The sequence below is a fragment of the Kitasatospora sp. NPDC004289 genome (assembly GCF_053602875.1).
This window is the reverse complement of the sequence record NZ_JBSGEL010000016.1, coordinates 1-111,996: the sequence shown is the minus strand read 5'-3', so window position 1 is coordinate 111,996 and position 111,996 is coordinate 1. Positions and strand designations below refer to the sequence as shown.

Sequence of the window (111,996 nt, the reverse complement as noted above, 5' to 3'; positions counted from 1 at the left end):
CGCGTGGACCCCGCAGCAGCTGGCCGAGGTGCTGGGGGAGGAGGACGGGGCGCTGGCCGCGGTGCTGTTCGAGGTGACGGCGGAGGGCACCTTCGAGCACGGGAGTTCGGTGCTCCAGCTGCTCTCCGACCCGGTGGACGAGGTCGCCCACGACCGGATCCGGACGGCGCTGTACGAGGCCCGGCTGAAGCGTCCGGCCCCGGCCCGGGACGACAAGGTGGTGGCGGCCTGGAACGGCCTGGCCATCGCCGCGCTGGCCGAGACCGGCGCCCTGCTGGAGCGGCCCGACCTGGTCGAGGCCGCCGAACGCGCCGCCGACCTGCTGATCACCGTGCACCTCGGCGAGGACGGCCGGCTGCTGCGCACCTCCCGGGACGGCCGGGCCGGGGCCAACGCGGGCGTGCTGGAGGACTACGCGGACACCGCCGAGGGCTTCCTCGCGCTCTACGCGGTGACCGGCGGGGCCGAGTGGCTCGGGCTGGCCGGCGGGCTGCTGGACACCGTGCTGGCGCACTTCCGCGACGAGGCGTCGGGCGCGCTCTACGACACCGCCGACGACGCCGAGCAGCTGATCCGCCGCCCGCAGGACCCGACCGACAACGCCACCCCCTCCGGCTGGACGGCCGCCGCCCAGGCGCTGCTGACCTACGCCGCGTACACCGGCTCCGAGCGGCACCGCACGGCGGCCGAGGGGGCGCTGGCCATCGTCGGCGCGCTCGGCGGCCGGGCGCCGCGGTTCGTCGGGTGGGGCCTGGCCGCCGCCGAGGCGCTGGCCGACGGGCCGCGCGAGGTGGCCGTGGTCGGCGCCGAGGGCGACGCCGGGCGGGCGCTGCTGCACCGGACGGCGCTGCTCGGCACCGCGCCGGGCGCCGTGGTCGCGGTCGGGGAGCCCGGCTCCTCCGAGGTGCCGCTGCTGGCCGGGCGGCCGCTGGTGGGCGGGGCCGCGGGGGCGTACGTCTGCCACCACTTCGTCTGCGAGGCACCGGTGGCGCAGGCGGCCGAGCTGGCGGCCAAGGTGGGGGCCCGGACCGACGGTAATGGAGGTGCGTGAAGCGCCGCTGATCAGGGAGGATGCGGCATGAACTGGACCCTCTCCTCCTCCCTGGACGAATTCCGGGAGCACGCCGGCGAGTTCCTGGCGGCGCATCCGGCCGGGAACACCGTCCTGCTGACCCTGGTGCACAACCTGACCCTGAGCGGCCCGCACGTCTTCGGCGAGGCCGACCCGTGGTTCGGCTGGTGGCGGCCGGCCCCGGACGCACCGGTGGCCGGCGCCTTCTGCCGGACGCCGCCGTTCCCGCTCCGGCTCAGCACCATGCCGCCCGAGGCGGCCGCCGAGCTGGCGACGGCGCTCGCCGCCGACCGGCGGGAGGTGCCGGCGGTCGGCGGCGAGACCGCCGCGGCCCGGGCCTTCGCCGAGGCCTGGGAGCGGGAGACCGGGGTCGGCAGCAGCGTCAACAGCAACGAACGGCTCTACCGGCTCGGCGATCTGACGGACCCGTCGCCGCTGCCGAAGGGCTCCGTCCGGCTCGCCACCCCGGACGAGGCCGACCTCCTGACGGACTGGTTCGCCGCCTTCGTCGCCGAAGCCGAGGTCGGCATCCCGGGCGAGAACCACCGGCCCACCGTGGAGCGGCGGATCGCCCGCGGCCACCTGCACGTCTGGGAGCACCAGGGCGAGGTGGTCTCCTTCGCCGGGGTCAGCGACGTCCTCGCCGGGATGTCACGGATCGGGCCCGTCTACACCCCGCCGCAGCACCGGGGCCACGGCTACGCCAGCGGCGTCGTCGCGGCCGGCTCCGCCCACGCCCTCGCCGCCGGCGCGGCCGAGGTGCTGCTCTACACCGACCTGGCCAACCCCACCAGCAACTCCATCTACCAGAAGCTCGGCTACCGGCCGGTCGAGGACTGCGTCTCCATCGACTTCGCCTGAGGTGACGCCACGTGGCCGTGCTCCGGGGCCGAAGGCCCCAGGGGCGCGAGGAACTGCGCGAGTCCGGAAGGCGGACCAGCGTGAGATCGGGGCACGTCAGCCGGTTGCAGGTGCTGCCGTTCCCCTGCGCGCAGTTCCTCGCGCCCCTGGGTCGCTGCCCTTCCGCCCCCCGTCCGGCACGGTCACTCCCAGTCCCAGCGGATGCCGAGCAGGCACGGGCTGAGCGAGCTGGCGACCAGGTGCACGCAGTGGTGCCCGTCCAGCGTCAACTCCTCCGTCTCGTACGGCGGTTCGCCCGGCGCCCGGCTGGCGAAGCGGTGGCACCGGACCGGCAGCGCCGCCGGATGGAAGGTGACCTGCAGGACGTACTGCCCGGCGCCGGAGTTGAAGCCGCGGACGTACTCGGTGGACGGCTCCGCCGCCGGGGCGTCGTCGAACCCGTACCCCAGCAGATGGGTGTCCCCGGTCCGCAGCCGCCGGTCCAACAGCAGTTCCGCGACCAGCAGTTCGGCCTCCGGGTCGCGCCGGACCCGCCCCGGCCGGCAGTTCTCCTCCCCCCGCACCCGCACCACCCCGATGTCGCACCCCGGATCCCCCTGGTAGAGCGCCAGGTACCGGTCGATCCCGTCGCGGTGCGCCCGCAGGGCGTGTTGGGAGTCGCGGCGGACCATCTGCCGGTCGGCGCCGATCCGGACCCGTTCGATGTGGGTGATGGTGTGCAGGCCGGTGTCCGGCGGTGAGGCGATGGTGGCGAGCAGGCCGTCCACGGCAACGGCCGGTGCGATCAGGTCCCGGTAGGGGCGGGTGGCGGGCCCGGCGGCCTCGGCCGGTGCCGCCTGGCGGGGGCCGAGCAGGCGGGTGAGGGAGTGCTCGGGGAGTTCCAGCACCTCCTCCAGGATCCGTACGGCGCGCAGGGATTCGGGCCGTTCGGGCCGTCGCCGCCCCTGCTGCCAGTAGCTCAGGCTGGTCACCCCGACCTGGACGCCGCGCTGGGCCAGGTGCAGCCGCAGGCGGTGGAGGGCGAGGCCGCGGGCCGCGATGGCGGCGCGCAGGGCGAGGTGGAACGGGCCGGTGCGGAGGGCGGTGGCGAGCTCGGGGTGGACGGTCTGCTGCACGGCGGGCTCCCGTCTGTCGGGTTGACCGTGAATATTCACACGCCGGTGGCGAGTTGTCACCGGTCCGGACGTGTTGACGTGCGCGGGGTGCCGGCCGTGTTCACACCGTGCGGGGCCCCGTTCACACCCCCGTCCGGGCCCCGACGAGGTGCGTTGACCGGCTCCCGTCATGGCCCGATGCTCACTGCACCGCGCCCCATCGCGGTACCCCCACATCCCCTCTCCTGCGGGAACGCAAGGAGGAGAAGCCCATGCAGATCTCCAGGACCCGCCTGCGCCGTGCGGTCGCCGCACTCGCGCTCGGCGTCATCGCCCCCACACTGGTGGCCGCCACCGGCACCCCGGCCCAGGCCGCCACCGCTCCCCAGGCCCGGGCGGCCGCCGCCCAGGCACCCGGCGCCGTCACCGCCCTCGGGGTGCGCAAGCTCAACCTCACCATGCAGCAACAGCAGCAGGACAACTGGTGCTGGGCGGCGAGCGGCAACACCATCGCCACCTACTTCGGCTACACCTACAGCCAGAACCAGTTCTGCAACGCCGCGTTCAACCGCTCGATCAACTCCAGCTGCCCCAACAACCAGGCCACGCTGGGGAACGTGCAGACGGCGCTGCGCTACATCGGCATCAACTCCGGCTCCTACGTGACCGGGTACCTGCGCTACAGCACGGTGCAGACCGAGATCGACGCCAACCGGCCGATCGAGACCCGGATCCAGTGGTCCTCCGGCGGCGGCCACATGCACGTGCTCTACGGCTACGACACCGGCAACAACTGGGTCTACTGGGGCGACCCGTGGCCCTCCAACTACCGCTACAACTGGGCGGACTACAACTACTACGTCAACAACAACACGTTCTCCTGGACCCACTCCCTCTACCGGATCGGCGCCTGAGGAGACGACCATGACCGACACCATCCGCAAGCAAGCCTCCCGGCTCGCGGCCGCCACCGTGCTGGCCGCCACCCTCGGCCTGGCCGCCGCCCCGCTCGCCCAGGCCGCCGACCCGGCACCCGGCGCTCCCGCCCAGCTCGCCCCCACGGAGCTGAACGCGGCCCGCGGTGCGGCCCAGTCCCCGTCCGTCCTGGACCAGTTGGGCCACTTCTTCGCCCGCAAGGGCGTCCCGCCGAACCAGTCGCTGGCGCTCTCCCCGGCCGACGAGGCCCGGGCCGCCGCCGAGGCCGCACCGCGGCTGAGCGGCGACACCGTCCCGGTCTACCTGCTGGACCCGGGCTTCGTGGCCGGCACCCCGGGCGCCCCGGTGGCCCGGGCGGAGTTCACCGCCAGCAAGGCGGTGGCGGCCGACGGCCAGGTGGCCTCGGTCTGGACGGCCAGGCAGGGCGCGGGCTGGCGGGTCGTCAACATCGCCACCGGTGGCGACGAGACCGACTACGCCGCGAAGGCCGCGGCCGGCGGAGGCGGCACCGCCTTCCGCGAGCCGCAGATCGACGCCTGGTACGTGCTGCGCGGGGGCAGGGTGCTCCCGCTGGACGAGGACGCCCGGAAGGCGGTGGGCGCCGGGGTCTCGCTGGCCGACTACCAGCGCCAGGTGAAGCAGCGCTACGGCGACAAGCTGCCCGGCTCGGTCTACGACCAGCAGGGCAAGGGCGGTGGCTACCAGGCCGCTCCGGTGGCGGAGCCGGACGGCCCGTCGCTGCTGACGGCGGGCACGGCGGGCGCGGCCCTGCTGGCCACCGCCCTGACCGGCCTCGGCCTGCGGGCACGGCGCAGGGCCCGCGGCTAGCGGAGCGGGGCACGAGGCAGGACCGAGGACGCGGGGCCGGGGAACCGGCACCGCGTCCTCGGTCTTTTTTGACGAAGCGTTGACCCCTCGTTCGCCTTCCTGCCGGTCCGGCATGTCACCGTGTGTGCCGTCGGAGTCCCGTTGGGTGTCAGGAGAAGGGGAGCAGATGGCGGTGAGGTACACGGGGGCGCTGGTCGCGATCGCGGCGGCGTTGGCCGTCGTGCTGGCCTACGTGCTGGGCGGACCGAGGATGGTCTGGATCGTGGCGGCGGCCGAGGTGGCGCTGGTGATGATGGACGTGGCCCGCCGGTTCAAGGTGCGGGCGATGCACCGCAGGGCGGCCGTCCGGCCGGAGGCCGACCACTGCGAGCAGTGCGCCCGGGCCAGGCGGCGGCTGGAGGGCCGGACCGTCCGTTGACGGGCCCTCAGTGGGCGACGCTGTACGCGACCAGGGAGACCCCGACGTACTGCGTGATGAACGCCCCCAGGGTGAAGGCGTGGAAGACCTCGTGGAAGCCGAACCAGCGCGGTGAGGGGTTCGGCTTCTTGAGTCCGTACACCACGCCGCCCACGCTGTAGAGCACTCCGCCGACGAGCATCAGCACCAGCACCGCGACGCCGCCGGTGCGCAGGAAGTCGGGCAGGAAGAAGACCGCCGCCCACCCCAGTGCCAGGTAGCACGGGGTGTAGAGCCAGCGCGGCGCGCCGACCCAGAAGACCCGGAAGGCGATCCCGGCCAGCGCTCCGCCCCAGACCAGCCAGAGCAGCACCTGCTGCCGGCCGCCGTCCAGCAGCAGGATGGTGAACGGGGTGTACGAGCCCGCGATGATCAGGAAGATGTTCGCGTGGTCGAGCCGGCGCAGGATCGCGTCGCCGCGCGGGCCCCAGTCGAAGCGGTGGTAGACGGCGCTCACGCCGAACAGCATCCACGCGCTGATCGAGTACACGGTGCAGGCGATCCGGGCCGGGGTCGAGCCGGCCAGACAGATCAGCACGATGCCGGCGGCCACCGAGGCCGGGAACATCCCCGCGTGCAGCCATCCGCGCCACTTGGGCTTGATCTCGGCCAGGGCCTGCGTCAGAGCATCCGTCATGGCCAGATCCTACCTACGGTCCCGTAGGTTACCGACGTGTAGGAAGTGATGATCGCCACCTTTGTACGTTCTGGAGTGTTCGAGGGTGGCACTCGAGGCTCCGGGGAGGGACGCCGGAGCCTTGTTACCCCCCAGTACTTGGACAAGGAGGCGTAAAGATTCCGCCAATCACGCCTCTGTGCCGTGTCCTGGCCTTGAGGGCGGAGCTACGGTGTAGACACCCTCAACCACCGCGACGCCGCCTCCCCGACGAGATGGCGTGAAACGGAGCGATCGTGTCGAACGAGATCTCTGCGCTCAGCGCAACCGCGCCGACCCGTCACAAGCGCCTGCTCGCCTGGGTGAGCGAGATCGCGGAGCTGACCCAGCCGGACGCCGTCGTCTGGTGCGACGGCTCGGAGGAGGAGTACCAGCGCCTCGCCGACCAGCTGGTGGCCCAGGGCACCTTCACCAAGCTCAACCAGGAGAAGCGGCCCAACTCCTACTACGCCGCCTCCGACCCGACCGACGTCGCCCGGGTCGAGGACCGCACCTACATCTGCTCCGAGCAGGAGAAGGACGCGGGTCCGACCAACAACTGGAAGGCCCCCGCCGAGATGCGGGAGCTGTTCACCGGCGCCGAGGGCCTCTTCAAGGGCGCGATGAAGGGCCGCACGATGTACGTCGTGCCGTTCTCCATGGGCCCGGTCGGCTCCCCGCTGGCCGCGTACGGCGTCGAGATCACCGACTCCGCCTACGTCGCCGTCTCGATGCGCGTGATGACCCGGATGGGCCAGGCCGTGCTGGACCAGCTCGGCGAGGACGGCGAGTTCGTCAAGGCCGTGCACACCGTCGGCGCCCCGCTGGCCGAGGGCCAGGCGGACGTCCCGTGGCCGTGCAACACCACCAAGTACATCTCGCACTTCCCGGAGACCCGCGAGATCTGGTCCTTCGGCTCCGGCTACGGCGGCAACGCCCTGCTCGGCAAGAAGTGCTACGCGCTGCGGATCGCCTCCACCATGGCCCGGGACGAGGGCTGGCTGGCCGAGCACATGCTCGTCCTCAAGCTCACCCCGCCGAGCGGCGCCGAGCCCAAGTACATCGCGGCCGCCTTCCCGTCCGCCTGCGGCAAGACCAACCTGGCGATGCTCCAGCCGACCATCCCGGGCTGGAAGGTCGAGACCATCGGCGACGACATCGCCTGGATGCGCTTCGGCGCCGACGGCCAGCTCTACGCCATCAACCCGGAGGCCGGCTTCTTCGGCGTCGCCCCCGGCACCGGCACCGACACCAACGCCAACGCGATCGACACCCTCTGGGGCAACACGGTCTTCACCAACGTCGCGCTGACCGACGACGGCGACGTCTGGTGGGAGGGCCTGACCGACGAGCCGCCGGCCCACCTGACCGACTGGCGCGGCAACGACTGGACCCCCGAGTCCGGCACCCCCGCCGCCCACCCGAACGCCCGCTTCGCCGTCCCGGCCGCGCAGTGCCCGACCATCGCGCCGGAGTGGGAGGACCAGGCCGGCGTGCCGATCTCGGCCATCCTGTTCGGCGGCCGCCGGGCCACCGCCGTCCCGCTGGTCACCGAGTCCTTCGACTGGCAGCACGGCGTCTTCCTGGGCGCCAACATCGCCTCCGAGAAGACCGCCGCCCAGGAGGGCACCGTCGGCGAGCTGCGCCGCGACCCGTTCGCGATGCTGCCGTTCTGCGGCTACAACATGGGCGACTACTTCGCCCACTGGCTGAAGCTCGGTGCCGAGGCCGACGCCGCGAAGCTGCCGAAGATCTACTACGTCAACTGGTTCCGCAAGAACGCCGGCGGCGACTTCGTCTGGCCGGGCTACGGCGAGAACGCCCGGGTGCTGAAGTGGATCGTCGAGCGCCTGGAGGGCACCGGCGCGGGCGTCGAGACCCCGATCGGCGTGCTGCCGACCGTCGAGGGCTTCGACCTCAAGGGCCTGAACATCGCCGACGCCGACCTCGACCTGCTGTTCTCGGTCGACAAGGAGATCTGGCGCAAGGAGGCCGCGCTGGTCCCCGCCCACCTGGAGCTGTTCGGCGAGCACACGCCGAAGGCGCTCTGGGACGAGTACGAGGCGCTGGTCGACCGCCTGGGCTGATGCCCGGGTGGCCTGACGCGGCGTCACAGAACGGCCGGAGCCCCGACCGTACGATCCCAACCCTCTGGGGATCGTCCGGGCGGGGCTCCGGCCGTTTCCGGGTACGGGCGCGCTACGGCTGCACGTAGCCGGAGAGGAAGTCGCCGATCCGGGTGACGGCGTCGGTGATGTCCTCCGGGCGGGGCAGGGTGACCAGTCGGAAGTGGTCCGGCTCGGGCCAGTTGAAGCCGGTGCCCTGGACGATCAGGATGCGCTTGGCCCGGAGCAGGTCGAGCACCATCCTGGCGTCGTCCTTGATCTTGTAGACCTGCGGGTCCAGCCGGGGGAAGGCGTAGAGCGCGCCCTTGGGCTTGACGCAGCTCACCCCCGGGATCTGGTTGAGCAGCTCGTACGCCGCGTCCCGGGACTCCAGCAGCCGCCCGCCGGGCAGCAGCAGATCCTTGATCGACTGCCGTCCGCCGAGCGCCGCGGCCACCGCGTGCTGGGCGGGCATGTTGGCGCACAGCCGCATGCTGGCCAGCACGGTCAGGCCCTCGATGTAGCTGGCCGCCCGGTGCCGGTCGCCGGAGAGCACCATCCAGCCGGAGCGGAAGCCCGCCACCCGGTAGGACTTGGACATCCCGTTGAAGGTCACGCAGAACAGGTCCGGGGCCAGGGTGGCCAGCGGGACGTGCACCGCGTCGTCGTAGAGGATCTTGTCGTAGATCTCGTCCGCGTAGAGCACCAGCTTGTGCCGGCGGGCGATCTCGACGATCCCCTCCAGCACCTCCTGCGGGTAGACCGCGCCGGTCGGGTTGTTCGGGTTGATCACCACGATCGCCCTGGTCCGGTCGGTCACCTTGGCCTCGATGTCGGCCAGGTCCGGGTACCACTCGGACTGCTCGTCGCAGCGGTAGTGCACGGCGGTGCCGCCGGCCAGCGAGACCGAGGCGGTCCACAGCGGGTAGTCCGGAGCCGGCACGAGCACCTCGTCGCCGTCGTCCAGCAGGGCCGTCATGGCCAGCTGGATCAGCTCGGAGACGCCGTTGCCGAGGAAGACGTCCTCCACCGTGAGGCCGTGCAGGCCGCGCTCCTCGTAGTGCATCACGATGGCGCGGCGGGCCGAGAGCAGGCCCTTGGAGTCGCCGTAGCCGTGCGCCGAGGAGAGGTTCTTCAGGATGTCCTGGAGGATCTCGGGCGGCGCCTCGAAGCCGAAGGCGGCGGGGTTGCCCGTGTTCAGCTTGAGGATGCGATGGCCCTGGTCCTCCAGTCGCATCGCCTCGTCGAGCACCGGGCCGCGGATGTCGTAGCAGACATTGGCGAGCTTGCTGGACTGGATGACCTGCATGCTCGGTAATGCTACGGGCGCCGGGCCCCGGATCCGCAGTGGCCTTGCCCACAGCGTCAGGTGTTCTGGGAGGCTGTGGGCCATGACGGCGATTCTGGGCGGGGCGCTGGCGGGACTGGCCGCGGTGGTCTGGGTGCGGTGGGCGGTGGCCCGCTGGGCGGTGCCCTACGAGGGGGAGACGGCGCGGCCGGTGCCGCTGCCGGTGCAGGCCGCCGTGACGGTGGCGGTGGGCGCCGCGGTCGGGGCCGGGTACGGGGTGCCCGGCTGGCCGGCCCTGGTCTGGCTGGCCCTGCTCGGCGTGCCGCTCGGCCTGATCGACGCCTCGGTGCACCGCCTCCCCGACGTGCTCACCCTCCCGCTGGCCCTGGGCACCGCCGCCCTGCTGGCCCTGACGGAGCCTCAGGCCCTGCTCCGCTGCCTGCTCGCGGCCCTGACCCTCGGACTCGGCTTCGCCCTGCTGGCCCTGCTGGTCCCGATCGGCCTCGGCGACGCCAAGCTGGCCCCCAGCCTGGGCGCCCTGCTGGCCGTCACCGGCTGGTCCACCGTGCGCACCGGCCTGCTGCTCACCGTCCTGCTGGCCGGCCTGTGGGCGGTCGCGCTGCTCGCCACCCGCCGGGCCGGCCGCCGGGACGACCTGGCCTTCGGCCCGCCGCTGCTGCTCGGCACGCTGGCCGCGGTGCTACTGGCCCAGTAGCGCTTCGGCCTTCGCCAGCGCCTGCCGCCAGGCCTCGGCGGCGGCCCGCAGCTGCGGCTCGCGCTCCTTCAGCAGGGCGTTCTGGTGCTCGGTCTCCACGGTCTGCCAGACCGTCAGGTAGCCGGTGCGGCGCTTGCAGTCGAGGTCCTGCTTCGCGGTGGTGATCTCCCGGGCGTCCGGGGAGGCGGGGACGCCCGGCGCGCCCGGCCGCCAGGCCGGGTCACCGGCGGCCCGGTGCGGATCGGGGTAGTCGAGACCGGCCTCGCGCATGCAGGTGCTCCACCGCGCGTCGGCCTCCTTGGCCCGGGCGTCCTCGGCGGTGCGCTGCCACCCGGCCTGCAGGGCGGCCTCCACCGGGTCGTCGCCCTCGGCCAGGCCGGCCGGGACGCCGAGCCGCTGCTCGGCCTCGCCCCGGCAGCCGCCGCGCCCGGCCTGCTGCGGGGTGGTCGCACCGGGCTCCTCCCCGGTGTACGCCGCGACCAGGGGCTCCGTCATGGCGGCGTTCCTGGCCTCCACCGCCTGCCGCCGCTCGGTGACCTGAGCGGCCGTCAGGCCGCGCGGCGGAGCCACCCGGTAGCCGATCGCGGCCACCGTCCGGGCGTCGGTGACGCCGTAGCGGCGCTCGTTGACGTCGTGCTCCTCGCCCGCCGCGGCGGGACGGGCGGGCCAGCTCAGGCCCTTGGCCCGCATGCAGTCGGCGGCGATCCGGTCGGTGGCCTGCTGGAGGTGCTCCAGCTGGGGCGGCGTCAGCCGGTAGGCGTCCAACGGCAGGACGGGGGCCACCGCCCCGGCGACCGTCCGGGTCGGCAGCGCGGACGAGAACGCGCTCGGCTCGGCCGGCCGGTCGGCCTGGCAGGCGGTGAGGACGGCGACCACGGCCAGCAGGGCCGAGGCGGCGCCGAGCGGGTGCAGGCGTGCCACGGATCTTTCTCCTCGCTCTGTCCGGGGAATTCCGGGAAACTCCGGGAAATGCGGAGGGGCGCCCCGGGAATTCCGGGGCGCCCCTCCGGCCGATTACGGGCAGCCGGCGTTGGAGGAGAAGCAGTGCGAACTGAAGGCGTTCGCGAATCCGGTGCCGAGCGTGTTGAACTTGCCGCCGCCCGCGACCACCTTGACGCTGCCGGTGTAGTTGGCACCGGTGAACAGCTTCAGCGAGCTGTCGGGGTCACGGTTCCAGACCGCGCCGACGGTGTCGTTGATCGGGGTCTCGGTGCCGTAGTACGTGCCGGTGTAGCTGGGCTTGCTGTACAGGGTGTCGTACACCCAGCCGTCGTAGCTGTAGGTGTAGTAGAGGCAGGCCTCGCCGCCGCCGGCGGATTCGCAGACGCCGTTGTAGCTGCCGGCCGAGGCGGTGCCGGCCATGCCGACGGTCAGCGCGGCCGCGCTGACGAAACCGATGACGGCCTTCTTGAAAGTACGCATTTCCCAACTCCCCGGTCAATGATGGCGGATTTTCGGGTCGTCCATCGCGAGGCTCCGGATTTCATCTCCTCGCAACAATTCGATCCTACGAACGCGCACCGGTTTTACCACTGCTTTAATCGGCCATCACGAGACCTTGTCATGTCGCCCCCGAACGTCCGGTCTCCGGGGCCGGTGGGGCCGGTATCCGGAAACCGTGCCCGATCCGTCCCGGTCCCCCCGGGGCAAACGTGAGGCGGACCACAGTGACGGGTGTGACGGGAGTGGCGGAAAACCACCTGTGGGCTGACGGGCCGTCATGTCCGGCGGAGCCCGCCGAACGCGAAGAGGCCCGCCACGCCCGGAGCGGCGTGACGGGCCTCGTGGACGCGCGGCCCCACCCTCATAGGGCGCGCGTCCGGGGAGGTGTTACGGCATGGAGTGGACGAACGGGCCCACGGTGTTGGAGAAGGCGTTGCCGTTGTTGGCGTCCCAGTTGGTCGACCAGGTCATCGCGCCGCGGATGGTCGGCCACTTGGCCGGCGGGACGAAGGAGCCGCAGTTGGTGCCGGTGGCCAGGCAGCTGAGCGCGTTGTTGACCACGCTCGGGGCCACGTAGCCGCCGCCGGCCGCCTTGGTCGAGGCCGGGACGCCGATGCCGACCTGGTCGGGCCGCAGGCCGCCCTGGATCTGGGTGCAGACCTGGGAGGTGATGAAGTCGATGGTGCCCTGGGTGTAGACCTTGCCGTCGCAGCCGTTCATGCCACCGGAGTTGTAGAACTGGGTGTTCATCACGGTGAGGATGGACTTGGTCTTGAGCGCCAGCTTGAAGTACGCGCCCTCGGTGGAGTAGACGCCGATGGTCTCGGGCGCCATGGTGAGGACGAACTTCGAGCCGATCTTCGCCTGCAGGTTGAGCAGGGCGTTGCCCAGCTGCTCCGGGTTGACCCCGTTCTCCAGGTCCACGTCGATGCCGTCGAAGCCGTAGTCCTTCAGCACCGCGTAGGCGCTGTCGGTGAAGGCGGTGGCGGCGGCCGCGTCGTTGACCTGGATGGCGCCGTTCTGGCCGCCGATGGAGAGGACGACCTTCTTGCCGGCCGCCTGCTTGGCCTTCACGTCGGCGCGGAACTGCGCGTCGGTGTAGCCGCCGAGCTTGCTGGACAGGCCCGGGTCGAGCTGGAAGGTGATCGCCCCGGTCTTCGTCGGGACGGAGTCGGCGAACGACACCTCGATGATGTCGTAGGCGCTCTGCACCTCGCTCAGCTTCTGGACGGTCGCGCCGTTGTCGAAGTTGTGCCAGTAGCCGGTCAGCACGTGCTTCGGCAGGTCGGTGACCGGGCCGGTCGGGGTGACCGTGGGGGTCGGCGTGGGGGTGACCGTCGGCGTCGGCGTCGGGGTGACGGTGGGCGTCACGGTCGGCGTGGCCGTGGGGGTGACCGTCGGCGTGACGGTGGGGGTGGGGGTGGGGGTCGGCGTCACGGTCGGCGTCGGGGAGGCGGTGCCGCCCGGGCCGGTCAGGGTGATGTCGTCCGCCTGGTACGCGGCCTGGCCGTACCAGCCGTGCACGTACAGGGTGACGCTGTTGACGCCCGCGCCGGTGGTGAAGCTGGTGGAGAGCTGGTTCCAGCTGGACTGGCTGGACCAGACCGACGGGTCGGTGCCGCCGGTGCCGCGGACACCGAGGTAGGTGTACGGGCCCTGAACCCAACCGGCCAGCGCGTAGCTGGTGTTGGGCAGCACGCTGACGGTCTGCCGGCACTCGGCGGTGTCGGAGCTGCTCGGCGCCGCGTTCAGCGCGTACGAGCCGGAGTGCGCCGGGGAGGCGGCGGCCGAGGCGGTGCCGGTGCAGGTCCAGCCGGAGAGGTTCCCGGCCTCGAAGCCGCCGTTGGCCACCAGGTTGCCGACGGCGGCGTTGGCGCCGCCCGCGAACAGGGCCAGGCCGGTGGCGGCCAGCGCGAGTGCGGTGCCGCCGGCCGCGAGGGCGGGGACGGGGCTGCGCCGGCGCCGGTGGGACGGCTGCGACAGCGTACGAGCCATGGAGACGCTCCTGTGGGAGGAGGGAGGAGCCGCCGCGGTGGGGGGCGCGGCGGCTCCGTGTGGGGGAGGGGAGGTCCGCTGTGGTTCCGGTGAGTGCGGCGGCCGGTGGGGCGTCCGCTGCTCTCGGTCAAAAGCTGGACTAGACCAATGGCAAGCGTCAAGGAGTCGGCGGTCGGCTTACGCCATATTTAAGGAACAGGAGACCGTTCCGTGTCCGTGGTCACGGCGGCGACGTCAGGTCGTGACACGGTCGGTACCTGCGGCTTTACCGAGCGGACCGGTGCCGGAGTAGGCTGCGCAGGGTATTTTTCGGTACCCGTCCCGGGGGCCGAGCACGGAGGGACCGAACTACATTGGGTCTGCGCGACGTCGTCGAGCGCACGCCGGGTCTCCGCACCCTGCTGGACAACGCCTACCGGCTGTACGGCCGCCGGGTCGAGGTCTACCTGGAGAGCACCCCGCACCACATCGGCGTGATCCTGGACGGGAACCGCCGCTGGGCCAAGGCCACCGGTGGCACCACCGTGGACGGCCACCAGCGCGGAGCCGACAAGATCAGCGAGTTCCTGGGCTGGTGCGAGGAGACGCACGTCCAGGTGGTCACCCTCTGGATGCTCTCCACCGACAACCTCTCCCGCCCGCCGGCCGAACTGCTGCCGCTGCTCGGCATCATCGAGGACACCGTCCGCCGGCTCGCCGCCGACGGCCGCTGGAAGGTCCACCCGGTCGGCGCGCTCGACCTGCTCCCCGAGCGGACCTCCTCCACCCTCAAGGACGCCGCCGAGGCCACCGCCCACGTCAACGGGATCACCGTCAACGTCGCGGTCGGCTACGGCGGGCGGCACGAGATCACCGACGCGGTCCGCTCCCTGCTCCAGGAGCACGCCGAGCGCGGCACCTCCATCGAGGAGCTCGCCGAACTCCTCGACGTCGAGCACATCGCCGAACACCTCTACACCAAGGGCCAGCCCGACCCCGACCTGGTGATCCGCACCTCCGGCGAGCAGCGCCTGTCCGGCTTCCTGCTCTGGCAGAGCGCCCACTCGGAGTTCTACTTCTGCGAGGCGTACTGGCCGGCCTTCCGGAAGGTCGACTTCCTGCGGGCCCTGCGGGACTTCCAGTTGAGGAACCGTCGGATGGGGCTGTAGCCCCGGTCGGTCCCGGGCGGCCAGGACCGGTGGCCCACGGTGGGTCTGACGCACCGAAAGTTAACCAAGAGGATGATCTCCAGCAGGGTTCGTCAGGTCTCGGGTGAGGGAATAGACCCACCATGACCGGTACCCGGCCACCCGGGTCGCGGGACCGGCTCTGGAGGCCTAGTGGTCAGTACCAAGAGCCGCCGGACACCAGACCGGCGCACGTACGTTCTCGACACCAGCGTGCTCCTGGCGGACCCACTCGCCATGACCCGCTTCGAGGAGCACGAGGTCGTCCTCCCCGTGGTCGTGGTCACCGAGTTGGAGGCCAAGCGGCACCACCCGGAGCTCGGCTACTTCGCCCGCCAGGCACTGCGCCTGCTGGACGACTACCGGGTCCGCTTCGGCCGGCTCGACGAGCCGATCCCGGTGGGGGAGGTGGGCGGCACCATCAGGGTGGAGCTCAACCACTCCGACACCTCGGTGCTCCCGGCCGGCTACCGCATCGGCGGTGGTGAGGCCGACACCCGGATCCTCGCGGTCGCGCGCAACCTCCAGGCCGAGGGGTACGACGTCACCGTCGTCTCCAAGGACCTGCCGATGCGGATCAAGGCCAGCTCGGTCGGTCTGCTCGCGGAGGAGTACCGCGCGGAGCTGGCGATCACCTCGGGCTACACCGGGATGTCCGAACTCCACGTCTCCGGCGACCAGGTGGACGCGCTGTTCGGCGCGGGCCACGACGCCGCGGTGGACGTGGAGGGCGCGGAGGAGCTGCCGGTGCACACCGGTCTGGTGCTCAGCTCCGAGCGCGGCCGGGCCCTCGGCCGGGTCACCGCGGACGGCCGGGTGCGGCTGGTCCGGGGGGACCGGGAGGCCTTCGGACTCCGCGGCCGCAGCGCCGAACAGCGGGTCGCCCTCGACCTGTTGCTCGACCAGGAGGTCGGCATCGTCTCGATGGGCGGCCGGGCCGGCACCGGAAAGTCCGCGCTGGCGCTCTGCGCCGGTCTGGAGGCGGTGCTGGAGCGGAGGCAGCACCGCAAGGTGATGGTCTTCCGTCCCCTCTACGCGGTCGGCGGGCAGGAGTTGGGCTACCTCCCGGGCAGCGAGGCGGAGAAGATGGGCCCGTGGGCCCAGGCGGTCTTCGACACGCTCTCGGCGGTGACCACCCCGGACGTGATCGAGGAGGTCATCTCCCGCGGGATGCTGGAGGTGCTCCCGCTCACCCACATCCGGGGCCGTTCGCTGCACGACGCCTTCGTGATCGTGGACGAGGCCCAGTCGCTGGAGCGGAACGTGCTGCTCACCGTGCTCTCCCGGATCGGCCAGGGCTCGCGGGTGGTGCTCACCCACGACGTGGCCCAGCGGGACAACCTGCGGGTGGGGCGGTACGACGGCGTGGTCGCGGTGGTGGAGAAGCTGAAGGGCCATCCGCTGTTCGCCCACATCACGCTGACCCGCTCGGAGCGTTCGCCGATCGCGGCCCTGGTGACCGAGATGCTGGAGGACGTCGGGCCCTAGGAGGCCTGTGGGAACGCCCCGGCCGGGAGGTCATAACGGGGCAAGGCCGGACAACGGGACCTGGTACGAAGTATCAGGTCCCGTTGCTGTCATCAGATCTGACTGTCTGTCGGGCGGTGCTCCGTCAAACGTCCTGGTGGCGGAGGTTGTGACATCTGCCACGCGAAGGGGAATTGCGTTGACCCGTCCCCGTGCGGCATGGTGAGGGTTCTGTCAGGCCCCGCGTACGGCACATATCACCCGACAACTCCGGTCGTCGGGTGGACAACTGAACAGCCATGAGCCGTACGCCGCCCGAACGAACCGCCGATCCGGCCTGCCGGAGAGGTGCCGGGCCCGCGTCTCCCGTGACCAGAGCACCACCATGGAGGCCAGTGACCAGGGGCATGGTGCACCCGGACGGTCACGGCTGTGGGTGCTGCTGGAAGGAAACCATGTGACTCGGATCTCGGTCCGGGGAGTTGCCGTGGCCTCCGCCACCGCCGTCACCGCAGTCGGTGCGGTCGTGGGCGTGGCCTCGGGCAGCGAGGGCAAGCCGACCCAGACGGTCGACGTCGCGGGAGCCACCCTGCTCCAGGACGTCCCGGTGGGCGCCCACGCCCAGACGGTCAGCGACCACATCGCCGCCCAGGCGACCGCTCAGCAGGCTTCGGCCGACGCCGCCGCCAAGAAGGCCGCCGAGGAGGCGGCCCGTCAGAAGGCGGCCGCGGACGCGCAGGCCAAGGCCGACGCCGAGAAGGCCGCGAAGGCGGCCGAGGAGAAGCGGAAGGCCGACGAGGAGGCCGCGAACCGCGCCAAGGCGCGCTCCGTGATGGCCACCGTCAGCCCCGGCTCGGTCCAGGAGATGGCCCTCCAGATCGTCGGCAACGACACGCAGTTCCAGTGCTTCAGCCAGATCGTGAAGCGCGAGAGCGGCTGGAACTACACGGCGAGCAACCCGAGCTCCGGCGCGTACGGCCTGGTCCAGGCGCTGCCCGGTTCCAAGATGGCCTCGGCCGGCGCGGACTGGCGCACCAACCCCGCGACCCAGATCAAGTGGGGCCTGAACTACATGAACAGCCGCTACGGCTCGCCCTGCGGCGCCTGGCAGTTCTGGCAGTCCCACCACTGGTACTAGACACCACGACGAAGGCCCCGACCTGCGATCAGGTCGGGGCCTTCGTCGTGTCCGGGGCGTCGGTGGGCCGCGCCGCCCGGATGCGCTGACCGTGCGCGCGGGCGGTGCGGCCGGGTGCGGACGCGGGGGCCGGAGGGGGTCCTGGTGCCTCCGGGCCGGTCCGCGGACAGTTGGTCCGTGTACTCCGCCCCCTCCCCGGGATCGTGGTGTCCGAAACCTCCCGTTTACGGACGGTCTGTCAGGAGCGGTCCGGGATACCCGTGGCTGACGCGAGGCCCGGCCCGGTAGCGTCGTCCCCGGATCGTCGTGGCGGGACCCACGGCACGAGCGGGGAGCGGTGGTCGAGGTGTCACAGGGCCTCTGGATGTCCCGGGCCGCGGCCCGGTTGAGCGCGGCGCTGCAGCGGCGGGCGGCGCGGGCCGGGTCGGCCGCGTCCGCAACGTCGGCCGCGCGCCCGGCGCACGAGCCGGGAACGGCAGGAGCCGGACTGCCGGTGCAGCGCGAACCGCAGGCCGTGCCGCAGGTGCGGGTCTTCGTCGAGGCCCCCGCGGAGCCGCCCCGGCCGGAGCCGGCCCGCGACCCGTACCCGGTCCGCCCGGCCACCCCGGCCGAGGCGTTGCCGTGGGGGCTGCGGGTGGCGGCCGAGTCGACCTGGCGGCTGCTGCTCCTGGCCGGCGCGCTCTACCTGGTCTTCCGAGTGGTCGACATGCTCCGGCTGGTGGCCTTCGCGGTGCTGGCGGCGCTGCTGGTCTCGGCCCTGCTGGAGCCGGTGGTCTCCTGGCAGAAGCGGCACGGCGTGCCGCGCCCGCTCGCGGCGGCCAGCAGCTTCCTGGCCGGCATAGGTGGCATCGGTCTGGTGGGCTGGTTCGTGGTCTGGCAGGTGAGCACCAACCTGCACGACGTCACCGACCAGGTGCAGGCGGGTGTCGAACGGCTGCGGGGCTGGCTGGTCACCGGGCCGCTGCACCTGACGGAGCAGCAGATCACCGACTTCGCCAAGCAGATCTCCACCGCCATCGGCACCAACTCGGAGCAGATCACCTCGGCCGGCTTCACCGGTGTGACGGTGGCGGTCGAGGTGCTCACCGGCGTGGTGCTGGCCTTCTTCACCACCTTCTTCCTGCTCTACGACGGGGCCAGGATCTGGAACTGGCTGCTCGGCGTGCTGCCCCGGCAGTCCCGCTACGCGATGGCCGGGGCCGGCCCGAAGGCCTGGGCCACCCTGACCGCGTACGTGCGCGGCACCGTCTGCGTGGCCTTCATCGACGCGCTCTGCATCGGGATCGGCATCCAGCTGCTCGGGGTGCCGCTGGCGATGCCACTGGCGGTGATCGTCTTCCTGGGGGCCTTCGTGCCGCTGGTCGGCGCACTGGTGACCGGCGCCATCGCGGTGCTGATCGCCCTGGTGACGGTGGGTCCGTTCACCGCCCTGATGGTGCTGGTGGTGCTGGTGGCGGTGCAGCAGATCGAGGGGCACCTGCTCCAGCCGCTGATCCTCGGCCGCGCGGTGCGGGTCCACCCGCTCGCGGTGGTGCTGGGCGTCGCGGCCGGCACCATCGTCGGCGGGATCGGCGGTGCGGTGGTGGCGGTGCCGCTGATCGCGGTGACCAACACGGTGGTCTCCCACCTGCGCCGCCGGGCGGCGGCCGGGCAGCAGGTCTTCGAGGCGCTGGAGGCGGCCCAGGCCGCGCAGGCGACCGAGCGCTCCTGAGGGCGCGTGCACGACGAGGGGCCCCTTCCGGTTTCACCCGGAAGGGGCCCCTCGTCGGTTGACGCGGTGTCAGACCAGCGCGTCGGTGGAGATGGCGGCCTCGGCGTCCAGCACCGAGGCGACGGCCTGGACCACCGCGGCGATCTTGATGGAGGCCTGGATGGTCTCCTGGTCGACGCCGGCCTTGCGCAGCACGCCCTCGTGCGAGTCGAGGCACTGGCCGCAGCCGTTGATCGCGGAGACCGCGAAGCACCACAGCTCGAAGTCGGCCTTCTCGACGCCCGGGGTGCCGATGATGTTCATCCGCAGACCGGCCCGCATGCCCGCGTAGTCCTTGTCGGACAGCAGGTGGGTGGTCCGGTAGTAGACGTTGTTCATGCCCATGATCGCGGCCGCGCCCTTGGCGGCGTTGTACGCCGCCGGGCTCAGCTCGGCCTTGGCCACCGGCTCCAGCTCGCGCAGCACCGAGGCCGAGCGGGTCGCCATGGCGCAGGAGAGCACGGTGCCCCAGAGCTGCTGGGAGGGCAGCTCGGAGTTGCCTATCACGGCGCTCAGGTTGAGCTTCAGGTCCTTCGCGTACTCCGGAAGGGCCGCCTTCAGTTCGTCGAGCGCCATGGGTCAGCCCGCCAGCAGGGACTGGGCGTCGAGGGTGTCCTCGCCCTTGTTCCAGTTGCACGGGCACAGCTCGTCGGTCTGCAGGGCGTCCAGCACCCGCAGGACCTCCTTGGGGTTACGGCCGACGGAGCCGGCGGTCACCATGACGAACTGGATCTCGTTGTTCGGGTCCACGATGAAGACCGCGCGCTGGGCGGTGCCGTCCGCGCCCTCGACGCCGCAGGCCCGCATGAGCTCGTGCTTGACGTCGGCCAGCATCGGGAAGGGCAGGTCGCGCAGGTCCTTGTGGTCCTTGCGCCAGGCGTGGTGCACGAACTCGGAGTCGCCGGAGACGCCGAGGATCTGGGCGTCGCGGTCCGCGAACTCCTCGTTCAGCTTGCCGAACGCGGCGATCTCGGTCGGGCAGACGAAGGTGAAGTCCATCGGCCAGAAGAAGACGATCTTCCACTTGCCCTCGTAGGACTTGTGGTTGATCTCGGCGAAGGCGTTCGCGGCGTCGAGGTCGACACAGGCGTTGAGTTCGAACTCCGGGAACTTGTCACCGATCGTAAGCACGTTCGCTTCTCCAGGCTTGGAAACTGAGGGGATTTGTCCGGTATCCGGACAACATCCACAGTCGCATACCGAGACTGATAGGGGAAATCGTTAGACTCGATCCATCTGATCGGAGAGAGCTATCAGTTCCATGAGCACCAGGCCCCGTACGCCCCGCACCCCCACGATCGCCCAGCTGAAGGCCTTCCTGGCCGTCGCCGAACACCGCCACTTCCGCGAGGCCGCCGCCGCCAGCGGTACCAGCCAGCCCGCCCTCTCCGGGGCGGTCGCCGCCCTGGAGGAGACCCTCGGCGCCCAGCTGGTCGAGCGGACCACCCGGAAGGTCATCATCACCCCGCTGGGGGAGCGGGTCGCCGACCACGCGCGCCGGGTGCTCACCACCCTGCACGCCCTCACCGAGGAGGTCGAGGCCGCCCGGCGGCCCTTCACCGGGCCGCTGCACCTCGGGGTGATCCCGACCGTGGCACCGTACCTGCTGCCCACCGTGCTCCGGCTGGTCAGGGGCTCCTACCCCGACCTCGAACTGCACGTCCACGAGGAGCGCACCCCCTCGCTGCTGGACGGGCTGGCCCACGGGCGGCTCGACCTGCTGCTGCTCGCCCTCCCGGCCGGCGGCTCCTCGCCGACCCGGGACGTCCCGCTCTTCGACGAGGACTTCGTGCTGGTCGTGCCGCCCGAGCACGAGCTCGCCGGGCGGGCGGACGTGCCGCGGGACGTGCTGCTCGACCTGGACGTGCTGCTGCTGGAGGAGGGGCACTGCCTGCGGGACCAGGCACTCGACCTCTGCCGCGAGGTCGGCGCCGACGCGGGCGGCTCCACCCGGGCGGCCGGCCTCTCGACCCTGGTCCAGCTCGTCGCCGGCGGCCTCGGCGTCACCCTCCTGCCGGCCACCGCCCTCGACGTCGAGACCGGCCGCACCGACCGCCTCTCCGCCGTCCGCTTCGCCCACCCCGCCCCCGGCCGCCGCATCGGCCTCGCCACCCGCCCCGGCTCCGCCCGCGCCCCGGAGTACGAACGCTTCGCCGTCGCCCTCCGCGACGTCCTCGCCGAACTCCCGGTCCGCATCGTCACCTGACGCTCCGGGAGGAGCGCCCCGCAGGGGCGCGAGGAACTGCGCGAGTACGGAAGGCGGACCAGCGTGGGATCGGGGCAGGCGAGCCAGTTGCACGTGGTGCCGTTCCCCTGCGCGCAGTTCCCCGCGCCCCCGATGGCGTAGCCACGTTCGCCGGTCAACCCAAAGGTTCTCGTGGAGTTGCCGGTCCGGATCATGTCCTGACGGGTACTCAACTCCTAGGCTGATCGCACTGGACATGGGGGTGGGCGGATGTACGTCGCCAGGGTCGAGGTGGAGAACCTGCGCGGTTTCCGGGGCGCTCGGGCGGTCGATCTGGACCTGACCAGGCCGGACGGGTCGCACGCCGGCTGGACGGTGCTCGCCGGCCCCAACGGAGCGGGGAAGACCACCCTGCTGGCCGCCGTCGCGGCCGCCCTCGGCGAGCCGACCGACCCGCTGGGCTGGCTGCCGGAGGGGGCGGAGGAGGGCGGCGTCCGGTTGGACGGCGCGCACTGGCGGGTGACCAGGACCGAGACCGGCGGGCTGCAGTGCCGCCGCAACGGCCCGCTCGGTTTCCTGGCGCACTACCCGGCCCGCCGCCACCTCGCCGAGGGCGTCTCCTGGCTGACGGGCCAGCAGCTGCTGGCCCTGGAGCGCCAGCCGGGCTCGGTCGAGCTGGTCCGCGGGGTGAGGGCGCTGCTGGACGACGGCCTGCTCCCGGAGGGCAGCCGCCTGGGCCGGATCGACTGCGACGGCATCCGCATCACGGGGGCCGGCCGGGAGGCCCCGCTCGGTGACGGCGGCACCGGCGAGCTGGTCGGCCTGGTGCTCGACCTGCTGGCCAGGGTCCACCGCACCCACCCCGACGAGGAGTTGGTGGTCGACGGCACGCCGCCCACGGTGCCGGTCACCGGCGTGGTGCTGATCGACGAGGCGGAGGCCCACCTGCACCCGGAGGGCCAGCAGCGCCTCGGCGACTGGCTGGTCACGCACTTCCCGGGCCTGCAGTTCATCGTCTCCACCCACAGCCCGTACGTCTGCCAGGCCGCCGACCCCGGCGGGCTGGTCCGGGTGCCGGGCCCGGCCGAGCGCCGTGGCCCGTACGTGCTGGACGAGGACCTGCACCAACGGGTGGTCTACGGCAGCGGCGACGACACCGCGCTGACCGAGCTGTTCGCCATGCCCAGCGTGTACTCGCCGCAGGCGGAGGCGGAGCGGCGGCTGCTGGTCGCGCTGGAGCAGAAGCTGTACGCGGGGCGGGCCTCGGCCGCCGAGCTGGCCGAGTACCGGGAGCTGGGCGCCAAGTTGAACGCCTCGCTGGCGGCCCGGGTGGACGAGGCGCGGGACAGACTGGGCGGTGGGCGGTGATCCCGCTGCAGCGGCCGCCGCTGAACGACCGGCTGGCGGCCGAGCTGGCGCAGCGCACCGAGGCGATCCGGCGGGCCGGGGTGACCACCGCCAGCGGGCGGGCGGCCTGGCGGACCGCCCGGGTGCCGAAGGCCCGGCTGCGCGCGCTGCTGCACGAGATGTCCCCGGGGCTGCTGCGCTGCATGTACTGCGGGGACAACCTGGGCACCGACATCGACCACTTCGAGCCGATCGCCCGGGCCCCGCTGCGCACCTTCGACTGGCACAACCACCTGCTGGCCTGCGCGTACTGCAACTCCAACCAGAAGCGGGACCGCTTCCCCTGCGACCCGGCGGGCGATCCGCTGCTGATCGACCCGGCCGCCGAGGACCCGGCCGACCACCTGCTGCTCTACCTGGAGTCCGGCGCCTACCAGGGCCTGACCGCGAAGGGCGAGGCCACCATCGAGGTCTTCGCGCTCAACTCCCGTGCCGAGCTGGTCCGTGGGCGGCGGCTGGCCTTCGCGGTGGTCAAGGCGCTGCTGCGGGACTGGCTGACCCGCACCGAGGCGGGGGACCACACCACCGCCGCCGAGGTGGCCGACGCGCTCGACCTGCTCTGGCAGGCCGACGTGGTCCGCGCCGTGCACCGGCTGTCGGCCAACCCGCCGCTGGCCGAGGCGGTCCTCGGCCCGGAGGCGGCCGGGGCGCTGTACGCCCTGACCTCCCGCCCGTACCGCGGCTGACGGCCGGTCAGGCGATCGGCCGGGCCACCGGGAGCCGCTGCTCGAACCAGACCACCTTGCCCGCACCGAGCCGGGTGGCGCCCCAGCGCTCGGCGCAGCGGGCCACTATCTGCAGACCCCGGCCCCGCTCGTCCTCCGGCCCGGCCCGGCGGGCCCGGGGGAGCAGGGCGCTGTCGTCGCCGACCTCGCAGCGCAGCACCGAGGTGCGCACCAGCCGGAGGGTGACCGGCCGGGTGGCGTGCTGGATCGCGTTGGTGACCAGCTCGCTGACCATCAGTTCGGTGTTGTCCACCAGGGACTCCAGGCCCCAGCGGCGCAGCGCGTGCCCGGCCAGCCGGCGGGCCCGGCCCGGGGTCTCGTGCCGGGGCTGGAGGTACCAGTAGGCGACGTCCTCGGCCGGGATGCCGTCGAAGGTGGCGGCCAGCAGGGCGATGTCGTCGGCCCGGTCCCCCGGCGGCAGGATCCGCAGGGCCTCCTGGCAGAGCTGGTCGGGGGTGCGCGGCCGGGCGTGGCCGAGCCGGCTGCGGAGCAGCTCCAGCCCGGTGGCCAGCGGGCGGCGCCGGGTCTCCACCAGGCCGTCGGTGAAGAGCAGCAGGGCCGAGCCGGGCGGTGCGGGCAGCTCGACGGAGGTGAAGTCCACCCCGCCGACGCCGATCGGCGCCCCGGCCGGCAGCTCCAACAGGTCGGCGGTGCCGTCCGGTTGGACCAGCACCGGCGGTACGTGCCCGGCGTTGGCCAGCACCACCCGGTTGGCGATCGGGTCGTAGACCGCGTACACGCAGGTGGCCAGGTGCTGCTCCCGGCCGAGCCGCTGGGCCTGCTCGTCGAGGTGGTAGAGCACCTCGTGCGGCGGCAGGTCGAGCGCGGCCAGGGTCTGGGCGCTGGTGCGGAGCTGGCCCATGATGGCGGCCGAGGTGAGCGAGTGGCCCATCACGTCGCCGACGATCAGGGCGACCCGGTTCCCCGGCAGCGGGACGGAGTCGTACCAGTCCCCGCCGACCTGGGCGCCGCGCTCGCAGGGCAGGTAGCGGTGGGCCAGCCGGACGCCGTGCCGCTGCGGCAGGTGGGTGGGCAGCATGGAGCGCTGGAGCTCGTCGGCGATCTCCCACTCGCGGGAGTAGCGCAGCGCGGTGTCCACCGCCAGGCCGGCCTGGGTGGCCAGGTGGGAGGCGGTCGCGGTGTCGGTGGCGTCGAAGGCCAGCGCGGCGTCGTAGGCGGCGGTCAGGGCGAAGGCGTCCGGGGCGCCCGGGCCGGTGAACTGCCGCTCCAGGGGCGGGAGTGCGCCGCTCGCGGCGGCACCGGCCGTGGTGGCCGGGGCGGGGCTCTTGCCGGGGCGGCGGATCAGCAGGAGCAGGCCGAGCACGGTCTTGCGCCCCCGCAGCGGCAGCGCCAGCAGCGCGGTCCCGGTGGCCAGGCGGCCGAGCGTGCGGGCCCCGTACAGCTCCTCCAGCAGCGGCCGCAGCCGGGCCGCGGAAGGGGTGCCCAGCACCACCGGGCCGGTCGGGAACTGCTGGTTCAGCGCCCTGGCCACCGCACCGCCCGGCACCAGCCGCCTGGTCCGGGAGCGGCGGCCGAGCCGGGTGCCGTGCAGGTGGTGGATGGTCAGCGCGGCCGGGTTGCCGGAGAAGCGCTCCATGTCGGGCAGCGGGTCCCGCAGGTGCACCACGGCCGCGTCGGCCAGCGCGGGGACCAGCACCTTGCCGAGGTTGCGCAGCGTCGCGGCGAGGTCGAGCGAACTGTTGATCCGCCGGGTGGCGTTGTCGAGGTACGCCAGGCGCTCGGCGGTGCGGGCCCGGCCGCCGGGCAGCAGCGGGGGACGCCGCTGCGGCGGCACGACGGGTGACTGCCCCGTCCGGGGCTCGGGAAGGTCGCGCACGGGCTGCCGTTCTGCGAGGGTTGGCGTCTCTAGGGGGCGGTCTCTGTACGGGCGGTCACGGTGCGGTCGGTCTGCGGTCGGTCTGCGGTCGGGTCGGTCGGGCCGGTCGGGGCCGCGTCGCGGACGGGGCGTCAGCCCGTCCGGCGACAGCGGAGGAAGAGCTGCTCCTCCGGCGGCAGCGTGGTGCAGGCGGGGGCGTACGGGTGGCCGTCGTGGCACTCCACGGTGAAGCCGGCCCGGTGCAGGGTCTGCTCCAGCTCCTCCCGGAGGTACCCGCTGATCCTTATCTCGTGGCCGAGGAAGGGCAGCGGCGCGTGGTCCAGGTCGGCCTCGACCATGCCGAGCGCGAGCAGACCGCCGGGCCTGAGCAGCGTCCGGATCCGGCCGAGCACCTCGGGGATCTCCGCCTGCGGCAGCAGGATGAGGGAGAAGAAGGCCGTCGCCGCGGCGTACCGCCCGGCCGCCTCGGGGCCCAGCTCCGGTGCGCCCCAGGCCCGGACCGCCCGCGGGGTGGCCAGGTCGTACATGTCGATCCGGTGGTACTCGGCGCCCGGCACCGCGGCGCGGGCCAGCCGGAGCATGCCGTCCGAGAGGTCGACCGCGGTCACCCGCAGTCCGCCCTCGGTGAGTTGACGGACCGTCGGATCGCCCGTCCCGCAGCCCACGTCCAGCACCCGGGCGCCCGGCTCCAGCTCCTCCAGCAGCCACTCGCCCGCGTCCAGCTGCCCGGCCTTGGCCGGGAAGGCCTCCATGTACCGGGCCCCGATCGCGTCGAAGGCCACCGCCTGGAGCGCGCGCTCGGCCCGTCGGAGGCACAGGTGGTGCGGGTCGCGCTGGGAGCCGTGACCCTGGGCGGGATCGGATATCTGTCCGGTCGTCACGATTGAGAGGCACCTTTCACCCTGGCCGTCGGCCGGCGGTGCCCGGAGGTCTCCATCGCCCCCCGTGCGCCGCTCGTGACGGTCCGTCACGCTCCCGCGTCACACCCTGCTCCGCGCCGCCGCCCTGCCGCTCCCTCTGCCTCTGTCGGCTCGCCGTCAATACGTCGCTGGCCTCCGAGAATAGGCGCGATCAACCGACCGTAGGGTCCATTTCCGGCCAACTCGTGCCGGTCGGGACGAATTTGGCCGGGATGACGGGAGCACTCAGGAGCAGGAGGGGGTGGTGCGCGCTCCGCCTCCGCGCCGCGTGGCGCGACCGGGTGGCGCGACCCGGCGGCGGACCGGGGCAGTGGCCGACGGGGTCCGCCCCCGGACCTGACGGAGCCGGGCCGGACGGCGTTTATCGGTTGTCAATCGGGGCCTGCCAGAGTGGTCTCAGCGCCGGGGAAGCGTCGAGGCGCTCCCGCAGCCGGGGGGCTGCGGGAGCGCTGACGCCACGACGGGGGACCTGCTGGGGGGCAGGCGTCACGGCGCGGGGGGTGCCGTGGGCTCGGTGTGCTGCTGCAGTTGGATGAGGTCCTGCACGGGGACGACCTCGGGCACACCGAGCCGGGTGAAGACGGCCAGCGCCTCCTGGAGACAGGCCAGGCCACGGGCCGGCTGACCGAGCTTCAGCAGCGCCTCGCCGAGCGCGGCGTTGGCCAGGCCCTGGCAGTAGGCGGCGTCCAGCTCCTGACCGATCGCCAGCGCCTCGTCGGCGGCCTCGACCGCCTCCGGCAGCTGGTCGTCCGCGAGCAGGCACGGCGCCAGCCGGGCGAGCGAGTAGCCCTCCCAGATCCGGCGCTGCTCCGACTGGTACAGCTTGTGCGCCTCGCGCAGGTGCGGCGCGGCCTCGCCGGGGGAGCCCGTCGACCTGAGGACCACACCGAGTTGGTAGAGCGTGTCCGCGAGGCACGGCGTGTTGCCCGAGGCCCGCGCGGCCGCCACCGCGGCCTCGGCAGAACGTGCCGCCTCCTCCTGCTGGCCGAGGTCGAGGTGGGCCCGCGCGATGTTGCCCAGCAACCGGGCCTCGCTGATCGTCGCGCCGAGGCTGCGGCTGATCTCGCGGGCCTGCTCGAAGAACGGCAGTGCCTCGGCCGGCCGGTCGGCGAGGCTGAGCACCACGGCGAGCAGGTTGGCGGCGTTCACCCGCAGGTGGGTGCGGTCGTCCGGGCCCTGGAGCGCCAGGCTCTGACGCAGCGAGGCCTCGGCCTCCTGGAAGTCCCCGGCGACGTGCTGGAGGTACCCGAGCCCGAGCCGGACCCGGGCCAGGGTGGCCGCGTCGGCGTTGGGGTGTGCCGCCGCGTGCAGCGCCACCCGTATCCGCTGGGCGTGCGTGGGGTCCTCGACCAGGCTGTTCAGCACCATCAGCAGGTCGACGGTCGGGCGCAACAGGGTCAGCGGTTCCTGGACCGCGGCCTCGATCGTGCTGAGCAGCAGGGCGAGTTCGGACCGCAGCCAGGTGTGCGCGTCCGTGCTGTCCCGGAGCTGCCGGCCGGGCGAGACCGGCTGGTGCAGGGTCTCGGGAAGGATGTCGTCGGGCTCCAGCGCGCGGGCCGCGTTCCGCATGGTGGCCAGCAACTGGTCCAGCAGGCGCAGCACTGCGGCCTGCAGCTCGTCGGCGTTCTCCAGCTTCTCGTTCTGCCGCTGCGCGAAGAGCCGGAGCAGGTCGTGGTACCGGTAGCGGCCGGGGGTGAAGCACTCCAGCATGTTCGCCTCGACCAGCGCCTCGGCCAGCGACTCCGCCTCGTGCTCGTCGGTGCCGAGCAGGGCGGCGACGGCCTCCAGCGGGAGGTCGGGGGTGTCGATCACCGACAGCAGGCGGAAGGCCCGGGCCTCGTCCGGCCGCAGCTGCCCGTAGCCGAGGCCGATGGTGGTCTCCACGGCCAGGTTGCCGAGCTGGAGCTCGTGCAGCCTGCGCCGTTGGTCCGCTAACCGCCTCGCCAGGTCCGAGACGCTCCAGCGCGGACGGCTGGCCAGCCGGGCGGCCGCGATGCGGACGGCCAGCGGCAGGAACCCACAGGCCGTCACCACCGCGAGTGCGGCCTCGGGTTCGGCCGCCACCCGCTGCTCGCCGACGATGGCCGAGAACAGCGCCAGCGCCTCCTCGGGCGTCAGCTCCTCCACGTCCACCAGGTGGGCGCCGGGAAGCTCGGCCAGCCGCGAACGGCTGGTGACCAGGACCGCGCTGCCCGAGACGCCGGGGATCAGCGGCAGCAACTGCCGGGCGTCCTTGGCGTTGTCGAGCAGGATCAGCATCCGGCGGTCGGCCAGCAGGGAGCGGTAGAGCGCGGCACGCTGCTCCAGGGCGTCCGGGGTTTCCGGTGCCCCGAGGGCGTAGAGGAAGTCACCGAGCACCACGGCCGGGTCGGCCGGTGAGGCACTGGGGCCGCGGAGGTCCACGTAGAGCTGCCCGTCCGGGAACTCCGAGCGGATCGAATGGGCGAGGTGCACTGCGAGGGTGGTCTTGCCGACGCCCCCGATGCCGGCCAGCGAGGTGACCACCACGGCCTGGCCGGAACCGCTGCGCAGGACGTCCCGGAGCTCCGTCACGAGTTCGGATCGGCCGCTGAAGTCCGAGACGTCCGCCGGGAGTTGGGCCGGCGGGACGAAGGCCGGAAGCTCTTCCGGATCGGCCAGGCGCGCCGTCGCCGGCATCAGGGTGGGGTCGCCCGCCAGGATGCGGGCGTGCATCGAGGCCAGCCCGGCGCCCGGCTCGACGCCGAGCTCCTCGATCAGCAGCTTCCGGGTGTCGGTGTAGACGCCGAGCGCCTCCGCCTGCCGACCGCAGCGGTACAGGGCGAGCATCAGCAGTTCGCGCAGCCGCTCGCGCAGCGGGTGTTCGGCCGAGAGCGAGCTCAGCTCCGAGACGGTCTCGGCGTGCAGTCCGATCTCCAGCGCGGCGGAGCAGCGCTCCTCCCAGGCGGCGACCTGACGCTCCGCCAGTCTGCTCCGGTGCGCCTCCGCGTGCGGACCCGGGATGCCGGCCAGCGGCCGTCCGCTCCACAGCTCCAGTGCGGTGGCCAGCAGGCGGTGCGCCTCCCGGAAGTCGCCACCGGCCTTGGCCATCGCGGCGCGGGTGAACTCGCGCTCGAAGACCGAGAGGTCGAGCGCCTCGCCCGGGATGCGCAGTGCGTACCCGTCGCTGACCGAAATCAGTAGCTCCGCCGGCGCGCGGACCTCGCGGTCGGGCTCGATCAGCGAGCGCAGCCGCGAGACGTACGTGCGCAGCGCGGCGACCGCCTGCGGTGGCGGCCGGTCGCCCCAGAGGCCGTCGACCAGGTCCTGGGTGGTGACCGGCCGGCCCTGGTTGAGGAGCAGCGCGACCAGCACTGCCTGCTGTTGAGGTGAGCCGAGAGACAGGGGTTGTTCCCCGCGCCAGGCTTGGACGGGGCCGAGCACCTGGAAGCGCAGCGTGGGTGGCTGCGGCTCAAGTTCCATGGAATTCCCCCGATGATGGCCAAGGTGAGGCGCCAGCTTATGAGCAAGCGGGCAAACGTTGGAGAAGTGGGCGGGCCTCGGGATGTTTATAAGACATTTAGCGGGCCCTACGATACTGGGCGCACGCCCTGACCCGTCCGTCCGGGCCGACTGTTCTGATTACCCGAAAGGCGGCGTCATGGCCGAGACCGAGACCACTACCGCTACCCCGAACGAGGCCCAGCCGGTGGCCGAGGCCGCACCCGTCGAGCAGAGCCTCACCGCCGTGGAGCCCGACCGCGGGCTCCTGGAGGTCGTGGAGATCCTGGCCGAGCCGGAGACCGAGGAGGAGGCCGCCGCGGCGGCCGAGACGGCCGCCACCCCGAAGCAGGACGGCCCCTACGAGCCGCTCGGCAACGTGGTAAACCGTCCGTAATCCGGCGAATGAGCGTCAAATGCCCCGCCCCACCTCGCAGGTGGGGCGGGGCACTTGCCGTTATTCCGCCGAACGCACCCGCAGGCTGGTGATCAACGGACCGTCGGTGACCTCGGCGAAGAAGTCGTTGCCCTTGTCGTCGACCACGATGAAGGCCGGGAAGTCCTCGACCTCGATCCGCCAGACCGCCTCCATGCCGAGCTCGGGGTACTCCAGCACCTCGACCTTCTTGATGCAGTCCAGCGCCAGCCGCGCCGCCGGCCCGCCGATCGAGCCCAGGTAGAAGCCGCCGTGCTCGTTGCAGGCCTTGGTGACCTGCTTGGACCGGTTGCCCTTGGCCAGCATGACCATCGAGCCGCCCGCCGCCTGGAACTGGTCGACGTAACTGTCCATCCGACCGGCCGTGGTGGGGCCGAACGAGCCCGAGGCGTAGCCCTCCGGGGTCTTGGCCGGGCCGGCGTAGTAGACCGGGTGGTCCTTCATGTACTGCGGCATGCCGTCGCCCGCGTCCAGCCGCTCCTTGATCTTCGCGTGCGCGATGTCACGGGCGACCACCAGCGTGCCGGTGAGCGAGAGGCGGGTCTTGACCGGGTACTTGGAGAGCTCCGAACGGACCTCCGACATCGGCCGGTTCAGGTCGATCCGGACCACCTCGTCGTCCAGGTGCTCGTCCGTGGTGTCCGGCAGGTACTTGGCCGGGTCGGTCTCCAGCTGCTCCAGGAAGACGCCCTCGGCGGTGATCTTGCCCAGTGCCTGGCGGTCGGCGGAGCAGGAGACGGCCATCGCGACGGGCAGCGAGGCGCCGTGCCGGGGCAGGCGGATCACCCGGACGTCGTGGCAGAAGTACTTGCCGCCGAACTGCGCGCCGATGCCGATCTTCTGGGTCAGCTCGGTGACCTTGGCCTCCAGCTCCAGGTCCCGGAAGCCGTGGCCGGTGGCGGCGTCGCCGCTGGTGGGCAGCGAGTCCAGGTAGTGCGCGGAGGCGTACTTGGCGGTCTTCAGCGCGAACTCGGCGCTGGTGCCGCCGACCACGATCGCCAGGTGGTACGGCGGGCAGGCCGCGGTGCCGAGCGAACGGATCTTCTGCTCCAGGAAGTTGAGCATCGAGGCCTCGTTGAGGATGGCCTTGGTCTCCTGGTACAGGTACGACTTGTTGGCCGAGCCGCCGCCCTTGGCCATGAAGAGGAACTTGTACGCGTCGCCGTCGGTGGCGTACAGCTCGATCTGGGCCGGCAGGTTGTTGCCGGTGTTCTTCTCGTCCCACATCGTCACCGGCGCCATCTGCGAGTACCGCAGGTTCAGCTTGGTGTACGCGTCGAACACGCCCTGCGCGATGGCGGACTCGTCGCCGCCGGAGGTCAGCACGTTCTGGCCGCGCTTGCCCATCACGATCGCGGTGCCGGTGTCCTGGCACATCGGCAGGACGCCGCCGGCCGAGATGTTGACGTTCTTCAGCAGGTCCAGCGCCACGAAGCGGTCGTTCGGGCTGGCCTCCGGGTCGTCCAGGATGCGGCGCAGCTGGGCCAGGTGGTCCGGGCGCAGGTAGTGCGAGATGTCGTGCATCGCCTCGGCGGTGAGCAGGCGCAGGGCCTCCGGCTCGACCTGCAGGAAGCGGCGCCCGGCGGCCTCGACGACGCTGACGCCCTCGGAGGTGAGCTTGCGGTACGGGGTCGGGTCCGCACCGAGGGGGAGGAGGTCGGAGTAGGCGAACTCTGGCGTGGGAGCCATGGCTGGAGGTCCTTAACTGATCCGGCTGCGTCGACGAAGCACCCTCAAGGTTAGGTGGCCCCGGAGGAAGGGGTGCGCACAGGTGAGCCTGCGTGACGGGAGTCACTACGACTTGGTCATAAGGCCGGTTCGAACAGACCTCCGGTGACTAGGCTTGGAGGGTGGAGAACTCCGAGCCGTCCAAGGCCGATCTGACCAAGCGTCCGGTGGACGCCGCGCCCGCCTCCGTCCCTGCTCAGGCGCCCGTCACCGAGGCCGAGCTGCGCGCCTCCGACGCCGACCGCGAGCGGGTCGCCGAGCTGCTCCGGGACGCCTACGCCGAGGGCCGGCTGACCGTCGAGGAGCACTCCGAGCGGATCGAACTCGCCTACGGGGCGAAGACCCTGGGCGATCTGGCGCCGCTCACCCGGGACCTGCCGGTCCCCGGCACGCCGGTCTCGGTGGCCAAGCCGCAGCCCGCCGCCGACCGCCCGCCGGTGCTGCCGGCCCGGGCCGAGGCGCCCACCGTGGTGGCGATCTTCGGCGGGGCGGCCCGCAAGGGCCGCTGGCGGGTGGGTTCGCACCTGCGGGCCGTGGCGCTCTTCGGCGGGGTGGAGATCGACCTCACCGACGCGGTCTTCGAGTCCCCCGAGGTGGAGATCGAGGTCTTCGCGATGTTCGGCGGGGTGGACGTCAAGGTCCCGGAGAACGTCTCGCTGCACGGCAGCGGCCTCGGCCTGTTCGGCGGCTTCGACGTCAAGGAGCAGACCGTGGCCGACCCGTACGCCCCGGTGGTCCGGGTCAAGGGCGCGGCGATCTTCGGCGGGTGCAGCGCCAAGCCGCGTCGCGGCAAGAAGCTCAAGGAGTGGGTGCGCAAGCAACTCGAAGGCTGAGCAAGGCAGTTGGCCGGGGCCGGGCCGACGGGGCGTCACCCGTGGGGTCGGCACCCGGCGCCGGGGCGAGTGCAGTCCGTAGTCATGCGCATGCGGTGTGCATGAACCGGGTTACGGCGGGGTAGTTCCAGACGCACATCGTTTCTTGTACGGCTGTGACCCCGGGGGCGGCTGAGGTTCGACCCGACGCGTGCGCGGGGTCGCTGCGGGGCAGCCGGGCAGGGAGCCCTTTTTCCCCGAGTCTTGAGCCTCGTCAGGAGTAAGCCGTGCTGCATCCGATCGAGTCCAGCCCCCGAGCCGTCTCCGTGGCGGCCCACGCCGCCTCCTCCCCCGTGGTGGTGGTGCAGCGGCTCGACTCCCAGGACGACAACCCCTGGCACACCGGTGCGGCCTGCCGCCGGGACGAGGCGGGGCTGTTCTTCGCCCCGTCCAAGGAGCCCACGGCGGCCCGGCTCTCCCGGGAGGAGCAGGCCAAGCAGGTCTGCGCCCGCTGCCCGGTACTGCTGGAGTGCCGCGAGCACGCCCTCAACCAGCCGGAGCCGTACGGGGTCTGGGGCGGGCTGACGGCGGCCGAGCGCCGGGTGGTGCTGGCCCGTCGCCGCCGCCGGGACACCGAGCGCCGGATCCCGGCCGCCCGCCGGATAGCGGGCTGACCGCCCGTCAGGGCGGCGGCCGCCGGGGAGCGCCCGGCCGCCGCCGCCCTTCGGCGCCCGGTGCTCAGTTGGCCCGGTCGAAGTCGATCGCGCTGTAGGCCCGCAGCTTGGACAGCTTGTGGGTGGAGTGGATCTCGCGGATGGTGCCGCTCTTGGAGCGCATCACCAGCGAGCTGGTGGTGGCGGTCTCCGAGCGGTAGTGCACGCCGCGCAGCAGCTCGCCGTCGGTGATGCCGGTGGCGACGAAGAACACGTTCTCGCCGCTGACCAGGTCGTCGGTGGTGAGGATCCGGTCCAGGTCGTGGCCCGCGTCCAGCGCGCGCTGGCGCTCGGCGTCGTCCTTGGGCCAGAGCTTGCCCTGGATCACGCCGCCCATGCACTTCATGGCACAGGCCGCGATGATCCCCTCGGGGGTGCCGCCGACGCCCATCAGCAGGTCGACGCCGGTGCCCTCGCGGGCGGTCATGATCGCGCCCGCCACGTCGCCGTCGGAGATGAACTTGATCCGGGCACCCGCCTCGCGGATCTCCCGGACCAGGGTGTCGTGGCGCGGGCGGTCCAGCACCATCACGGTGACGTCCTCGACCGCGGTGCCCTTGGCCTTGGCTACCCGGCGGATGTTGACGGCCACCGGCGCGGTGATGTCGACGTACTCGGCGGCCTCGGGGCCGGCCACCAGCTTGTCCATGTAGAAGACCGCGCTGGGGTCGAACATGGTGCCGCGGTCGGCCACCGCCAGCACCGCCACCGCGTTGGCCATGCCCTTGGCGGTCAGCGTGGTGCCGTCCACCGGGTCCACCGCGACGTCGCACTCGGCGCCGGTGCCGTCGCCGACCCGCTCGCCGTTGTAGAGCATCGGCGCCTCGTCCTTCTCGCCCTCGCCGATGACGACCACGCCGTTCATCGAGACGGTCGAGACCAGGGTGCGCATCGCCTTCACGGCGGCGCCGTCGGCGCGGTTCTTGTCACCGCGGCCAACCCAGCGGCCGGCCGCCATCGCGGCGGCCTCGGTGACCCGGACGAGTTCGAGGGCGAGGTTGCGGTCGGGGGCCTCCGGGGCCACCACCAGGGAGCTGGGGAAGTTGCTGTGCGGGGCGGTCATCGTCGTTACCTCTCTGTACGCGACGGCCAGAGCGCCCGACAGAGCTTGCCTGGTCGAACGCCGTGATGAGGGTGCTGCGATCGTATCCGTCCATCAGATGACTGTCTGTGGCGCACCCCCGATGACCGGGTGTTCCGTCCGCTTCCGTCCCGGTTCACCCGTCGGAGTGCACCCCGGTTGTCCGAAGTCCGAGGGGCATGGGTCACCATGTGGGGGTGGCAGGCAAAAGCAGCATGAGAGGCCGGCAGACGGTACGGGACATGGTCCTGTCGATGCTGGCGGTCGGTGTCGTGGTCTTCTTCGGCTACCTGTTCATCCCGCACTCGGAGGGCGACGGGCTCAAGGCGGTGGACTACCGCTCCACCCTGGCCTCGGCCAAGCGCGTCGCGCCGTACCCGGTGCTGGCCCCCGAGGGCCTGGGCGCGGACTGGAAGGCCACCTCGGTCAGCTACGACGGCGGGGCCAAGGGCAGCGCCGCCTGGCACCTGGGCTTCGTCACCCCCTCCGGCCAGTACATCGCGGTGGAGCAGCGGGTGGCCGAGCCGGACAAGGCGGTGGCCGAGGTGGTCGAGGGCGCCAAGCCCGACGGCACGGCCCCGGTCGACGGCCAGGAGTGGCAGCGCTACCAGGGCAAGTCCTACCGCGGCCTGGTCCTCAGGACCGGCGGCGCGACCACCGTGGTCGCCGGCACGGCCAGCTACGAGGAGCTGACCGGCTTCGCCCGCACCCTGAAGTGATCCCGCGCCGGAGACGACGGAGGAGCCCCCGGCCTGGTGGCCGGGGGCTCCTGCGTCTACTGCTTCAGTCGCTGACGGGAGGTCAGACGGTGGTGACGACCTCGTCGTACTCCAGGCGCGGGGAACGCGGGAACCAGGCGTCCTCGCCCGGCTTGCCGATGTTCACCACGGCCAGCACCGAGTGCTTGCCGTCGCCGAAGAAGTCCTTGTTCAGACCGTCGGCGTCGTAGCCGGTCATCGGGCCCGCGGCCAGGCCGGCGGCGCGGATGCCGATGATGAAGTAGGCCAGCTGCAGCGAGGCGTTGAAGCGCGCCGAGGCGGTGCGGCCCTCGACCTCCTCGAAGTGGCTCTTGGCGGCCGGGTAGTGCGGGAAGAGCTTCGGCAGCTCGTCGTGGAAGTCGTGGTCCGCGGCCAGGATGGCGACCAGCGGGGCGGCCTCGGTCTTCTTCTTGTTGCCGTCACCGAGGTGCGAGACCAGGCGGGCGCGGGCCTCGTCCGAGCGGACCAGGACGATGCGCAGCGGCGACTGGTTCATCGAGGTCGGCGCGTACTTGACCAGGTCGTAGATGGCCTGGACCTGCTCGTCGGTGACCGGCTCGTCGGTGAAGGTGTTGGCGGTGCGGGCCTCGCGGAACAGAAGGTCCTGAGCGACGGCGTCGAGAACCAGGGTCATTGCAGTCCACCTCATGCGGAAAGGGAACGTCGGAAGCTTGCGAACAGCCGGTCGTGCGCCGTTCGTACGAGTCCAACGTTAGGTGAAACTTAAACTATTCCGCAACTCTCTGATGGTCTCTGTCACATCGATTTCACAGTGGCCCCGCCGGCACCACCCGCTCACTCCCCCGCCGCGCCCCCGGGGCCCTCCTCGGCGGCCAGCGCCGCGTCCAGCCGGGCCCGCGCGCCGTCCAGCCACCGCTGGCACACCTTCGCCAGCTCCTCGCCGCGCTCCCAGAGCGCCAGCGACTCCTCCAGCGGCACCCCGCCGGCCTCCAGCCGCCGGACCACGTCAAGGAGAGCATCGCGCGCCTGCTCGTAACCGAGGGCGCCGTCGCCGTTATTCCCCGCAGACTCTGTCATGTCGTCAGGGTAGGCGCAGCGGAGGACAATTCACGGTCACGTCCCGACCGGGGCGGCTAGCCTTCGCCGCATGACCACCGTACGGAGCGCCACCCCCGCCGACGCCGCCGAGCTGGTGCGGCTGCGCCGGCTGATGTTCGAGGAGATGTCCGGCGCCGCGGCGCCGGGGGAGTGGGAGGCCACCACCGGGGCGGTGCTCCGGGAGCGGCTCGCGGCACCGCCGGAGCGGCTCACCATGCCCGCCTTCGTGGTGGACGACCCCGGCCGCCCGGGTCGGCTGGCCGCCTGCGCCGTCGGCACCCTGGAGCAGCGGCTCCCCGCGCCCGGCCACCCCGACGGCCTGTTCGGCTTCGTCTTCAACATCTCCACCGACCCGGAGCACCGCCGCCGCGGCTACGCCCGGGCCTGCACCGCCGCCCTGCTGGACTGGTTCGACGCCCGCCGGGCCACCCGGATCGACCTGCACGCCACCGTCGACGGTGAGCGGCTCTACCGCGAGCTCGGCTTCGCGGAGCACTCCGTCCCGCTCTCCCGGCAGCGGCTGAGGGGTTGACGGCCGGTCAGGGCGCGCCGGCCAGCAGGTGGTGCAGCTCCGGCCCGGTGAACCGCCAGGCGACCCGGCCGACCAGGTACTCCAGGTGTGTGGTGCCCCAGCGGTCCAGCCAGAGGGCGTGGCCGCTGTCCACCCCCTGGCCCTCCCGCCCCAGCGCCACCGCGGACTCCAGGGCGAGCACCGAGGACCTGGCCTCGTCGGGGGTGAAGTCGAAGCCCTCGCCGCGCGCGCAGGCCACCAGGTTGTGCAGGTCCTGGCGGCAGTAGCGGCGCAGCATCGCTCCGTCGCTCTGGAGGGCGAGCAGGAACTCGGCGAAACCTCGGGACAAGGCGTTCTCTCCTGACGATGGGTCACGGTTGACACCCCACCAGGGGGCGGGCGGACAGGCGCGTCAACTAGACGATTGACTACCAGTAACATTTTGTGTCGATGTCGACGGACCCATGTGTGCCCAGTTGGGTGGGTGCGTGGCCCGGCCGACTCGAGGCCAAACAGATCAGGACGGTCGGTTTGGAGTGGGGCGATTGACTCCCGAGCTCACAGGGAGGGATGTCGAGAAGCGGTGACTTTGGGCAATTTCAGCGCGGTGGGGTGAATGTCGGGCTGATGCCGAATCAGGTAATCGCCGGGCCGCCCGCCAGGCGGAATGGAAGACGTACCGTGCGCTCTTGATCACCCAGTGCGCTAATCTCGGACTGTCGCAGGGGACGGCACGGCAGAACCGGGGGCTTGGGGCATGGGGGGAGATGTTCGGCGTGCCGCCTTTTTCGATCTTGTGCTGGGCACGTGGGAGTCGTTCGAGGCGGCCCGCGTGGCACTGGAAGCCCACCGGGCTGCGGGCGATCTCCTGATCCTGCTGGTGGGCGGGCCGGGCACGAAGGCGGGCGCCGGAGGCGCCGGGCTGCTCCCCGGCGATTGTCTGACAATTGACACCGGATCGGATGAGAGAAAATCCTGGGCGGTCGTCGAGACTATGGCAAGACTCGGCCTGGACGCCTCGTGCTGCTTTGCCTATGCCGACCACCCCGATTCCCTCGGCATCCTCGGCGTGGTCGGCAATCCGCGAGTTCTCGGAGATGACCCCGAGCTGGTGGAGTACGCCCGCAATCGGGGCTGGCCGATAATTTCCACCGCACCGCCGCTGGCCTGCTGAGGCGTGCCGGCCCGCGCCCCCGTGGCCGGTTTCCGGTGCCGGGCACGGCACTAGCAGTCGGCGGTCAGCTGCCGGTACACCGCGAGAGTGCGGTCGGCGGCCTCGTCCCAGGAGAAGTCGTCGGCGGCCCGACGGCGGCCGGCCGCGCCGAGGCGGCGTGCCAGCTCCGGGTCGTCGATCAGGCTGTTGACCGAGGCGGCCAGGTCGGCCGCCAGCTGCTCCGGGTCGACCGGGTCACCGGTCCCGTCGGCCTGCTGCTGGTACCGGATCAGCAGCCCGGTGTCCCCGTGCTCGACGAACTCCGGGACGCCGCCGACGGCGGTCGCCACCACGGCGGTGCCGCAGGCCATGGCCTTCAGGTTGACCGCGCCGGTCGGCTCACGGAGCGAGGGCTGGACGAATGCCGTGGCGTGCGCGATGAGTTGACGCATGACCGGCTGGGTCACCGCCCCGCCGATCCGGATCACGCTGGACCGCCTCCTGGTCAACTCGTCCACCAGTCCGGCGACCTCGAGCTCGACCTCCGGATTTCCGGGCCCGTCGCAGCAGAGCACCAGCTGTGCCTCCGGTCGGAACTGCGCGGCGGCGCGGAGCAGGTGGGGCAGCCCGCGGCGCCTGGTCGGGCGGCCGACGAAGAGCACGATCGGGCGTTCCGGGTCGATCTCGAACCGCTCCAGTGCGGCGGTCCCGTGGTCCGGCCGCCACAACTCGGTGTCGATGCCGCTGCGGATGACCCGGGTCCTCTCCGCCGATACCTCCGGGTAGGCGGCCAGGATGTCGTCCCGGAGCGCGGCCGAGCCGGTGATCAGGGCGTCCGCCTCCCCGGCGGAGCTGCGCTCCATCCAGTCCGAGAGCGCGTGCTCGCCGTCGGGCAGCTCGGAGTCGCCGGCGCGGAAGGCCGCCAGGCTGTGCATGGTCATCACGTGCGGGATGCCGTACAGCCGGCCGGCCACGTGCCCGGCCGCGTTGGTGAACCAGGTGTGGCTGTGCACCAGGTCGGCGGAGAAGCAGTCGTCCGCCATGCCCAGCCCGGCGTTCAGGAACTGGAACGCCGAGCTCGCGCTCGGCTCGCCCGGCTCTCGGTAGGAGTAGGTGTCGGGCTCGGCCGGCCCGGAGTCGAAGCACCGGACCCGGACGTCGACCAGACGGCGCAGCGCCCTGGTCAGTCCGGTGGTGTGGGCATCGGCTCCGTTGTGGGATTTGGTGGGGTACTGCCGGGTCAGAAGATCGACGCGCATCGTGGGCTCCTCTCCGTGGTGCGGGGTCGGTCAGCAGCACCAGATCGGCGGGTCGAGCGGCGTGGGGGAGGGAGAGGGGCTGACCACCGTCGTGCTCTCGGTGCCGGAGCCCGCCGGCGGGGTTGCGGAGGCCCCGGGGGCGACCAGCAGCAGGCCGGCGACGGCGGCGGCGATCAGGGCGGCGGGGACGAAGATCCTGGGCATGGCTACTCGGCTGCCTTCGCTGAACTCGACTACTGTTGACTCTGGTAGTCAATCGCGCGTGACAGACGTTGTCAATCAACCCACGGGGTGACTCCACTCTGCGCGGTGTACTTAACGAAGCCTGCGGATCCTCTTGGTTGTGGCTGGTAGATTCTGTAAAAACGACAGTCAAGCGGGCACACTCCCTCAGAGGCTGGCCCTCGGGTCACAACCAGGCGACCGGAGAACCATGGAGCAAGCACGAAGCGCAGCGAGCGGCATCGGGAAGCGGCTCCGCGAGCTACGCCAGAAGAAGGGGCTGAACCAGCAGGACCTCGCTTCGGCGGACCTGTCGGTCAGCTACGTGTCGCTGATCGAGACGGGCAAGCGGGTGCCCTCCGAGGCCGTGATCCAGGCGCTCGCCGAGCGGGTCGGCTGCTCGGCGGAGTACCTGCGGACCGGGCGTGACGACGCCAGGGTGCACGAGCTGGAGCTGAAGATCGCCTTCGGCGACATGGCGATGCGCAACGGATCCAACGGCGAGGCGCTCCAGGCCTACAGCGAGGCGCTGGCCGCCGCGCCGTTCCTCGGCGAGGCGATGCTCCGCCGGGCGCGGATCGGGCAGGCGCTGGCGATGGAGAAGATGGGGCGGCTGGAGGCCGCGATCCAGCTGCTCACCGCCCTGTTCGACGACACGGGTACGGTGCCCGGCTCGGCCGAGTGGGCCCAGCTCGCGGTCGCACTCTGCCGCTGCTACCGGAACGCCGGGGACCAGACGCTCAGTGTCGAGGTCGGCGAGCGGGCCATGCGGACCCTGGACACGCTCGGCCTGGACATCACCGACGACCACATGCAGATCGGCTCCACCCTGATCAGCTGCTACTACCAGCGCGGTGACCTGACGCAGGCCCACCTGCTCGCCAACCGGCTGATCAACGCGGCCGAGAACACCGGCTCCCGGGTGGCCCGCGGTGTCGTCTACTGGAACGCGGCGCTGGTCGCCAACTCCCAGGGGCGTACCAAGGAGGCGCTCACGCTCACCGAGCGGGCGCTGATGCTGCTGGCCGAGACCGACAACACCCGGCACCAGGCGATGCTGAAGAGCGCCTACGCCAGCCTGCTGTTGGACTCCGAGGAGCCGGATCTGGAGCGCGTCAGGGCGCTGTTGACCGAGACCCACCGGGCCTTGCTGGAGGTCGGCACCGCCGCCGAGCAGGCGGGCAGTGAGGCCCAGCTCGCCCAACTGGCGCTGCACAGCGGTGAACCCGAGCAGGCCCTGGTGCACGCCGACCGATCGCTCGGCCTGCTGCGCAACGACTCCCAGGAGCAGGCCGCCGCGACGCGGGTGCTGTTGGCCCGGGCCCAGCTCCAGACCGGTGAGGCGGCCGAGGCCGAGAAGACACTGCGCTCGGTGGTCCGCCAGCTCGGGCAGCTCCCGGTCACCCGGGCCACCGCCGGGGTCTGGCGCAACGCCGGTGACCTCTGGCGGTTGATGGGACGTCAGGACCAGGCGATGGAGGCGTACGAGAAGGCCCTCGCCCAGCTCGGCCTGCGCGGCCTGCCCGCCTCGGCCACGGCCCCGGCCTTCGTGGCGGACCGAGGCTGGGCCGGGCCGTCGGCGGCCGATCCCGGCCGGTCTCAGTCCTGATCCACCGTCACCTCGAAGGCGCCCTCGGCCACCCGGGCGTGCAGCCGCTCGCCGGCCGCCAGCGCCGCCGGGTCGGTGACCACGTGTCCGTCGGCCCGCTGGAGCACCGCGTAGCCGCGCTCCAGCGTGGCCAGCGGGGAGAGTGCCACCACCCGGGCCAGGGTGTGCCCGAGGTCGGAGCCGGCCGCGTCCAGCCGGTGGCCGAGCACCCGCCGGGCCCGGCCGACCAGCTGGGCCACCTCCTCGGCCGGCCCGTCCACCAGGCGGTGCGGGGCGGCCAGCACCGGGCGGCTGAGCACCCCGGCCAGCCCCGCCCGCTCGCGCTCGACCCGCTGGACGACGTGCCGCCGGGCCCGGTCCCGCAGCTGGTGCACCCGGGCCAGCTCCTCGCCCACGTCGGGGACGACCCGCTTGGCGGCGTCGGTCGGGGTGGAGGCGCGCAGGTCGGCCACGAAGTCCAGCAGCGGCTGGTCCGGCTCGTGCCCGATCGCGCTCACCACCGGCGTGCGGGCCGCCGCCACCGCCCGGACCAGGCCCTCGTCGGAGAACGGCAGCAGGTCCTCCACGCTGCCGCCGCCCCGGGCCACCACGATCACGTCCACCTCGGGGTGCTCGTCCAGCTCCCGGACCGCCGCCGTCACCTGCGCCACCGCGCTGACGCCCTGCACCGGCACGTTGCGCACCTCGAAGCGGACGGCCGGCCAGCGGCGGCGCGCGTTCTCCAGCACGTCCCGCTCGGCGGCCGAGCCGCGGCCGGTCACCAGGCCGATGCAGTGCGGCAGGAACGGCAGCCGCTTCTTCCGCTCGGCGTCGAACAGGCCCTCGGCGGCCAGCGCCCGCTTCAGGTGCTCCAGCCTCGCCAGCAGCTCGCCCAGCCCGACCAGGCGGATCTCGGTCGCCCGCAGCGAGAGCGTGCCGCGCGCCACGTACCACTCGGGCTTGGCGTGCACCAGGATCCGGGAGCCCTCGCGGACGTCCTCGGCCACCTGCTCGAAGACCTGCCGGAAGCAGGTCACGGTCAGCGAGACGTCCCGGTCCGGGTCACGGAGCGTCAGGAACACCACCCCGGCCCCCGGCCGGCGGCTCAACTGGGTGATCTGCCCCTCCACCCACACCGCCCCCAGCCGGTCCACCCAGCCGCCGATGAGCGCGGACACCTTGCCGACCGGGATCGGCGCCTCGGGTGAGCTGCTGTTCGCCATACCGACGAGGCTATCCCCGCCCACCGACGCGGTCCGGCCCCGGAGGGGCCATCAGGGGCGCGAGGAACTGCGCGGATCCGGAAGGCGGACCAGCGTTGGATCGGGGCATGCGAGCCAGTTGCAGCTCGTGCCGTTCCCCTGCGCGCAGTTCCCCGCGCCCCCGGCATCACCCCGTACGTTCCCCGCGCCCTCGACGACTGCCGCCCCTGCCCGGAGGGCCTAGGCTGGCCGGACGACGGGGTGTCAACTGCGGGGAGTGGCGAGGCGATGGCGATCTCCAAGGGCGCGAACGTGCCGGTGGCGGCGGCCGAGGTGCGGGTCGAGCTGGGGTGGCGCGCCGGGCCGGGCGTGCCGGACGCCGACGCCTCGGCGCTGCTGCTCTCCGGCGGCCGGGTCCGTTCCGACGCCGACTTCGTCTTCTACAACCAGCCGCAGGACCTCTCCGGTGCCGTCCGCCACAACGGCAAGCAGCAGCTCCCGGACGGCTCCGTCCTCGATGGCCTGACGGTCCGTCTGCCCGGTCTGGACCCTGCCGTCGAGACGGTGGTGCTCGCCGCCTCCAGCGACGGCGGCCCGTTCGGCGCCCTGCCCGGGCTGTACCTGCGCCTGCTCGACGCCGCGACCGGCGCCGAACTGGTCCGCTTCGAGGACACCGGGGCCAGCACCGAGACCGCCTTCGTGCTCGGCGAGCTCTACCGCCGCGGCGAGGGCTGGAAGTTCCGCGCGGTCGGCCAGGGCTACGACTCCGGCCTGGCCGGCCTGGCCACCGACTACGGCATCCAGGTGGACGAGGCCCCCGCCCCGGCCCCGGTGAGCACCCCTGCCGCCCAGCCGGCCCCTGCCCCTGGCTCGTACCCGCCGCAGCCGTCGGCCCCGTACCCCGCGCAGCCCACGGCCCCGCCGGCCCAGGCCCCGTACCCCGCTCAGCCGCCCGCCCAGCCGCCCGCCCCGGCCCCGCTGAACTTCTCCAAGATCACCCTCACCAAGGAGGCCCCCAAGCTCTCGCTGCGCAAGCACGGCGCGGTCGGCGGCCTGCTCCGGGTGAACCTCAACTGGGCGGCGGCGGCCGCCCCGGCGGCCCCGGCCGGGCAGCCGCAGAAGAAGTCCGGCGGCTGGCTGGCCAAGCTGCGCGACGCGACGCAGGGGTCCAACGCGCTGGCCGGCCGCGACCTCGACCTGGCCTGCCTGTGGCAGCTGCGGGACGGCAGCGCGGGCATCGTCCAGGCGATCGGGCAGCGCTTCGGCGGCCTGCACGAGCCGCCGTTCGTCCAGCTGGCCAACGACGACCGGACGGGCGCGGTGGCCACCGGCGAGGACCTCTGGATCAACCTCGACCGCTCCGCCGAGATCCAGCGCCTGCTGGTCTTCGCGTTCGCCTTCGACGGCCGCCCGCTCAACGGGCTGAACGGCCTGGCCACGCTCTTCCCGGCCTCCGGGGTGCCGGTCGAGCTCCCGCTGGACGGCTGCGACTTCCCGGCCACCAGCTGCGTGGTCGCCCTGCTGGAGAACGACGGCGAGGGCCTGGTGGTGCACCGCGAGGGCCGCTGGTTCCAGGCCACCCCGCAGATGTCGAACCACCAGATGATCGACCAGGCCTACGGCTGGGGCCTCAGCTGGAGCGCCGGCTCCAAGTAGCCCTGCTCACCCCCGCCGCCGGACCGCCGGACTCTGCACCACGAGTACCGCCAGCCCCACCGCGAACCAGGTCGCCCCGACCCACTGCGCGGTGCTGGACGCCTCGACCAGCACCCAGCCGATCACCGCCATGCCCAGCAGCGGCACCAGCAGGTGGCGGAACCAGTCCCGGGACGAGCCCTTGACGGTGTACCAGCCGATCACCGAGGCGTGCAGCAGGCCGAAGGCGCAGAGCGCGCCGACGTTCACCACCGAGGTCAGCTGGTCCAGCCCGTCGTCACGGCTGGCCGCCCAGACCGCCGCGACCAGGGTCACCACGGCCGCGGTCAGCAGCGCCCGCCGCGGCACCGCCGTCCGGGGGTCGACGGCCGCCAGCGCCCGGGGGAGCCGCCCCTCCCGGGCCATCGCGAACAGCAGCCGCCCGGCCGCCGCCTGCCCGGCCAGCGCCGCGAAGGCCGCCCCGACCGCCTTGCTGGCCGCCACCAGGGTCTGCAGCCAGTGCCCGATCGAGGCGTCCACGGTGTCGTAGAAGGCCGAGCCCTGCGCCGCCGGGTCGGCGGCCAGCTGATCCGGCGTCACCGGGCTGAGCAGCGCCGCCAGGTAGGTCTGCGCGACGAACAGCACCCCGGCCAGTGCCAGGCACCACAGCACCGCCCTGGCCACCGCGGCCGAGGCGCCCACCGCCTCCTCCACGAAGGAGGCGATCGCGTCGAAGCCCAGGTACGACAGCACCGCCACGCTGACCGCCGCCATCACCGCCGTGAGCGAGAAGCCGCCGATCCCGGTCAGCGGGCTCAGCCAGTCCCGCTCGGCCCCGTCCCGGGCCAGCACCACCACGGCCGAGACCACGAAGACCGCCAGCACCACCAGCTCCAGCGCCAGCACCGCGAGGCCGACCGCCGCGGCCGTCCGCACCCCGAGCAGGTTGAGCGCGGTGGTGACCAGCACCGCGAGCGCCGTCCAGACCCAGCGGGAGACCTCCGGCACCAGCGAGTTGAGCGCGATCCCGGAGAAGAGGTAGGCGACCGCCGGGATCAGCAGGTAGTCCAGCATCGCCATCCAGCCGGCCACGAAGCCCCAGCCCTCCCCGAGCCCGGCCCGGGCGTACGCGAAGACCGAACCGGCCCTCGGCACCGCCCGGACCATCTGCGCGTAGCTGTACGCGGTGAACCCCATGGCCACGGTGGCCGCCAGGTAGACCGCCGCCACCGCGCCGTGGCTCTTGGCGTCCAGCACCCCGAACACGCCGACCGGCGCCATCGGGGCGATGAACAGCAGCCCGTAGACCATCAGATCCCGGACGCCGAGGCTCCTGCGCAGCTCGCCCGGCCGTTCAGCCTGCTCACTCATGCTCAGATTTGAACACTTTTGCCGGTTCTGCTCCGGTATCCGGGTGCCGTCGGCGCGGCCCCCGCACGCCCGTACCATGGTTCGCATGTCCAACTCTGCGCAGCGCCGTGTCCTGCTCGCCGCCCCCCGGGGCTACTGCGCGGGCGTCGACCGCGCCGTCATCGCCGTGGAGAAGGCCCTGGAGCAGTACGGGGCCCCGATCTACGTCCGCAAGGAGATCGTCCACAACAAGTACGTGGTGCGGACCCTGGAGAAGCAGGGCGCGATCTTCGTGGACGAGACCGAGGAGGTCCCCGAGGGCTCGATCGTGGTCTTCTCCGCCCACGGCGTCGCCCCCTCCGTCCACGACGAGGCCAAGGAGGGCAAGCTCGCCACCATCGACGCCACCTGCCCCCTGGTCACCAAGGTGCACAAGGAGGCCGTCCGCTTCGCCGACGAGGACTACGACATCCTGCTGGTGGGCCACGAGGGCCACGAGGAGGTCATCGGCACCATGGGCGAGGCGCCCGACCGGATCCACCTGGTCGACGGCGCCGAGGACGTGGCCAACGTCAAGGTCCGCGACGAGTCCAAGGTCGTCTGGCTCTCCCAGACCACCCTCTCGGTGGACGAGACCATGGCCACCGTCGGCGAGCTCAAGAAGCGCTTCCCGCTGCTGGTCAGCCCGCCCAGCGACGACATCTGCTACGCCACCCAGAACCGCCAGGTCGCCGTCAAGCAGCTCGCCCCCGAGGCCGACCTGCTGATCGTGGTCGGCTCCAAGAACTCCTCCAACTCGGTCCGCCTGGTCGAGGTCGGCCTGGAGTACGGCGCCAAGGCCGCCCACCTGGTGGACTTCGCCGACGAGATCGACGAGGCCTGGCTGGAGGGCGTCGAGACCGTCGGCCTCACCTCCGGCGCCTCCGTCCCGGAGATCCTGGTCGACGGCGTGCTGGCCTTCCTGGCCGAGCGCGGCTACGCCGACGTGCAGACCGTCCGCACCGCCGAGGAGCACCTGGTCTTCTCGCTCCCCAAGGAGCTCCGCCGCGACCTGCGCGCCGAGGCCGCCGGCAAGCTGGCGTAGTACGCCCGCCCGCCCCCGGTCGTAGCGCGAACCGCCACCGCCGCCCTTAGGTTGGTTGTCCACAGGCCTGTGGACTCACTCCCTGGAGGGCGACGGTGGCGGCGGTTTTCGGTGTGGACATCGGTGGTTCGGGCATCAAGGGCGCCCCGGTCGACCTGACCGGGGGTCAGCTCGCGGAGGAGCGGCACAAGGTGCTGACGCCTCAGCCCTCCACCCCCGAATCGGTGGTCGCCGCCGTCCACGAGGTGGTCTCCCACTTCGGCCACCGGGGCCCGGTCGGCCTCACCTTCCCCGGGGTGGTGGTCGACGGCCGCATCCAGACCGCCGCCAACGTCTCCAAGGACTGGATCGGCCTCGACGCGGCCGGGCTCTTCCGGGAGAGCCTCGACCTCCCCTGCACCGTCCTCAACGACGCCGACGCGGCCGGCCTCGCCGAGGTCCGCCACGGCGCCGGGCGGGACCGCTCCGGCGTGGTCCTGGTCCTCACCTTCGGCACCGGCATCGGCAGCGCCCTCTTCTCCGACGGCGTCCTGGTCCCCAACACCGAACTCGGCCACCTCGAACTGCGCGGCAAGGACGCCGAGCGCCGAGCCTCCTCGGCCGCCCGGGAGCGCCACGAACTCAGCTGGGCCGACTGGGCGGTCCGGGTCGACGAGTACCTCGACCTGGTGGAGAAGCTCTTCTCCCCGCAGCTGATCGTGATCGGCGGCGGGGTCAGCCGCAAGCACGACAAGTTCCTCCCCCTCCTCGCCGACCGCCCCGCCGAGGTCGTCCCGGCCGTCCTGCGCAACGACGCCGGCATCGTCGGCGCCGCGATGGCCGCCGCCGGTTCGGCAGGGGACTAGGTCATGCCTTCGGGGGCGCGAGGAACTGCGCGAGTCGGAAGGCAACAACCCGTCACTCAGGCGCGGACAGCCACCTGCACGTGCTGCCCCGCCGTAACCTGACGCACCCTCAAGAAGCCCGCCGCGCCCGCCTGATCCGCCGCTGCGCCAGGAACCGCGCGGCCACGATCACCGCCGCCAGCCCCGTCCCGGTGAACAGCCACCCCGCCCGCAGCGCCAGACCGCTCGCCAGCCCCACCACCTGCCCGGTCACCCCCGGCGCCGCCACCGGTTCGAGGACCAGCAGCGCCACCGCGAACGCGATCGGCCCGCTGATCGGCGCCGCGGGCAGGTCCGCCAGCCGTACCCGCACGGCGAGTTGGAAGCACACCGCGACGTAGCCGAGCCCGAACAGCACCCCGAGCCCGCCGAACACCAGCCGGTCCGCCCCGGCCGCCACCAAGGTCCCGACCAGGGCCAGCAGCCCCGTCCCGACGGCGGTCAGCCGGGCCGGCGGGCCGCTCCTGCCGCCGTTGGCCCCGCTGCCGTTGCCACCTCCGCCCCGCGCCCGGGCGGCCAGCCGCAGCGGCAGCCGGAGCGGCCCGCCGCTCCGGGGTCCGGTGCCCCTGGTCCCACCGCCCCTCGACTCGGGGGAACCGGAGGGTCCCGGTACGGCGGCCCCGCCCGGACCGCTCGGCGGTCGGCGTCTGGGCCCTGGCGGCTGGGTTCGGATGCTCTGCTCCACCCGCCCAACGTACGGTCGGATCATCGCCACAGTGTGTAATGGCGCGGCGACCTCCCACCGTGTCCCCGAACGGAGTAGTGTGCGGGCCGTTCGTGATCGTTCGTTGCCCAACGGGGAGGCAGCATGACCGAGTTCGGGTTCGCCCGTCTGCACCACGTCCAGCTGGACGTGCCGAAGGGCTCCGAGGAGACCTGCCGCGCCTTCTGGGGCGGGGTGCTCGGACTGACCGAGCTGCCCAAGCCCCCGGTCCTGGCGGCCCGCGGCGGCTGCTGGTTCGGCGGCGGCGGGGTGGAGGTCCACCTCGGCGCGGTCGGCGAGCACCAGGCCTCGCCCAAGGCCCACCCCGGCTTCCTGATCACCGGCCTGGACGCCCTCGCCGCCCGCCTCGCCGAGCACGGCCACCCGGTGACGTGGGACGACAACTTCCCCGGCTACCGCCGCTTCCACTCCGCCGACCCCTTCGGCAACCGCCTGGAGTTCCTGGAGCCCGCCCCCTCGGCCTGAGGTCCCCCTCCCACGGGCCCGTAGACTGGGGGATCGGTCCGGCCCGTCCGGTCCGCTCCACGCCCTCCAAGCCCCGGGACATCGCTTCATGTCGCTCACGATCGGAATCGTCGGCCTGCCGAACGTCGGCAAGTCGACCCTGTTCAACGCCCTGACCAAGAACGACGTGCTGGCGGCCAACTACCCGTTCGCCACCATCGAGCCCAACGTCGGCGTCGTCGGCGTCCCGGACCCGCGCCTGCAGAAGCTGGCCGAGATCTTCGGCTCCCAGAAGATCCTCCCGGCCACCGTCGACTTCGTCGACATCGCCGGCATCGTGCGCGGCGCCAGCGAGGGCGAGGGCCTGGGCAACAAGTTCCTCGCCAACATCCGCGAGTCGGACGCCATCTGCCAGGTCATCAGGGCGTTCAGCGACCCGGACGTCGTCCACGTCGACGGCAAGGTCTCGCCCAAGGACGACATCGAGACCATCAACACCGAGCTGATCCTCGCCGACCTCCAGTCGATCGAGAAGGTCCTCCCCCGCCTGGAGAAGGAGGCCCGCCTCAAGAAGGACACCGTGGCCGTCCTCGCCGCGGCCAAGGAGGCCCAGGCCATCCTGGAGACCGGCAAGACCCTCTTCGAGGCCGGCTTCGACATCTCCCTGGTGCGCGAGCTCCACCTCCTCACCGCCAAGCCCTTCCTCTACGTCTTCAACGTGGACGAGGACGAGCTGGCCGACGAGGACTTCAAGGACGCCCAGCGCGCCCTGGTCGCCCCCGCCGAGGCCATCTTCCTCAACGCCAAGATCGAGTCCGAGCTGATCGAGCTCGACGACGCCGAGGCCCTCGAGCTCCTCCAGTCCATGGGCCAGGAGGAGCCCGGCCTCGCCACCCTCGGCCGCGTCGGCTTCGACACCCTCGGCCTGCAGACCTATCTGACGGCCGGCCCCAAGGAGACCCGGGCCTGGACCATCAAGAAGGGCGCCACCGCCCCCGAGGCCGCCGGTGTCATCCACACCGACTTCCAGAAGGGCTTCATCAAGGCCGAGGTCATCTCCTTCCACGACCTGGTCGAGACCGGCTCCATCGCCGAGGCCCGCGCCAAGGGCAAGGCCCGCATCGAGGGCAAGGAGTACGTCATGCAGGACGGCGACGTCGTGGAGTTCCGCTTCAACGTCTGATCCCGTTCCTCACCGGTGCCCGGTCAGCCCTCCCGGCCGACCGGGCACCGGTGCGTCCGGAGGCCGTACGGTGGGCGCCGGGGCTGATCTCGAGGAAGGGCGTGCGGTGAAGACGGATCTGGAGTGGCTGGCGCGGGCGGTGGAGTTGTCGCGGAAGTGTCCGCCGTCGGAGACCGCGTTCTCGGTGGGGGCGGTGATCGTCGGTGCGGACGGCGAGGTGCTGGCGGAGGGGTACAGCCGGGAGACGGCGCCGCACGACCATGCGGAGGAGGCGGCGCTGGCGAAGTTGGCGGTGGGGGACGAGCGGCTGCGCGGGGCGACGGTGTACAGCTCCTTGGAGCCGTGCGGGGAGCGGGCCTCGCGGCCGCGGACCTGTGCGGAGCTGATCGTGGCGGCGGGGGTGCCGCGGGTGGTGGTGGCCTGGCGGGAGCCGGACCTGTTCGTGACGGCGTGTCAGGGGACGGCGCTGCTGGAGGCGGCGGGCGTCGAGGTGGTGGAGCTGCCGGAGTTGGCGGCGGAGGCGCGGGCGGTGAACGCGCACCTGTTGGGGTGAGGACGGGGGATGTGTGGTCGTATGCCCGGGTTTTGTAGCCTGGGGGTACGTACACCCGTTCGGAGGAGTTTCCGATGCCCGTGACCCTGCCCGCCCGCGCCCTGCTGCTCGACATGGACGGCACGCTGGTCAACTCCGAGGCGGCGGTCGAGCGTTGCTGGCGTCGCTGGGCGGCGGAGCACGGCATCGACGGTGACCACGCGATGAGCGTGGTGCACGGCCGGCAGGGGCACCTGTCGATGTCGATCCTGCTGCCGGAGCGTCCGATGGAGGAGAACCTCGCGGACAACCGGCGGATGCTGGCCGAGGAGACCGCGGACGTCGACGGCGTGGTGGAGGTGCCGGGGGCGGCGGTCTTCCTGGCCGCGCTGGCGGGGCGGCCGCACGCGCTGGTGACCTCGGCGGACGAGGTGCTGGCCCGGGCCCGGATGGGTGCGGCGGGGCTGCCGCTGCCGGAGCTGATGGTGACGGCCGAGTCGGTGGGGGCCAGCAAGCCGGACCCGGAGGGTTTCCTGAAGGGGGCGGCCGGGCTCGGGGTCGACCCGGCGGACTGCGTGGTGTTCGAGGATTCGGAGGCCGGTGTCCAGGCGGGCATGGCGGCCGGGATGCGGGTGGTCGGCGTAGGACCACGCGCGGCCGCCTTCGGGCCGACGGTGCACGTGGACACCCTGGAGCAGGTCCGGGTGGTCGCGGCGGCGGACGGTGGCCTGGTGCTGGAGATCGCCTGAGGGTGAGGGCCGGTGCCGCCCGGGAGGACCGGGCGGCGCCATGGCTCAGGGGCGGGGCGGCAGCGGCATCGGGAGGGCGGGCAGCCCGTCCACGCTGACCGGCACGTAGGGCTTGCCCTCGCAGTAGACCGCGAACTCCTCGTCCGTCTTGCGGTCGAAGTACTGGGCGTGCAGTGCGCGGTCCTCGCGGAAGTCCATCAGCGGGACGGCGAAGCCGCAGGAGTCGCTGACCCGGGTGGCGTGCACCAGGACGATCGCGCGCAGCGCGCTGCCGTCGGCCTCCGGCGGGAAGTGGCCGAGCAGTTCGGCGAAGCGCGGGTCGTCGCGGAAGACCGGCTCGCCCCGGCCGTGCACCCGCACCACGGTGGGCGGGCCGTCGAAGGCGCACCACATCAGGGTGATCCGGCCGTTCTCCCGCAGATGGGCGATGGTCTCGGCGGTGGAGCCGCCGAAGTCCAGGTAGGCCAGGGTGAGTTCGTCGATGATGGCCAGGGTGCCGGAGCGGCCCTTGGGGGAGAGGTTGACGTGCCCGTCGGCCGCGAGCGGGGCGGTGGCCGTGAAGAAGACCGGCTGGGCCTCGATGAACTTCCGCAGGCGGCCGTCGATGCGCTCGTATGTCTTTCCCATGGCTCCGATTCTCGCGAAATCGCCTGCCAGGGGCCAGGGTTTACGAGGCTCGTCTCAGGATGAGAGAAAGAACTTCTCGTAGGGCGAGACGGTGTCGTACGCTCGCCACGGCGGCGGACCGGCCGCCCGGAGTCGAGGGGGACCTCCCGTGAGTGACCGTCAGAACGCCTACACCCACGGCCATCAGGAGTCGGTGCTGCGCTCGCACCGCTCCCGCACGGCCGCCGATTCGGCGGCCTACCTGCTGCCCGAACTCCGGCCCGGTCAGAGGCTGTTGGACATCGGGTGCGGCCCCGGGACGATCACCGCGGACCTGGCCCGGCTGGTCGGCCCCGAGGGCCGGGTGGTGGCGGTGGACCGTGAGCCGCAGGTGCTGGCCGAGGCGGCCGCCCACGCGGCGGAGCAGGGGCTGGACAACATCGTCTTCGAGACCGCCGATGCGCACCGACTGCCGTACGCGGACGGGGAGTTCGACGTGGTGCACGCGCACCAGGTGCTGCAGCACGTGGCCGACCCAGTGGCGGTGCTGCGCGAGCTGCGCCGGGTGACGGCGCCGGGCGGGGTGGTGGCGGTCCGGGACGCGGACTACGCGGCGATGGCCTGGTACCCCGAACTGCCGGAGCTGGACGAGTGGTTGGCGCTCTACCGGCGGATCGCCCGGGCCAACGGCGGCGAGCCGGACGCGGGCCGCCGGCTGACCGCCTGGGCCCGGGAGGCCGGGTTCACCGAGCTGGCCGCCTCCACCGCGACCTGGACCTTCGCCACTCCGGAGCGGCGCGGGTGGTGGGGCGGCACCTGGGCGGAGCGCACCGAGGGGTCCGCCACCGCCGCGACGGCGGTCGGGCGGGGGTTCGCGAGTACGGAGGACCTGGCGCGGATCGCCGAGGGCTGGCGGCGCTGGGCGGCCGAGCCGGACGGCTGGTTCGCGGTGCTGCACGGGGAACTGCTGGCCCGCAAGGAGAGGTAGGGCGAGGTGGCGCCGGAGGGTCAGAGCTGGACGCCGGCCCGCTCCAGCACCTCGGCGAAGGCCGCCCGGTCGTAGCGGGAGCCGTCGGTGATCCGCTGCCCGTCCACCACCACGGTCGGCGTGCTGCCGACCCCGGACTGCTCGAAGGCGTGCTCGGCGGCCGAGGCCCAGCTCCGGTGGGCCATGCCCTCCACCGCCCGGTCGAAGGTGTCGCTGCGCAACCCCGGGACACCGGAGGCGAGTTCGAGCAGGAACCGGTCGGTGAAGACGTCGGTCCGCTCCTCGGCCGCCTGGTTGGCGAACAGCGCGGCGTGGTACTCCGGGAACTTCCCGGCCTCCAGTGCGGCCCGGGCGGCGTTCACCGCCTTCACCGAGCCCTCGCCGCCGAGCTTGCCGTCCAGGAAGGAGGCCAGGGTGTACTCGATCCGCACCTCGCCCTTGGCCGCGGCCGAGGCCAGCAGCTCGCCCGCCGCCGCCTCGAACTTCGCGCAGTAGGGGCAGCGGAAGTCGGCGTAGACCTGCACGGTGTGCCGCGCGTCCGGGTCGCCGACCACCACCGTGGTGCCGTCCGCGCCGAGCCGGGCCGGGAGTTGGGAGAGCGTGGTCGCCTCGCTGGCGGGCAGCGCCTTCGGCTGGACGGTGGTCCGCTCGCCGGCCGCCGAGGACGACTGCCCCTCGGCGGCCCCGCCGCACCCGGCCAGACTGACGGCGAGCAGCCCGGCGGCGAACGAGCCGGCCAGCACCCGGCGGCGGCGCGGCATCCGGCCGCGGGCCGGCCCGGCGGGCGCGTCGGCGGCCCCGCCGGTGGGCACGTCGGCGGGCGCGTCGGCGGGGACAACGGGTGCGGGCATGGGGCGCTCCTCTCCGGCCGGAGGCCCGGGGGAGCGGGCCTCCGTGCCTGTGACGCTAGTGAGCCCCCGGCCGTCGGAGCAGAGGCGCAGGGCCCGCACCCGGCCAGACCTTGGTCCCTGCGGGGGTGGGACGGCCGGGGCGGGAGCGGCGCGAGGGGAGCCCGTGGTCCGGCTGACGCCCGCTCAGCCCGTACCGCTTACCTCCTGTTAACCGCCGCCGTACCCACCGGTAGCAGTCGGCTCGTAGCGTTCGCGGAGCACCACGCCCCGGTCCGTCCCCCACCGGACCGGGGCGCCCGCCCGCCGTCAGCCGCCCACCGCCCACGCCCCACCGCCCACGCCCCACCGCCCGCCCGTGGTGCCGCCCGCGCGGCGCTCGTTAGGGTGAGGCCCATGGGGAGCGAAGGCGCGGGCGGCGGTACGCACCGGGTGATGCGGCAGGACGACAACGGCAACCGGGCCCTGGTCGCCAAGGGACTGACCCGGCCGGAGGCCGAGGCGCTGGCGGAGGAGTTCGAGGCCCGGGGGCACAAGCAGCTGTACTGGGTCGAGCCGGACGGTCAGTAGGGTCGGTGCCCATGGAGAAGCCCATGGACATCCGGATCGTCGTCGGCGGGGCCCTCGTCCACCGGGGGCGGGTGCTGGCCGCCCGGCGCAGCGCGCCCGCGGCGGTCGCGGGGTACTGGGAGTTCCCCGGCGGGAAGGTCGAGGCAGGGGAGACCGAGGAGCAGGCGCTGGAGCGCGAGCTGCGCGAGGAGCTGGGCGTCGAGGCCCGCGCCCTCGGCCGGCTGCCCGGTAGTTGGCAGGTGCGCCCGGGGCTCGAACTGCGACTGTGGACCGCCGAGCTGATCGAGGGTGAGCCCCGCCCGCTGGAGGACCACGACGAGCTGCGCTGGCTCGGCCCGGCCGAGCTGGACCAGGTCACCTGGCTGGAGCACGACCGCGAGGTGCTGCCCCACCTCGCCACCCTGCTGGCCTGATGGCCGCCCGTCCGCCCCGCCCCGCCCGCCCTGCCCCGGCCGCCCTGCTGGCCTGAGGGCGGGTCAGCGGGGCCGGCCGCACCGCCGACCTGACACACCCCGCCCCCGTACCGGTACCGCCTGACGACCCGTCCGTTGGGCCAGGTAGGCCAATCGGACAAGCCGCCCCGCTCCCCGGGGTAGCCTGGGCGTTCTGATGGGTATGTCACTTTTCGGCGGTATTTCGTCACCATAGGTGAGGCGGTCGGTGTCGAACACGGGATTCGGCGAGGGCGAGCAGCCGTCGGCTGACGGCGCCGCACGGCGCGGGCTGAGCGGCTCCCCGCGCCCCCGGAGCATCGGCAGTGCCTCGGCCCGGGCCCGGCTCCGCCGTCTGACGCCCAAGCGCTCCGCGGCGGACCGGCCGCAGCACCTCCTCCAGCCCCCGTCGGCCCCGGCCGACCCCCGGCTGGGCGGCGTCCGCGGCGCGCCGAGCGCCCCGTACCCGGGCGGGCCCGGCATCGACCGGCGGCCCCGGGTCGGCGAGCGCCCCGAGGGCAGCCTCTTCGACGTGGTGAAGGTGGCCATCGCGATCCTGGACACCGCGGGCCGGGTGGTGCTGTGGAGCCCGGCCGCCGAGGAGCTGCTCGGCTGGCCGAGCGAGCTGCTGGTGGGCCGCCGGATCGAGGAGTTGATGGAGGATCAGGACCTGGTCCTCCGGGTGAAGGCGGCGATCCAGGAGACCCTGCGCACCGGCCGCTGGCACGGCTGGACCCAGCTGCGCCACCGGGACGACGGCGAAGTCCCGGTGGAGGCCCGGATCTCCCTGCTGGTGGACGGCGACGGCACTCCGTTCCTCCAGGTGGCGCTGGCCGAGGCGGCCACCCTCCAGGCGGTGGAGCACGACCTGGCGGTCCGGGACGCGCTGTTCGAGCAGTCCCCGCTGGGCATCGTGATCCTGGACACCGAGCTGCGCTACACCGCGGTCAACCGGACCATGGCCGAGATGAACGGCCTGCCGCCCGAGGAGCACGTCGGCCGGACCACCGGCGAGACGCTGCCCGAGCGGGCGGCGGACGAGATCACCGCGATCCAGCGCCAGGTGCTGGCCACCGGCGAGCCGGTGGTGGACGTCACGCTGGCCTCGCCGGTGACGGCCCGTTCGGGCTTCCGCTCGATCTCCTACAGCCGGATGACCGACCGGGCCGGCCGGGTGCTGGGCATCTCCGGCACCGTGATGGACGTGACCGAGCGGTACCGCGCGGTGGCCAAGGTGGAGCACGCCCGCCGCCGGCTCTCGCTGCTGAACGAGTTCGGCTCCCGGGTCGGCGACCTGCTGGACGCCGGCCGGATCGCCCAGGAGCTGGCCACCGCGGTGGTGCCCCGGCTGGCGGACTACGCGGCGGTGATCCTGCTGCAGGCGGTGGCCCACGGCGACGACCTGCCCCGGCACGGCCACGACCGACGCACCTCGCTGCTCCAGCTCGGCACCGCCGCCGTGCAGGACTCCTCCGAGGTGGAGGTGATGCTCCGCCGGGGAGCCCGGATCACCTTCGCCGAGGACTCCGCCTTCGGCCGGGTGCTCCGCACCGGCGTGCCCGAACTCCTCTCCAACCCGGAGGAGTTGAGCGACCTCACCTACCCGGGCGACCCCAAGGTGCAGGCCGCCCACGACCTCGGCGTGCACTCCCGGCTGGTGGTCCCACTGCGCGCCCGCGGCATTGTGATCGGCCTGCTCGCGGTGAGCCGGGCCGGCTACCGCGAGGGCTTCGACCGGGACGACCTGGCCTTCACCGTGGAGCTCGCCGACCGGGCCGGCAGCTCGCTGGACAACGCCCGGCTGTACGCCCGCGAGCGGACCGCCGCGCTGACCCTGCAGCGCACCCTGCTGCCCCAGCAGGTGCCGCAGCCCGCCGGGGTCGAGGTGGCCTACCGCTACGTGCCCGGCAGCAGCGGCACCGAGGTCGGCGGCGACTGGTTCGACGTCATCCCGCTGCCCGACGGCCGCACCGCGCTGGTGGTCGGCGACGTGATGGGCCACGGCCTGCGGGCCGCCGCCACGATGGGCCGGCTGCGCACCGCGGTCCGCACCCTGGCCGGGCTCGACCTGCCGCCGGAGATCCTGCTGCGGCACGTCCACGAGCTGGCCGACGACCTGGCCCAGGGCCCGGACGAGGCGCTGCTCGCCACCTGCGTGTACGCGGTCTTCGACCCGGCCACCCGGCGGCTGGTGGCGGCCAAGGCCGGGCACATCCCGCCGGTGCTGGTGGTGCCCAAGGAGCCCGGCGAGGAGCCGGTCCGCACCGGCGGCCCGCTGCTCGGCGGCGTCGGCCAGGTGCTCGACCTGCCCTCCGGCGCCCCACTCGGGGTGGGCGGGGTGCCCTTCGAGTCGATCGAGCTGGACATCCCCGAGGGCAGCCTGCTGGCGCTGTGCACCGACGGTCTGGTGGAGTCCCGGGACAAGGACCTGGACGTCGGCCTCGGCCGGCTGCTGACCGTGCTGGAACAGCCCTACCCGTCGATCCAGCAGGCCTGTGAGGCGGTGCTCGACACCATGGAGCAGGGCCGGGAGCCGGACGACGTGGCGCTGCTGGTGGCGCGCCTGAGCCGGGGTCAGTCCGGCACCCCCACCGCGGGCTGGACCCTCCCCGCGGAGCCCACCGCCGTCTCCCGGGCCCGCCGGCTGGTCCGTGGCGCGCTGACCGACTGGGGGGTGGAACACCTCACCGACACCGCCGAGTTGCTGGTCAGCGAACTGGTCACCAACTCGGTCCGGTACGCCTCGGCGCCGATCGGGGTCCGGCTCACGCTCGGCGACACCCTGCTGGTGGAGATCTCCGACCCGCTGCCCGATCCGCCCCGCGAGCGGCACGCCGCCGAGGCCGACGAGGGCGGCCGCGGCCTGGAGTTGGTACGCCGTCTCGCTCTGCGCTGGGGCGCGCGCGCCGAGGGCATGGGGAAGGTCGTCTGGTTCGAGCTCGACCCCATGGACGACCACCTCGGCTGACCGGATCCGGCGACCGGGCATCGTCGCAGGTGATCGCGGTGCAGCGGGCCGGAGGAGACCCGCTCCCGAGGCGGTTCGAACAGGCGCTCCCGGGTAAGGGGGACGGGGAAGCGGAAGGCTGAGCCGTTTTGTGATGTTGGGGGCGTGTGCGCCCGCCCCCGGATGATGAATACTCGGTGTTCTCGACATCCGGATGGGCGCGGGTTGGAGGGGATCGGACCGTTGAACAGCATCCCGGCGTGGAAGACGTCGAGCGGCAGCGGCCATGCGGCCGTGCCCGGTCAGCCGAGCGGTGGTGCGGGCAGCGGTGCGGCGGGCGTCGCCGGTCCGAGAGGCGGCGTGCACGCGGGTCCCTCGCTGGGCGGCCGCCCGGCCGACGACTGGGACGTCCAGGGCAAGGCCGGTTCGATCTACGACTACATCCGGGTCGCCACCTTCGCGATCGGCCCGGACGGCCGGATCACCCAGTGGAGCGGCCGCGCCGCCGAGTTCTTCGGCGTCCCCGCCGAGGAGGCGGTCGGCACCGACCCGGTCACCACCCTGATGCCCCGTGAGCTCTGGCAGCGCGGCCGGGCCCGGATGGAGGCCATCCTCTCCGGCGAGGAGTGGGTCGGCACCGCCCCGTACAAGGACGCCACCGGCGCCGAGGGCCTGGCCGAGCTCTACGTGATGCCGGACAGCGGCACCCCCGGCGGCGCCACCTGCCTGGCCGTGGACCTCGGCCGGCTGCGCCGGATCGAGACCGACCTGGCCGCCTCCGAGGCGGTCTTCGGGCAGACCCCGACCGGCTTCTTCCTCTTCGACAACGAGCTGCGCCTCCAGCGGGTCAACCAGGCCTTCGCCACCGCCGTCGGCCTGCCCGCCTGCGAGCTGCCCGGCCTCTCCCCGTACGACCTCTTCCTGCCCGGCGAGGCCGACCGGCTGATGGTCGCCCTGCGCAAGGTGCTCGGCGGCGGCGGGCCCATCGTCGACCTGCGGTTCACCGGCGCGGTCCCGCGCACCGCCACCGTGCAGTCCCGGGACGGCGGCCGCCGCTGGGCCATCTCGCTCTACCGGCTGAACGGCGCCAACGGCCACCCGATGGGCGTGGCCGGCCAGGTGCTGGACGTGACGAGCCGTCACATCGCCGAGCGGGAGGCCGCCGGGGTGCGCCGCAGCCTGGCGCTGCTCAACGAGGCCTCCACCCACATCGGCTCCACCCTCGACCTGGAGACCACCGCCAAGGAGCTGCTGGACGTGATCGTCCCGCAGTTCTGCGACCTGGCCACCGTCGACCTGTACACCGCCCTGCTCTCCGGCGACTCCGGCCCGACCGCCGGGCCCGGCGCCTCGGACGGCTCCGGCGAGCTGCGCCGGGTGGCCGTCTCCAGCGTGGTCGGCGGCGCCTCCAGCGTGCTGGGCGCCGAGGGCGCCGTCCCGGTCGCCGAGGCCGGCGGCTCGCTCTGCTACCCCCGCCGCTCCCCGCACGCCCGGGCCCTGCGCACCGGCCGCAGCGTCGTCCCGCAGCCCGGCCCGGACCCGCTGCTGCGCTCCACCCTGGTGGTCCCGCTGGTCGCCCGCGACCAGGTGCTCGGCCTGGTCCAGCTCTCCCGCGCGATCGGCAGCGAGCCCTTCGACGCCCGGGACGTGGCGATCGCCGAGGAGCTGGTCGCCCGCGCCGCCGTCTGCGTCGACAACGCCCGGCTCTACCGCCGCGAGCACGAGCGCGCGCTGATCCTCCAGCGCAGCCTGCTCCCCCCGGGCAAGCCGGCCGCCAGCGGCCTGGAGATCGCCCGCCGCTACCTGCCCAGCAACAACAACACCGAGGTCGGCGGCGACTGGTTCGACGTCATCCCGCTGCCCGGCAGCCGCACCGCGCTGGTGATCGGCGACGTGATGGGCCGCGGCCTGCGGGCCGCCGTCGCGATGGGCCAACTCCGCACCGCCGTCCGCACCCTGGCCATGCTCGACCTCGACCCGGCCGAGGTGCTCTCCGCCCTGGACGAGATCGCCCGCGGCCTCGGCGGCGAGCCCACCGTGCCCGGCGAGGAGGTCGAGGTCTACCTCGCCACCTGCGTCTACGCGGTCTACGACGCCGTCAAGCAGCGCTGCGTCTTCGCCAACGCGGGCCACCTGCCGCCGGTGCTGCTCGCCCCCGACGAGCCGGCCCGGATGCTGGAGGTGCCGCCCGGCCTGCCGCTCGGCGTCGGCGGCGAGCCCTTCGAGGAGGTCGAGGTCACGCTGCCGGACGGCGCCGTGCTCGGCCTCTACACCGACGGCCTGGTGGAGTCCCGCAAGCACCAGCTGGACGAGGGCCTGCGGGCCTTCCGGACGGCCCTCAACGGCGGCTCCCGCGAGCTGGAGCGGCTCTGCGACGAGGTGCTGGACGAGCTGATCCCCCATCACGGCGAGGACGACATCGCGCTGTTGATGGCCAAGGTCCAGGCGCTCCCCGAGGACTCGGTGGGCGACTGGAGGCTCCCCGCCGAGCTCACCTCCGTCGGCAAGGCCCGCGAGCTCGCCTGCTCCTGGCTGCTGGTGCGCGGCCTGGACGAGCTGGTGGACACCACCGAGCTGCTGGTCAGCGAGCTGGTCACCAACGCGCTGCGGCACGGCCACGGCGAGATCCGGCTCCGGCTGCTGCGCGACCGCACCGTGGTCTGCGAGGTCTGGGACGACGGCTACGCCCAGCCCCGCCAGCGCCGCGCCCAGGAGACCGACGAGGGCGGCCGCGGCCTCCAGCTGGTCAGCCTGCTGGCCGAACGCTGGGGCAGCCGCCGCACCCCCAAGGGCAAGATCGTCTGGTTCGAGCTGGCCCTCTGACAGGCCGCCACGCCCCGGCGCTCCACCGCAGGCCCCCGGGCCCGCTCGGCGGCGACCTCGGCCCGGTGGACGGCTCCGGACCGGTGGCGCGGCTCCGGAACGGCGAGTGCCCGAGCGAGCCGGTGATCGCTCGCCCGACCACGTTGAACAGCACGCCAACGGCAGGGGAAGAACGGCGGCCGATCCGGGACCGGGCCCGTACGGGCCTGCCCGTTTCGGCCTCGCTGCGGGGTTCCACGTACCATAGGAGGAAGCCGTGGCATGTCGTGCCCCGGCGGGTGGACCGGTAGTAGCAGGCGGGGTCTGACGCAGCCGGGCGCCGCAACCCACGATTCCGGGAGAATCCGCTCAGCATGCCCACGCGTAATGACATCCGCAACGTTGCCATCGTCGCCCACGTCGACCACGGGAAGACCACCCTCGTCGACGCCATGCTGAAGCAGGCCGGTGCCTTCGCCGCCCACCAGCAGCTGGACGACCGGATGATGGACTCGAACGACCTCGAGCGCGAGAAGGGCATCACCATTCTCGCGAAGAACACCGCCGTCAAGTACCACCCCAAGGACGGCGGGGCCCCGATCACCATCAACATCATCGACACCCCCGGCCACGCCGACTTCGGTGGCGAGGTCGAGCGCGGCCTGTCCATGGTCGACGCCGTCGTGCTGCTGGTCGACGCCTCCGAGGGCCCGCTGCCGCAGACCCGCTTCGTGCTCCGCAAGGCGCTCACCGCGCGGCTGCCCGTCATCCTCTGCATCAACAAGACCGACCGCCCGGACGCCCGGATCGACGAGGTCATCAACGAGACCTACGACCTGTTCCTGGACCTGGACGCGGACGAGGACCAGATCGAGTTCCCGATCGTCTACGCCTGTGCCCGTGACGGCGTCGCCTCGCTGACCAAGCCGGAGAACGGCACCGTGCCGGCCGACTCCGAGAACCTGGAGCCGTTCTTCTCCACCCTGCTGGAGCACGTCCCGGCCCCGACCTACGACGAGGACGCGCCGCTCCAGGCCCACGTCACCAACCTGGACGCCGACAACTTCCTCGGCCGCATCGCGCTGCTCCGCGTCGAGCAGGGCGAGCTGCGCAAGGGCCAGACCGTGGCCTGGATCAAGCGCGACGGCTCCATCTCCAGCGTCCGCATCACCGAGCTGCTGATGACCGAGGCGCTCACCCGCAAGCCGGCCGAGGTGGCCGGCCCCGGTGACATCTGCGCCGTCTCGGGCATCTCCGAGATCATGATCGGCGAGACCCTGGCCGACCCGGAGAACCCGATCGCGCTGCCGCTGATCACGGTCGACGAGCCCGCCATCTCGATGACCATCGGCACCAACACCTCGCCGCTGGTCGGCAAGGGCGGCTCCGGCAAGGGCGCCGACGCCAAGGCCGGCGCCGGCAAGGTCGACCGCAAGGTCACCGCCCGTCAGGTGAAGGACCGCCTGGACCGCGAGCTGATCGGTAACGTCTCGCTCCGCGTGCTGGAGACCGAGCGTCCGGACGCCTGGGAGGTGCAGGGCCGCGGTGAGCTGGCGCTGGCCATCCTGATCGAGACCATGCGCCGGGAAGGCTTCGAGCTGACCGTCGGCAAGCCCCAGGTCGTCACCAAGGAGGTCAACGGCAAGACCCACGAGCCGGTCGAGCGCCTCACGGTGGACGTGCCCGAGGAGCACATGGGTGCCGTCACCCAGCTGATGGGCGTCCGCAAGGGCCGGATGGACAACATGTCCAACCACGGCTCGGGCTGGGTCCGGATGGAGTTCGTGGTGCCGTCCCGCGGCCTGATCGGCTTCCGCACCGAGTTCCTCACCAACACCCGCGGCACCGGCATCGCGCACTCGATCCACGAGGGCCACGAGCCGTGGTTCGGCAACCTGACGACCCGTAACAACGGTTCGCTGGTGGCCGACCGCTCCGGTGTGGTCACCGCCTTCGCGATGACCAACCTGCAGGAGCGCGGCGTGCTGTTCACCGACCCCGGCACCGAGGTGTACGAGGGCATGATCGTCGGCGAGAACTCGCGCGCCGACGACATGGACGTGAACATCACCAAGGAGAAGAAGCTCACCAACATGCGTTCCTCGAACGCGGACGTGGCCGAGTCGATCGTCCCGCCGCGCAAGCTCTCGCTGGAGCAGAGCCTGGAGTTCTGCCGCGAGGACGAGTGCATCGAGGTCACCCCGGAGACCGTGCGCATCCGCAAGGTCGTCCTGGACGCCAAGGAGCGCGGCCGCACCGCCTCGCGGGCCAAGAAGGCCTGAACCACCCCGTAACACCGGACCGGCCGGCGCCCCGCACGGGGCGCCGGCCGGTCCGTTTCTGTGACGGTGAGTCGTCAACGCGCGTAGTCGCCGGAGGGGGGACGTGTTCGTTAATCGGACGTGACGAACCGTCATTCATGGCAACTGTCCGTTTAGTACCTGTCTGGGTATGTCTGGAATGTCCGTTTACCGAGATTTCATGTGACCAAATTGAGATCGGTAATGGCGTAGTTCGTATCCCTGCGTGACGGATAGTGGAGCCAGTCGAGCTCGGGTCCAGGGTTTCGCGCAGGGGTGCGCGCCGAAGCCTGAGCGAGGAAAGCACCGCCTGGCCAACGGCGATGACGCCGGCCAGTCCCCCTGCGGTGCGCTCCACGTATGCAACACGGATTCAGGAGGCACACCCATGCGCGGTGCCAGCCAGGCCAAGTGGGTCGTCGCAGCCGTCGCGGTCGCCCTCGCGGCCACCGCCTGCGGTAGCGGTTCGTCGTCGAGCGAGGGCGGAGCGGCCAACGCGGCCGGGACGTTCAGCTACCAGAGCTCCGAGCCGCAGAACCCGCTCCAGCCGGCCAATGCCATGGAGGTCGGTGGCGGTCGCATCATCAAGACCCTGTTCAAGGGCCTGGTGGACTACGACCCCACCAACGGTTCGCTGCGCAACCAGGTCGCCGACAAGATCGAGACCACCGACGCGCAGAACTACACCGTCACCCTGAAGTCCGGCTGGACCTTCCACGACGGCACCCCGGTGACCGCGGCCTCCTTCGTGGACGCCTGGAACTGGGCCGCCAACACCAAGAACAACCAGATCAACTCGGACTGGTTCTCCGACATCGAGGGCTACGACGCCGTCCACCCGGAGAAGGGTGACCCGACCGCCGACAAGATGTCCGGTCTGGCCGTCGTCGACGACACCCACTTCACCATCAAGCTGACCGGCCCGGTCTCGTACTTCCAGTACAAGCTCGGCTACACGGCCTTCTCGCCGCTGCCGAAGGCGTTCTTCACCGACCCGGCGGCCTACGGCCAGAAGCCGGTCGGCAACGGCCCCTACAAGTTCGTCTCGTGGGAGCACAACCAGGCCGTCACCGTCGCCTCCTACGACAAGTACGCGGGCAGCGACAAGCCGAAGAACGGCGGCATCGTCTTCAAGAACTACGCGCAGGCCGACGCCGCGTACAAGGACCTGGTCTCCGACAACCTGGACGTGCTCGACCAGGTCGACCCGTCGAACCTGGCCTCGTACAAGAACGACCTCGGTGACCGCGCGGTCGACCAGGCCCAGGGCGCCATCCAGAACATCTCCTTCGCGATGTACCAGGACGGCTGGAAGGGCGTCGACAAGGCCAAGGTCCGCCAGGGCCTGTCGATGGCGATCGACCGCGACACCATCACCAAGACCGTGCTGAACGGCTCCCGCCAGGCGGCCAACAGCTGGGTCGCCCCCGGTGCGATGGGCTACAAGGACAACACCTGCGGCGAGGCCTGCACCTTCAACCCGGCCAAGGCCAAGCAGCTGGTGACCGAGGGCGGCGGCGTCCCGAACAACAAGATCACCGTGGTCTACAACGCCGACGGCGGGCACAAGGAGTGGGTGGACGCGGTCTGCAACTCCATCCGCCAGTCCACCGGCGTGGAGTGCGTCGGCGACGCGAAGCCGGACTTCAAGACCTCGCGCGACATCATCAAGAAGAAGCAGGTCCAGAGCATGATGCGGACCGGCTGGGTGCAGGACTACCCCCTGAACGCCAACTTCCTGCGCGACGTCTACGGCACCGGTGCCGCCGCGAACGACGCGGGCTACTCGTCCGCCGAGTTCGACAAGTACGCCGCCGAGGCGGACAAGGCGACCACGGTCGAGAAGACCGCCGAGCTGTACCAGAAGGCCGAGGCCGAGCTGGCCAAGGACATGCCGGCCATCCCGCTCTGGTACTACAAGACGACCGCCGGTTACTCGAAGAACGTCCAGAACGTGAAGTACGACTCCTTCGGTGACCCGGTCTTCACCCAGGTCGAGGTCAAGCAGAAGTAACCAGGGCCACCACCACACTGGCCTGACTCGACGACGGCCGGTGTCCACGACCACCCCACGAGGGCGGTCCGGCACCGGCCGTCGGCACGCCTAGAACCTCTGAAATCGGGATGACGCCCCGTCAGAGAGCAGCAATTGGAGGCACGATGGGGCGCTTTGTCGCGAGGCGACTGCTCCAAATGATCCCGGTCTTCCTGGGGACCACCGCGCTGATCTTCTTCATGGTCCGCGTGCTCCCGGGCGACCCGGTCGCCGCGATGTGGGGCGACAAGGCGCCGGACCCGGCCCAACTCGCGGCCTTCAAGCACCGCTTGGGCCTCGACCTGCCGATGTGGCAGCAGTACCTGAACTACATGGGCGACCTGTTCACCGGGAACTTCGGCGAGACCATGTCGGGCCGTCAGGTCATCGACGTGATCTCCGAGGCGCTGCCGGTGACGGTGCGGCTCGCGCTGATGGCCTTCGCCATCGAGATCGTCTTCGGCGTCGGGATCGGCCTGCTGGCCGGCCTCAAGCGCGGCAAGCTCGCGGACAAGGGCACCCTGGTCTTCACCCTGGTGCTGATCTCGATCCCGGTTCCGGTGCTCGGCTACATCTTCCAGAACGTCTTCGCCACCCAGCTCGGCTGGGTGACCCCCACCGTGCCGGTGAACTCGGACAAGTGGATCGACCTGCTGCTGCCCGCCATCGTGCTGGGTTCGCTCTCGCTGGCCTACGTGGCCCGCCTGAGCCGCACCTCGATCGTGGAGAACATCAAGGCCGACTACATCCGGACCGCGATCGCCAAGGGCCTGCCGCGCCGCAAGGTCATCGGCACCCACCTGCTGCGCAACTCGATGATCCCGGTGGTCACCTTCCTGGGCACCGACCTGGGCGCCCTGATGGGCGGCGCGATCGTCACCGAGGGCATCTTCAACGTCAAGGGCGTCGGCAACGCGCTCTTCCGCGCGATCAACCAGAAGGAAGGCGCGACGGTCGTCGGCTTCGTGGTCGTCCTCGTGATCGTCTACCTCGTCGCCAGCCTGATCGTCGACCTGCTCTACGCGGTCCTGGACCCGAGGATTCGGTATGCCTGACCTGATCGAGAAGAAGAAGACCCCCGCGATCCCGGCCCAGCAGGGCACCGTCGCGGAGCCCAAGCCGGAGAAGGCCCGCAGCCTCGGCTCGGACGCCTGGGAGGACCTGCGCCGCCGGCCGATCTTCCTGATCTCGGCCGCGCTCATCCTGGTCCTGGTCGTGATGACCGTGGTGCCCGGCCTGTTCACCTCGGTGGACCCGCGCGCCGGCGACCTGCGCAACCACTACCTGAGCGCGCCGAACTACACCCACTTCTTCCAGGCCGACTGGTTCGGCTACGACGGCCAGGGCCGGTCGATCTACGCCCGCGTGGTGTACGGCGCCCGCGCCTCGATCATCGTGGGCATCTGCGTCACCGCCGCGGTCACCATCACCGGGGGCTTCGTCGGGATGCTGGCCGGGTACTTCGGCGGCTGGATCGACACCCTGCTGTCGCGCCTGACCGACATCTTCTTCGGCATCCCGCTGCTGCTCGGCTGCCTGGTGGTGCTGAACGCCTTCACCGAGCGCACCGTCTGGTCCGTGGTCTTCGCGCTCACGGTGCTCGGCTGGACCCAGATGGCCCGCGTGATGCGCGGCTCGGTGATCACCGTCAAGCAGGCCGACTACGTCACCGCCGCCAAGGCGCTCGGCGCCGGCACCGGCCGCATCCTGCTCAAGCACGTGCTGCCGAACGCGATCGCCCCGGTGATCGTGGTGGCCACCATCGCGCTCGGCGGCTACATCGCCACCGAGGCCACGCTGAGCTTCCTGGGCATCGGCCTCCAGGACCCGACCATCTCCTGGGGCATCGACATCAACTCGGCCCAGAAGGTGATCCGCACCGCCCCGTTCGCGCTGTTCTTCCCGGCCGGGATGCTCAGCCTCACGGTGCTGGCCTTCATCATGATGGGCGACGCCGTGCGCGACGCCCTCGACCCGAAGCTGCGCTGAGAGAGGGATCGAGCATGACCACCGTCATCGAGAAGACGCAGTCCGAGCCGAAGCTCACTCCGGGCACCCCGCTGCTCGAAGTCCGGGACCTGCACGTCGAGTTCAAGACCAAGGACGGCATCGCCAAGGCCGTCAACGGGGTGAACTACAGCGTCAGCGCGGGCGAGACCCTCGCCGTCCTCGGCGAGTCCGGCTCCGGCAAGTCCGTGACCGCGCAGACCATCATGGGCATCCTCGACATGCCGCCCGGCCGGGTCACCTCCGGGGAGATCCTGTACCGCGGCCAGGACATGCTGAAGATGTCCAACGAGGAGCGCCGGAAGATCCGCGGCCGCAAGATCGCGATGATCTTCCAGGACGCGCTCTCCTCCCTCAACCCCGTGCTCTCGGTGGGCTACCAGCTCGGCGAGATGTTCCGGGTGCACCAGGGCGCCTCCCGCAAGGAGGCCAAGGAGAAGGCCATCGAGCTGATGGACCGGGTGCGCATCCCGGCCGCCCGTCAGCGCGTGGGCGACTACCCGCACCAGTTCTCCGGCGGCATGCGCCAGCGCATCATGATCGCCATGGCGCTGGCCCTGGAGCCGGACCTGATCATCGCTGACGAGCCCACCACCGCCCTGGACGTCACCGTCCAGGCCCAGGTGATGGACCTGCTCGCCGAGCTCCAGGCCGAGTACCACATGGGCCTGATCCTGATCACCCACGACCTCGGCGTGGTCGCCGACGTCGCGGACAAGATCGCGGTCATGTACGCGGGCCGGATCGTCGAGACGGCCCCGGTGCACGAGCTCTACGCCAACCCGGCGCACCCGTACACCGAGGGCCTGCTGCGCTCGATCCCGCGCCTGGACCAGAAGGGCCAGGAGCTCTACGCGATCAAGGGCCTGCCGCCCAACCTGCTGAAGGTGCCCGCCGGTTGCGCCTTCAACCCGCGCTGCGACCGGGCCACCGACCTGTGCCGCAGCGAGATCCCCGCGCTGCACCAGGTGCTCGACAAGGACGGCGCCGAGCTCGCCGGCCGCAAGAGCGCCTGCCACCTCTGGAAGGAGACCCTCCATGGCTGAGCCCATCCTGGAGGTGAAGGACCTGGTCAAGCACTACCCGCTGACCGCCGGCGTCCTCTTCAAGAAGCAGGTCGGCGCGGTCAAGGCCGTCGACGGGATCTCCTTCGACCTGATGCGCGGTGAGACGCTGGGCATCGTCGGCGAGTCGGGCTGCGGCAAGTCCACCCTGGCCAAGGTGCTGATGAACCTGGAGCGGGCCACCTCCGGCCAGGTGCTCTACAAGGGCGAGGACATCTCCAAGCTCTCCGGCGCCGCACTGAAGGCCGTCCGCCGCAACATCCAGATGGTCTTCCAGGACCCGTACACCTCGCTCAACCCCCGCATGACGGTGGGCGACATCATCGGCGAGCCGTACGAGATCCACCCCGAGGTGGCGCCGAAGGGGGACCGCCGCAAGGCGGTGCAGGACCTGCTGGACGTGGTCGGGCTGAACCCGGAGTACATCAACCGGTACCCGCACCAGTTCTCCGGCGGCCAGCGCCAGCGCATCGGCATCGCCCGCGGCCTGGCCCTCAAGCCCGAGGTCATCATCTGTGACGAGCCGGTCTCCGCGCTCGACGTCTCGGTCCAGGCCCAGGTGATCAACCTGCTGGAGCAGCTCCAGAAGGACTTCGAGCTCTCCTACATGTTCATCGCCCACGACCTCTCGATCGTCCGTCACATCTCCGACCGGGTCGGCGTGATGTACCTCGGCAAGATGGTCGAGATCGGCACGGACGAGGAGATCTACGAGCACGCCACCCACCCGTACACCCAGGCACTGCTCTCCGCGGTGCCGGTGCCGGACCCGACGGCCCGCGCCAACCGGGACCGGATCGTGCTCCAGGGCGACATCCCCTCGCCGGCCAACCCGCCGTCCGGCTGCCGCTTCCGCACCCGCTGCTGGAAGGCGGAGGAGCGCTGCTCCACCGAGCTCCCGCTGCTGGCGGTGCCGTCCCTGGACGGCCCGGCGGCACACGAGTCGGCCTGCCACTTCGCCGCCGAGCGCGAGCTCACCGCGGCGTGAGCCACGGGTGAACCACGGCGCGATCTGACGCCCGCTCAGTCTGACGGCCCCACAGCTCCCCGCTGTGGGGCCGTCGGCGTAGCGGCGGGCACCCATCCGGCCGTACCACGGTCGCGCCGTGCGGCCGGTGCCCTTCGAATGGGGTGTGATGCGTCACAGACCCCTGAGGAGGAAGCTCGATGCCCGCAGCCACCAGAGTCCGCTGGGCCGTAGTCGGTGCGACATCCGTGGCCCTGGTGGCCACCGGATGCGGTAGCAGCGGCGGGGGAGGAGGCTCCTCCGACGCCAGCAAGACCTTCAGCTACCAGAGCAGCGAGCCGCAGAACCCGCTCCAGCCGGCCAACGCCAACGAGGTCGGCGGCGGCCGCATCACGCAGAACCTGTTCAAGGGGCTGGCGGACTACGACCCCTCGGACGGCAAGCTGCGGATGCAGGTGGCCGACAAGATCGACACCAGTGACTCGCAGACCTTCAACGTCACCCTGAAGACCGGCTGGACCTTCCACGACGGCACGCCGGTCAAGGCGAAGAACTTCGTGGACGCCTGGAACTGGGCCGCCACCACGGCGAACAACCAGATCAACAGCTCCTGGTTCTCCGACATCGAGGGCTACGCGGACGTCCACCCGGCCAAGGGCGCGGGCACCAAGACCACCATGTCGGGCCTCACGGTGGTGGACGACACCCACTTCACCATCAAGCTCAGCGGCAAGGTCTCCTACTTCCCGTACAAGCTGGGCTACATCGCCTTCTCCCCGCTGCCGGACGGCTTCTTCAAGGACCCGTCCGGGTACGGCCAGAAGCCGGTGGGCAACGGTCCGTACGAGTTCGTCAGCTGGGACCACAACGCGCAGATCACCACCAAGGCCTTCGCGAACTACCAGGGTGTGGACAAGCCGAAGAACGGCGGCGTGGTGTTCAAGATGTACACCACCGCCGAGGCCGCCTACGCGGACCTGCAGTCCAACAACCTCGACGTGATGGACCAGGTGCCGCCGTCGGCGCTGGCCAACTACAAGAACGACCTCGGCGACCGGGCGATCGACGCCCCGCAGGGCGCCATCCAGAACATCGGCTTCACGCTCTACCAGGCCGACTGGGCCGGGGCGAACAAGGCCAAGGTGCGGCAGGGCCTGTCGATGGCGATCGACCGCGACACCATCACCAAGACGGTGCTCCAGAGCTCCCGCAAGCCGGCCAACTCCTGGGTGGCCGAGGGCGTCGAGGGCTTCAAGTCCGGCACCTGCGGAGACTTCTGCACCTTCGACGCCGCCAAGGCCAAGCAGCTGATCACCGAGGGCGGCGGCGTCCCCGGCAACAAGCTGACCATCACCTACAACGCCGACGGCGGGCACAAGGAGTGGGTGGACGCGGTCTGCAACTCCATCCGCCAGTCCACCGGCGTGGACTGCGTCGGCGACCCGAAGACGGACTTCAAGACCGCCCGCGCGGCGATCACCGGACACACCATCAACGGTGCCTTCCGCACCGGCTGGGTGCAGGACTACCCGCTGAACGCGAACTTCCTGTCCGACGTCTACAAGACCGGCGCCGCCTCGAACGACTTCGGCTACAGCAGCCCCCAGTTCGACCAGCTGGCGAACCAGGCCGACCAGGCCGCCTCGATCCAGGACTCGGCCTCGGACTACCAGAAGGCCGAGGCGGTGCTCGCCCAGGACATCCCGGCGATCCCGCTCTGGTACTACCGGACCAACTCCGGCTACTCCACCAAGGTGCAGAACGTGAAGTTCGACTCCTTCGGCAACCCGGCCTGGACCCAGGTCGAGGTCAAGGGCTGACACCCAACCCCGTCGGCCCCGCCCTCCCTCCTCGGGGAGGGCGGGGCCCGGGCACCAAGTCACCCCCTCGGAAGGAGGTTCGATGGGCCACTACGTCATCCGGCGCGTGCTCCAGATGATCCCGGTCTTCTTCGGTGCCACGTTCCTGATCTTCATCATGGTGTACACCCTGCCCGGCGACCCGATCGCGGCGATGTTCGGCGACAAGGCGGCCGACCCGGCGACCGTGGCCAACCTGCGGCACCAGTACCACCTCGACGAGCCCTGGTGGAAGCAGTACCTGATCTACATGGGCAACGTCTTCCAGCTGGACTTCGGCACCAGCTTCACCGGCCGCCCGGTCTCCGAGATCATGGCCGACGCCTTCCCGGTGACCATCCGGCTGGCCCTGGTCGCCTTCTTCTTCGAGATCGTGATCGGTCTGCCGCTCGGCCTGCTGGCCGGCCTCAAGCGCGGCTCCTTCGCCGACACGGCGGTGCTCATCCTGACCCTGATCGTCATCTCGATCCCGGTCTTCGTGCTCGGCTACATCGCGCAGACCATCTTCGCGATCGACCTCGGCTGGGTCACCGCCACCGTCCAGGACTCCACCGACATCCTCCAACTGATCCTGCCGGGGCTGGTGCTGGCCTCACTCTCGCTGGCCTACGTGGCCCGGCTCACCCGGACCTCGATCGGCGAGAACCTGCGGGCCGACTACATGCGCACCGCGGTTGCCAAGGGCCTGCCCCGACGGACCATCATCGGCCGCCACCTGCTGCGCAACTCGCTGATCCCGGTGGTCACCTTCCTGGGCACCGACCTGGGCGCCCTGATGGGCGGCGCGATCGTCACCGAGGGCATCTTCAACATCGCGGGCGTCGGCAACATCCTCTACAAGGCGATCCGGACCAAGGAGGGCCCGACCGTCGTCGGCATCGTCACCGTGCTGGTGATCGTCTACCTGGTGGCCAGCCTCGTGGTGGACCTGCTCTACGCCATCCTGGACCCGAGGATCCGCTATGCCTAGCAACGACCTCCCCGACGACCACGACCCGCTGCGGCGCATCCCGCCGACCGACAGCGACCACCTGGACTACGTCGGCCAGCAGGGGCTGGCGGTGGCGCAGGACACCCTGAACGAGCCCGATCCGGCCAAGCGGGAGGAGGCCCGCAGCCTCTGGGGCGACGCCTGGCGGGACCTGCGGCGGCGGCCGATCTTCATCATCTCGGCCCTGCTGATCGTGCTGCTGGTGCTGATGGCGGTCTGGCCCAGCCTGTTCACCAGCACCGACCCGCGGCAGGCGAACCTGGCCCAGAACTACCTGCGCAAGCCGGACTGGGCCGACGTGTTCGGCGCCGGCTGGTTCGGCTACGACGGCCAGGGCCGGTCGATCTATGCCCGGGTGATCTACGGCGCCCGCGCCTCGATCATCGTCGGCGTCTGCGTCACCCTCGCCGTCACCCTGCTCGGCGGGGTGACCGGCATGGTGGCCGGGTACTTCGGCGGCTGGGTGGACGCGGTGATCTCCCGGATCATCGACATCTTCTTCGGCATCCCGCTGCTGCTCGGCGCCCTGGTGCTGCTGAACGCCTTCACCACCCGCACCGTCTGGTCCGTGGTGATCGCCCTGGCGGTGCTCGGCTGGACCCAGCTGGCCCGCGTGATGCGCGGCTCGGTGCTGACGGTCAAGCAGGCCGACTACGTGGTGGCCGGCAAGGCGCTCGGCGCCGGGACCCCGCGGCTGATGGTCCGTCACATCCTGCCGAACGCGATCGCCCCGGTGATCGTGGTGGCCACCATCGCGCTCGGCGGCTACATCACCGCCGAGGCCACGCTGAGCTTCCTCGGCATCGGCCTCCAGGACCCGACCATCTCCTGGGGCGTGGACATCTCCTCGGCCCAGCGGGTGATCCGGACCGCGCCGTTCGCGCTGTTCTTCCCGGCCGCCGCGCTCAGCCTCACGGTGCTGGCCTTCATCATGATGGGCGACGCGGTCCGCGACGCCCTCGACCCGAAGCTGCGCTGAGAGAGGCGGAACGAAGGCGATGACCACCGCAGTCGACACCAAGAAGCCCGCCCGGGAAGCCCCGTACGAGGGCCCGCTGCTCGAAGTCCGGGACCTGCACGTGGAGTTCAAGACCCGGGACGGGGTGGCCAAGGCCGTCAACGGGGTGAACTACAGCGTCAGCGCGGGCGAGACCCTGGCGGTGCTGGGCGAGTCCGGCTCCGGGAAGTCCGTCACCGCGCAGGCGATCATGGGCATCCTCGACATGCCGCCGGCCCGGATCCCGCAGGGCGAGATCCGCTTCCGCGGCCAGGACATGCTGAAGATGGACCGGGAGGCCCGGCGGCAGATCCGCGGCCAGAAGATCGCGATGATCTTCCAGGACGCGCTCTCCTCGCTCAATCCGGTGCTCACCGTCGGGCACCAGCTCGGCGAGATGTACCGCGCCCACCGGGGCATGTCCGGCAAGGCCGCCAAGCTCAAGGCCATCGAGCTGATGGACCGGGTGCGCATCCCGGCCGCCAAGGACCGGGTCGGCGACTACCCGCACCAGTTCTCCGGCGGCATGCGCCAGCGCATCATGATCGCCATGGCGCTGGCCCTGGAGCCGGACCTGATCATCGCCGACGAGCCCACCACCGCGCTCGACGTGACGGTGCAGGCCCAGGTGATGGACCTGCTGGCGGAGCTGCAGGCCGAGTACCACATGGGCCTGATCCTGATCACCCACGACCTCGGCGTGGTCGCCGACGTCGCGGACAAGATCGCGGTCATGTACGCCGGCCGGATCGTCGAGACCGCCCCGGTGCACGAGCTCTACGCCCGGCCGGCCCACCCGTACACCCGCGGCCTGCTGGACTCCATCCCCCGGCTCGACCAGAAGGGCCAGGAGCTCTACGCGATCAAGGGCCTGCCGCCCAACCTGCTCCGCATCCCGCCGGGCTGCGCCTTCAACCCGCGCTGCCCGCGGGCCCAGGAGGTCTGCCGCCGGGACGTCCCACCGCTCGACCGGGTGACCGGGCCGGACGGGGCCGAGCTGCCGGGCCGGCGCAGTGCCTGCTTCTTCTGGAAGGAGACCCTCGATGACGCCTCCTAACGGCGCGAGCGCGCTCGGCGCGGCCCTCCCGGAGGAGGTGGCCTTCGAGCAGGAGGTGCCCCGGGGCGAGCCGATCCTCGAAGTGCGGGACCTGGTCAAGCACTTCCCGCTGACCAAGGGCGTCCTCTTCAAGAAGCAGGTCGGCGCGGTCAAGGCCGTGGACGGCGTCTCCTTCGACCTGATGCAGGGCGAGACGCTGGGCATCGTCGGCGAGTCGGGCTGCGGCAAGTCCACCCTGGCCAAGGTGCTGATGAACCTGGAGCCGGCCACCTCGGGCTCGGTCCGCTACAAGGGGGAGGAGATCTCCCGGCTGAGCGGGTCCGCGCTCAAGGCGGTGCGGCGCAACATCCAGATGGTCTTCCAGGACCCGTACACCTCGCTCAACCCCCGCATGACGGTGGGCGACATCATCGGCGAGCCCTTCGAGATCCACCCCGAGGTGGCGCCGAAGGGGGACCGCCGCAAGGCGGTGCAGGACCTGCTGGACGTGGTGGGCCTGAACCCGGAGTACATCAACCGGTACCCGCACCAGTTCTCCGGCGGGCAGCGCCAGCGGATCGGGATCGCCCGGGGGTTGGCGCTCAAGCCCGAGGTGATCATCTGCGACGAGCCGGTCTCCGCGCTGGACGTCTCGGTCCAGGCGCAGGTGATCAACCTGCTGGAGAAGCTCCAGACGGAGTTCAACCTCTCCTACATGTTCATCGCCCACGACCTCTCGATCGTCCGTCACATCTCCGACCGGGTCGGCGTGATGTACCTCGGCAAGATGGTCGAGATCGGCAGCGACCTGGAGATCTACGACCACGCCACCCACCCGTACACCCAGGCCCTGCTGTCGGCCGTGCCGGTGCCGGACCCGAGCGCCCGCGAGTCGCGGGACCGGATCGTGCTCACCGGTGACGTCCCGTCACCCGCCAAGCCGCCCAGCGGCTGCCGCTTCCGCACCCGCTGCTGGAAGGCCCAGCCCAAGTGCGCCGAGGAGGTCCCGGAACTCACCGGCCGGCCCTGGCTCCAGGGGCTGGCCCTGCACGACTCGGCCTGCCACTTCGCGGCGGAGCGCGAGGAGGACATCCAGCAGCAGCAGTGACGAAGGGCCCCTTCCCGGGTGGGGAGGGGCCCTTCGGGGTGTGCTCAGAGTTCCTTGGCGGTGCGGGGCTCGGGCACCGAGGCGGAGCCCTCCTCCGGGCTCTGCTCGTGCTCCCCTCCGGGGAGGTGGCAGGCCGTCAGGTGGCCGTCGATGGGTGGGGCCGGGTGTGCCGAAGGGCCCCTTCCCCGGGGTGGGGGAGGGGCCCTTGGCGTGGGCTCAGAGTTCCTTGGCGGTGCGGGGCTCGGGCACCGAGGTGGAGCCCTCCTCCGGGAAGTGACAGGCCGTCAGGTGGCCGTCGACGTTGCCGGAGAGCTGGACCAGCGGGGGCTCCTCCGTCGCGCACTTGTCCTGCGCCTTCCAGCAACGGGTGCGGAAGCGGCAGCCGGACGGCGGGTTGATCGGCGACGGGACGTCACCGACCAGCCGGATGCGCTCGCGGACGTCGTCCGGGTCGGCCTCCGGGACGGCGGAGAGCAGCGCGTGGGTGTACGGGTGCCGGGGGCTCTCGTACAGCGACTTGCGGTCCGCGATCTCGACGATCTTGCCCAGGTACATCACCGCGACGCGCTGCGAGAAGTGCCGGACGATCGAGAGGTCGTGCGCGATGAACAGGAAGGAGATGCCCAGTTCCTTCTGCAGCTGCTGCAGCAGGTTGACGACCTGGGCCTGGATCGAGACGTCGAGCGCGGAGACCGGCTCGTCGGCCACGATCAGCTTCGGGTTCAGCGAGAGCGCGCGGGCCACGCCGATGCGCTGGCGCTGGCCGCCGGAGAACTCGTGCGGGAAGCGGTTGTAGTGCTCCGGGTTGAGACCGACGGTCTCCAGCAGCTCCTGGACCCGGCGCTGCACGCCGCCGGCCGGCTCGATCCCGTTGATCTCCATCGGCGCGCCGATGATGGCGCCGACCGTCTGACGCGGGTTCAGCGAGGAGTACGGGTCCTGGAAGATCATCTGGATGTCGGACCGGATCGGCGCCATGTCCCTGCGGCTGGCGTGGGCGATCTCCTGGCCCTGGTACTTGATGCTTCCGCCGGTGGGCTCCAGCAGCCGGGTGACCAGCCGGCCCAGGGTCGACTTGCCGCAGCCGGACTCGCCGACCAGGCCGACCGACTCGTTGGCGTGCACGGTCAGGTCGATGCCGTCCACCGCGTGCACGGCGCCGACCTTGCGCTTGATCAGGAAGCCGCCGTGGACCGGGAAGTGCTTCTCCAGGCCCTTGATCTCCAGCAGCGGCGTGCCGGTCGGGGCGGCGGTGCCCTCGGGCTTGTCGAGGGTGATCTGGTCGCTCATGTGATTCGCCGTCCCGTTCAGCCGAGCCGCGGCTGGATCTGGTTGATGAAGATGTCCTGCTTCTGCGCCGGGGCGAGGTGGCAGGCGGTGGCGTGGCCGGTGGCGGGGGCGAGCGCGGGACGCTCGCTGGTGCACTTGCCGCCGGTGACCTGCTCCCGGTGGTCGCAGCGCGGGTTGAACGGGCAGCCCGTCGGGAGGTTGATGAGGCTCGGCGGGGTGCCGCGGACCGGGGTCAGCGGGACGTCCAGCGGGCCGCTCAGGCTCGGCATCGAGGACAGCAGGCCCCAGGTGTAGGGGTGCTGAGGGGCCTTCAGAACCTCGCGCACGGTGCCGCGCTCGACCGCCCGGCCGGCGTACATGACCATCACGTCGTGGGCGGTCTGGGCGACCACGCCGAGGTCGTGGGTGATCATGATGATCGCGGTGCCGAACTCCTGCTGGAGGTCCTTCAGCAGGTCCAGGATCTGGGCCTGGACGGTCACGTCGAGCGCCGTGGTCGGCTCGTCCGCGATCAGCAGGTCGGGGTCGCAGACCAGCGACATGGCGATCATCGCGCGCTGGCGCATGCCGCCCGAGAACTGGTGCGGGTAGTCGTCCACCCGGGTGGTCGGCTGCGGGATGCCGACCTTGGTCAGCATCTCGATGGCGCGGTCCCGCGCCTCCTTCTTGCTGGCCCCGGTGTGCTTGCGGAACACCTCGCCGATCTGCCGGCCGATGGTGTAGTACGGCGACAGCGCGGTCAGCGGGTCCTGGAAGATCATCGCCATCTTGTTGCCGCGCAGCGGCTCCAGCTGACGGTTGGTCATCCCCACCAGCTCGTCGTCGCCCAGCCGGATCGAGCCCGTGATGGTGGTGACGGCCGGGTTGTGCAGCCCGAGGATCGCCAGGTTGGTGACGGACTTGCCGGAGCCGGACTCACCGACGATGCCGAGGGTGGTGCCCTTCTCGACCTCGAAGGAGAGGCCGTCCACCGCGTTGACGATGCCGTCCTCGGTCTTGAACCTGACCGCGAGGTCACGGACCGAGAGGAAGGCGGAGCTGTCGCTCCGGTCGGCGGCGGCCTGGGGCTTGGCCTGGGTGGTCACGGGCGTACTCCTCGTGGGGTCGTGCGGTGCTCGGAGCGGTTCATGGCGCTCATGCGAGACGGATCCGGGGGTCGATGAGGGCGTACACGGCGTCCACGATGATGTTGAAGAAGACGATCAGTGCGGCTGCCACCACGACCACCGCCATCAGCATCGGCAGGTCGTTGTCGACGACCGCCGCGATGGACAGCTTGCCGATGCCGTGGATGTTGAAGGTGGTCTCGGTGATGATCGCGCCACCGAGCAGCGAGCCCAGGTCCAGGCCGAGGATGGTGACGATCTGGGCCATCGCACCGCGCCAGGCGAAGCGCATGAAGACGGTGCGGCCGGACATGCCCTTGGCCCGTGCGGTCCGCACGTGCTCCTCGGTGAGCTGCTCGATCATCGAGGAACGGGTCATGCGGGTGTAGTTGGCGGTGAAGATCAGGGCCAGCACCAGCCAGGCCAGCAGCAGACCGGAGAACCACTCGCCGATGCCGTCACTGAAGTTGTTGTAGTGAGGCTGGGTGAAGATCTGGTTCTTGAACACCAGGAAGTACATCGCCACGGTGCCGATGAAGTAGATCTGCATCGAGGAGAAGAACAGCGAGATGGAGCTCGCGGCCTTGTCGATGATGGTGCCCTGCTTGTGCGCGGCCAGCATGCCGGCGCCCACGCCCACGATCAGGAAGACGACCACAGCGCCCAGGGTGAGCGAGATGGTGGCCGGGAAGCGGTCCAGGATGGTGCCGAGCACCGGCTCCTTGTTCGCGAAGGAGTAGCCGAGGCACGGTGCCGCGCAGGCACCGAAGGCGGCGTAGTCGCGGCCGGCGAAGATGCCGACCAGCCAGTGCCAGTACTGGGCCGGAACCGACTCGTTCATCCCGAGGTTGACCTTGATCTGCGCCAGGGTGCTCGCGTCACAGGTCTTGCCGCAGAAGGACCGGGCGGGGTCGGCCGGGACCGCGTAGAAGAGGAAGAAGGTGATGGCGCTGATGATCAATAGGATCACAGCCGCACCTAGTGTCCGGCGCACGAGGAAGCGGAACATGGGAGCGGGATCTCCTGATCGCATGTCACGCCTGGTCCGCACGGGGGGTGTTCGGCGGCCGGCGTGGTGGGGCGGGCTGGGGCTGTGGTACTTCGCGCCATCCGTCTGGGTGGCTGTGGTGCCCGCCGCCGCGCTGGGCGGCGGCGGGCACCACGGGGGTACTACCGGTCAGGCGGTGATCACTGCTTCACGAACACGTCGTTCGGGGAGATGATCTTGCCCAGCGCGTCGTAGGTCGCGCCACCGATCTTGGAGCCGTGCAGGATGTAGAACTTCTCCTGGATGCCGGGGATCAGGGCGGCCTTCTCCATGATCTTCTTGTCCAGGGCGCCCCACGCCTTGTTCTGCTCGTTCAGGTCGGCCAGGTCGAGGATCCGGTCGATCTCGGCGTTGACCTCGGGGTCGTTGAAGTTGGCGTAGTTGTTCGAGCCGTCCTGGATCAGGCGGCCGTCGAACAGCACCGGGAGGACGGTGGAGGCGTTCGGCCAGTCGGCGCCCCAGCCACCCCAGAAGACGTCGAACTGCTTGTCGACCTTGGAGATCTCGTCGTACCAGGTCTTGGTGTCGATCGGCTTGAGGACGACCTCGAAGCCGGCCTTCTTCAGCGCGTCCTCGATGACGACCGAGACCTTCTGCTGGTTCGGCGTGTTGTTGTACGCGTAGACGATCTTGTAGTTCTCCTTGCCCGCTTCCTTCAGCAGGGCCTTGGACTTCTCCGGGTCACCGGTCGGCTTCTCCTTCTTGCCGAACAGGTCGTAGTCCTGGAAGCCGGCGACCGACGGGTTCAGCAGGGTGGTGGAGTAGGTGCCGGTGGCCGGGCCACCCTCCGTGGTGCGGATCTGCTGGTGCGGCCACGCGTAGTTGAGGGCCTGGCGGACCTTGAGGTCCGTGACCTTCTTGTTGTTGATGTAGTAGTAGTCGGCGTAGGGGCTCTCGCCCTTGACCAGACGGTCCTTCACCGAGGCGTCGTCGAGCACCTTCTGGAGGCGGTCGCCGGCCACGCCGGAGTAGAACGACATGGTGTTGACGTCCTCGCCCTTGTCGGCGGCGAGGAGCTTGTCGGTGGCCGGGATGGCCTGGTAGCCGAACTCGAAGTTCCACTTGTCCGGGTAGGCGTGGCGGATCGGGTCCGTCTTCGCGTCCCAGTTGGTGTTCCGCTCGAGGCTCAGCGACTTGTCGGTGACCCGGTTGACGATCTTGTACGGGCCGGAGGAGACCGGCTTCTTGTCGTACTCCTCCTTGGTGTCACCCTTCTGGGAGACGACACCGTAGGTGGTCATCGCCATCGCGTAGTTGAAGTCGGCGTGCGGCTTCGCGAACTTGAAGACGATGGTCTTCTCGTCCGGGGTGGTGACGTTGTCGAGGTGCTTGCCGTCGTACGGGCCGGCGTAGGCCTTGCGGTAGTCCTCCTCGGTCAGCCAGCGCTGGACGTAGGTCGCGCCCTGGGTGATGAAGGGGGCGAAGGAGCGCTCGATCGAGTGCTTGACGTCAGCGGAGGTGATGGCGTCGCCGGTCTCCCACTTGACGCCGTCCTTCAGCTTGAAGGTCCAGGTCTTGCCGCCGTCGCTCGCGACACCGGTGTCGGTGGCGAGGTCACCGACCAGCTTGACGGTGTTGCCCTCCTGCTTGTAGCCGGTGAGGCCACGGGTGATCAGCAGGGAGAAGTTGGAGCCGGTGTTGGAGTACACCTGGGCCGGGTCGAGGTGCTCGTAGTCGTCACGCTCGATGTTCTTGACCGTGCCACCGGCCTTGGCGCCCTCGACCGGCTTGGCCGGGCCCTGGGAGTCCGCGGCGGTGCCGACCACGATGTTCGGGTGCTCGTTGAACTTCGACGGGGAGGCCGAGGCCTTGTCGCCGCTCTTGGTGCCACCGCCACCGCCGCTGGAGCAGGCGGTGAGGGTCAGGGTGCCGACGGCCACGACTGCTGCGGCCGCCTGGAGGGTCTTGCGAGAAATCATGTCGTCCTGCCTGTCGGTTAACCGGCTGGTCAGCACGGCCGCGGCGGCTGCCGAGGTGTGCGGTTGCTCAACTTTTTGGGAGTGTTCAGCGCCTGGGCGACGCTGCGTCAGCGCTTGGTCTTCGGGTCGAGTGCATCCCGGACCGAGTCCCCGAGGAGGTTGAAGGCGAGCACGAAGATCACCAGCGAAGCCCCGGGGAAGATCAGATAGGTGATGTCGTCCTGGTAGACGTCGGTGCCGGCCGCGATCATCCGGCCCCAGTCGGGGGTCGGCTCGATGATGCCGACGCCGAGGAAGGAGAGTGCGGCCTCGGCGGTCACCAGGGCGGGGAGGGAGAGCGTGGCCTGGATCAGGATCGGCGTCCACAGGTTGGGGAGCAGTTCCTTGAAGATGATCCGGAACGGCGAGGCACCGGTGACCCGGGCCGCCTCGACGAACTCGCGCTCCCGGAAGGCCAGCGCGGTGCCGCGGATCAGCCGGGCCAGGCCGGCCCAGCCGAAGATCACCAGGACGGCCACCAGCACCACGGCGCGGGCGAAGGACGGGATGTTCTCGTCCGGCTTGTAGAAGGCCGCGAACAGCACCGGGGTGAAGGCGATGAAGAACAGGGTGGACGGGAAGGCCAGCAGCACGTCGATCACCCGGCCGACGAAGTAGTCGGTCTTGCCACCGAGGTAGCCGGCCGCCACGCCGATGACGGCGCCGATCGCGGTGGACAGCAGGGTCGCGATCAGGGCGATCAGCAGCGAGGTGCGGATGCCGTAGACCAGCTGCATGAGGACGTCACGGCCGAGCTTCGGCTCCAGGCCGAACCAGAAGTCACCGCTCATGCCGCCGTTCGCACCGAGCGGGAAGCCGAAGTCGTTCAGCAGGCTCGGGTCGTCCTGGCCGTACAGGGTGTACGGGTCCTTGCCGTAGACCATCGAGATCAGCGGGGCGCACAGCGCCACCAGGACGAAGAACGCCACGATGAACGCCGAGACCACGCCGGTGCGGTCGCGCTTGAAGCGACGCCAGCTGATGGTCCTCGGGGACAGGCCCTTGAACGTCGTGGCCGACGTCGCGGTCGGCGCGATGGTGTCGGCCGTCCCTACGGTGTCGGCCTCGGCCGTGGCCTTGGTGGGGTTAGTCATGGTGCTGGAGCTCCCGCCCGGGGTGTAGCGGCTGCAAAAAGGTGATCGCACGGACTCTTGCAAGTCGTTTATCGAACGTCAAGAGTTCCCCAGTTGCTGGCCGTGCATTTCTTGCTTCGTGTTGGAATGTCAACCACTTCGTAGTTCCAGACACCTTGACAAGCGCTCAGCGATACGGCCTAAAACGGACATATCGTTACAACCGACGTTCACGCGTCCGTAACCCGAGCTTCGCAACTCCGGTATCAGGACGGACCGTTCCCCTGTTCGAGCATGTGATGCGCGTAGACCCACTGTCCGTTTTGGTTGCTCTGCCCTCGAATGTCCAGTGCAATTGCATGTCCGATAATCGGACGCTACCGCTTTGTTGAGGGCTACGGGGAATTTGGGGTCCAACGGCCCAAATCAGCGCGGGGTGTTGTCACGCACCGTTGCTGGCAAATTCACGCCACTGGCGAGTTTTCGCCGCAGCGGCCGGGGGCCGGAAATGCGACGGGGCCGGCACCGGATCATCCGGTACCGGCCCCGCGCCGGCTCAACTGGCCCCCGCTCAGGCGAACTTGTAGGTCCGGTCCTTGGCGGTGGTCTTGTCGATCACCGAGGCGATACCGTCCGCGACGTCCTGGGCGGTGATGGCCACCGAGGTGCCGCCCTTCTTGGTCTTCACCTTGTCGAAGGTGCCGTTCAGTGACTCCTCCAGCCTGGCCAGGTCCCAGCTGAGCGCCATCTTGCCGGAGGCGTCCGGGGCCAGCGTGAGGGCCTTGGCGGCGGTGGCCTTCCCGAAGGTCCAGGTCTTGCCGCCGGCCTGCACCGTGACGTTCCCCGCCAGCACCTGCTTGCCGAGGCCGTCGGCGGCCGCCTGGAGGGCCTCGGGGGAGACCTTGGGCTGGGCGGCCGTCACCGGCACCGCGAGCTCCGCGTCGGGCTGTCCGGCGGCCCTGGCGCGGTAGGCCTGCTCGACCTTGTCCATCGCGGCGGCGGCGTCCACGGCCTGCCCGGCCCGGCCGGGCACGACCTCGGTCTTGCCGTCCGTGGTGAAGCGGACCGTGCCCTCCTGGAGCCCCTGGCTGGTCTTGGCGCCGAGGCCCTCCAGGGCGGCCTTCAGCTTGGACCGGTCCACCTTCACCTGGGGCTGCACGGCCTTGCTGCCGCCGGCCAGCGAGCCGATCACCTCGACCGGGTTGTAGGTGTGGTCGGTCAGCCCGTCCACCGTCGCGGTGGTGTCGAAGGCCAGGCCGGCGGTCACCGGGTCGAGCTCCACGGTCTGGTCGCCGAGCTTGAGCTTGAGCGGCTTCTGGCCGGTCTTCGCCACCGAGGAGTCCAGCGCCGTCACCGCCTGGTCGCGGGTGTACCCGCCGATGTCGGTGCCCAGCACCGTGGTGCCCCGGGGGATGTCGGCCTGATTGAGCATCAGGCCGGTGCCGTACGCGGCGGCGCCGGCGAACAGCAGACCGCCGACGGCGTAGGTGGCGAGCTTCCCGGCCTTGCCGCGCGGGGCCGGTGCGGGCTCGGCCGCCTTGGGCTTGGCCGCGGCCTTGGGCTTCGCGGCCTCCTGGGCCGGTGCCTCCTCGGCCTCGGCAGCCCCGGGGCCCTGGGCGGCGGGGGTGGTGCCGAACGGGTCGGCGGCGGGACCGCCGCCGGGGCGGGCGGCGCCGCGCGGGCCGGTCGGGCGGTTGCCCGGGAACGGCTCGGCGGGCTCGTACGGGACGTTGGCGAAGCGCCCCTCGGGGCGGGCCGCCGACGGGGCGTCAGGCCCGCCCGGCTGTCCGGCGGGACGGCTGCCGAAGGGGTCGGCGGGGGCGCCGAACGGGTCCTGCGGCACGGCCTGGCCCGGCTGTCCGGCCCGGCCCGGCCCGGCCGCGAACGGGTCGGTCCCGAACGGGTCCGCCGGGGCGAACGGGTCCGCCTGGCCGTACGGCGAGGCCGGGGCGGCGGGCGCACCGGCGGCCGGGCCGGCGGCTATGGCGGCCTCGCCGGCCGCGTAGGCGTCGAAGTCGTCCCGGACCGGGTCGAAGCCGCCGATCCGGGTGTCCTCCGGCTCGCCCTGCGGGCGCGGACCGCCGGCCGGCGGAGCCGCGTACGGGTCGTTGGCGTAGGGGTCGTTCGCGTACGGCGAGCCCCCTCCGGGGTGCCGCGCGGCGAACGGGTCGTCAGCACGCGGGGCGCCGACGGCTCCAGGACCCGCGAAGGGGTCGGCCTGGGCGAAGGGATCGGTCGGCGCGAAGGGGTCGGCAGGGGCGAACGGCGAGGCCGGCGCGCCGGACGGGGTGGGGTGCGCGCCGCCCGGTGCGGCCTGGGGTGCGGACGGGCGTGCGGCCGGGCGGGGGGCGCCCGCCTCCGGCCCGGGCGCTCCGGCGGCCACCGGGGCGGGAGCGCCCTTCTGGCGGGGCCGGAACCACTCGCCGGTGGACTCGCCGTCCACCGGCGCGGGGGCGGCCTCCTGGCGCCACTCCGGCGGGAGGTTCGGCGGGGTCCCGGCGGGGGCGGCCGCGTCCACCACGCCCAGGACGGGGGAGGAAGGGGTGGCCGAGCGGTGCCGGGGCCCGCCGGGCGCCTCGGGCGCGGCAGCGGCGGCGGGTTCGCTCTTCACCGTGCTGCGCATCACCACGGGCGGGATCGGCCGGGAGCCCGGGATGTTGATCCGGACCCGGGTGGTCAGGGTGGTCTCGGTCCTGGGGGTGTCCTCGCCCTCGCCCGGGCCCGCCTGGGCGGCCGCGGGCTGACCGGGCGTCACGCCGAACGGGTCGGCGGCGCCGAAGCCGCCCGGGACGCCGGTGCCGTAGGGCGGGGTGCCCGACGGGTAGGCGTCCGGCCCGGTGTGCCGGGGCGACGGGTTCGCGCTGTCAGGTTCGCGGCTGCTCAATGCTGCTCTGCTCCGGGTTCGCGGCCCGCTCGTGTGGGACGTGCGGTCGCGGGTTGTGGGACCTCGGCCCGGCCGAGTGACCCTCCGACACCAGTTGCGCAGGCGTACGTCGAACCGCCTGTCGCGGCACCACCATACTGTGCGGTTCCGCGGACAGGTCGGGCATCTCCGGCAGAGGGTGCGGCCCGGAGGGTGCCCTGACGTGCCGTCACGGGTTCAGCAGACCGAAGCCGCCCCGGGTCGGGAGGGTCGCGCAGACCACTCCGGAGACCGCGCCGAGGAAGAGGTAGGCGTAGGAGGTGAAGGAGGCGGCGAGCACGAAGTCGCCCTCCGGGCGGGGGGCCATCAGCACCAGCAGCACCAGGAACCAGCCCACCAGCGGCGCCCCGGCCCCCAGCTTGGTGCCGGTCACCCGCAGGCCGCCGTAGAAGACCGCCCAGGTGGCGGCCAGCGCCAGCAGCAGACCGGCCGGCGGCCAGAGCGCCTGCACGAAGCAGCCGGTCAGCGAGACCGCGGCCCCGAGAAGCAGCAGCACCAGGTAGGCCACCACCCGGATGCCGCGCGGCGGCTGAGCCTCCGCCAGCCGCCCGCTGCGGCTGCCGAACACCTTGGCGGGCAGGCTCCGGGCGGACCGGGCCCCGGTGGTGGTGGTCTCGGCCGTGCCGCTCATCGCTGGACCTCCAGACCGGCGAACAGGTCGGTCTCCGGCCGCTCGGGTCCGGGCTCGCCGCGGACCAGCTGGTAGTACTCGGTGGCCACCAGCGGCTGACCGAGGTCGTTGCTGAGGGCGAACCACTCGCCCTTGACGGTGATCTGGGTGGCGTGCGCCGCCATCGCGGCCGCCTTCGCCCCGGCGTGCGCCGTCCCGTCGAGCACGGTGGTGACCACCTCGGGGTCGACCACCCCGGGCACGTCGCCCGGCTCGGCCACCCCGGGGAAGGGGCCGGCGGCGGCCACGGCGGCCAGCCCGGCCTCGATCACCGGGCGGGGCATCCGGTTCCAGTACACCTTCGCGATCCGCCAGGCCGGGCCCAGCTCGGGGCGCCAGCCGGGATCGGCGGCCAACTCGTGGGCCCGCATCGCGACCTGATGGGCCTTGACGTGGTCGGGGTGCCCGTAGCCGCCCTGCTCGTCGTAGGTGACCAGCACCTGCGGCCGGACCTCCCGGACCACCGCGACCAGGTGCCCGGCCGCCTCGTCCAGGTCGGCCCGCCAGAAGCAGTCCGGCCGGTCGTTCTCCGGCAGGCCCATCATCCCGGAGTCCCGGTAGCGGCCCGGGCCGCCCAGGAAGCGGTGGTCGGTGACGCCCAGCTCGCGCATGGCGGCGGCCAGTTCACCGATCCGGTACTCGCCGAGCCGGTCGGTCCGGTCCGCGGTCAGCTCCGCCAGCTCCGGCGGGATCACCTCGCCGCCCTCGCCGAGGGTGCAGGTCACCAGCGTGACCCCGGCCCCCTCGGCGGCGTACCGGGCCATGGTGGTGCCGTTCCCGATCGACTCGTCGTCGGGGTGCGCGTGCACCAGCAGCAGCCGGCGCTCGGGCCGGTCGGAGGCAGCGGTCATGCCGCGAAGCCTACCGATCGCCACCCGTACGCCGGTGCAGCCGACCGGCGACGGGCCCTCAGAGCTTCAGGCCGTTGATCATCCCGGCCACGTTGCTGGTGACCTGCTGGATCGACGGGGCGATCGAGCTGGAGGCGAGGTAGAAGCCGAGCAGTGCGCAGACGATCGCGTGTGCCAGCTTCAGGCCCGACCGGCGGATCAGCACCACCACGATGACCAGCATCAGCACGGCTGCGGAGATGGACAGAGCCATCAGGCTCACACCCTTTCTCGGGTGTGCCGCCCCGGGGACAGGACGGCAGGGGACGTGATGACTCAAGGGATACCCGATCGGTGAGCGCTGCATTACTTTCCGTGAGTCCGCATGGCTGCGCGCGGAGCCCCAAGATCGGCATCCGGGCCGGTGGGAGCGGCCCGCGAGCCGCTTGACGGCAGGTCACGGGCGCTGCGCCGAACGGGTGATGACGGTCGTTCGTGGGGCCTTAGAGTTCGTGCCATGAGCACTGAAACCTTCCCCCGGCAGTACGCGCGCACCCAGCGGTTCACGGTCGGCGCCCCCCGGTCGTTCGCCGTCGCACCGGACGGTTCCCGGGTGGTCTTCCTGCGTTCCCGGGGCGGTGCCGAGCGCGCCAACCTGCTCTGGACCCTCGACCCGGCCACCGGCGCGGAGCGGGTCGCCGCCGACCCGGTGGAGCTGCTCGGCGGCGGCGAGGAGAGCCTCTCGGCGGCGGAGAAGGCCCGCCGCGAGCGCAGCCGGGAGGGTTCGGCGGGCATCGTCGGCTACGCCCTGGACGGTTCCGGCTCGCTGGCGGCCTTCGCGCTCTCCGGCCGCCTCTTCGCGGTGGACCTGGCCGGCGGCGGGGCGCCGCGCGAGCTGCCCGCCGAGGGCCCGGTGCTGGACCCGCGACCCTCGCCGGACGGCTCCCTGGTGGCGTACGCGAACACCGCCGGCGAGCTGCGGGTGACCGCTGCCGACGGCAGCGGGGACCGCGCGCTGGCCACCCCCGAGCGGGACGGGGTGACGTGGGGTCAGGCCGAGTTCATCGCGCAGGAGGAGATGGACCGGGACCGCGGCTTCTGGTGGTCCCCGTCCGGTGACCGGCTGCTGGCCGCCCGGGCCGACGAGGCCCCGGTGGCCCGCTGGTGGATCGCCGACCCCGCCAACCCGGACGTCGTCCCGGCCGAGGTGGCCTACCCCCGGGCCGGCACCGCCAACGCCGAGGTCGGCCTGTGGCTGCTCGACCTGGACGGCGGCCGCACCCGGGTCGGCTGGGACGGCGCCGAGGAGCCGTACCTGGCCCGGGTGCACTGGTCCGGCAGCGCCCTCACCCTGCTGGTGCAGGCCCGCCACCAGCGCACCCAGCGCTACCTGACCGTCGATCAGGCCACCGGCGCCACCACCACCGAGCTGGCCGAGCGGGACGAGGTCTGGCTCGACCTGTTCGCCGGCTCCCCGTCCCGGACGGCCGACGGCCGCCTGGTGCGGATCGCCGACCAGGACGGCGTCCGGGTCCTGGTGGCCGGCGACTTGACGTTGTCCGACGCGCGACTGCACGTACGTTCGGTGCTCTCGGTGGCGGAGACCATCCTCTTCACCGCCTCCGGGGGCCCCGCCGACGACTCGGCGGAGCCCGGCTGGATCGGCACCTTCGAGGTCGCCCCCGACGGCACCGGCCTCACCCGGCTCGGCACGGCCGGGGTGGTCTCGGCCGTCCGCGGCGGCGACGTCACGGTGCTGCTCTCCGCCGACACCTCCTGGAACGGCGCCCGGGCCGAGGTGCTGCGCGGCGGCGCGACGGTGGCCACCGTCGCCTCGTACGCGGAGACCCCGGTGATCACCGCCCGGCCCGAGTTCGTCTTCGCCGGGGAGCGCCGGATCCCGTGCGCGGTCTTCCTGCCGACCGGCTACGACCGGGAGCGGGACGGCCTGCTGCCCGTGCTGATGGACCCGTACGGGGGCCCGCACGGCCAGCGGGTGGCGCAGTCGCAGAACCCGCACCTGACCTCGCAGTGGTTCGCCGACCAGGGCTTCGCGGTGGTCGTGGCGGACGGCCGGGGCACCCCCGGCCGCAGCCCGGAGTGGGAGAAGGCGATCGCCTTCGACTTCGCCGGGGCCACCCTGGAGGACCAGGTGGACGCGGTGCGGGCGCTCGCCGGCACGTACCCGCTGGACCTCGGCCGGGTCGGCATCCGCGGCTGGTCCTACGGCGGCTACCTGGCCGCCCTCGCGGTGCTGCGCCGCCCGGACGTCTTCCACGCCGCCGTCTCCGGCGCCCCGGTGACGGACTGGAAGCTCTACGACACCCACTACACCGAGCGCTACCTCGGTCACCCCGACGAGCGCCCCGGGGTGTACGAGGCCAACACCCTGACCGGCGACGCGGCGAAGCTGGAGCGCCCGCTGCTGCTGGTGCACGGCCTGGCCGACGACAACGTGGTGGCCGCGCACACCCTGCGGCTCTCCTCCGCCCTGCTGGCCGCGGGCCGCCCGCACGTCGTGCTGCCGCTCTCCGGGGTCACCCACATGACCCCGCAGGAGGAGGTCGCGGAGAACCTCATGCTGTTCCAGGTCGCCTTCCTGCACGAACAGCTCAGCCTGAAGAAGTCCCTCTGACGGACGTGACGGACCGTCGGGTGTCCGGCATGACAGCTGTCATGCCGAACACCCGACGCCCCGCACTGCCCGCGCTCCGCCGTTTTCGCGACTCTTGAGGAGTCAGAGCGGACGGGGAGAGAGGGAAGCGCGATGAGCGTCGCGACGGACACGGCCACCGAGGTGGCGGCCTTCCGGCAGGTGAGCAAGAACTACGGCACGGTCCGGGCGGTGGACGGCCTGGACCTGGTGCTGCGGCCGGGGGAGACGGTGGCCCTGCTGGGACCGAACGGCGCGGGCAAGTCCAGCAGCCTGGACCTGCTGCTCGGCCTGCGGGAGCCGGACACCGGCACCGTCTCGCTGTTCGGCGGCAGCCCGCGGGCGGCGATCGAGACCGGCCGGGTGGGCGCCATGCTGCAGAGCGGCGGCCTGCTGGGCGAGGTGAAGGTCCGCGAGCTGGTGAAGTTCGCCTGCGACGTGCACCCCCGCGGCCACCGTCCCGAGCAGGTGATGGAGCGAGCCGGGATCACCGAGCTGGCCGAGCGGAAGGTGGACAAGCTCTCCGGCGGCCAGGAGCAGCGGGTCCGCTTCGCACTGGCCATCGCCGGGGCCAACGACCTGATCGTGCTCGACGAGCCCACCACCGGGATGGACGTGTCGGTCCGTCAGCAGTTCTGGGCCGCCATGCGGGCCGAGGCCGAGGCCGGCCGCACCGTGCTCTTCGCCACCCACTACCTGGAGGAGGCGGACTCCATCGCCGACCGGGTGCTGGTGCTGCACCGGGGCCGGCTGATCGCCGACGGCACCGCCGCCGAGATCAAGGCCAAGGCCGGCGCCCGCCGGATCTCCTGCGAGCTGCACCCCGCGGACGGCCCGGTCGAGGAGGCCGTGCTGCGCGCCCTGCCGGGCACCGTGGGCCTGGACCTGACGGTCCGTCCGGACGGCGTCCGGGTGGTCCGGATCCGCACCACCGACGCCGACGCCGGCGTGGCCGGTCTCTACCGGGCCGGGCTCTACCCCCGGGCCCTGGAGGTCACCGGCCTCGGCCTGGAGCAGGCCTTCCTGACCATCACCGGAGAGGCCGACGCCTCCGAGGACACCGACGCCGAGGGCACCGACACCGACGGGGAGAGCGCACGATGAACACCCTGATCAAGCTGGAGATCCTGCGCACCCTGCGGAACAAGCGGTACCTGATGTTCACGGTGCTCTACCCGGCCCTGCTCTACGTCTTCTTCATCAACGCGTACGGCACCTCGCCGCTGGCCAACGGCATGCAGGTGAAGACCTACTTCATGGTCTCGATGGCCACCTTCGGCTCCGTCGGCGCGGTGCTCACCGGCAGCGCGCAGCGGATCTCGCTGGAGCGCAAGAGCGGCTGGGTCCGCCAGCTGCGGCTGACCGCGCTGCCCGGCCGGGCGTACACCATCGCCAAGATCGCCTCCTGCGCGGTGACCACGCTGCCCGCGATCGTGGTGGTCTTCGCGATCGGCGCGGTCGAGGGCGTCTCGCTCTCCGCGACCGAGTGGGCCGCGCTGGCGCTGGCGCTCTGGGCAGGCAGCTTCGTCTTCGCCGCGCTCGGCGTGGCCCTCGGCTACGCGGCCCAGCCGGACGCGGTGCAGCCGATCGTGATGATCGTCTACATGCTGATGGCGCTGCTCGGCGGCACCTGGTTCCCGGTCGGCGGCTCGCTGGAGAAGTTCGCCCGGTTCAACCCGGTCTACCTGTACAACCAGCTGGCCACCTTCGTGCAGCCGGGCCACTCCTTCGACCTCGGCGCGGCCGCCGGGCTGGCCGCCTTCCTGGTGGTCTTCGTGGCCGCCGCGGCGCACCTCTACCGCAAGGACACCAAGCAGGCATGATGTGGCCCATGCCCAAGCAGCTCCCCGCCACCTCCCGCACCGGCACCGAACGGACGGGAGGGGGCGGGGAGTTCCGCGTCATCCCGGGCGCGCCGGTGGACAACCTGCGCCAACTGGTCGTCAAGATCTGCTGGATGTCGCTCTGGATGATCTACCTCTACTACCCGGTGGAGGACCTGACCGGCGACGAGCACACCACCGCCGGCAAGGTGTTCGGCTGGTGCGCGCTGACCGTCTTCCTGGTCTCCTACCTGGGCATGGTCGCGGTCCGCTCACTGGCCCACGACCGGTGGTGGATCGGGCTCCCGGTGGCCGGCACCATGCTGCTGCTCGCGGTGGTCACCTCCTTCGGCCTGGGCCCGGCGTGGCTGACCCTGTTCACGTACACCTCGGTCTGCTTCGGCGCGGTGCTGCCGCCCAAGTACGGGCTGTACGGGGTCGGCGGGGTCACCCTGCTGGCCCTCGCGGTCGCCCTGCTGGTGCACGCCGACTCCGGCCTGCTGGCCGCCATCCTGCTGCCCTGCCTGCTCAGCGGGCTGGCCATGGTCGGCCTGCAGCGGCTGGTCGGCACGATGCGCGAACTCCGGGAGGCCCGGGCCACGGTGGCGCACCTGGCGGTGGCCGAGGAGCGGCTGCGGATGGCCCGCGACCTGCACGACCTGCTCGGCCACTCGCTCTCCCTGATCACCATCAAGGCCCAGCTCGGCGGCCGGCTGATGGACGCCGGCAAGGAGGAGGCCGGGCGGGCCCAGTTCACCGAGATCGAGCAGGTCGCCCGGCAGTCGCTGACCGACGTCCGGGCGGCCGTCGGCGGCTACCGCCGGCCCACCCTCCCGGTCGAACTCTCCGCCGCCCGAACCGCCCTGACGGCCGCTCAGATCCGGCTGGAGGCCGACCCGACGCTCGGTGACCCGCGCCCCGGGCTGGACGGCGAGGAGGCCGGGGTGCTCGCCTGGGCGCTGCGCGAGTCCGTCACCAATGTCATCCGGCACGGCGAGGGCGCCACCCGCTGCACCGTCACCCTGGACGAGAACTGGGCCGAGGACGGCACCCGCTACGCCGTCCTCACCGTCACCGACAACGGCCGTGGCGCCGGCAAGTCCCAGGCGGGGAACGGACTCTCCGGCCTGCGGGAGCGGCTCGCCCTGGTCGACGGCGGGCTGGCGACCGGGCCCGGCGAGCGGGGGAGGGGCTTCCGTCTGCAGGCGTCGGTGCCGCTGCGGGCGGTGGCCGATAGGGTGCCCGAATGATCAGGGTGCTGCTGGCCGAGGACCAGGGGATGGTGCGGGAGGCGCTGGCGGCGCTGCTCTCGCTGGAGGGCGACATCGAGGTGGTCGCGCAGGTCTCGCGCGGCGACGAGGTGGTCGCGGCGGTGACGGGGCATCAGGTCGAGGTCGCGGTGCTCGACATCGAGATGCCGGGGATGACCGGGATCGAGGCGGCCGCCGCGGTCCGGAAGGCCGCGCCGGGGGTGCGGATCGTCATCGCCACCACCTTCGGGCGGCCCGGCTACCTGCGGCGCGCCATGGAGGCCGGGGCGGACGCCTTCCTGGTGAAGGACGCGCCCGCCGCCGAACTGGCCGAGGCGATCCGGCGGGTGCTCCGCGGTGAACGGGTCATCGACCCGACGCTGGCCGCCGCCGCCCTCGCCGAGGGGGCCAATCCGCTGACCGCCCGCGAGCGCGACGTCCTCTCGGCGGCGGCCGACGGGGCGCTCAACTCCGAGATCGCGGCCCGGCTGCACCTCTCCGAGGGGACGGTGCGCAACTACCTGTCGATGGCGATCCAGAAGACGGCGACCCGGAACCGGGCGGAGGCCGTGCGGCTGGCCCGGGAGAAGGGCTGGCTCTGACCGGGGCTCAGGCGGGCCGGGGTCCCTCGGCGGTGGCCAGGCGGTAGGTGACGTAGAGGGTCGCCGTGGTGAGGGCGCCCCGGACGGCGGCGAAGAGCAGGGTGCCGGTCAGCTGGGGCGCGAACTCGCCCGGGGCGGCGTCCAGGGTCGCGGCGAACAGGACGGACCGGAAGACCTGTTCGGCCACGAAGCCGAGCACCACCACCGCGGCCACCGGGACGACCGTCCGCCAGGAGCGGTGCACCAGCCGCACGGCGCGCAGCGGGCCGCGCCCTTCGAGCAGCAGAACGACCGGGAGCAGTGCGAAGAGGTACCGCAGGCCGAGGTCGACGAGGCTCGCCAGCGCCCGCAGCTGTGCGGACACGGTGACGCCGTCGAGGTCGCGCAACGCGTCCAGCAGGCCGGGGAGGTCGAGCAGCACCAGCCAGGCCCAGAGCAGCGGCAGCCGCCCCGGGGCCGGCGGGGCCTCCGTGCCCGGCCGCAGGATCCGCAGGACGGCGTACCAGGCACCGGCCGCCACCAGCCCGCCCAGCACCAGTGCCGCGGCGAAGCTCTGGCCCAGGTACACCGCCGAGGCCAGGAAGGCCGTCACCGCGTGGACGGCCAGCAGCAGCCCCCAGCGGCCCGCCGGAATGCTCCGTATGCCGTCCCACCACCCGGGCGCGCCCGGCACGTTCGTCGCGTCGATCACGGGGGTGACCCTAGGGGCAGCGGGGCCGAACGGGCCAGGGATTTCCGGTCAGTTGAGGCGGTGGCGGGCGGCGCGGGCCTCGTGGCGGGCACGGGCGGCGGCCTTGGGGTCGAAGGTGTCGAGGATCTCCGCGTAGGCGTCCATCTCGGCGGCTCCGGAGAGGAAGTCACCGGTGCGGACCAGGAGTTCGGCCCGCTCCAGGCGGAGCTGGGCGGGGTGGCGGGGGAGCAGCAGGGCGAGTTCGGTGGCCCAGAGCTGGGTGCGGGCGTGTTCCGGGCGGTCGGCGGCCCAGGCACGGATGTTGCCGAGGACGCGGTGGACGGTGTCCAGCGGGGCGGCGGGGCTGAGGAGTTCGGGGGAGAAGTGGTGCCCGGTGGCCCGGGTCAGCTGGGCGGCGTCGGGCAGGTCGAGCAGCCGCCCGCCGTGGTACGGGTCGGCCAGTACGTACTCCTCGCCGCCGTCCGGGCCGCCGACCGCGACGATGAAGTGCCCGGGCAGGGCGATGCCGTGGACGGTCAGGCCGGCCCGCCGGGCGACGTCCTGCCAGACCAGCGAGAGCATGATCGGCAGGCCGCGCCGGCGCCGCAGCACGTCGGGCAGGAGCGAGGACTCCAGCCGTCGGTAGTCGGCCGGGCGGCCGTGGAAGCGTTCCCGGCCGCCGAGCACGGCGGCGAGCAGCGCGGCCACCTCGTCGGGGGTGCGGGGGGCGCGCTCGGCGACGGCCAGCCGGACGGCGGCGGCGTGCCGGTCGAGGGCGGCCTGACAGGCCGCCACCAGCTCGTCCAGGGCGGGTGGTTCCGGGTCCTCGGCCGAGGGCGCGAGGGTGTGCTCGGCGGCGGCGAGCACGCAGAGCAGCACCGGGTCGGGCTGGTCGGCCCTGGCCTCGGCGCGGAAACGTGCACGGCTCTGTTCGGTCAACAGTCCACACTCTCCGGTGACGCTACCGCCGGGGGAGGCGGGCGTAGTGGTAAGTGTGACTGGTGGTGAAGCCCAGACGGTCGTAGAGGGCGATCGCGCCCGCGTTCTCCGCCTCGACCTGGAGGTAGCCGCCGGTGGCGCCCTCCTCCGCGGCGCGGGCCGCGAGCACCGCCATCAGCGTGGAGGCCAGCCCGGTCCGGCGGGCCTCGGGGGCCACCTCCACGGCCCCGAAGCAGGCCCAGGCCCCGTCGATGACGCACCGTCCGATGGCCAGCGGCGCGGCGCCGCCGGGCCCCGGAACGGTGGCGAACCAGACCGAGGGACCGCCGTGCAGGACCTGGTGGGCGGCCCGCTCCAGCGCGGGGTCGTCGCCGACCCGGCGGTAGCGGGAGAGCCAGGAGGCGTCCGCGGTCCGGGACAGCCGCACCCGGTCGTGGCCCTGACCGAGCCTCACCAGCCCGGCCAGCGGCGCGGTGCGGACCAGGGTGGGGGCCAGCTCGGCGCCGCTCCGGGCCAGCTCCTCGGCCAGCCCCTCCGGCGAGCCGGGCACCGAGACCTCGACGTACCCGGGCAGACCCCGGGCCTCGTACCAGCGGTCCACGGCCGCCAGCGCCTCCGGCAGCGGCAGGCCGGGACCGCCCAGCGCCTGGACCGAGTTGGCCCGCCGGGTGAAGCCGGAGGACGCCCGCAGGGTCCACTCGCCGAGCGGCTCCTGCTCGACGGCGGGCCAGCCCCGGGCGGCGGTCCGCTGCAGCTCCACGGGGGAACTGACGGGCAGTGGGCTCCGGCGGGCCGGGAAGAGCGGCACGGGCTTGCCGGCCACCAGCAGCTGCCGGGGGATGGTCACCGCGCCGCCGTCGCGCGGTACCACGGTGATCCCCTCGCTGTCCCAGGAAGTGAGCACGCCGATCACATCGCGGAACACCGGCCGGTCGTCCACGACCTCCGAGAGGCGGCGCACCGAGACGCGTCGTCCCACGTCAGAGCCGTCCAGACGGACTTCGGGACGTCCTCCGGCGGTGGTTCCACCCGTCATCAAGGGCACCTCCTGTGCATTTGCTGTCTCTGACCCGCGATACTAGGGGCGGGCATCGACGACGCCGCGCTCACCCGCGCACAAGCCAATAGTTTGGGCAACTGCCCAACCGAGGAGGAACGACAGCGTGACTTACGTCATCGCGCAGCCTTGTGTCGACGTCAAGGACAAGGCGTGCATCGAAGAGTGCCCGGTTGACTGCATCTACGAGGGCAAGCGCTCGCTCTACATCCACCCGGATGAGTGCGTCGACTGTGGCGCCTGCGAGCCGGTCTGCCCGGTCGAGGCGATCTTCTACGAGGACGACACTCCGGAGGAGTGGAAGGACTACTACAAGGCGAACGTCGAGTTCTTCGACGACCTCGGTTCGCCCGGTGGTGCCTCGAAGCTGGGTGTCATCGACTCGGACCACCCGTTCATCGCGGCCCTCCCGCCGCAGAACGCCGACCACTGATCGGTGGCCGACCAGCTGTGAGCAACGACAGCACGCACGCGCCGCTCCCGGGCCACCCGGGGGCGGCGCGCCGCGTCTCCGACCTGCTGCCCGTCTTCCCCTGGGACAAGCTCGAGCCGTACAAGCGGACGGCCCTCGCGCACCCGGACGGGCTCTGCGACTTCTCCGTGGGCACCCCCGTCGACCCGGTGCCCGAGCTGATCCAGAAGGCGCTGGCCGCCCACACCGACACCCCCGGTTATCCGACCGTCTGGGGCCCGGTGGAGCTGCGCGAGACCATCGCCGGCTGGCTGCGCCGCCGCCTCGGGGCCGAGATCGGCCCCGAGGCGATCCTGCCGACCGTCGGCTCCAAGGAGCTGGTGGCCTGGCTGCCGACCCAGCTGGGCCTCGGCCCGGGCGACCAGGTCGCCTACCCGAAGCTGGCGTACCCGACCTACGAGGTGGGTGCCCGGCTCTGCGGCGCCGAGCCGGTCGAGTACGGCGAGCTGGACGAGCTGGACCCCTCCCGGGTCCGGCTGCTCTGGCTCAACTCGCCCTCCAACCCGACCGGCCGGGTGCTGACGGCCGATCAGCTCCGGGCCGCGGTGGCCTGGGCCCGGGAGCACCGGGTGCTGCTGGTCAGCGACGAGTGCTACCTGGAGCTGGGCTGGGAGGCCGAGCCGGTCTCGGTGCTGGACCAGGCGGTCTGCGGCGGCGACCACGAGGGCCTGCTCGCGGTGCACTCGCTCTCCAAGCGCTCCAACCTGGCCGGCTACCGGGCCTCCTTCGTGGCCGGTGACCCGGTGGTGGTCAAGGAGCTGCTGGAGATCCGCAAGCACGGCGGCATGATCGTGCCCGCCCCGGTGCAGGCGGCCACCGCGGCCGCGCTGGCCGACGACGCCCACGTCGAGGAGCAGCGGGGCCGGTACGCGGCCCGGCGCTCGGCGCTGCGGGCGGCGCTGGAGGGGTACGGCTTCCGGATCGAGCACTCCGAGGCCAGCCTCTACCTCTGGGCGACCCAGGGGCGGCCGTGCTGGGAGACGGTGGCCGAACTGGCCGGGCTGGGCATCCTGGTGGCGCCCGGCGACTTCTACGGCCCGGCCGGGGCCGAGTTCGTCCGGGTCGCGTTCACCGCGACCGACGAGCGGGTGGCCTCGGCGGTGGAGCGCCTCAAGCGCTGACCTCGCCGTACGCCCGAAGGGGCGCGCACTCCACGGAGTGCGCGCCCCTTCGGCGTGGTGACGGGGCGTCAGCCGCCGAGCAGCGGGAGGCCGCCGCCGAGCAGGCCGCTCACCGGGCCGAGCGCGCCGGTGGCGTCGCCCAGGCCGGGGGCGCCGCCGAGCCGGTTGGAGTGGTCGGTCGGGTCCTGGGTGTCGACCGGCAGCTTGCCGGTGTCGGGCAGCATGTGGCCCAGGCCGCCGGGCAGGCGGTCGGTGACCATGCCGAGGTCCGGCACGCCGCCGGTCGGCAGCGCGCTGGCGGCGGTGCCGGTGAGCGAGCCGGAGGTGAGGTCGCTCAGCGGCAGGCCGGTGCCCGGCAGGGAGCGGGTCGCGGCGGGGGAGCCGGGCAGGTGCGGCACCTTGTCGGTGACGGCGGGGGCCAGGCGGTCGACCAGCATCGGGGTGGCCTTGCCGGCCACGGCCGCCAGGGTGCCGGCCGTCTCGGTGGTCTTGGCGGCCGGGCCGGCCACCTTGCCGAGCGCCTGGTCGGCGTCGGGCAGCGCACCCGCGACGGCCTTGCCGGCCACGTCGGCGGAGGCCGGCACACCGGTCTGCACGGTGGCGGCGGTGGTGTCGGCGGCGGCCACGCCGGCGTCGTGGGTGGCGCCCTGGAGGGTGTTGTTCGGGTTGTCGAGCTGGCTCAGGCCGGCCCCCAGGTCGGTCTTCGGCAGCAGGTCCGCTGCGGACGCGGCACCGGCGGCGGCCAGCGGGGTCGCGGCGGCGGCGACGAGCAGCGCGGCCTGGGCGATCCGGCGCGTGAGGGGACGAGACATGGTGCTCCTGCTCCTGAGAGGTGTGCCCCCGGCATGGGTCGGGTGTTCGGGCGCCAGGGGTCGTCCGTAGGGCGGACGACTGATTACCGCCGCAGGGCCGAGAAGGTTTCGCGGGTCCGAGGTCAAGGCTTGGCAAAGGCCGGGCGGTCCTCTTTCCGGCATTCGGAACATTTCGCCCCGTGTGCCGGACCCCTGACGAAACGTCACGGCGCCCGTCCCGCAAGGGGAGGGGCGCCGTGCTCCACCGTCCGGCCCGGGGTGCCCGGGGGCGGCCCGCACCGTCCACCGCAGTTGACGCGAATCACCCGGTCGGCCGGTACTGGCTCACCAGTGCGTCAATCCCCGGCCCTGGTGCCGAGGGTGACCAGGACCTTCTCCGCCCCGGCCGCCTCGCCGCCCGCCGGCTGCCAGCCGTCGGCCGGGCGGTCCACCCGCCAGGCCTTCCCGTCGTAGGCGACCTGACCGATCCCGAGGTCGGCGGCCTGCGACACCGCCCACTGGGCCAGCGCCCAGCCGGTCTGCCGCTGCGCGGGCCCGGCCTGCGGGGAGAGCGCCAGCACCGTGCGCGGGTCCTTGGCGGCCGGGGCGGCGGGCGTGGTGGTGACCAGCTTCCCGAACTCCCGCCGGGCCCGGTCGGCCGTGCCCGGCAGCGGCTTGCCGTCGTCGCCGAGGGCGGCCGCGGCGGCGGTCTTCGCGGGGTCGTGCACCACGCAGCTCAGCGCGGCCGGCTCGCGGCCGGTGAGCACCGAGGCCAGCAGGGTCGCGTTGGTCTCGTGCTTGGCGTACGCCTGCGGGAACCCGCTGCGCTGCACCTCCTGGGCCGCGTCGGTGAGCGGCATCCGGGCGTAGCCGTTCACCTTCACCAGGCCGTCCAGGAACTTGTTGGTGGCGTACACCGGGTCCTTGATCTGCTGCACGGTGCCCCAGCCCTGGGACGGCCGCTGCTGGAACAGCCCGACCGAGTCGCGGTCGCCGCCGTCCAGGTTGTAGAGCTTCGACTCCTGCATCGCGGTGGCCAGGGCGATGGTGACGGCCCGTTCGGGCAGGCCGCGGGAGAGCGCGACCGCGGAGATGGTGGCGGCGTTGGCCGCCTGGGCCAGCTCCAGCTGGCCCTGCCCGGAGGCGGTGGCCACCTTGCAGCCCTCCGGCGGCGGGATCAGGGTGTCCTTGTTGAAATAGACCACGGCGCCGCCCACGATCGCGAGCACGGTCAGCCCGATCAGCACCCGGCGCACCGGCCGCCGCCGACGGCCCGCCGTCTCCTCGGTCGTAGTCTCCGCCACAGGTCCCGTCCTCTCCTCGCCCGATCCGCCCGGACACCGTACCCACTCGGACGGCTGTGCGGTGCCCGCGGTTGCGCGGGCCACCACTACGCTGACGGGCATGACCAGCTCCGACGCCACCGCGGCCCAGCGGCTCGACCTGACCCTCGACGGCGGAGCGCTCACCGCGCAGCTGGTCGACTTCCCCTCCGTGAGCCGCTCCGAGGGCCCGCTGGCCGACGCGGTCGAGGCCGCCCTGCGGGCCCTGCCGCACTTGCGGGTGGACCGGTACGGCAACAACGTGGTGGCCCGCACCGAGCTGGGCCGGGCCGAGCGGGTGGTGCTGGCCGGGCACCTGGACACCGTGCCGATCGCCGACAACGTGCCCTCCCGGGTCGAGGGCGACCTGCTCTACGGCTGCGGCACCTCCGACATGAAGTCCGGCGTGGCCGTCCAGCTCCGGCTGGCCGCCACCGTGACCGAGCCCAACCGCGACCTCACCTTCGTGTTCTACGACTGCGAGGAGATCGAGGCCGCGCACAACGGCCTCGGCCACCTGGCGGAGCGTCACCCGGACTGGCTGGCGGCCGACTTCGCGGTCCTGATGGAGCCCAGCGGCGCCATGGTCGAGGGCGGTTGCCAGGGCACCCTGCGGGCCGATGTGAAGCTGACCGGCACCCGGTCCCACGCCGCCCGCAGCTGGCTGGGCGACAACGCCATCCACAAGGCCGCCGAGGTGCTCCGCCGGCTCGCCGAGTACCGGCCGCGCCGGGTGGAGATCGACGGCCTGGAGTACCGGGAGGGCCTCAACTGCACCCGGATCAGTGGCGGCGTGGCCGGGAACGTCATCCCGGACGAGTGCCTGGTGCACGTGAACTTCCGCTACGCGCCCGACCGTTCGGAGGCCGAGGCGGCCGAGCACGTGCGCGAGGTGTTCGCCGGCTACGAGGTGGAGGTCACCGACACCGCCCCCGGCGCGCTGCCCGGCCTGGACCAGCCCGCCGCCCGCGCCTTCCTGGAGGCGGTCGGCGGCCAGGCCCGCGCCAAGTTCGGCTGGACCGACGTGGCCCGGTTCTCCGCGCTGGGCGTCCCGGCCGTCAACTACGGCCCGGGGGACCCGAACCAGGCCCACAAGCGGGACGAGCACTGCTCGCTGAGCGCCATCGCCGAGGTGGAGGAGCGGCTGCGGGTCTGGCTCACCGCCGACTGACCGTCACCTGGCGTACCGCCCGTTTTTCCCCGACAAAGGGGATCAACGGGCGTACTGTTCCGTCATGACAGGCACAGGAGACGAGAACACCACGTACGGAACCGACGAGCGCCCCGAGAAGAAGAGCGTGCCGGAGAAGCGCAAGGGCCCGGTGCTGCTCCGCCGGGACCAGGTCAGCACCGGCACCACCGACCAGCGGCTGCTGGACACCACCGGCCCGACCGACTGGCTGCACACCGACCCGTGGCGGGTCTGGCGGATCACCTCCGAGTTCGTCGAGGGCTTCGGCGCCCTGGCCGAACTCCCGGCCGCGGTCAGCGTCTTCGGCTCCGCCCGGACCCCGGTCGACTCGCCCGAGTACGCCGCCGGGGTGGCCATCGGCCGGGCCCTGGCCGAGGCCGGCTACGCGGTCATCACCGGCGGCGGGCCCGGCGCCATGGAGGCGGCCAACCGGGGCGCCTCGGAGGCCGGCGGCCTCTCCGTCGGGCTCGGCATCGAGCTGCCCTTCGAGCAGGGGCTGAACGAGTTCGTCGACCTCGGGCTGAACTTCCGGTACTTCTTCGTCCGCAAGACGATGTTCGTGAAGTACGCGCAGGGCTTCGTGGTGCTGCCGGGCGGGCTCGGCACCCTGGACGAGCTCTTCGAGGCGCTCACCCTGGTCCAGACCGGCAAGGTCACCCGCTTCCCGGTCATCCTGTTCGGCTCGGCCTACTGGGGCGGCCTGGTGGACTGGCTGCGGGACACCCTGATCGCCCAGGGCAAGGCGAAGCCGTCGGACCTGGAGCTGTTCCACGTCACCGACGAGATCGACGACGTGCTGAAGATCCTGGAGGAGAGCCGCCGCCCGGCGGAGGAGGTCTGACGGTCCTCGGCTACGCGAGCCCCCGGCGGGCCACCGCCGGGGGCCGGGTGCCGCGGATCGAGGCCACCATGTCGAGCACCTGGCGGGTCTCGGCGACCTGGTGCACCCGGTAGACCTGGGCGCCCAGCCAGGCCGAGACCGCGGTGGTGGCCAGGGTGCCCAGCAGCCGCTCGTCCACCGGCCGGTCGAGGGTCTCGCCGACGAAGTCCTTGTTGGAGAGCGAGACCAGCACCGGGAAGCCGGTCGCGGTCATCTCCGGCAGGCGGCGGGTGGCCTCCAGCGAGTGCCGGGTGTTCTTGCCGAAGTCGTGGCCCGGGTCGATGATCACCGCGTCCCGCCGCACCCCGAGCCCCACCGCGCGCTCGGCCAGCCCGACCGTGACGTCCAGGATGTCGGCCATCACGTCGGCGTACCCGACCCGGTGCGGCCGGGTGCGCGGCTCGGCCCCGCCCGCGTGCGTGCAGACCAGCCCCGCGTCGTACCGGGCGGCCACCGCGGCCAGCTCCGGGTCCACCCCGCCCCAGGCGTCGTTCAGCAGGTCGGCGCCGGCTTCGCAGACCGCCTCGCCGACCTCGTGCCGCCAGGTGTCCACGCTGATCACGGCCCCGGGGTGACGCTTCCTCAGCTCCGCCACGAAGGGCACCGTGCGGCGCAGCTCCTCCTCGACGGTGACCTCCTCGCCCGGCCCGGCCTTCACCCCGCCGATGTCCAGGATCGCCGCGCCCTCGGCCACCGCCCGGTCCGCGGCGGCGAAGGCGGCCTCGTCCGCGAAGGTCGCCCCCTTGTCGAAGAACGAGTCGGGCGTGCGGTTGACGATCGCCATGATGACGAGTTCGTCGGCGCCGAATTCGCGCGGGCCCAGACGCAGTGCCACCGGTGTCTCCTCCACGGCTCGCCCGGGTGCAATGATGGGCCCCGGTCTGTTCGGGGACCATGATCCCATCTCTCTCGTCTCGTGCCGGGCCCACCGGAGTACTGGAGGACAGCTCGTGTTCTGGTTGGTCGTGGTGGCGATGGCCGTGGTGATCGGCGGGACGGCCCTGGTGGCCCTCGGCGGGGGCGGCACCCTGCCCGAGGCGGAGCACGACCGGATCGCCGCCCGGCTCCCGCAGGACCGCCCGCTGAGCCGCACCGACGTGGACGAGATCCGCCTGCCGATGGCCGTGCGCGGCTACCGGATGGACGAGGTGGACGACGTGCTGGACCGGCTCGGCGCCGAGCTCGCGCTGCGCGACACCCGGATCGCCGAGCTGGAGGCCGCCGCGGTGCCGGCCGGGGCCGGTTCCGCCGCCGCTGCGGAGGCCGCCGCCGCGGTCGCCTCGTCCGTCGAGCTGACCAAGGGCCGGGACGGGGACGCCTGATGACCGGAGGCGCGGTGCTCGGCGCGGACGGCCTGAAGCGCTGCGGCTGGGGCGACTCGGCCGACGACTACCGGGTCTACCACGACACCGAGTGGGGCCGGCCGGTGCACGGCGACGACGCGCTGTTCGAACGGGTGGCGCTGGAGGCCTTCCAGTCCGGACTCTCCTGGATCACCATCCTGCGCCGCCGGGAGGGCTTCCGGGCGGCCTTCGCGGGCTTCTCGATCGAACGGGTCGCGGAGTTCGGCGACGGGGACGTGGAGCGGCTGCTCCAGGACGTCGGCATCATCCGCAACCGGGCCAAGATCGAGGCCACCATCGCCAACGCCCGGGTGGCCCGTGAACTCGACGGCGGTCTGGACGCCCTGATCTGGCGCCACGCCCCCGAGCCCGGCCCGGCCCCGCACGCCCTCTCCGACGTGCCCGCCGTCACCCCGGCCTCCACTGCGCTGGCCAAGGAGCTCAAGAAGCAGGGCTTCCGCTTCGTCGGCCCCACCACCGCCTACGCCCTGATGCAGGCCTGCGGCCTGGTCAACGACCACCTGGCCGACTGCCACGCCCGTTAGCCCCGCAGGGCGCCGGGGCCCTCGGTGGTCACACCGGGGGCGCGGGGAACTGCGCGAGTCGGAAGGCGGTTCACCTGCAACTGAAGCATCGTCAGCCAGTTGCAGGTGCTGCCGTTCCCCCGCGCGCAGTTCCCCGCGCCCCCGGTGTGACCACCTACCCGCGCCTCCGGTGTGACCTAGCGGCCGAGGTACTTCGGCTGCTCCTTGGCGAGGAAGGCGGCCACCGCGATCCGGTGGTCCTGGCTCTCGCCGGCCAGGGTCTGCAGCTCGTCCTCCTTGTCCAGCAGCTCGCTCAGCGAGTGGGTCGCGCCGTACGCCAGGGCGGTCTTGATCGCTCCCAGCGCCACCGTCGGCCCCTCGGCCAGACGCTGGGCGAACTCCCGGGCGGTGGCGGCGAGTTCGTCGGACGGCACCACCTTGGTGGCCAGGCCGAGCTCGGCCGCCTCGGCGGCCTTGACGGTGCGCGGGAACATCAGCAGCTCGGTGGCCCGGGCGTGCCCGACCAGCCGCGGCAGGGTCCAGGAGGCCCCGGAGTCGGCGGTCAGCGCCACGCCCGCGAAGGAGGTGTTGAAGCCGGCCGTGTCGGCCACGATCCGGAAGTCGCAGGCGAAGGCCAGCGAGGCACCCGCCCCGGCCGCCACGCCGCCGACCGCCGCCACCGTGGGCTTGTTCATCCCGGCCAGCGCCCGCACCAGCGGGTTGTAGTGCTCGGCGACGGTCCGCAGGGCGGGCGCCCCGCCCTCGTCGGCCGCCTTCAGCAGGCCCAGGTGCTCCTTGAGGTCCTGGCCGACGCAGAAGGCCTTCCGGCCCGCCCCGGTGAGCAGCACCGCCCGGACGGCCGAGTCCTCGGCGGCGGCCGTCACGGTGTCCCGCAGGGCCACCTTGGTGGCCGTGTCGAGGGCGTTCATCGCCTCGGGACGGTTGATGGTGATGACGGCCAGGCCGCCGTCGATTTCGTACAGCACGGAGTCCGACATGGACCGCAGCTCCCGGTGTCTGAGGGTGGGACGGTGTCAGGATGCCCGACTGTCAGTGGCATGAGGGAGTGTGAGCTCGGGCACCTTTTCGCGGCGCCGCACACCTCGTGCCACCGGGGCTTCCGGCCGTCCACCGGGGACCTCGCAGGGGTGCGGCGGGTGGTGCGGAGAGAGTGACGTTGGTCATCCGGGCTCCGGATGCGGGATAATGGCTTCCGATCAATGCGTTCGATACCGGCGGTGGACGGACTGCCGGGACGTAGTTGAGCGGTTTGCAGGAAGGGGAACGAGCATGGCGGCCATGAAGCCGCGGACGGGTGACGGCCCGCTCGAGGTCACCAAAGAGGGGCGGGGCATCATCATGCGCGTTCCACTCGAAGGCGGCGGACGCCTGGTGGTGGAGCTCACGCCGGATGAGGCGAGCGCCCTCGGTGAGGCTTTGAAGAACGTCACCGGCTGACACAGCGGGTGCTGCCGCGTTCTCCTCGGAGACCGCAGACCTGAGCCCGGTTCCGGACCTCCGGAACCGGGCTTCGCGTTGTCCTGAGCCCCCGTCAGCGCTTGACGGCGCAGAGCAGCCCGTCGCTGACCGGCAGCAGGGCGGGCAGCAGCAGCTCGCTCTCCCGGACGTCGCGGACCAGCTCGCGCACCGCGTGGGTGGCCGCGTCGTCGTGGTCGGGCTCGGCCAGCCGGCCCTGCTGGAAGACGCCCTCGAAGCAGACCATCCCGCCGGGCCGCAGCAGGCGCAACGATTCTGCCAGGTACGCCCGGGACTCGGCCGGGTCGCCGTCGCAGAACACCAGGTCGTACTGGCCGTCCGCGAGCCTGGGCAGCACGTCCAGCGCCCGGCCCGGGATGAACCGCGCCCGGTTCGCCGCGAAGCCGGCCGCCTGGTAGGCCTCGCGCGCGTACTGCTGGAGCACCGGCTCCACGTCGACGGTGGTGAGCACGCCGTCCGGCCGCATCCCGCGCAGCAGGTAGACCCCGGACACGCCGGTGCCGGTGCCGATCTCGGCCACCGCCTTGGCGTCCAGCGCGGCGGCCATCAGCCGCAGCGCGGCGCCGCCGCTCGGCCCGATCGCCTGCACGCCGGTCCGGGCGGAGTGCGCCCGGGCGTAGGTCAGCACCGCGTCCTCGCCGACGTAGCTGTCGGCGAGTGCCGCTCGCGCGGGCCCGAACTCGGTGATGGCTGCCTCTTCCGGAGCGCCGGATGTCGATATTTCCAGCCACAGGTTACTGGCCGCACGGGAACCGCGTTCGAAGACGGGCCGTTGTTCCGGGAGAGGGCCGGTGATCGGCGCACGGAGCACCGTGGACGCAGCCGGAATCGGTGCTTTATCCGGATCTGACGGGTGAGGTGGATATGGTGGTGGCCCTGCTGGGCAGAAGAGCCGACCGAGGAGGTGTGGCCGAGGGCGACGCCCCGATGCCGTGGCACTCCTACGGCACCGCGTCGGCCCGTACGCCGAAGCCCGTGATGAACCAGCCTGCGCACTCCCCCCTGGACACGTCGACCGCAGCCGATTCCGAGGCGGCGGCCGCCGCCCCGCTCGCGACCTTCGCCGAGGGCCCCGACGCGCAGACCTGGACGCCGCCGAGCTGGGCGGAGATCGTCGAGGCGCACAGCGCCCGGGTGTACCGGCTGGCCTACCGCCTGACGGGCAATCAGCACGACGCCGAGGACCTGACCCAGGAGGTCTTCGTCCGGGTGTTCCGCTCGCTCTCCACGTACACGCCCGGCACCTTCGAGGGCTGGCTGCACCGGATCACCACCAACCTCTTCCTGGACATGGTCCGCCGCCGCCAGCGGATCCGCTTCGACGCGCTGGGCGAGGACGCGGCCGAGCGGCTGCCGTCCAAGGAGCCGAGCCCGGCCCAGCACTTCAGCGACACCCACTTCGACGCCGACGTCCAGCAGGCGCTGGACACCCTGGCGCCCGAGTTCCGGGCCGCCGTGGTGCTCTGCGACATCGAGGGCCTCTCCTACGAGGAGATCGCCGCGACGCTGGGCGTGAAGCTCGGCACCGTGCGCTCGCGCATCCACCGTGGCCGCTCGCACCTGCGGGCCGCGCTCAAGCACCGGGCCCCCGGCAGCGCGCCGGGCCGGGTCCGGCGCGGCGGGGCCGAGCCGGTGGCGGTGGCCGCCGGGTCCGGGGGCGAACGGGGGCCGGCGTGAGTTCGGCCGGCTCCACCGGGAGGTCCCGGCGCGGCAGCGTCCGGGCCGCACTCGGCCGCCGTGCCGAGCCCCTGACGGAGCTTCACCCCCTGCCCACCGCGGCTGCGGCCCCGGCGCCGACCCCCGGGCAGCACCACCTGGGCGACCGGCTGGCCGCCTTCGTCGACGGCGAGCTTGACCACGACGACCGCGAGCGGGTCCAGTCCCACCTCGCCACCTGTTCCGACTGCCTCGCCGAGGCGGACGAGAGCCGGGCGGCCAAGCAGCTCCTCACCCGCACCGCCGTCCCCGAGCCGTCCGGCCTGCTGATGGCCCGTCTGCTCGCGGTCGCCGCCCTGCCCGACGACGAGGACCTGCCGGGCGGCCCCGGGCAGCCGCTCGCCGGCCTGCCGGCCGCGGGCCCGCTGCCCGAGCCCGGCCCCAGCACCTTCGGCGGCAGCCGGCTGACCGGCGGCTCCTTCGGCCGCGGCGCCGGGGCCTCCTTCGGCGGTGGCGCGCTCGGCGCCGACAGCCCGCTGCCCGGGCTCGACCCGAGGGCCCGCAGGGCGGCCGCGGTCCGTCCGCTGGCGGCCGCCGTCCGTCCCGTCGCCGCCGCGGTCCGCCCGCTGGCCGCGCTGGCCGAACTGCCCCCGGCGGTCCGGGTCTCCGCCCCCCGCGGGCGGCGCTTCGTGTTCGCGGCGGCCGGGGCCTTCTCGGTCGCGGCGGTCACCCTGGGCGGGGTCGGCGCGGTCTCCGGCCAGCCGGTGCCCACCCGGATCTCCCCGGTCAGCGGCTCCGGCTCCGGCGGGTCGGCCGTGGTCCCGGTGGACTTCCAGGGCGAGCGCGCCGTCCAGCCGGCCCGGGGCCCCCGCCCCTCGGCCACGCCCGACGGGTCCCCCTCCGGGCCGCAGCACTACTTCCGCTGACCTGCACCGTCCCCGCCGCGGCCCGCCCGGGCCACGGCGGGGACGCTTTTTTGCCACAGCTTCATCCGGGGGCATCCCTGGTCGGCGCCGGGGCCGTTTACTCTGTACTGACTGCTGTCCAGACCTCTTTTTCAGCGCCGGGAGCTCGGGTGTTCACTGACATAGGCCCACTTGAGTTGCTGACGATCGTCGTCCTGGCCATCGTGATCTTCGGTCCGGACAAGCTGCCGAAGCTGATCCAGGACGTGATGGGCTTCATCCGCAAGGTGCGCTCCTTCGCCGACAACGCCAAGGAGGACATCCGCAGCGAGCTCGGCGACGACTTCAAGGACTTCGACTTCGAGGACCTGAACCCCAAGACCTTCGTCCGCAAGCAGCTGCTCGGCGGCAACGAGGACCCGCTCGGCTTCAAGGAGCTCCGGGACGGCATGGACATCAAGTCGGTGCTGAACGACGAGCCCGCGCCGATGCGCGCCGTCGCCGACCTGACCAAGTCCGCCCCGCCGGTCACCCTGGAGCCGCTGAAGGCCGGCGAGCGCCCGCCCTTCGACCCGGACGCCACCTGACCCGCCGTCAGGCCCCGCACCGTACCGCCGCCCCGCCAGCTCCGCTGCGCGGGGCGTCGGCGTCCGGCGCCCGCTACTGTGCTGAGTGCAGATCAGCGGTGTGACCTAGGAGGAGCGGGATGGACGCGAGCAGCACGACGGTGGGGGCCCCGGTCGGTGCGCAGAAGCGCGCCGCCGCCGACCCGTTGGCGCCCTACCAGTCCGCCGACTTCCCCTGGTACGGCCTGGACGACGGCTGGACGGGGCGGCGCTGGCTGATGCAGGCCGGCGCGGGCGGCCGCGACGGCGCCCCCGTCGACTACGGCACCCTCGGCCACGGGGACGAACCCGCCAAGGCCTACGAGCCCCGGGACGTCCGCAAGTTCGCCGTGGTGGTCACGGTGGCCCGCCGCGACTCCCGGCGCAGCGCCGACAACACCGGCACCCTGGAGGCCACCTCCGCCTCCTCCGCCGCCTGGCTGGCCGGCTCCGGCCTGCTCGCCGCCACCTGGCCGGGCCAGCTCGACCGCACCCTGCGCCAGGACTGGCTCGACCAGCAGACCGCCCTGGCCTGGGACCTCGCCGACGACCTCGACGGCCCCGGCTGGTCCCCGCTGACCCTCCCCGTCAACGGCCTCCCGCAGCCCTTCCGCTACCGCGAGTCCGAGTACGGCTGGGTCCTGGCCGGCGAGGCCCCCGGCGTCCTCCTCGGCGCCTACGGCCGCGGCGTCAGCGCCTACGGCGCCGGCTTCTCCACCGTCCCCGACCTGACCGTCTACGACGGCCGCTGAGGCTCCGGCGGGACGGCCCGCACCGACGATGCACGCGGCCCCCGGGAGGATCTCCTCCCGGGGGCCGCGCCGTGCGCCTGGCGGTCCGTCAGAACTTGTTCTTCGGGGTGAGGCCGAGGGAGAGGCCGGAGAGGCCGCGCTGGCGGCCGCCGAGCTTGCCGGCGATGGTGCGCAGGGCGGAGCCGGCGGGGGAGTCGGGGTTGGAGAGGACGACCGGGCGGCCGTCGTCGCCGCCCTCGCGGAGGCGGACGTCGATCGGGATGGAGCCGAGGACGGGGACGGTCGCGCCGACGGAGCGGGTGAGGGCGTCGGCCACGGTCTGGCCGCCGCCGGTGCCGAAGACGTCGATCATCTCGTCGCAGTGCGGGCAGGGCATGCCCGACATGTTCTCGATCACGCCGACGATCTTCTGGTGGGTCTGCAGGGCGATCGTGCCGGCCCGCTCGGCCACCTCGGCGGCGGCCATCTGCGGGGTGGTGACGATCAGGATCTCGGCGTTCGGGACGAGCTGGGCGACCGAGATGGCGATGTCGCCGGTGCCGGGCGGGAGGTCCAGCAGGAGGACGTCGAGGTCGCCCCAGTAGACGTCGGCCAGGAACTGCTGGAGGGCGCGGTGGAGCATCGGGCCGCGCCAGACCACCGGCGCGTTGCCGGGGGTGAACATGCCGATCGAGATGACCTTCACGCCGTTCGCCGACGGCGGCATGATCATGTCCTCGACCTGGGTCGGCCGGCCCTCGACGCCGAGCATGCGGGGCACGCTGTGGCCGTAGATGTCGGCGTCGACCACGGCGACCTTGAGGCCGTCGGCGGCCATCGCGGCGGCCAGGTTGACGGTGACCGAGGACTTGCCGACGCCGCCCTTGCCGGAGGCCACGGCGTAGACCCGGGTCAGGGTGCCGGGCTTGGCGAAGGGGATCTCGCGCTCGGGCGCGCCGCCGCGCAGCAGCTGGGAGAGCTCGCGCCGCTGCTCGTCGCTCATCACGTCCAGCTCGACCTGAACCTCCGTCACGCCGGGCACGGCGGAGACGGCGGTGGTGACCCGCTCGGTGATGGTCTCGCGCATCGGGCAGCCGGAGACGGTCAGGTAGACCGCCACCTTCACCGCGCCGCCGGCCCCGATCTCGACCGATTTCACCATGCCGATCTCGGTGATCGGTCGGTTGATCTCCGGGTCGTTGACGGTCGCCAGCGCGGTGCGCACGGAATCCTCCGTGACGCCTGCCGGGACCTCAGTCTCGTTCGCCATGCCTTGATGGTAAGGCCCGGCGGTACCCGGCCGACCGGAGAGTAACGTGCGGAGGGTCACAACGTGTCGGCGTGGTCCCGGCGTTCGTCGAGTTCCTTGAGCAGCGCCTGGAGTTCGGAGCGGACGAAGTCGCGGGTGGCGACCTCGCCGAGGCCGTGCCGCAGGGCGGCGACCTCGCGGGTGAGGTACTCGGTGTCGGCGATGTTGCGGTCGCTGCGGGCCCGGTCCTGCTCCATGTTGACCCGGTCCCGGTCGTCCTGGCGGTTCTGCGCGAGCAGGATCAGCGGGGCCGCGTAGGAGGCCTGGAGCGAGAGCATCAGGGTGAGGAAGATGAACGGGTAGTCGTCGAAGCGCCAACTCACCGGCCCCACGGTGTTCCAGACCACCCAGGCGATGATCACCACCGTCATCCAGACGATGAACCGGCCGGTGCCGAGGAAGCGGGCGATCCGCTCGGAGAGCTTGCCGAAGGCCTCGGGGTCGTAGGCCGGCAGCGAGATCAGCCCGGGGCGGGCGGTGCGCGGCTGGTCCAGCCGGACCCGGGCCGAGCTGCCGGTGGACTCGTTGCGGCTGCTGCGCTGGGTGCCCTCGCGCGCGCGCAGTTCGCGCAGCTGGCGCAGTTCGCGCAGCTCGCCCTGGAGGCGCTGGCGCGGGGACTCGTCGCGGCGGTTCCTGCGGTCACCGTCCACCGGTGGTCACCTCGCTCTCGGCATCGCGGTCGTGGGAGTCGTGCGCGTCGCCCGCGTGCAGCGCCTCCTCGCGCCAGTCGTCCGGCAGCAGGTGGTCGAGCACGTCGTCGACGGTGACGGCGCCGAGCAGGTGGTCGGCCTCGTCCACCACGGGCGCGGCCACCATGTTGTAGGCGGCCAGGTAGCTGGTCACCAGGTGCAGCGGGGTGTCCGGTGGCAGCGGGTCCAGGTCGTCGTCGACCAGTGAGCCGACCAGGGTGTACGGGGGCTCGCGGAGCAGCCGCTGGAAGTGGATGGTGCCCAGGTACTTGCCGGTCGGCGTCTCGTTCGGCGGGCGGCAGACGTAGACCTGGGCGGCCAGGGCCGGCTTGTGGTCGGAGACCCGGACCCGGGCCAGCGCCTCGGCCACCGTGGCGTCCGGCTCCAGCACGATCGGCTCGGTGGTCATCAGGCCGCCGGCGGTGTTCTCCTCGTAGCTGAGCAGGCGTCGGACGGAGGCGGCGTCGTCCGGCTCCATCAGGCGCAGCAGCCGCTCGGCCGCCTCCTCGGGCAGGTCGGAGAGCAGGTCGGCGGCGTCGTCCGGGTCCATCGCCTCCAGCACGTCGGCGGCGCGCTCCTCCTGGAGCTTGCCGATGATCTCGACCTGGTCGTCCTCCGGCAGCTCCTCCAGCACGTCGGCCAGCCGGTCGTCGTCGAGGGCGGCGGCCACCTCGGCGCGGCGCTTGGGGGAGAGGTGGTGCATCACGTTGGCCAGGTCGGCCGGGCGGAGCTGCTCGAAGGTGGCCAGCAGGTTGGCCGCGCCCTGGCCCTCCTCGGCCAGCGAGAAGCCGCTGACGGCGGACCAGTCCAGCGTCAGCGTCTCGCCCTTGGCCTTGCGCAGCCGGGAGACCTTGCCGACCTGGACGAAGACCTTGCTGATCTCCCACTCGCGGACCCGGGTCTGCACCATCGCCACGTCCAGCACGGTGACCTCGTCGGAGGTCTTGGTCCGGGTGACGGTGCGGTCCAGGAGCTCGGCCAGCACCAGGGTCTCGGAGGGGCGCTGCTCGAACCGCCGCATGTTGATCACACCGGTGGTGAGCACCTGCCCGGACTCCAGGCTGGTCACCCTGGTCATCGGCAGGAAGATCCGCCGCCGGCCGACCACCTCGACCACCAGGCCCAGCACCCGGGGCGGGCGGCCGCCGATCCGCAGCGAGACCACCACGTCCCGCACCCGGCCGACCTGGTCGCCGTTCGGGTCGAAGACCGCGACCCCCGAGAGGTGCGAGATGAAGACCCGGGTGCCCGGCCCTGCCATTGGCTTCCTCCTCGCGACGATCCGCGCCCAGGCTACCCGCCCGCGACGGCGGCAGCCCGCCGACCGGCGGCGGCGCGGTACGGTCGGACACTTGATCATCCGTCAGACGGAGTGGTCGTCACGCGTCACGGGAGGGGATTGCGCATGAACGGTTCGGCACACGTACGGATCGCCCGGCCGAGCAGGGACCTGGCGGCGGCGGAGCGGTTCTGGATCGAGGGCCTCGGGCTGAGCGTGCTCTGGCGCTCAGAGCCCGAACCGGGCTCCGAGGAGCACGCGCTGCTGATGGCCGGCTGGCCGGACGCCGCCTGGCACCTGGAGCTGGTGGACGCGGGGGCGGTCCGGCCGCGGCCGACGGCGGAGGACCTGCTGGTGGTCTACCTGGGCGGGGAGGTGCCGCAGGAGCTGGTCGAGCGGCTGGAGGCGCACGGCGGCCGCCGGGTCCCCGCGCACAACCCCTACTGGGACCAGTGGGGCGTCACGGTCGAGGACCCGGACGGCTACCGGCTGGTGCTCTCCACCCGCGAGTGGTCGAACGCGGCGGCGCTCGGCGCCTCCTGAAGGGGCGTCAGGCGAGCGGCTGCTGGAGCTCCGTGACCCAGGTGCTCTGCGGGCCCTCGCACTCCAGGTAGAGCTCGCGGACGTACCCGACGGCCCGCTCGCCGGTGGCCTCGGCCCACCGGGCCATCAGCTGCTCGGCCGGCAGTACCTGGTCCATCGCGCCCCGGTGGACCAGGGTCGCGGCCCGCTGCACGGCGGGCAGGTCGGCGACCTCGAAGCCGTACGCCGGGTCGGGCGCGGCGTTCACCGGCAGCGCGGCGTACGCCCGGACCCGCTCGGAGCCGGGTTCGGCCTCCTCGTAGTACGCCAGGCCGGGGCCGGCCACGGTGAGGCCGGCCCGCTCCACCAGCGCGCACAGGCGGCCGAACAGCGGGTCGACGACGGGGCCGATGTGCTCCGGCCCGAAGCTCTCCGCCACGGCGGACAGCTGTGCGACCCGGACCGCCGGGAGGCTCTTCACCACGATGTCCTCGGTGGGCATGTGCCCCTCGCTCTCGATCGACCGGAGCCGCGACTCCACCCGGGTGAGGCGGCTCTCGGCCTCCGCCACCGCCGCCGCCAGCTCGGCCCTGCGCAGGCGCAGCATGCCGCGGAGCTCCTCCGGGGACACCTGCTCGTCGATGATCCCGGCCACCTGCTGGAGCGTGAAGCCGAGGTCCTTGAGCGCGATGATCCGGTTGAGCCGGGAGAGCTGGGCCGCCTCGTAGCCCCGGTAGCCCGTGAACGGGTCCACCCGGGCGGGGGCGAGCAGGCCGATGGCGTCGTAGTGGCGGAGCATCCGGACCGACACCCGGCCGTGCTTCGCGAAGTCTCCGATGCTGAACATGACGAGGGCTACTCCAAGCCCTGACACGGTGTCAGGGTCAAACGTGGGGGCGGGCCGCAGGCTTGCCCTCCGGGCCCGCCGGAAGGGCAGCGACCCAGGGGCGCGAGGAACTGCGCGCTGCGGGAGGCGCCGCCCGTGTGCCGGGTACGGACGCTCACGTGCAAGTGGATCTCCGTACCCGGCACACGGGTCTCGTTCTTCCAGATCGGAAGAGCGTGGTGTATGGGAAGAGTGTGGGTATTGTTGTTTATTT

At 72.2% G+C, this 111,996-nt stretch carries 105 protein-coding genes (1 of these 105 only partly in view); 61 read left to right on the top strand and 44 right to left on the bottom strand.

Annotated features, from left to right (window positions below; all coding sequences use genetic code 11):
• A protein-coding gene (locus ACWEPF_RS13620; RefSeq protein ID WP_452172661.1) for a thioredoxin domain-containing protein crosses the window boundary here: on the top strand, positions 1-1,051 show its 3' portion. Its footprint begins 1,013 nt before the window's first position; the window shows 1,051 of its 2,064 coding nt (coding positions 1,014-2,064); its start codon lies beyond the left edge, outside the window; the stop codon is at positions 1,049-1,051.
• A 27-nt stretch (positions 1,052-1,078) separates the two neighbouring features.
• Entirely contained in the window at positions 1,079-1,933 is an 855-nt protein-coding gene (locus tag ACWEPF_RS13615; RefSeq protein WP_452172660.1) for a GNAT family N-acetyltransferase, read from the top strand.
• 182 nt (positions 1,934-2,115) lie between these two features.
• Here ACWEPF_RS13615 and ACWEPF_RS13610 read toward each other — a convergent pair whose 3' ends face one another.
• Entirely contained in the window at positions 2,116-3,048 is a 933-nt protein-coding gene (locus ACWEPF_RS13610) for a hypothetical protein (RefSeq protein ID WP_452172659.1), read from the bottom strand.
• Between the two features lie 251 nt (positions 3,049-3,299).
• On the opposite strand from ACWEPF_RS13610, the gene ACWEPF_RS13605 reads away from it, so the two are divergent.
• The 3 genes from ACWEPF_RS13605 to ACWEPF_RS13595 all read left to right on the top strand — a co-directional run bounded on the left by ACWEPF_RS13605 (position 3,300) and on the right by ACWEPF_RS13595 (position 5,209).
• On the top strand, positions 3,300-3,941 hold the full coding sequence (locus ACWEPF_RS13605) for a papain-like cysteine protease family protein (protein ID WP_452172658.1): 642 nt from the start codon (positions 3,300-3,302) through the stop codon (positions 3,939-3,941).
• 10 nt (positions 3,942-3,951) lie between these two features.
• Positions 3,952-4,791, top strand: coding sequence for a hypothetical protein (locus ACWEPF_RS13600; protein ID WP_452172657.1), 840 nt, complete (start codon positions 3,952-3,954; stop codon positions 4,789-4,791).
• Between the two features lie 166 nt (positions 4,792-4,957).
• Positions 4,958-5,209: a hypothetical protein gene (locus ACWEPF_RS13595; protein ID WP_345282053.1), complete on the top strand. Its 252-nt coding sequence runs from the start codon at positions 4,958-4,960 to the stop codon at positions 5,207-5,209.
• 7 nt (positions 5,210-5,216) lie between these two features.
• Here the strand turns inward: ACWEPF_RS13595 and trhA are convergent, their stop codons facing one another.
• Positions 5,217-5,885, bottom strand: a complete 669-nt coding sequence (gene trhA, locus ACWEPF_RS13590) for a PAQR family membrane homeostasis protein TrhA (protein ID WP_345282055.1) — start codon at positions 5,883-5,885, stop codon at positions 5,217-5,219.
• Positions 5,886-6,160: 275 nt separating this feature from the next.
• Here trhA and ACWEPF_RS13585 point away from each other — a divergent pair, with 275 nt between their 5' ends.
• Entirely contained in the window at positions 6,161-7,990 is a 1,830-nt protein-coding gene (locus ACWEPF_RS13585) for a phosphoenolpyruvate carboxykinase (GTP) (RefSeq protein WP_345282057.1), read from the top strand.
• A 112-nt stretch (positions 7,991-8,102) separates the two neighbouring features.
• Here the strand turns inward: ACWEPF_RS13585 and ACWEPF_RS13580 are convergent, their stop codons facing one another.
• Positions 8,103-9,317, bottom strand: coding sequence for a pyridoxal phosphate-dependent aminotransferase (locus tag ACWEPF_RS13580; RefSeq protein WP_345282059.1), 1,215 nt, complete (start codon positions 9,315-9,317; stop codon positions 8,103-8,105).
• An 82-nt stretch (positions 9,318-9,399) separates the two neighbouring features.
• On the opposite strand from ACWEPF_RS13580, the gene ACWEPF_RS13575 reads away from it, so the two are divergent.
• Complete coding sequence (locus ACWEPF_RS13575) at positions 9,400-10,011, top strand: prepilin peptidase (protein ID WP_345282061.1); 612 nt, start codon at positions 9,400-9,402, stop codon at positions 10,009-10,011.
• Here the strand turns inward: ACWEPF_RS13575 and ACWEPF_RS13570 are convergent.
• The 3 genes from ACWEPF_RS13570 to ACWEPF_RS13560 all read right to left on the bottom strand — a co-directional run bounded on the left by ACWEPF_RS13570 (position 9,997) and on the right by ACWEPF_RS13560 (position 13,449).
• Complete coding sequence (locus tag ACWEPF_RS13570; RefSeq protein WP_452172656.1) at positions 9,997-10,932, bottom strand: hypothetical protein; 936 nt, start codon at positions 10,930-10,932, stop codon at positions 9,997-9,999. The genes ACWEPF_RS13575 and ACWEPF_RS13570 overlap by 15 nt on opposite strands.
• 93 nt (positions 10,933-11,025) lie before the next feature.
• Entirely contained in the window at positions 11,026-11,433 is a 408-nt protein-coding gene (locus ACWEPF_RS13565; protein ID WP_345282065.1) for a peptidase inhibitor family I36 protein, read from the bottom strand.
• A 408-nt stretch (positions 11,434-11,841) separates the two neighbouring features.
• Complete coding sequence (locus tag ACWEPF_RS13560) at positions 11,842-13,449, bottom strand: chitinase (RefSeq protein ID WP_452172655.1); 1,608 nt, start codon at positions 13,447-13,449, stop codon at positions 11,842-11,844.
• 353 nt (positions 13,450-13,802) lie between these two features.
• On the opposite strand from ACWEPF_RS13560, the gene ACWEPF_RS13555 reads away from it, so the two are divergent.
• The 4 genes from ACWEPF_RS13555 to ACWEPF_RS13540 all read left to right on the top strand — a co-directional run bounded on the left by ACWEPF_RS13555 (position 13,803) and on the right by ACWEPF_RS13540 (position 18,931).
• On the top strand, positions 13,803-14,597 hold the full coding sequence (locus ACWEPF_RS13555) for an isoprenyl transferase (RefSeq protein WP_380149422.1): 795 nt from the start codon (positions 13,803-13,805) through the stop codon (positions 14,595-14,597).
• A 171-nt stretch (positions 14,598-14,768) separates the two neighbouring features.
• Positions 14,769-16,103: a PhoH family protein gene (locus ACWEPF_RS13550; protein ID WP_345282069.1), complete on the top strand. Its 1,335-nt coding sequence runs from the start codon at positions 14,769-14,771 to the stop codon at positions 16,101-16,103.
• Between the two features lie 436 nt (positions 16,104-16,539).
• On the top strand, positions 16,540-17,220 hold the full coding sequence (locus tag ACWEPF_RS13545) for an aggregation-promoting factor C-terminal-like domain-containing protein (protein WP_345282071.1): 681 nt from the start codon (positions 16,540-16,542) through the stop codon (positions 17,218-17,220).
• Positions 17,221-17,713: 493 nt separating this feature from the next.
• Complete coding sequence (locus ACWEPF_RS13540; protein ID WP_452172654.1) at positions 17,714-18,931, top strand: AI-2E family transporter; 1,218 nt, start codon at positions 17,714-17,716, stop codon at positions 18,929-18,931.
• A 69-nt stretch (positions 18,932-19,000) separates the two neighbouring features.
• Here ACWEPF_RS13540 and ACWEPF_RS13535 read toward each other — a convergent pair whose 3' ends face one another.
• Both ACWEPF_RS13535 and ACWEPF_RS13530 read right to left on the bottom strand, forming a co-directional pair.
• Positions 19,001-19,546 (bottom strand): carboxymuconolactone decarboxylase family protein, encoded by a 546-nt coding sequence (locus ACWEPF_RS13535; protein WP_345282075.1) that lies wholly within the window; start codon positions 19,544-19,546, stop codon positions 19,001-19,003.
• Positions 19,547-19,549: 3 nt separating this feature from the next.
• Positions 19,550-20,101 carry a peroxiredoxin gene (locus tag ACWEPF_RS13530; protein WP_345282077.1) on the bottom strand — a complete coding sequence of 184 codons (552 nt, stop codon included), beginning with the start codon at positions 20,099-20,101 and terminating at the stop codon, positions 19,550-19,552.
• A gap of 130 nt (positions 20,102-20,231) precedes the next feature.
• Between ACWEPF_RS13530 and ACWEPF_RS13525 the strand changes: the two genes are divergently transcribed.
• The 3 genes from ACWEPF_RS13525 to ACWEPF_RS13515 all read left to right on the top strand — a co-directional run bounded on the left by ACWEPF_RS13525 (position 20,232) and on the right by ACWEPF_RS13515 (position 23,248).
• On the top strand, positions 20,232-21,176 hold the full coding sequence (locus tag ACWEPF_RS13525; protein ID WP_449796279.1) for a LysR substrate-binding domain-containing protein: 945 nt from the start codon (positions 20,232-20,234) through the stop codon (positions 21,174-21,176).
• A gap of 249 nt (positions 21,177-21,425) precedes the next feature.
• Positions 21,426-22,523 carry an AAA family ATPase gene (locus tag ACWEPF_RS13520; protein ID WP_345282081.1) on the top strand — a complete coding sequence of 366 codons (1,098 nt, stop codon included), beginning with the start codon at positions 21,426-21,428 and terminating at the stop codon, positions 22,521-22,523.
• The gene (locus ACWEPF_RS13515; protein ID WP_345282083.1) at positions 22,520-23,248 is read left to right on the top strand and encodes an HNH endonuclease; all 729 of its coding nucleotides are present in this window, start codon (positions 22,520-22,522) and stop codon (positions 23,246-23,248) included. The genes ACWEPF_RS13520 and ACWEPF_RS13515 overlap by 4 nt, the downstream gene beginning before the upstream one ends.
• Positions 23,249-23,255: 7 nt before the next feature.
• Here the strand turns inward: ACWEPF_RS13515 and ACWEPF_RS13510 are convergent, their stop codons facing one another.
• From ACWEPF_RS13510 to ACWEPF_RS13500, 3 genes are all read right to left on the bottom strand, one after another.
• On the bottom strand, positions 23,256-25,124 hold the full coding sequence (locus tag ACWEPF_RS13510) for a SpoIIE family protein phosphatase (protein WP_452172653.1): 1,869 nt from the start codon (positions 25,122-25,124) through the stop codon (positions 23,256-23,258).
• A 131-nt stretch (positions 25,125-25,255) separates the two neighbouring features.
• Complete coding sequence (locus ACWEPF_RS13505) at positions 25,256-25,942, bottom strand: class I SAM-dependent methyltransferase (protein WP_345282214.1); 687 nt, start codon at positions 25,940-25,942, stop codon at positions 25,256-25,258.
• 588 nt (positions 25,943-26,530) lie between these two features.
• Positions 26,531-29,485, bottom strand: a complete 2,955-nt coding sequence (locus ACWEPF_RS13500) for an AfsR/SARP family transcriptional regulator (RefSeq protein WP_452172652.1) — start codon at positions 29,483-29,485, stop codon at positions 26,531-26,533.
• Between the two features lie 178 nt (positions 29,486-29,663).
• Between ACWEPF_RS13500 and ACWEPF_RS13495 the strand changes: the two genes are divergently transcribed.
• Positions 29,664-29,900 (top strand): hypothetical protein, encoded by a 237-nt coding sequence (locus ACWEPF_RS13495; RefSeq protein ID WP_452172651.1) that lies wholly within the window; start codon positions 29,664-29,666, stop codon positions 29,898-29,900.
• Between the two features lie 60 nt (positions 29,901-29,960).
• Here the strand turns inward: ACWEPF_RS13495 and ACWEPF_RS13490 are convergent, their stop codons facing one another.
• Positions 29,961-31,628, bottom strand: a complete 1,668-nt coding sequence (locus ACWEPF_RS13490; RefSeq protein ID WP_345282091.1) for a fumarate hydratase — start codon at positions 31,626-31,628, stop codon at positions 29,961-29,963.
• Positions 31,629-31,789: 161 nt separating this feature from the next.
• On the opposite strand from ACWEPF_RS13490, the gene ACWEPF_RS13485 reads away from it, so the two are divergent.
• Positions 31,790-32,500 carry a DUF1707 SHOCT-like domain-containing protein gene (locus ACWEPF_RS13485; protein WP_452172650.1) on the top strand — a complete coding sequence of 237 codons (711 nt, stop codon included), beginning with the start codon at positions 31,790-31,792 and terminating at the stop codon, positions 32,498-32,500.
• Between the two features lie 305 nt (positions 32,501-32,805).
• Positions 32,806-33,153 carry a WhiB family transcriptional regulator gene (locus tag ACWEPF_RS13480; protein WP_380149457.1) on the top strand — a complete coding sequence of 116 codons (348 nt, stop codon included), beginning with the start codon at positions 32,806-32,808 and terminating at the stop codon, positions 33,151-33,153.
• A 64-nt stretch (positions 33,154-33,217) separates the two neighbouring features.
• On the opposite strand, the gene glpX is transcribed toward ACWEPF_RS13480, so the two are convergent.
• Entirely contained in the window at positions 33,218-34,255 is a 1,038-nt protein-coding gene (gene glpX / locus ACWEPF_RS13475; protein WP_345282095.1) for a class II fructose-bisphosphatase, read from the bottom strand.
• Between the two features lie 260 nt (positions 34,256-34,515).
• Here glpX and ACWEPF_RS13470 point away from each other — a divergent pair, with 260 nt between their 5' ends.
• The gene (locus ACWEPF_RS13470) at positions 34,516-34,992 is read left to right on the top strand and encodes a DUF4245 domain-containing protein (protein ID WP_452172649.1); all 477 of its coding nucleotides are present in this window, start codon (positions 34,516-34,518) and stop codon (positions 34,990-34,992) included.
• 82 nt (positions 34,993-35,074) lie between these two features.
• Here ACWEPF_RS13470 and ACWEPF_RS13465 read toward each other — a convergent pair whose 3' ends face one another.
• The gene (locus tag ACWEPF_RS13465) at positions 35,075-35,665 is read right to left on the bottom strand and encodes a malonic semialdehyde reductase (RefSeq protein ID WP_452172648.1); all 591 of its coding nucleotides are present in this window, start codon (positions 35,663-35,665) and stop codon (positions 35,075-35,077) included.
• A 161-nt stretch (positions 35,666-35,826) separates the two neighbouring features.
• Positions 35,827-36,069 (bottom strand): exodeoxyribonuclease VII small subunit, encoded by a 243-nt coding sequence (locus ACWEPF_RS13460; RefSeq protein ID WP_452172647.1) that lies wholly within the window; start codon positions 36,067-36,069, stop codon positions 35,827-35,829.
• 70 nt (positions 36,070-36,139) lie between these two features.
• Between ACWEPF_RS13460 and ACWEPF_RS13455 the strand changes: the two genes are divergently transcribed.
• Positions 36,140-36,622 carry a GNAT family N-acetyltransferase gene (locus tag ACWEPF_RS13455; RefSeq protein ID WP_452172646.1) on the top strand — a complete coding sequence of 161 codons (483 nt, stop codon included), beginning with the start codon at positions 36,140-36,142 and terminating at the stop codon, positions 36,620-36,622.
• A 7-nt stretch (positions 36,623-36,629) separates the two neighbouring features.
• Here ACWEPF_RS13455 and ACWEPF_RS13450 read toward each other — a convergent pair whose 3' ends face one another.
• Positions 36,630-36,950, bottom strand: coding sequence for a hypothetical protein (locus ACWEPF_RS13450; protein WP_452172645.1), 321 nt, complete (start codon positions 36,948-36,950; stop codon positions 36,630-36,632).
• A 483-nt stretch (positions 36,951-37,433) separates the two neighbouring features.
• Between ACWEPF_RS13450 and ACWEPF_RS13445 the strand changes: the two genes are divergently transcribed.
• Complete coding sequence (locus ACWEPF_RS13445; RefSeq protein WP_452172644.1) at positions 37,434-37,775, top strand: hypothetical protein; 342 nt, start codon at positions 37,434-37,436, stop codon at positions 37,773-37,775.
• Between the two features lie 50 nt (positions 37,776-37,825).
• Here ACWEPF_RS13445 and ACWEPF_RS13440 read toward each other — a convergent pair whose 3' ends face one another.
• Both ACWEPF_RS13440 and ACWEPF_RS13435 read right to left on the bottom strand, forming a co-directional pair.
• Positions 37,826-39,013: a glycosyltransferase family 4 protein gene (locus ACWEPF_RS13440; RefSeq protein ID WP_452172643.1), complete on the bottom strand. Its 1,188-nt coding sequence runs from the start codon at positions 39,011-39,013 to the stop codon at positions 37,826-37,828.
• 30 nt (positions 39,014-39,043) lie between these two features.
• Complete coding sequence (locus ACWEPF_RS13435) at positions 39,044-39,217, bottom strand: hypothetical protein (protein ID WP_345282107.1); 174 nt, start codon at positions 39,215-39,217, stop codon at positions 39,044-39,046.
• Between the two features lie 229 nt (positions 39,218-39,446).
• On the opposite strand from ACWEPF_RS13435, the gene ACWEPF_RS13430 reads away from it, so the two are divergent.
• Positions 39,447-40,844 carry a helix-turn-helix domain-containing protein gene (locus ACWEPF_RS13430; RefSeq protein WP_452172642.1) on the top strand — a complete coding sequence of 466 codons (1,398 nt, stop codon included), beginning with the start codon at positions 39,447-39,449 and terminating at the stop codon, positions 40,842-40,844.
• Here ACWEPF_RS13430 and xseA read toward each other — a convergent pair.
• Positions 40,835-42,046, bottom strand: a complete 1,212-nt coding sequence (xseA, locus tag ACWEPF_RS13425; RefSeq protein ID WP_452172641.1) for an exodeoxyribonuclease VII large subunit — start codon at positions 42,044-42,046, stop codon at positions 40,835-40,837. The genes ACWEPF_RS13430 and xseA overlap by 10 nt on opposite strands.
• 267 nt (positions 42,047-42,313) lie before the next feature.
• Between xseA and ACWEPF_RS13420 the strand changes: the two genes are divergently transcribed.
• The gene (locus ACWEPF_RS13420) at positions 42,314-43,681 is read left to right on the top strand and encodes a TerD family protein (RefSeq protein ID WP_452172640.1); all 1,368 of its coding nucleotides are present in this window, start codon (positions 42,314-42,316) and stop codon (positions 43,679-43,681) included.
• Positions 43,682-43,687: 6 nt separating this feature from the next.
• On the opposite strand, the gene ACWEPF_RS13415 is transcribed toward ACWEPF_RS13420, so the two are convergent.
• Positions 43,688-45,031: an APC family permease gene (locus tag ACWEPF_RS13415; protein WP_452172639.1), complete on the bottom strand. Its 1,344-nt coding sequence runs from the start codon at positions 45,029-45,031 to the stop codon at positions 43,688-43,690.
• An 85-nt stretch (positions 45,032-45,116) separates the two neighbouring features.
• Between ACWEPF_RS13415 and ACWEPF_RS13410 the strand changes: the two genes are divergently transcribed.
• Together ACWEPF_RS13410 and ppgK are read left to right on the top strand one after the other, a co-directional pair.
• Complete coding sequence (locus tag ACWEPF_RS13410) at positions 45,117-46,094, top strand: 4-hydroxy-3-methylbut-2-enyl diphosphate reductase (protein ID WP_380149420.1); 978 nt, start codon at positions 45,117-45,119, stop codon at positions 46,092-46,094.
• A gap of 95 nt (positions 46,095-46,189) precedes the next feature.
• On the top strand, positions 46,190-46,939 hold the full coding sequence (gene ppgK / locus ACWEPF_RS13405; protein WP_452172638.1) for a polyphosphate--glucose phosphotransferase: 750 nt from the start codon (positions 46,190-46,192) through the stop codon (positions 46,937-46,939).
• 109 nt (positions 46,940-47,048) lie between these two features.
• Here the strand turns inward: ppgK and ACWEPF_RS13400 are convergent, their stop codons facing one another.
• Positions 47,049-47,663 carry a DUF6542 domain-containing protein gene (locus ACWEPF_RS13400; protein WP_452172637.1) on the bottom strand — a complete coding sequence of 205 codons (615 nt, stop codon included), beginning with the start codon at positions 47,661-47,663 and terminating at the stop codon, positions 47,049-47,051.
• 123 nt (positions 47,664-47,786) lie between these two features.
• On the opposite strand from ACWEPF_RS13400, the gene ACWEPF_RS13395 reads away from it, so the two are divergent.
• The 4 genes from ACWEPF_RS13395 (at position 47,787) to ACWEPF_RS13380 (ending at position 50,610) form a co-directional block, all read left to right on the top strand.
• The gene (locus ACWEPF_RS13395; protein WP_452172636.1) at positions 47,787-48,167 is read left to right on the top strand and encodes a glyoxalase; all 381 of its coding nucleotides are present in this window, start codon (positions 47,787-47,789) and stop codon (positions 48,165-48,167) included.
• Positions 48,168-48,255: 88 nt separating this feature from the next.
• Positions 48,256-49,329, top strand: coding sequence for a redox-regulated ATPase YchF (gene ychF, locus ACWEPF_RS13390; RefSeq protein ID WP_345282124.1), 1,074 nt, complete (start codon positions 48,256-48,258; stop codon positions 49,327-49,329).
• A gap of 106 nt (positions 49,330-49,435) precedes the next feature.
• A complete protein-coding gene (locus tag ACWEPF_RS13385; RefSeq protein WP_449796289.1) occupies positions 49,436-49,882 on the top strand; it encodes a deaminase in 447 nt (148 codons plus the stop codon).
• A gap of 74 nt (positions 49,883-49,956) precedes the next feature.
• Positions 49,957-50,610, top strand: a complete 654-nt coding sequence (locus ACWEPF_RS13380; RefSeq protein WP_452172635.1) for an HAD-IA family hydrolase — start codon at positions 49,957-49,959, stop codon at positions 50,608-50,610.
• A 45-nt stretch (positions 50,611-50,655) separates the two neighbouring features.
• Here the strand turns inward: ACWEPF_RS13380 and ACWEPF_RS13375 are convergent, their stop codons facing one another.
• The gene (locus ACWEPF_RS13375; protein ID WP_345282134.1) at positions 50,656-51,237 is read right to left on the bottom strand and encodes a pyridoxamine 5'-phosphate oxidase family protein; all 582 of its coding nucleotides are present in this window, start codon (positions 51,235-51,237) and stop codon (positions 50,656-50,658) included.
• A gap of 148 nt (positions 51,238-51,385) precedes the next feature.
• Between ACWEPF_RS13375 and ACWEPF_RS13370 the strand changes: the two genes are divergently transcribed.
• The gene (locus ACWEPF_RS13370; RefSeq protein WP_452172634.1) at positions 51,386-52,204 is read left to right on the top strand and encodes a methyltransferase domain-containing protein; all 819 of its coding nucleotides are present in this window, start codon (positions 51,386-51,388) and stop codon (positions 52,202-52,204) included.
• Positions 52,205-52,224: 20 nt separating this feature from the next.
• Here the strand turns inward: ACWEPF_RS13370 and ACWEPF_RS13365 are convergent, their stop codons facing one another.
• Positions 52,225-53,055, bottom strand: coding sequence for a DsbA family protein (locus ACWEPF_RS13365; RefSeq protein WP_452172633.1), 831 nt, complete (start codon positions 53,053-53,055; stop codon positions 52,225-52,227).
• Positions 53,056-53,448: 393 nt separating this feature from the next.
• On the opposite strand from ACWEPF_RS13365, the gene ACWEPF_RS13360 reads away from it, so the two are divergent.
• The 15 genes from ACWEPF_RS13360 to ACWEPF_RS13290 all read left to right on the top strand — a co-directional run bounded on the left by ACWEPF_RS13360 (position 53,449) and on the right by ACWEPF_RS13290 (position 74,166).
• The gene (locus tag ACWEPF_RS13360) at positions 53,449-53,622 is read left to right on the top strand and encodes an SPOR domain-containing protein (RefSeq protein ID WP_345282140.1); all 174 of its coding nucleotides are present in this window, start codon (positions 53,449-53,451) and stop codon (positions 53,620-53,622) included.
• A gap of 23 nt (positions 53,623-53,645) precedes the next feature.
• Positions 53,646-54,035 (top strand): (deoxy)nucleoside triphosphate pyrophosphohydrolase, encoded by a 390-nt coding sequence (locus tag ACWEPF_RS13355; RefSeq protein ID WP_452172677.1) that lies wholly within the window; start codon positions 53,646-53,648, stop codon positions 54,033-54,035.
• Positions 54,036-54,282: 247 nt separating this feature from the next.
• Positions 54,283-57,021, top strand: a complete 2,739-nt coding sequence (locus ACWEPF_RS13350) for a SpoIIE family protein phosphatase (protein WP_452172632.1) — start codon at positions 54,283-54,285, stop codon at positions 57,019-57,021.
• A gap of 165 nt (positions 57,022-57,186) precedes the next feature.
• The gene (locus tag ACWEPF_RS13345; RefSeq protein WP_452172631.1) at positions 57,187-59,823 is read left to right on the top strand and encodes a SpoIIE family protein phosphatase; all 2,637 of its coding nucleotides are present in this window, start codon (positions 57,187-57,189) and stop codon (positions 59,821-59,823) included.
• Positions 59,824-60,176: 353 nt separating this feature from the next.
• Entirely contained in the window at positions 60,177-62,084 is a 1,908-nt protein-coding gene (typA, locus tag ACWEPF_RS13340) for a translational GTPase TypA (RefSeq protein WP_345282148.1), read from the top strand.
• Between the two features lie 406 nt (positions 62,085-62,490).
• Positions 62,491-64,116, top strand: a complete 1,626-nt coding sequence (locus ACWEPF_RS13335) for a peptide ABC transporter substrate-binding protein (RefSeq protein WP_345282150.1) — start codon at positions 62,491-62,493, stop codon at positions 64,114-64,116.
• A gap of 146 nt (positions 64,117-64,262) precedes the next feature.
• Complete coding sequence (locus tag ACWEPF_RS13330; RefSeq protein WP_345282152.1) at positions 64,263-65,192, top strand: ABC transporter permease; 930 nt, start codon at positions 64,263-64,265, stop codon at positions 65,190-65,192.
• The gene (locus tag ACWEPF_RS13325) at positions 65,185-66,126 is read left to right on the top strand and encodes an ABC transporter permease (protein ID WP_452172630.1); all 942 of its coding nucleotides are present in this window, start codon (positions 65,185-65,187) and stop codon (positions 66,124-66,126) included. The genes ACWEPF_RS13330 and ACWEPF_RS13325 overlap by 8 nt, the downstream gene beginning before the upstream one ends.
• 14 nt (positions 66,127-66,140) lie before the next feature.
• A complete protein-coding gene (locus ACWEPF_RS13320; protein WP_452172629.1) occupies positions 66,141-67,190 on the top strand; it encodes an ABC transporter ATP-binding protein in 1,050 nt (349 codons plus the stop codon).
• Positions 67,183-68,196 (top strand): ABC transporter ATP-binding protein, encoded by a 1,014-nt coding sequence (locus ACWEPF_RS13315; RefSeq protein ID WP_345282158.1) that lies wholly within the window; start codon positions 67,183-67,185, stop codon positions 68,194-68,196. The genes ACWEPF_RS13320 and ACWEPF_RS13315 overlap by 8 nt, the downstream gene beginning before the upstream one ends.
• Before the next feature lie 179 nt (positions 68,197-68,375).
• A complete protein-coding gene (locus ACWEPF_RS13310; RefSeq protein WP_452172628.1) occupies positions 68,376-69,995 on the top strand; it encodes a peptide ABC transporter substrate-binding protein in 1,620 nt (539 codons plus the stop codon).
• 82 nt (positions 69,996-70,077) lie between these two features.
• Positions 70,078-71,004 carry an ABC transporter permease gene (locus ACWEPF_RS13305; RefSeq protein WP_345282162.1) on the top strand — a complete coding sequence of 309 codons (927 nt, stop codon included), beginning with the start codon at positions 70,078-70,080 and terminating at the stop codon, positions 71,002-71,004.
• Positions 70,997-72,004 carry an ABC transporter permease gene (locus tag ACWEPF_RS13300; RefSeq protein ID WP_452172627.1) on the top strand — a complete coding sequence of 336 codons (1,008 nt, stop codon included), beginning with the start codon at positions 70,997-70,999 and terminating at the stop codon, positions 72,002-72,004. The genes ACWEPF_RS13305 and ACWEPF_RS13300 overlap by 8 nt, the downstream gene beginning before the upstream one ends.
• Positions 72,005-72,023: 19 nt before the next feature.
• On the top strand, positions 72,024-73,079 hold the full coding sequence (locus ACWEPF_RS13295) for an ABC transporter ATP-binding protein (RefSeq protein ID WP_452172626.1): 1,056 nt from the start codon (positions 72,024-72,026) through the stop codon (positions 73,077-73,079).
• Entirely contained in the window at positions 73,066-74,166 is a 1,101-nt protein-coding gene (locus tag ACWEPF_RS13290; RefSeq protein ID WP_452172625.1) for an ABC transporter ATP-binding protein, read from the top strand. Before ACWEPF_RS13295 ends, ACWEPF_RS13290 begins: the two co-directional genes overlap by 14 nt.
• 216 nt (positions 74,167-74,382) lie before the next feature.
• Here the strand turns inward: ACWEPF_RS13290 and ACWEPF_RS13285 are convergent, their stop codons facing one another.
• The 9 genes from ACWEPF_RS13285 to ACWEPF_RS13245 all read right to left on the bottom strand — a co-directional run bounded on the left by ACWEPF_RS13285 (position 74,383) and on the right by ACWEPF_RS13245 (position 85,338).
• Positions 74,383-75,456, bottom strand: coding sequence for an ABC transporter ATP-binding protein (locus ACWEPF_RS13285; protein ID WP_345282170.1), 1,074 nt, complete (start codon positions 75,454-75,456; stop codon positions 74,383-74,385).
• A gap of 17 nt (positions 75,457-75,473) precedes the next feature.
• A complete protein-coding gene (locus ACWEPF_RS13280) occupies positions 75,474-76,541 on the bottom strand; it encodes an ABC transporter ATP-binding protein (RefSeq protein ID WP_452172624.1) in 1,068 nt (355 codons plus the stop codon).
• A gap of 49 nt (positions 76,542-76,590) precedes the next feature.
• The gene (locus ACWEPF_RS13275) at positions 76,591-77,571 is read right to left on the bottom strand and encodes an ABC transporter permease (RefSeq protein ID WP_345282174.1); all 981 of its coding nucleotides are present in this window, start codon (positions 77,569-77,571) and stop codon (positions 76,591-76,593) included.
• A 179-nt stretch (positions 77,572-77,750) separates the two neighbouring features.
• Positions 77,751-79,529 (bottom strand): ABC transporter substrate-binding protein, encoded by a 1,779-nt coding sequence (locus ACWEPF_RS13270; RefSeq protein WP_449798874.1) that lies wholly within the window; start codon positions 79,527-79,529, stop codon positions 77,751-77,753.
• Between the two features lie 107 nt (positions 79,530-79,636).
• Entirely contained in the window at positions 79,637-80,662 is a 1,026-nt protein-coding gene (locus tag ACWEPF_RS13265; RefSeq protein WP_345282179.1) for an ABC transporter permease, read from the bottom strand.
• A gap of 550 nt (positions 80,663-81,212) precedes the next feature.
• Positions 81,213-83,525 carry a peptidoglycan binding domain-containing protein gene (locus ACWEPF_RS13260; protein WP_452172623.1) on the bottom strand — a complete coding sequence of 771 codons (2,313 nt, stop codon included), beginning with the start codon at positions 83,523-83,525 and terminating at the stop codon, positions 81,213-81,215.
• Positions 83,526-83,733: 208 nt separating this feature from the next.
• Positions 83,734-84,195 (bottom strand): DUF6113 family protein, encoded by a 462-nt coding sequence (locus ACWEPF_RS13255; protein WP_452172622.1) that lies wholly within the window; start codon positions 84,193-84,195, stop codon positions 83,734-83,736.
• The gene (gene mshB, locus ACWEPF_RS13250; protein ID WP_345282185.1) at positions 84,192-85,085 is read right to left on the bottom strand and encodes an N-acetyl-1-D-myo-inositol-2-amino-2-deoxy-alpha-D-glucopyranoside deacetylase; all 894 of its coding nucleotides are present in this window, start codon (positions 85,083-85,085) and stop codon (positions 84,192-84,194) included. Before mshB ends, ACWEPF_RS13255 begins: the two co-directional genes overlap by 4 nt.
• A 58-nt stretch (positions 85,086-85,143) precedes the next feature.
• Positions 85,144-85,338, bottom strand: coding sequence for a DUF2304 domain-containing protein (locus ACWEPF_RS13245; RefSeq protein WP_345282187.1), 195 nt, complete (start codon positions 85,336-85,338; stop codon positions 85,144-85,146).
• 243 nt (positions 85,339-85,581) lie between these two features.
• Here ACWEPF_RS13245 and ACWEPF_RS13240 point away from each other — a divergent pair, with 243 nt between their 5' ends.
• The 5 genes from ACWEPF_RS13240 to ACWEPF_RS13220 all read left to right on the top strand — a co-directional run bounded on the left by ACWEPF_RS13240 (position 85,582) and on the right by ACWEPF_RS13220 (position 91,392).
• Positions 85,582-87,699, top strand: a complete 2,118-nt coding sequence (locus tag ACWEPF_RS13240; protein ID WP_452172621.1) for an alpha/beta fold hydrolase — start codon at positions 85,582-85,584, stop codon at positions 87,697-87,699.
• Between the two features lie 132 nt (positions 87,700-87,831).
• Positions 87,832-88,821, top strand: coding sequence for an ABC transporter ATP-binding protein (locus ACWEPF_RS13235; protein ID WP_452172620.1), 990 nt, complete (start codon positions 87,832-87,834; stop codon positions 88,819-88,821).
• Positions 88,818-89,540 carry an ABC transporter permease gene (locus ACWEPF_RS13230; protein WP_452172619.1) on the top strand — a complete coding sequence of 241 codons (723 nt, stop codon included), beginning with the start codon at positions 88,818-88,820 and terminating at the stop codon, positions 89,538-89,540. Before ACWEPF_RS13235 ends, ACWEPF_RS13230 begins: the two co-directional genes overlap by 4 nt.
• A gap of 8 nt (positions 89,541-89,548) precedes the next feature.
• Entirely contained in the window at positions 89,549-90,790 is a 1,242-nt protein-coding gene (locus ACWEPF_RS13225; RefSeq protein WP_452172618.1) for a sensor histidine kinase, read from the top strand.
• Positions 90,787-91,392 carry a response regulator transcription factor gene (locus tag ACWEPF_RS13220; protein ID WP_452172617.1) on the top strand — a complete coding sequence of 202 codons (606 nt, stop codon included), beginning with the start codon at positions 90,787-90,789 and terminating at the stop codon, positions 91,390-91,392. The genes ACWEPF_RS13225 and ACWEPF_RS13220 overlap by 4 nt, the downstream gene beginning before the upstream one ends.
• A gap of 7 nt (positions 91,393-91,399) precedes the next feature.
• Here the strand turns inward: ACWEPF_RS13220 and ACWEPF_RS13215 are convergent, their stop codons facing one another.
• From ACWEPF_RS13215 to ACWEPF_RS13205, 3 genes are read right to left on the bottom strand one after another with little or no spacing between them, the layout of a single operon-like run.
• The gene (locus ACWEPF_RS13215) at positions 91,400-92,083 is read right to left on the bottom strand and encodes a hypothetical protein (RefSeq protein WP_452172616.1); all 684 of its coding nucleotides are present in this window, start codon (positions 92,081-92,083) and stop codon (positions 91,400-91,402) included.
• Positions 92,084-92,131: 48 nt separating this feature from the next.
• Entirely contained in the window at positions 92,132-93,001 is an 870-nt protein-coding gene (locus ACWEPF_RS13210; RefSeq protein ID WP_452172615.1) for a transglutaminase family protein, read from the bottom strand.
• Positions 93,002-93,023: 22 nt separating this feature from the next.
• Positions 93,024-94,037 (bottom strand): GNAT family N-acetyltransferase, encoded by a 1,014-nt coding sequence (locus tag ACWEPF_RS13205; RefSeq protein ID WP_449798851.1) that lies wholly within the window; start codon positions 94,035-94,037, stop codon positions 93,024-93,026.
• Between the two features lie 127 nt (positions 94,038-94,164).
• Here ACWEPF_RS13205 and fdxA point away from each other — a divergent pair, with 127 nt between their 5' ends.
• Positions 94,165-94,491, top strand: a complete 327-nt coding sequence (gene fdxA / locus ACWEPF_RS13200) for a ferredoxin (RefSeq protein WP_345282199.1) — start codon at positions 94,165-94,167, stop codon at positions 94,489-94,491.
• Between the two features lie 17 nt (positions 94,492-94,508).
• Positions 94,509-95,651: a succinyldiaminopimelate transaminase gene (gene dapC / locus ACWEPF_RS13195; RefSeq protein WP_449798850.1), complete on the top strand. Its 1,143-nt coding sequence runs from the start codon at positions 94,509-94,511 to the stop codon at positions 95,649-95,651.
• 68 nt (positions 95,652-95,719) lie between these two features.
• Here the strand turns inward: dapC and ACWEPF_RS13190 are convergent, their stop codons facing one another.
• Entirely contained in the window at positions 95,720-96,463 is a 744-nt protein-coding gene (locus ACWEPF_RS13190) for a hypothetical protein (RefSeq protein WP_452172614.1), read from the bottom strand.
• Positions 96,464-96,798: 335 nt separating this feature from the next.
• The gene (locus tag ACWEPF_RS13185; RefSeq protein WP_380149401.1) at positions 96,799-97,746 is read right to left on the bottom strand and encodes a hypothetical protein; all 948 of its coding nucleotides are present in this window, start codon (positions 97,744-97,746) and stop codon (positions 96,799-96,801) included.
• Between the two features lie 100 nt (positions 97,747-97,846).
• Here ACWEPF_RS13185 and dapE point away from each other — a divergent pair, with 100 nt between their 5' ends.
• A complete protein-coding gene (gene dapE / locus ACWEPF_RS13180; RefSeq protein WP_452172613.1) occupies positions 97,847-98,935 on the top strand; it encodes a succinyl-diaminopimelate desuccinylase in 1,089 nt (362 codons plus the stop codon).
• Between the two features lie 64 nt (positions 98,936-98,999).
• Positions 99,000-99,797 carry an LOG family protein gene (locus ACWEPF_RS13175; protein WP_452172612.1) on the top strand — a complete coding sequence of 266 codons (798 nt, stop codon included), beginning with the start codon at positions 99,000-99,002 and terminating at the stop codon, positions 99,795-99,797.
• A 10-nt stretch (positions 99,798-99,807) separates the two neighbouring features.
• Here the strand turns inward: ACWEPF_RS13175 and folP are convergent, their stop codons facing one another.
• The gene (gene folP, locus ACWEPF_RS13170) at positions 99,808-100,620 is read right to left on the bottom strand and encodes a dihydropteroate synthase (RefSeq protein WP_452172676.1); all 813 of its coding nucleotides are present in this window, start codon (positions 100,618-100,620) and stop codon (positions 99,808-99,810) included.
• A gap of 166 nt (positions 100,621-100,786) precedes the next feature.
• Between folP and ACWEPF_RS13165 the strand changes: the two genes are divergently transcribed.
• Positions 100,787-101,158, top strand: a complete 372-nt coding sequence (locus tag ACWEPF_RS13165; RefSeq protein WP_452172611.1) for a DivIVA domain-containing protein — start codon at positions 100,787-100,789, stop codon at positions 101,156-101,158.
• On the top strand, positions 101,158-101,724 hold the full coding sequence (locus tag ACWEPF_RS13160) for a DNA-3-methyladenine glycosylase I (protein WP_452172610.1): 567 nt from the start codon (positions 101,158-101,160) through the stop codon (positions 101,722-101,724). The genes ACWEPF_RS13165 and ACWEPF_RS13160 overlap by 1 nt, the downstream gene beginning before the upstream one ends.
• 176 nt (positions 101,725-101,900) lie before the next feature.
• Here the strand turns inward: ACWEPF_RS13160 and ACWEPF_RS13155 are convergent, their stop codons facing one another.
• Positions 101,901-102,701, bottom strand: coding sequence for an enoyl-CoA hydratase-related protein (locus ACWEPF_RS13155; RefSeq protein WP_452172609.1), 801 nt, complete (start codon positions 102,699-102,701; stop codon positions 101,901-101,903).
• A gap of 292 nt (positions 102,702-102,993) precedes the next feature.
• Here ACWEPF_RS13155 and ACWEPF_RS13150 point away from each other — a divergent pair, with 292 nt between their 5' ends.
• Entirely contained in the window at positions 102,994-103,161 is a 168-nt protein-coding gene (locus tag ACWEPF_RS13150) for a DUF3117 domain-containing protein (RefSeq protein WP_345287293.1), read from the top strand.
• A 94-nt stretch (positions 103,162-103,255) separates the two neighbouring features.
• Here the strand turns inward: ACWEPF_RS13150 and ACWEPF_RS13145 are convergent, their stop codons facing one another.
• Complete coding sequence (locus tag ACWEPF_RS13145; RefSeq protein WP_452172675.1) at positions 103,256-103,921, bottom strand: O-methyltransferase; 666 nt, start codon at positions 103,919-103,921, stop codon at positions 103,256-103,258.
• 257 nt (positions 103,922-104,178) lie between these two features.
• On the opposite strand from ACWEPF_RS13145, the gene sigE reads away from it, so the two are divergent.
• From sigE to ACWEPF_RS13125, 4 genes are all read left to right on the top strand, one after another.
• A complete protein-coding gene (gene sigE, locus ACWEPF_RS13140; protein WP_380149453.1) occupies positions 104,179-104,877 on the top strand; it encodes an RNA polymerase sigma factor SigE in 699 nt (232 codons plus the stop codon).
• Positions 104,874-105,782 (top strand): anti-sigma factor family protein, encoded by a 909-nt coding sequence (locus ACWEPF_RS13135; RefSeq protein WP_345287295.1) that lies wholly within the window; start codon positions 104,874-104,876, stop codon positions 105,780-105,782. The genes sigE and ACWEPF_RS13135 overlap by 4 nt, the downstream gene beginning before the upstream one ends.
• Before the next feature lie 149 nt (positions 105,783-105,931).
• The gene (locus tag ACWEPF_RS13130; protein ID WP_345287297.1) at positions 105,932-106,348 is read left to right on the top strand and encodes a sec-independent translocase; all 417 of its coding nucleotides are present in this window, start codon (positions 105,932-105,934) and stop codon (positions 106,346-106,348) included.
• Between the two features lie 119 nt (positions 106,349-106,467).
• Positions 106,468-107,118, top strand: a complete 651-nt coding sequence (locus tag ACWEPF_RS13125; RefSeq protein WP_452172608.1) for a hypothetical protein — start codon at positions 106,468-106,470, stop codon at positions 107,116-107,118.
• Positions 107,119-107,206: 88 nt separating this feature from the next.
• Here ACWEPF_RS13125 and ACWEPF_RS13120 read toward each other — a convergent pair whose 3' ends face one another.
• The 3 genes from ACWEPF_RS13120 to ACWEPF_RS13110 all read right to left on the bottom strand — a co-directional run bounded on the left by ACWEPF_RS13120 (position 107,207) and on the right by ACWEPF_RS13110 (position 110,356).
• Positions 107,207-108,367, bottom strand: coding sequence for an Mrp/NBP35 family ATP-binding protein (locus ACWEPF_RS13120; RefSeq protein WP_345287301.1), 1,161 nt, complete (start codon positions 108,365-108,367; stop codon positions 107,207-107,209).
• Positions 108,368-108,423: 56 nt separating this feature from the next.
• Entirely contained in the window at positions 108,424-108,969 is a 546-nt protein-coding gene (locus ACWEPF_RS13115; RefSeq protein WP_452172674.1) for a DUF1003 domain-containing protein, read from the bottom strand.
• Positions 108,970-109,045: 76 nt separating this feature from the next.
• Positions 109,046-110,356 carry a magnesium transporter MgtE N-terminal domain-containing protein gene (locus tag ACWEPF_RS13110; protein ID WP_345287303.1) on the bottom strand — a complete coding sequence of 437 codons (1,311 nt, stop codon included), beginning with the start codon at positions 110,354-110,356 and terminating at the stop codon, positions 109,046-109,048.
• Positions 110,357-110,500: 144 nt separating this feature from the next.
• Between ACWEPF_RS13110 and ACWEPF_RS13105 the strand changes: the two genes are divergently transcribed.
• Positions 110,501-110,917 carry a VOC family protein gene (locus ACWEPF_RS13105; RefSeq protein WP_452172607.1) on the top strand — a complete coding sequence of 139 codons (417 nt, stop codon included), beginning with the start codon at positions 110,501-110,503 and terminating at the stop codon, positions 110,915-110,917.
• Between the two features lie 7 nt (positions 110,918-110,924).
• Here the strand turns inward: ACWEPF_RS13105 and ACWEPF_RS13100 are convergent, their stop codons facing one another.
• Complete coding sequence (locus tag ACWEPF_RS13100; protein WP_452172606.1) at positions 110,925-111,743, bottom strand: MerR family transcriptional regulator; 819 nt, start codon at positions 111,741-111,743, stop codon at positions 110,925-110,927.
• Positions 111,744-111,996 lie beyond the last annotated feature (253 nt).

Bases quoted from the DNA above. Each gene is read 5' to 3' on its own strand.
- ACWEPF_RS13190 (WP_452172614.1), bottom strand. From the start codon at position 96,463: ATGTCTCGTCCCCTCACGCGCCGGATCGCCCAGGCCGCGCTGCTCGTC.
- ACWEPF_RS13600 (WP_452172657.1), top strand. From the start codon at position 3,952: ATGACCGACACCATCCGCAAGCAAGCCTCCCGGCTCGCGGCCGCCACC.
- ACWEPF_RS13360 (WP_345282140.1), top strand. From the start codon at position 53,449: ATGGGGAGCGAAGGCGCGGGCGGCGGTACGCACCGGGTGATGCGGCAG.
- glpX (WP_345282095.1), bottom strand. From the start codon at position 34,255: ATGACCGCCCCGCACAGCAACTTCCCCAGCTCCCTGGTGGTGGCCCCG.
- ACWEPF_RS13525 (WP_449796279.1), top strand. From the start codon at position 20,232: ATGAGCACCAGGCCCCGTACGCCCCGCACCCCCACGATCGCCCAGCTG.
- ACWEPF_RS13415 (WP_452172639.1), bottom strand. From the start codon at position 45,031: ATGAGTGAGCAGGCTGAACGGCCGGGCGAGCTGCGCAGGAGCCTCGGC.
- sigE (WP_380149453.1), top strand. From the start codon at position 104,179: ATGAACCAGCCTGCGCACTCCCCCCTGGACACGTCGACCGCAGCCGAT.
- ACWEPF_RS13345 (WP_452172631.1), top strand. From the start codon at position 57,187: ATGAATACTCGGTGTTCTCGACATCCGGATGGGCGCGGGTTGGAGGGG.
- ACWEPF_RS13120 (WP_345287301.1), bottom strand. From the start codon at position 108,367: ATGGCGAACGAGACTGAGGTCCCGGCAGGCGTCACGGAGGATTCCGTG.
- ACWEPF_RS13325 (WP_452172630.1), top strand. From the start codon at position 65,185: ATGCCTGACCTGATCGAGAAGAAGAAGACCCCCGCGATCCCGGCCCAG.
- ACWEPF_RS13535 (WP_345282075.1), bottom strand. From the start codon at position 19,546: ATGGCGCTCGACGAACTGAAGGCGGCCCTTCCGGAGTACGCGAAGGAC.
- ACWEPF_RS13305 (WP_345282162.1), top strand. From the start codon at position 70,078: ATGGGCCACTACGTCATCCGGCGCGTGCTCCAGATGATCCCGGTCTTC.
- xseA (WP_452172641.1), bottom strand. From the start codon at position 42,046: ATGGCGAACAGCAGCTCACCCGAGGCGCCGATCCCGGTCGGCAAGGTG.
- dapE (WP_452172613.1), top strand. From the start codon at position 97,847: ATGACCAGCTCCGACGCCACCGCGGCCCAGCGGCTCGACCTGACCCTC.
- ychF (WP_345282124.1), top strand. From the start codon at position 48,256: ATGTCGCTCACGATCGGAATCGTCGGCCTGCCGAACGTCGGCAAGTCG.
- ACWEPF_RS13330 (WP_345282152.1), top strand. From the start codon at position 64,263: ATGGGGCGCTTTGTCGCGAGGCGACTGCTCCAAATGATCCCGGTCTTC.
- ACWEPF_RS13595 (WP_345282053.1), top strand. From the start codon at position 4,958: ATGGCGGTGAGGTACACGGGGGCGCTGGTCGCGATCGCGGCGGCGTTG.
- ACWEPF_RS13365 (WP_452172633.1), bottom strand. From the start codon at position 53,055: ATGCCCGCACCCGTTGTCCCCGCCGACGCGCCCGCCGACGTGCCCACC.
- ACWEPF_RS13155 (WP_452172609.1), bottom strand. From the start codon at position 102,701: ATGTCGGACTCCGTGCTGTACGAAATCGACGGCGGCCTGGCCGTCATC.
- ACWEPF_RS13470 (WP_452172649.1), top strand. From the start codon at position 34,516: ATGGTCCTGTCGATGCTGGCGGTCGGTGTCGTGGTCTTCTTCGGCTAC.
- ACWEPF_RS13285 (WP_345282170.1), bottom strand. From the start codon at position 75,456: ATGAGCGACCAGATCACCCTCGACAAGCCCGAGGGCACCGCCGCCCCG.
- ACWEPF_RS13355 (WP_452172677.1), top strand. From the start codon at position 53,646: ATGGACATCCGGATCGTCGTCGGCGGGGCCCTCGTCCACCGGGGGCGG.
- ACWEPF_RS13420 (WP_452172640.1), top strand. From the start codon at position 42,314: ATGGCGATCTCCAAGGGCGCGAACGTGCCGGTGGCGGCGGCCGAGGTG.
- mshB (WP_345282185.1), bottom strand. From the start codon at position 85,085: ATGACCGCTGCCTCCGACCGGCCCGAGCGCCGGCTGCTGCTGGTGCAC.
- ACWEPF_RS13460 (WP_452172647.1), bottom strand. From the start codon at position 36,069: ATGACAGAGTCTGCGGGGAATAACGGCGACGGCGCCCTCGGTTACGAG.
- ACWEPF_RS13255 (WP_452172622.1), bottom strand. From the start codon at position 84,195: ATGAGCGGCACGGCCGAGACCACCACCACCGGGGCCCGGTCCGCCCGG.
- ACWEPF_RS13615 (WP_452172660.1), top strand. From the start codon at position 1,079: ATGAACTGGACCCTCTCCTCCTCCCTGGACGAATTCCGGGAGCACGCC.
- ACWEPF_RS13395 (WP_452172636.1), top strand. From the start codon at position 47,787: ATGACCGAGTTCGGGTTCGCCCGTCTGCACCACGTCCAGCTGGACGTG.
- ACWEPF_RS13275 (WP_345282174.1), bottom strand. From the start codon at position 77,571: ATGTTCCGCTTCCTCGTGCGCCGGACACTAGGTGCGGCTGTGATCCTA.
- ACWEPF_RS13440 (WP_452172643.1), bottom strand. From the start codon at position 39,013: ATGCGCGTCGATCTTCTGACCCGGCAGTACCCCACCAAATCCCACAAC.
- ACWEPF_RS13300 (WP_452172627.1), top strand. From the start codon at position 70,997: ATGCCTAGCAACGACCTCCCCGACGACCACGACCCGCTGCGGCGCATC.
- ACWEPF_RS13240 (WP_452172621.1), top strand. From the start codon at position 85,582: ATGAGCACTGAAACCTTCCCCCGGCAGTACGCGCGCACCCAGCGGTTC.
- ACWEPF_RS13500 (WP_452172652.1), bottom strand. From the start codon at position 29,485: ATGGAACTTGAGCCGCAGCCACCCACGCTGCGCTTCCAGGTGCTCGGC.
- ACWEPF_RS13175 (WP_452172612.1), top strand. From the start codon at position 99,000: ATGACAGGCACAGGAGACGAGAACACCACGTACGGAACCGACGAGCGC.
- ACWEPF_RS13160 (WP_452172610.1), top strand. From the start codon at position 101,158: ATGACCGGAGGCGCGGTGCTCGGCGCGGACGGCCTGAAGCGCTGCGGC.
- ACWEPF_RS13605 (WP_452172658.1), top strand. From the start codon at position 3,300: ATGCAGATCTCCAGGACCCGCCTGCGCCGTGCGGTCGCCGCACTCGCG.
- ACWEPF_RS13380 (WP_452172635.1), top strand. From the start codon at position 49,957: ATGCCCGTGACCCTGCCCGCCCGCGCCCTGCTGCTCGACATGGACGGC.
- ACWEPF_RS13225 (WP_452172618.1), top strand. From the start codon at position 89,549: ATGCCCAAGCAGCTCCCCGCCACCTCCCGCACCGGCACCGAACGGACG.
- ACWEPF_RS13290 (WP_452172625.1), top strand. From the start codon at position 73,066: ATGACGCCTCCTAACGGCGCGAGCGCGCTCGGCGCGGCCCTCCCGGAG.
- ACWEPF_RS13220 (WP_452172617.1), top strand. From the start codon at position 90,787: ATGATCAGGGTGCTGCTGGCCGAGGACCAGGGGATGGTGCGGGAGGCG.
- ACWEPF_RS13100 (WP_452172606.1), bottom strand. From the start codon at position 111,743: ATGTTCAGCATCGGAGACTTCGCGAAGCACGGCCGGGTGTCGGTCCGG.
- ACWEPF_RS13495 (WP_452172651.1), top strand. From the start codon at position 29,664: ATGGCCGAGACCGAGACCACTACCGCTACCCCGAACGAGGCCCAGCCG.
- ACWEPF_RS13560 (WP_452172655.1), bottom strand. From the start codon at position 13,449: ATGGCTCGTACGCTGTCGCAGCCGTCCCACCGGCGCCGGCGCAGCCCC.
- ACWEPF_RS13265 (WP_345282179.1), bottom strand. From the start codon at position 80,662: ATGACTAACCCCACCAAGGCCACGGCCGAGGCCGACACCGTAGGGACG.
- ACWEPF_RS13110 (WP_345287303.1), bottom strand. From the start codon at position 110,356: ATGGCAGGGCCGGGCACCCGGGTCTTCATCTCGCACCTCTCGGGGGTC.
- ACWEPF_RS13205 (WP_449798851.1), bottom strand. From the start codon at position 94,037: ATGACGGGTGGAACCACCGCCGGAGGACGTCCCGAAGTCCGTCTGGAC.
- ACWEPF_RS13270 (WP_449798874.1), bottom strand. From the start codon at position 79,529: ATGATTTCTCGCAAGACCCTCCAGGCGGCCGCAGCAGTCGTGGCCGTC.
- ACWEPF_RS13335 (WP_345282150.1), top strand. From the start codon at position 62,491: ATGCGCGGTGCCAGCCAGGCCAAGTGGGTCGTCGCAGCCGTCGCGGTC.
- ACWEPF_RS13295 (WP_452172626.1), top strand. From the start codon at position 72,024: ATGACCACCGCAGTCGACACCAAGAAGCCCGCCCGGGAAGCCCCGTAC.
- ACWEPF_RS13520 (WP_345282081.1), top strand. From the start codon at position 21,426: ATGTACGTCGCCAGGGTCGAGGTGGAGAACCTGCGCGGTTTCCGGGGC.
- ACWEPF_RS13490 (WP_345282091.1), bottom strand. From the start codon at position 31,628: ATGGCTCCCACGCCAGAGTTCGCCTACTCCGACCTCCTCCCCCTCGGT.
- ACWEPF_RS13235 (WP_452172620.1), top strand. From the start codon at position 87,832: ATGAGCGTCGCGACGGACACGGCCACCGAGGTGGCGGCCTTCCGGCAG.
- ACWEPF_RS13565 (WP_345282065.1), bottom strand. From the start codon at position 11,433: ATGCGTACTTTCAAGAAGGCCGTCATCGGTTTCGTCAGCGCGGCCGCG.
- ACWEPF_RS13375 (WP_345282134.1), bottom strand. From the start codon at position 51,237: ATGGGAAAGACATACGAGCGCATCGACGGCCGCCTGCGGAAGTTCATC.
- ACWEPF_RS13230 (WP_452172619.1), top strand. From the start codon at position 88,818: ATGAACACCCTGATCAAGCTGGAGATCCTGCGCACCCTGCGGAACAAG.
- ACWEPF_RS13580 (WP_345282059.1), bottom strand. From the start codon at position 9,317: ATGCAGGTCATCCAGTCCAGCAAGCTCGCCAATGTCTGCTACGACATC.
- ACWEPF_RS13125 (WP_452172608.1), top strand. From the start codon at position 106,468: ATGGACGCGAGCAGCACGACGGTGGGGGCCCCGGTCGGTGCGCAGAAG.
- ACWEPF_RS13315 (WP_345282158.1), top strand. From the start codon at position 67,183: ATGGCTGAGCCCATCCTGGAGGTGAAGGACCTGGTCAAGCACTACCCG.
- ACWEPF_RS13430 (WP_452172642.1), top strand. From the start codon at position 39,447: ATGGAGCAAGCACGAAGCGCAGCGAGCGGCATCGGGAAGCGGCTCCGC.
- ACWEPF_RS13575 (WP_345282061.1), top strand. From the start codon at position 9,400: ATGACGGCGATTCTGGGCGGGGCGCTGGCGGGACTGGCCGCGGTGGTC.
- folP (WP_452172676.1), bottom strand. From the start codon at position 100,620: ATGGCGATCGTCAACCGCACGCCCGACTCGTTCTTCGACAAGGGGGCG.
- ACWEPF_RS13410 (WP_380149420.1), top strand. From the start codon at position 45,117: ATGTCCAACTCTGCGCAGCGCCGTGTCCTGCTCGCCGCCCCCCGGGGC.
- ACWEPF_RS13310 (WP_452172628.1), top strand. From the start codon at position 68,376: ATGCCCGCAGCCACCAGAGTCCGCTGGGCCGTAGTCGGTGCGACATCC.
- ACWEPF_RS13435 (WP_345282107.1), bottom strand. From the start codon at position 39,217: ATGCCCAGGATCTTCGTCCCCGCCGCCCTGATCGCCGCCGCCGTCGCC.
- ACWEPF_RS13105 (WP_452172607.1), top strand. From the start codon at position 110,501: ATGAACGGTTCGGCACACGTACGGATCGCCCGGCCGAGCAGGGACCTG.
- typA (WP_345282148.1), top strand. From the start codon at position 60,177: ATGCCCACGCGTAATGACATCCGCAACGTTGCCATCGTCGCCCACGTC.
- ACWEPF_RS13245 (WP_345282187.1), bottom strand. From the start codon at position 85,338: ATGGCTCTGTCCATCTCCGCAGCCGTGCTGATGCTGGTCATCGTGGTG.
- ACWEPF_RS13455 (WP_452172646.1), top strand. From the start codon at position 36,140: ATGACCACCGTACGGAGCGCCACCCCCGCCGACGCCGCCGAGCTGGTG.
- trhA (WP_345282055.1), bottom strand. From the start codon at position 5,885: ATGACGGATGCTCTGACGCAGGCCCTGGCCGAGATCAAGCCCAAGTGG.
- ACWEPF_RS13150 (WP_345287293.1), top strand. From the start codon at position 102,994: ATGGCGGCCATGAAGCCGCGGACGGGTGACGGCCCGCTCGAGGTCACC.
- ACWEPF_RS13320 (WP_452172629.1), top strand. From the start codon at position 66,141: ATGACCACCGTCATCGAGAAGACGCAGTCCGAGCCGAAGCTCACTCCG.
- ACWEPF_RS13465 (WP_452172648.1), bottom strand. From the start codon at position 35,665: ATGACCCTGGTTCTCGACGCCGTCGCTCAGGACCTTCTGTTCCGCGAG.